We start from the raw sequence: 113112 nt of genomic DNA, 5'->3' as shown, positions 1-113112 counted from the left end.
GTCGGCGTCGAGCGTCAACAGGTAGGTGGTGTCGCGGACCTCCAGGACGTCGCCGGGGGCGGCTGCGGCGTCGGCCGCCGCCTTGCGCAGCACCACGCCGTCGGCGGTGGTTTCCTTGTTCCAGGTGTGGCCCATCAGCGATATGTAGGCGTTGAGGTTCATGGCCTTGTTCGCCTCGTGTGAGAGGCTTGCGTATTTCTTGCGTTCGAACGTTTCGGTGGAGACGTTGAAGATCCAGGTCAGCCGGAGGTACAGCTCCTCGATCCGGGAACGCGGCGGCGACGCCAGTTGTGCCAGCGCAGCGTTCAGTCCCAGGAGCACAAGCCTCAGCTCGCGGGCCAGGCCCATCAGGACGAGGTCGACAAAGAACTCGTCAACGTGGTCTTCCACCGTTTCGGCGGCGGCCATGGACTCAAGCCATTCGGCGGCCGCCTCGTATTCGGCAATCAGCAGGGCCACCTCGGCCGCATTGCCGCGGCCGTCGTGCGCCTTGTCGTGCACATTGGCCCGGCGCCGGAATTCGGCCAGGGCCGCATTGAAGCGGGCGGCCGGCACGCTGAGCTGGGCGGCGATCTCGCCGGTCAGCGCACGGGTCTTGTCCAACCGGACCTTGTCGCCCAGGTCCGAGGGATTCGGCGGGTCATCAAGGAGCAGTACCACTTTGAGATCCGGGAACTCCTGCAGGGCTGCGGACCACAGCGTGGCGCGCACCACCTGGGGTTCTTCGGCGTAGGAGGGAACCAGCACCGTGATGCCTTCGGAGTATCCGGCGAAGTGCCGGTCCAGCTCGCCGCGCGGCACCCTGGCGTGGTCGCGGAACCGGTACAGGGCTCCCTGGCGGGCCATCAGATACATGAGGGCCGAAAAAGTCAGGAATGTTACAACAACAAGATAGGAAACCGTTTCAAACTGAAACCGGAAACCGGCATTCGGGTTGTTCGCAAGTTCCCTCAAGATTGTGGAAATAACATAGGCGACCCAGGCCGCCAGCGTGGTGAGAATCCCCAGCCGGCCAAGGATTATTTTGCGCCTCGAGGGGCGCGGATGAACAATTGACAGCGGCTCAGACCGCCGTTCTGCCCCCCATTGGCGACGCCGGACCGCGCCTTTTTGGTCGGTAGTTCCGCTTTCCGTTTCCACGCGCGGCAAGACAAGCTGATCTGGCATTAGTCCCCATAAGACTGCAAAGTCGGCAAAGTGGCGCGCCCGCGGCATTACCCGCACGCCGCACCGGATGTTCCGGTGAGTGCCCTTATGATAATGCAAGGTCAGACGCTTGCCGGACATCAGACACCCCGGGAAATACAGGAGCTGATTCCGGCGGCCGGCGCGTGCCCGGTCGTTCAATGAAAGACGCACAAGGGGGGACCTGTGTCCGAACGATTTCCAGGCCGCAAATTATCGGTGGTCCGGCTCGGCGCTCTCGTCGCCGCTGTGGCGGCCGCCGCTGCCGGCGGCGTGATCGCGTGGGGCAACTTCGAGGACGTCCGGGCGGCCGAGGCCATCCCGTCCGTGTTCTCGGGCTATGTCGATGTCACGGCAACACCGCGGTACGACTTTGAGGCGCCGGCATCCAAGGAAGCCGAAAAAGTCGTGCTGTCCTTCATCGTCGCCGATCCCAAGGATCCGTGCTCGCCGTCCTGGGGCGCCGCCTACTCCCTGGCCGACGCAGCGAACTCGCTGGACCTGGACCGGCGCGTGGCACGGCTGCAGCAACTCGGCGGCAGCGTGGCCGTTTCCTTCGGCGGGCTGGCCAACCGCGAGCTGGCCGTCACCTGCACCGATCCCGCCAAGCTGAAGACCGCCTACCGTGCCGTCGTCGACCGCTACAACGTCAGCAGCATCGACCTGGACGTGGAAGGCGAAGCCCTCTCCGACGCCGCAGCCCTCGAGCGGCGTTCAGCGGCCATCGCCGCTCTCCAGAAGGACCGCCAGCGCGACGGCAAGGGGCTCAGCGTCTGGCTGACGCTGCCCGCTGATCCCAACGGCCTCACGACGGCGGGTGGCGACGCGGTGCGCCGGATGATTACCGCCGGCGTCGACCTCGCCGGGGTGAACGCCATGACCATGGACTACGGCGGGAGCAAGTTGCCGGGCCGTTCGATGTACGAGAACGCGGTCTCCGCCGCGGAAGCCACCCACCGCCAGCTCACCGACCTGTACCGGGGCGCCGGCAGCGAACTCGGCAGCGGGACGGTCTGGCGCAAGGTCGGGCTGACTCCGATGATCGGCCAGAACGACATCCCCGGCGAAATCTTCACGCTCAAGGACGCGCAGGAGCTCAGCGCCTACGCCAGCAAACAGGGCATCGGCCGCCTCTCCATGTGGTCCCTCAACCGTGACCGCACCTGCAGCCAGAACTTCCCCGACCTCACCAAGGTTTCCGACGGCTGCAGCGGCGTGGACCAGGGAAGTTCCTCCTTCGCCACGATCCTCGGCGCCGGCGTGACGGCGGGCCCCTCCGCTGCGGCGGAAACTGCGGCCCAGCCGACGTCGGTCCCGGCAGTTAGCGACAATCCGTCCACCAGCCCGTACCCGGTCTGGTCCGAGGCCACCGCTTACAGCGCCGGAGACCGGATCGTGTGGCATTCGAACGTGTACGAGGCCAAATGGTGGACCCGCGCCGACACCCCGGATGATCCTGTACTCCAGGGCACCGCGACCCCCTGGCGCATCATCGGCCCGGTACTGGCCGGTGACAAGCCGACACCCCGGCTCACCGCACCGGCCGGCACGGCCCCGGCGTGGCAGCCGGCCAAGGTCTACCGCAAGGGCGACCGAGTGCTCTTCGAGGGCCGGGTCTTCGAGGCCAAATGGTGGACCCAGACCGACAGCCCCGAAGCTGCGCTGCAGGGGTCGGCGGAGTCGCCGTGGTCCAAGCTTCGCGACGAGGAAATGCTGAAGATCATGGCCACCCCGACGGCGGCGCCCACCGCGACTGCGTCAGCTCCGGCGCGCTAAAGCGCCCGGGCGGCCTTGCGCAGCGAGCGCTCGTGCCGGACCCGCTGGGCGATGATGAGGCCTGCGGCGGCGACGCCGGCCGTAATGGGATAGCCCATGAGCCGTTCCAGCGTGCCCGGTTCCGGCACCTTCATGTCGGTAACGCCGCCTGCAATGAGCGCCGCCAAGGACACCACGCCGCAGGCCAGGATGAGCCAGCCCAGGGAGGTCCGCCTGACCCACAGCCCGCCGATCACCAGGAGCGCCAGCGACCCGGCCGCGAAGTACATCAAGGCACCGGCCAGATGCCAGCCGGAGCCCGTGTCTTCGGGGACCAGCCCCACGATCACCGTGCCCGCCCCGGCGGTGCCGGTCAGCACCCGGGCCGCGGCCGCCGCGGCCACCCCCACGCTCCGGCCTGCCCGGCCCGGGGCCGGCGAAACGGGTTGCGAGCCCGCCCGGCCGCGGGTCGGCGCGCCGGGCCGCGCCGCACAGCACAGCAGCACCGAGCCGAGCAGAAGGGCACCGATGATCATGCCAAAACCCTGGACCACAAAGGACGCGTTCATCAGCAGGTGGGCGGGCGAGCAGACGTCCCGGCCGTCAAAGTCCCCGCAGGCCACGGCGCCCAGGTCGCTGATGTAGCCGGTGCGGCGGCTGTAAGGTTCCGCAGCCGCCCAGGCGCCGATCACCGCGGCCTCGGCCACGAAATACTGCAGCACACTCAGCTTTGCCAGTGCCCCGACGTAAAAACGCGTGGCGGCTACGTCCGGGTAATAGATGGCGTCAGCGGACACCCCGGTGGTTCCTGCGGTCATGCCTAGAGCGTAGTACCCCCGCTCACCTTGTATGCTTATATCCGTGTCCGACAGGACCGGCTCTGGGCCGGCCCCGGACGCCCGCCCTCGTAGCTCAGTGGATAGAGCACGGCTCTCCTAAAGCCGGTGTCGTTGGTTCGATTCCAATCGAGGGCACTTGAATCCTGCAGCCCCGGACGCATCCCCGGACTCGGGTCCGGACTTTGACCTCCGCGCCTACCTGCGCGGCTCCTGGTCTGTGGACCGCACCCTGCTGGACCGCCGCGCCGGGACCCGCGGCACCTTCACCGGCGTCGTCCGCTTTACGGACGACGACGACGGCGGCCTGCACTGGCGCGAAGAGGGCACCGTGCGCTGGACATCCTTTGATGGCGCGCCGTTCACCGGGCCCGCGAGCCGGGAATACCTGTTGCGGCCCGCCGACACGGCTGCGGTTATGGATGTGGCCTTTCCGGACGGCCGTCCCTTCCACCGCATGGGCTTCACCGGGCAAAGCAACCAGGACGTGCACTGGTGCGACCCCGACACCTACCGCGTGACGTACACCGTGCTCGGACCGGACGAAGTCGGCTACCGCTGGGACGTCACCGGTCCCGCCAAGGACCAGTTGCTCGAGTCGGTCCTGCGCAGGCTGGACGCCCCCGTCCCCGAGACGGGGGCCGCAGCGCCGGACGCTAGGCTGGCAGGATGAATCCCCGCATTGTCGTCTCCGCCGTCTGCGTCTTCGATGACGCCGGACGCCTCCTGACTGTCCGGAAACGGGGCACGGACAAGTTCATGCACCCCGGCGGCAAACCCGAGGCCGGCGAAACCGCTGCGGAGGCCGCGGCGCGCGAGCTCGAGGAAGAAGTGGGCATTGTGCTGGCCCCCGACCGGCTGGACCTGCTGGGCTGCTGGCTGGCGGATGCGGCGAACGAGGCTGCCACCAAGATTGAGGCCACCGTCTTCACCGCTCCGGGCGTCTGGAGTGCCCGGCCGTCCGGTGAAATCGCCGAGATCCGCTGGCACGACCTCGGCGCGGAGCCGCCCGAGGACCTTGCACCGCTGCTGACGGACCATGTGCTGCCGGCGCTGTCAGCCGGCCCGGCAGCACGCCGGCTTTAGTACTCCGGCTTAGTACCCCGGCTTAGTACTTAGGCCTTAGTACTCCTGCTTTAATATCCCGGCACAGCCTCCCGGGCCACCGCGCTGGCCTCGGCGAACTGGGTCCGGTACAGCTCCGCGTAGCGGCCCTCGGCGGCCAGGAGTTCGTGGTGGGTGCCGCGTTCCACGATCGAGCCGTTCTCCACCACCAGGATCGCGTCAGCGGCGCGGACGGTGGAGAGCCGGTGGGCGATCACCACGGCGGTCCGGCCCTCCAGTGCGGCGCCCAGCGCCTCCTGGACTGCGGCCTCATTGGTGGAGTCCAGCGCGGCGGTGGCCTCGTCGAGGATGACCACCCTTGGCTGCGCGATGAGCAGGCGGGCAATCGTCAGGCGCTGCCGTTCGCCGCCGGAGAGCCGGTAGCCGCGCTCCCCCACCACGGTGTCCAGGCCGTCGGGCAGTGACCTGATCATGTCCTCGAGCCGGGCGCGGCGCAGCACGTCCCAGAGCTGCTCGTCGGTGGCCTCCGGCCGGGCCAGGCGGAGGTTGGAGGCGATGCTCTCGTGGAACAGGTGGCCGTCCTGCGTCACCATGCCCAGGGTCTGGCGCATCGAGTCGAAGGTGAGGTCGCGGACGTCCACGCCCGTGCCCGGCGTCGTGCCGCCGAGGCGGACGGCGCCCGAGTCGACGTCGTACAGCCGCGAAAGGAGCTGCGCGATGGTGGACTTCCCGGCTCCCGAGGAGCCGACCAGGGCCACGGTCTGACCTGGCTCCACCCGGAAGCTGATGCCGTGCAGCACTTCTTCGCCGCCGCGGGTGTCCAGGGTCCGCACGTCTTCCAGCGAGGCCAGCGAGACCTTGTCCGCCGAGGGGTAGGCGAAGCGGACGTCGTCGAACTCCACCGAGAGCGGACCGGGCGGGGAGGCGACGGCGTCGGGCTTCTGCTGGATGAGCGGTTTGAGGTCCAGGATTTCGAAGACGCGCTCGAAACTGACCAGGGCGCTCATGATTTCCACGCGGGCGTTAGAGAGCGCCGTGAGCGGCGCGTAGAGGCGGGTGAGCAGCAGTGCGAGCACGACGACGTCGCCGGCGGCCAACTGCCCGGCAAGCGCGAGCCAGCCGCCCAGGCCGTAGACCAGGGCGAGGGCCAGGGCCGAGACGAGGGTCAGCGCCGTGACGAAAGTGAACTGCAGCATGGCGGTGCGGACGCCGATGTCCCGGACCCGGCCGGCACGGAGCGCGAACTCGTGGGACTCCTCGTCCGGGCGGCCGAAGAGCTTGACCAGGGTGGCGCCGGGCGCGGAGAAGCGCTCGGTCATCTGGGTGCCCATGGCCGCGTTGTGTTCGGCTGCCTCGCGCCGCAGGTCGGCGAGCCTGGAGCCCATCCGGCGGGCCGGGATCAGGAAGATCGGCAGCAGGATCATGGCGAGCACTGTCACCAGCCACGACTTGTTGAGCATGACCGCCAGGGTCAGCGCGAGGGCCACGACGTTGCTGACCACGCCGGAGAGCGTGCCGGCGAAGGCTGACTGCGCCCCGATGACGTCATTGTTCAGCCGGCTCACGAGGGCTCCGGTGCGGGTCCTGGTGAAGAAGGCAATCGGCATCTTCTGGACGTGGTCGAAGACCTTGGTCCGCAGGTCCAGGATCACGCCTTCACCGATCGTGGAGGACAGCCAGCGGGTCAGCAGCCCCAGCCCGGCCTCCGCCACCGCCACAATCGCGATCAGGACGGCGAGCCCGATCACCGTTCCGGCGTCCGCGTGGGCGATGATCTCGTCGACCACCTGCCCGGCGAGGACCGGCGTGGCCACAGCCAGGACGGCCATCACGATGGACAGCAGCACGAAGGCGATCAGCTTGCCCCGGTGGGGGCGGGCAAAGCCGAAGACCCGCTTCAGGAGCGCCTTCGAGAACGGCTTGGATCCGCTGGAGGCGCGGGTGATGTTGTAGAGGGAGCTCCAGGCGACCCGGTCCATGCTCATGTGGTGCTGCCTTTCGGGGCTTCGGCGTGCAGTTCGGTGACGACGCCGTTTTCGACGTTCCAGCGCGCGTCCAGACGGACGTTTTCCAGCAGCCGCCGGTCGTGGGTGACCAGCAGCAGTGCGCCGTCGTAGCTGTCGAGTGCTTCCTCGAGCTGTTCAATGGCGGGCAGGTCGAGGTGGTTGGTGGGTTCGTCCAGGACCAGCAGGTTCACGCCCCGGGCCTGCAGGAGCGCCAGCGCTGCCCGGGTGCGTTCCCCCGGGGAGAGGGAGTCGACGGGCCGGTTGGTGTGATCGGCCTTGAGGCCGAACTTTGCCAGCAGGGTGCGAACATCGGCCGGGGTCTGCTCCGTCAGGACGGCCTCGACGGCGTCTGCCAGCAACAGGCTGCCGGCCAGCAGGCCGCGGGCCTGGTCGATCTCGCCGACCGCCACCGACGCGCCCATGGACGCGTCCCCGGCGTCCGGCCGCTGGATGCCCAGCAGGAGCCGAAGCAGGGTGGATTTTCCGGCGCCGTTGGGGCCGGTGATCCCGATCCGCTCCCCCGCGTTCAGCTGCAGGTTCACCGGACCCAGGGTGAAATCTCCCTGCTGCGCGACGGCGTCGCGCAGGGTTGCCACCACCGCGCTGGAGCGGGGGGCCGCTCCGATGCTGAACTGCAGCTGCCATTCCTTGCGCGGTTCCTCGACTTCCTCGAGCCGGGCGATGCGCGATTCCATCTGCCGCACCTTTTGCCCCTGCTTCTCCGAGGACTCGGTACTGGCCGCCCGGCGGATCTTGTCATTGTCCGGGTTCTTCTTCATGGCATTGCGGACGCCCTGGGAGCTCCATTCACGCTGCGTGCGTGCGCGGGACACGAGATCTGCCTTGGTGGCGGCAAATTCCTCGTACCGTTCCCGGGCATGGCGGCGGGCGACGGCGCGTTCTTCCAGGTAGGACTCGTAACCGCCGTCGTACACAGCAACTGAATTCTGCGCCAGGTCCAGTTCCACCACCTTGGATACGCAGCGCGCCAGGAACTCGCGGTCGTGTGAGACCAGGACGACGCCGCCGCGCAGGCCCTGCACGAAGGCCTCCAGTTTGGCCAGCCCGCCGAGGTCGAGGTCGTTGGTGGGCTCGTCGAGCAGCACAATGTCGAACCGGCTGAGCAGCAGGGCCGCCAGGGCAACGCGCGCCGCCTGGCCGCCGGAGAGCCCGGTCATCCCGGCGTCAGCTCCCACCTCGAGGCCCAGGTCGGCCAGAACGGCCGGGATCCGGTCCTCCAGGTCAGCGGCACCGGAGGCCATCCAGCGGTCGAAGGCCAGGGAGTACGCATCGTCGGCGCCCGGCGCCCCCGATCCCAGGGCCTCGGCGGTGGCCTCCATGGCTGCTGTCGCCTGGGCGCAGCCCGTGCGCCGGGCGATATATCCGGCCACGGTTTCACCGGCGACCCGTTCGTGCTCCTGCGGCAGCCAGCCAACATAGGCGTCAGAGGGAGCCAGGCTCACCGCGCCTTCCTGCGGTTCATCGACGCCGGCCAGGAGGCGCAGCAGGGTTGACTTGCCCGCACCATTGGCACCCACGACGCCGACCACGTCGCCGGGGGCTACGGTCAGGGAGAGCTTTGTGAAGAGTGTGCGGTGGTCGTGACCACCGGAAAGGTCCTTGGCAACAAGGGTTGCAGTCATTAGTTCATTCTCTCACCCGGGCAGGTTACCCGCGTTCAACGAGGGGTGCCCCTCGGGGCCAAACCCGGCAGAATCCGGCCGGGCATAGAAGAACCCGCTGGTCCGGACTTGGGGGGTGTACGGACCAGCGGGTTCGACCATTTAGCATAGTTCAATCACGACCTTACGCAAAATCCCAGACCCAAGAGCCCCTAGGCGGCCCTGCGGCACCGCACTCCCACCGCAGACCCAAAACCACACTGCCATTCGACTCCGCAGGAAGCACTAGATGCCCATTTCCGCAAAGGCGTTCCAAGACTGGCTTCATCAGGCTGCCCCGTCAGCGAGCACAGCCGATATCTGCAGGATCTCCGGCATCAAACGCACCACGCTTGCCCAGCAATTGGTGCGCGGAAAGGTTACCGAAACCACTGTGGTGAGCATCAGCCGCGCACTGGGGTTGAGTCCGCTCGCGGCTCTGGCTTCGTTCGAGCAGTTTGCGGAGCTGGCCTCCCCGGCGCCACCGCCGACCCCCGCCGAGCTCGTCAGCCAGGTTGCCACGATGGACTTGTTGCGCGTCGTCATTTCCCGGTCGTCACCCGTCCAAGGCGGCGACGGTGAGGAAGGGGGCTCCGTGTTGCCCGCACTGAGCCCGGCTCCGCATGCCACCTCGGTCCGGAACTGGGTGGACGCGGTTGACGACGGCGAGTTGCGCCACCGGGTTTCGGCCGCCACCGGCGTAGCCCCCCAGAATTATTCGGCCCAGCTCACAGCAAACCGGCTGTCCCCGGAATTGGCCTTCGCAACGGCCCGCGCGGCGGGGGTCGGCCTCACGGGAGGGCTGGTCGCCACCGGCTTGATCACCGAGGATGAGGCCGGCTGGCCGCCAGGGGCGAAGCAGTCGGCGTTGGAAGCACTCTCCAACGGGGAACTCACAGCCCTGGCCGGGGAACGGCTCCAGGCGCTCGGAAAATCGCTGCGGCGCCAGGAGCAGGAACAAGCGCAGACAGAGAAGATTTGGGAGCACCTCGGATGATCGGGATCCTGCAGTGGACCACCCTGGCGGTATGCGGCGTCGTCACGCTGGCCCGCATTCCGAGCGCCCTCCGCGGTGAGAACCGGTCCTTGTTCTCCATCTTTGCGCTGGCCACCCTGGCGATCCTGCTCAGCATTGATGGCCCCTACCTGGTGGTGGACCGTGCCCTGGGGGGCTTGAACATCGCCAACCTGGTACTGCGTTTTGTGATTTTCGCGGCCATCTTCTTCCTTGGACTCCGGGTGGCCCGGGGCTTCAGCGCGGACGACGCCTTGCGGCTCATCACCGGCCCCATCGGAATCGGGGTGGCGGCGGCGGCGTCCGCCGCGGTGGTGGCGGTGTTCCTTCTGATGGACACCTCGGGCTCCTCCGCGGGGATGACCGGCATTTTCGCCAAGGACCCTCGCAATGCCGCCCTGGTGGAGTACTACGGTGCCGCCGGACGCCTCTACCCGGCCTACGTCACCGCGGCGCTGTTCCCGGCCATGCTGCGGACGTTCCGCAGCAGGTTCCCGGCCCTGGTGCGGTCCAGCGCGGCGCTGATGGCACTGGGTACGGTCGGCATTTGCTTGAGTCTGCTGTCTCCGGTCATCCCGCCGTCCCTGGGAATTTTGCGGTACGTCTTCAACTACACGGCCGCTTTGTGCCTCATCCTTGGGCTGGCGCTGATCTGGCTGGCAAAGGTGCTTGCGCAGCGTGCTCAGAAGAAGCAATCTGTCCTCACCCGATGGTAGGGGTACTGGGGAACCGAGGGATGCGGAAGAAGCAGGAATGATGGCCATCCTCCAGTGGGGCACGCTGATCATTTGTTCGGTGGTGCTCCTCCTGCGCGTTCCGGATGCCATCCGGGGGCGGAACAGGATGGTTTTCGGCATACTGGTCATCGCGACGCTGTGCAGCCTGCTCTCAGTGCCCGGCCCCTACGCGGCGATCGACGTGGCACTGGGCGGCTGGAACGTCACCCATCTGATCCTGCGGCTCCTGGTGTTCGCGGCGGTCCTGCTGATCGGCCTGCAGGTCGCCAAGGGACTCGCCGACGCACGCGGTTACCGCCTCGTCGCCGGCCCGCCGGGACGCTGGGCACTGGCGGCGAGTGTTGTGGCCGTAGTGGCCGCCTTCTCCCTCATGGACACTCGCGGGTCCTCGGCCGGCCTGTTGGACATAGCGGACAACGCCGGGCACAATGCCGTGGTGGCGCCGTTCTACGCCGCCGCCGGCCGCACGTATCCGGGCTTTGTTTCAGTGGTCCTCCTGCCGGCGTTGGTAGGCACCGCCACCAGCCATTTGCCGCGGATGGTTCGGGCCGCGGCGTTCCTGACGGCTCTGGGGGCCGTCGCCACTGCCATCAGTGTTCCTGCCTGTTTTGCCCCGGGCGCCTGGCTCCTCGCGCAGCAATCGGTCAACTATCTGGCGGTCCTGGGCTACGTCCTGGGGCTGTGCCTGTTCTGGTTCTCGAGGCTAGGGACCAAAGGCGGCCGGTAACGCTCCCGCAACATTCCGTAAGAACAAGGGGCAGGGCATTCACAAAATCATTAGAGCGTGAAAGAATCATGAATGTGTGAAAGCGGCAATCGCTTTGTGTACGGAATTCAGCCGTGCGAAGCAGAAGCAGCCGCCCAAGCGCCATTGGGGGGATGAGTGGTAGCGGTCCGTGCGGACCGCTACCACTCAGCCGTTTAACCGGTCTTTCCGCCTCCCCGCGGGGCGGGCTGAGCGCCTCCCTCCGCCCCTGTTAGCGCACGAACCTCAGTGTGAGCAGCTGGAACGGCCGCAGCCTCAGGTCGGCCGAATTCAGGCCCGCCACGACCCCCGGGGCCCCGCCCTGAGGCTCGAGTGGCCGTTCCAGGAGGTCCACGGCGCGAACTGCGCTGACCGGAAAATTTGCCGTCACGCGGCCCGTGGACCGCTCGCCCAAGGATTCGTACAAGCGGACGATCACGTCGCCGGAGCCGTCTTCGGCAAGCTTGACTGCCTCGATGACCAGGGCCCGGCCCAAGACGGTGAACAGCGGTTCAACCGCGTGGGCCCCCTTCGCAAGCCGCGGTGCCAGGTTGGTGCGGTAGCCCTCCTCGACCGCGTCCGCGATGGACGCGCCCGGCCGGATCGTGACGTGCAGTTCGTGCCTGCCCTGGTCCGCGGCCGGGTCCGGAAACTTCGGCGCCCGCAGGAGCGAGACCCGCACGGTGGTGGTGGTCCCGCCGTCGTCCTCCCGCACGTTGCGGGTGACGTCGTGGCCGTAGCTGGACGCGTTGGAGATGGCCACGCCGTAGCCCGGCTCGGCCACGTGGATCCAGCGTTGGGCGCAGATTTCGAACTTCGCGCTCTCCCAGGACGTATTGAGGTGGGTCGGGCGGAAGACATGGCCGAACTGCGTCTCCGCCGCTGAGCGGTCCGCCTTGACGTCCAGGCCGAAGCCAAGCTTGAGTAGTTTTTCGCTTTCCTGCCAGTCCACCAGGGTGGAGATGGCGAGGGAGTCGGCCCCGGCCGCCAGCGCAATCCGCTGGGTGATGGCTGAGGAGCCGGCCACCCGCTCCACGACGACGACGGCGTCCGGGCTTTCGCCCGGGCCGCGCTCGAGCGTCACCGAACGCGCCTCGAGGAGCCGGACGACGTTCCTGCGGTAAAAGGCGTCGATGTCCCACGCGTCCCACTCGTTGGGTGTGTCCCGGTGCAGTTCCAGGACGTTGCCCCACTGCCCGGGAGCGATCGCCTCACGCCCGGTGGTGTGGTCCATGAGCGAGGTGAGCAGACCGTTGGCATCCACCACCGCGCGGACGATGCCGTTGTCCAGGACGTAGCCGCCGTCGGCTTCGGTAACGCTTATCGGCTGCGCGGAGCTGACCGGCTCGGCGGCGGCGAGGGCAGGCACGCCCTGGTGCTCATGCGGGGCGGCGTTGAGCAGGAACTCCCTGTTGCCCGGGCCCATGGCCGCGGCCGCGGCCGCCGTGATGATCGCTTCCAGCCCGCGTTCGACGGCGGCGTAGTTCCGTTCGGCATCCTGGTGGACCCAGGCGATGGAGCTCCCGGGCAGGATGTCGTGGAACTGCTGCAGCAGGACCAGCCGCCACAGGCGCTTGAGCTCGGCAGCGGGGTAGCGGTGACCGGCGCGCACGGCCGCCGTGGCGCTCCAGAGCTCGGCCTCCCGGAGAAGGTGCTCGCTGCGCCGGTTCCCCAGCTTGGTCTTGGCCTGGCTGGTGTAGGTGCCGCGGTGCAGTTCCAGGTACATCTCCCCCACCCAGACGGGGAGGCTCTCGTACTCGGTTTCGGCCTGCCGGAAGAAGCCGGCTGCCGAGCCGATCTGCACCTTCGGAGATCCTTCCAGGTCCGCGGTGCGCTGCGCGGCGGCCAGCATCTCGCGGGTTGGTCCGCCGCCGCCGTCGCCGTGGCCGAACGGCACCAGGGAGGTGGTTCCGCGTCCATGGTCGCGGTAGTTGCGTTCGGCGTGGGCCAGGTCCCTGGCACTGAGGTCGGAGTTGTATTTGTCGACCGGCGGGAAATGGGTGAAGATCCGGGTGCCGTCGATTCCCTCCCAGTTGAACGTGTGGTGCGGCATCCGGTTGACCTGGTTCCAGGAGATCTTCTGGGTCAGGAACCAGCGGATGCCTGCGGCTTTGATGATCTGGGGCAACGCCGCGGAGTACCCGAAGGTATCCGGCAGCCAGGCTTCCTGGCAGTCCACTCCGAGCTCGGCCAGGAAGAAGCTCTTGCCCTCAAGAAATTGCCGGGCCATGGCCTCGCCGCCGGGCATGTTGGAATCTGATTCGACCCACATCCCGCCCACCGGAACGAACTGCCCGGCGCGGACCTTGTCCAGGATGCGCCCGAAGAGCTCCGGATAGTACTCCTTCATCCACGCGAACTGCTGCGCGGAGGAGCAGGAGAAGACGAAGTCGGGGTGTTCATCCATCAGGGCGACGACGTTGGAGAACGTCCGGGCGCATTTGCGGATGGTTTCCCGGACCGGCCACAGCCAGGCCGAATCGATGTGGGCATGTCCGGTGGCAACGAGCTGATGGGCCGAAGCGTAGGCCGGCCGGGACAGCACGCCGGCGAGCGCGGCACGACCGGCACCGGCGGTACCGGCAACGTCGTCGGGGTCCATGATGTCCAGCATGCGCTCCAGCGCCCGCAAGATTTCGTGGCGGCGGGGCAGGTCCATGGGCAGCTCGTGCATGAGCCCGCCGAGCGCGAGGACGTCCTGCTGCAGTTCCCAGACGGTCTGGTTGAGCTCGGCGATCGCGATCTGGCCAAGGCGGTAGATCGGTTCGTTGCCGGACGTTGCTTTGTCGCCGTAGGGCGTGGCGGCGAACGTCCAGTGCTGGGACAGGTCGGGGTTGGCCGCGGCTTCGACGTAGAAGTCAACGGCCATGCCGCCGCCCAGGAGCTTGAGCGGGATGTGCTGGTTCCGCGGCGAGATCGCCTTGATGATGGTCCCGTCGGACCGCCAGGCGATGCCTTCGCACTGGAAGCCCGGGAGCTCGCCGCTGAAGCCCAGGTCCACCAGGACTTCCACCGAAGTGCCTGGCGCCGTTCCCCAGGATTGCGGCACTTCCCCCTGCAGCCGCAGCCACTTGGTGCTCCACGGCCGGCCCCAGGCCGCGCCGTGCTCCTGGGGCGTGAACTCGTGCCTCAAGGCCTCCAATGCCGGCACGGGTTCGTCCGGAGCATCCCAGCTGCTCAGCGTGAGGGGCAGGCTGCGCGGGTAGACGGCGGGCGCGATGCGGTCCCGCAGAAAGCGGTCCAACCGGACTTCCGTGAGACGGCGGTCGTCGTGCAAGGTGATCCTCTTCAGCGCCGGCGGACCCGATTGGCTCTCCAATCGATGGAAAAAACTTACGCCGCCGGGAACCTATTAACCAAGTGCTAGCGCGGTTTAGCCAAGTGCTAGCGCGGGCCGGCCGCAGGAGCCGGCACAGCGACGCGGTGGAGACCGGAGTACACGTTGAGGCTGGTCCGGCGGCTAAACCCGGCCAGGGTGAGCCCGCTCGCCTCGGCCAGTTCAACGGCCAGGCTGGAAGGAGCGCTGACGGCGGCGAGGACGGGGATTCCGGCGAGGGAGGCCTTTTGCACGAGCTCGAATGAGGCCCTGCCGGACACCTGCAGCACGGTCCCCCGGAGCGGCAACAGGCCTTCGCGCAGCGCCCATCCCACCACTTTGTCCACCGCATTGTGCCGTCCAACGTCTTCGCGGAGGCACAGCAGCTCTGCCGAGCCGTCGTCACAGATCTTAAAGAGCCCGGCGGCGTGCACCCCGCCAGTGACGTCAAAGACGTCCTGGGCGGCCCGGAGGGCTTCCGGCAGGGCCGCCAGTGTTTCCACCGGAACGGTCAGCGGATCCTCGGCTGGGCTGTAGTGCGAGGATTTGTGCACGGCCTCGATCGAGTCCGTCCCGCAGATGCCGCAGGAACTGGACGTGTAGACGTTGCGCCCGGTCTCCGGCGGGACGACGTCGGGCCTGAGCTGGGCTTCCACGACGTTGAACGTCTGGACGCCGTCGGCGTTCTCGCCGGCGCAGAACCTGAGCGACACGAGCTGCTCCGGAGCCCAGATCACCCCCTCGGAGACCAGGAACCCTGCGACAAGGTCGAAGTCGTTGCCCGGCGTCCGCATGGTGACGGAGAACGACAGGTTGCCGAGCCGGATTTCCAGCGGTTCCTCGACGGCGAGGACGTCTTCCCGGTGACGGACCGGGAATTCGAGCGCCTGCGGGGAACCGTCGAGGACAATCTTGTCCACTTTGCGGCGCTGTGTCACGCGGCCCATGCGGTACTCCTATGCAACATGTTTGTGCAGCTGTTGATGATTCTGCACCTGCTTGTGTTCGCGCGCTTGTTCGAGCGTTTGACTCTTTCCATCATTGTAAGAGCCTGATCCTGAAGCCAGCGCCGCCGCCAGGCGCCTGGTGAGCCAGACTTCCGGGCCACCAGGCGTCCGTGGCTGTCAGCCGAGGAGGGCGCTCCAGTCCACCGGCCCGCCGCTGGCCGCGGCTTTCCGGGCCGCGCGCTTTGCAGTCGGTTTCGGCGCCCCGGGCGCTGCAGCCAGGTCCGGGAGCGGCGCACTCCAGGGGAGCGTGAACGCCGGGACCGGTTCCCCCAGCTGGACACCGTGGGGCGGGACCACCAAGACGCCGTCGGCGGCGGCCAGTCCGCGCATCATGCCCGGGCCCGTGTGCTGCGCCGGGGACGCCATGCCGTAAAGCAGCCGGAAGGGCATGAGCCGGGTCCGCCCGGGATCGGCGTCAATCATCGAGCCGCAGGGCACCTCGCTGAGCGGGGGGATGGGCGCGTGGCCCAGGGCCGCCAGGAGCGGGGCTCCGATGGTGCACAGCGCCATCATGGCCGCCAGCGGGTTCCCCGGCAGACCGAGGATGTACCTGCCATCAGGCAGTTCGGCCAGTACAGCCGGGTGGCCCGGCCGCATCGCGATTCCATCAATGAGCAGCCGCCCGCCCAGCTCGGCGACCGATCGCCGGAGGTGGTCCGTCCCGGAGCGTCCGGTGCCACCGGTGGTGATAACGATGTCGGCAGGCAGGCTTTCACCCGCAGGGACGGGTTCGCTGTCTTCGAGGGCGGCGAGCCATTCGGCGTAGGTGTCACCGATTTTCACTTCCTCCGCGCAGATTCCGCCCAGCATCTCCACCACGGCTGCCAGCTGGGGTCCGAACGTATCGCGGACCTGGCCGGGCGCCGGCATTCCTGAGGTCACCACTTCAGAGCCGGTGAACACGAGCCGGACCAGGGCCTTTCCGAGCACGGGAAGGGTGTCGTTTCCGGCCAGCGCGGCCAGGGCCAGGTGGGCCGGATTCAGGACCGTGTCGGTTTTGATCAGGATGTCCCCTTCGGCGGCTTCTTCCCCGGCTTTCCGGATGTGGTCGCCGTTCCGCGGGTCCCCGGGCTTGGCGCTGCCGCCCAGTTTCAGGACGGGCAGTCCGTCCTCGTCCGCGCCGATGACCCCGCTTTCACTGCGCAGCACGGCCTTGGCCCCGGCGGGGATGAGGCCGCCGGTGGCGATCGGGCTCGCCTGATGTGGGGCGAGCCGCTGCCCGGGTTCAGCCAAGATCCAGGGACCGCTGCCGTTGACTGCCCAGCCGTCCATGGCAGAGGAGGCGTAGTGGGGCATGTCGCGCACGGCCACTACGTCTGCTGCCAGCGTGCGGCCCAGGGCCTGTCGGAGCGGGATGGGGGCGGCGGGGATGGGAGTGGCACAGTCAAAGGCGAGCTGCCGGGCCTCATCCCAAGTGTGGGCCAGATGCCGGTGCGCGCCGCCCTCCGGTTCCTGCCGCGCCGGTTCCTGCTGCGCCTGGGCCTCGTTGTCGTCGAGGATGTCGTCAGCTTTGTCCTCGGCTTTGTCGTCAGCTCTGTCCCCGGCTGTATCGTCGGCTCTTTCGTCGCCCGTATCATCGCTTGTGGCGCGAGGTCCGCTGCCGCCTGGAGGCGCAGGTGTCATGCCCCGGAAGCTTCGGCGGCGGCGTGGTCCTTGGCGAGCTGGCGCGCAACAGCCATGGCGGCCTGCATGGACACCTCGTCCGTGGCCTGTCCGGAGCCGGAGGCCAGACCGGCGGCAAACCCGGCAATGAACGTGGTCAGCGGTGCTGCCGGGCGCACCACGGCGTGGGCGGCCACGCCTGCCAGCGCGAGGACCTCGGACACGTCGATCTCAACGTCTTCCAGTTCCAGGGCCTGGAGCAGGGCACGGCACCAGTCTTCGAGCGTTTCGTCCTGGCTTTTCACCGTTTGCCTCCATGGTTGGGGTCAGCTGCGGAGCCCGGCACGGACCCGGAACCGAAGTCCGAGATCCTGCCGGATACACCTAGTGCGGTCGCGTCGTCCCAGGTGTCGACGTCATCCGTGGAACCGGGGGGAACACGAACTTCCCGCACGTCCAGCCTAGCAAGAAGGGCGAAGACCGACGCGTTTTCGAGGCCTCTCCCGCGTGCGGCGTCGGCCGCAGATCGTTGTAGCGCGGCCGTGCTATAAAAGCCCGCCAGCGGCTGTTTGCGGCCATCGGCGGAGACTGCCATGACGCCGTCGCCCGCTTCCCCGCCCGGCGGAGCGGCCAGCGCCGCGACAAGGGTGCTGACCGCCGCCGCAGAACGCGGCATGTCACAGGCAAGGACCAGGGTGAAGGGCGCCGGAGTGCCGGCAGAACTCCCGGCCGCAGGGTTCCGCCCAACGTCAGCCCTCCCGGCATGATCGGCTGCCAGTGCGCCCAGTCCGGCGGCGATGGCGGCGGCCGGCCCGGCGAAGGGCGGCTCTTCCCGGCAGGTCAGGATCCCGTCGGGAAGGTTACCCGGGTCGGGGCCCACGACGACAATGCGGTCGCTGCGCGCCGCGGCCGCGGCGCGCAGCGACCGCGTCAGCAGCGTGGCGCCGTCGTAAGTCAGCCCGGCCTTCGGGACACCGCCCAGGCGGGAAGACCTGCCCCCGGCGAGAATAATGGCATCGAACTCCACCCGCCCAGCCTAGCGCGGCGCAGTAGGCTCAGCGCCGGCGGGGAAGGAGTGGCTGCCTGGCATTCGTGGCCGGAAGGGGGTGACGGCGGGTTTTCGCTGCGGTTTCGGACAGCCACACCGGTTTCGGACGGGCGCGCCGGGGATCTGCGTGGCGGATGTCCGATTCCGTAGCGCTTTCCCGGATGCTTAGCGGCTAACCGCAGGCATACACCCCGGCAGCGATCAGGCAGCGATCGGGCCGCGGTTCAGGCGGCCGATTCGGGGAGCAGGAACGGATCCCAGGCCGGAGTGGGCTTTTCGAGTTCCTTGATCTGCCACATGGTGCCCTTCGGGGGCCCGGGGGCAAAGCCGAGTTTCCAGCCCATCTCCCCCGGCGTGTGGTCCCCCTTGGCGTTGTTGCAGCGCAGGCAGGCCGCGACGAGATTTTCCCACGAATCCGCGCCGCCCCTGGACTTGGGCTGGACGTGGTCGATCGTGTGGGCGGCCTTGCCGCAGTAGGCGCAGCGGTGGGCGTCGCGGCGGAGGACACCGCGCCGGCTGACCGCTGTGATGGTGTTGTACCGCGGCCGGACGTAGCGGTTCAGGAGGATCACGGAGGGGCGGCCCAGTATGTCCTGGGGGCCGACGACGGGATCGTCCCCTTCGGCCACCACGCTGGCCTTTCCGGTCAGGACAAGGACGAGCGCCCGGCGGAAGGTGACTACCGCCAGCGGTTCATATCCAGCATTCAGAACGAGAGTGCGCATCCGCATACCTCTTCACGGCCGCACCCGCCAGGGGCACGAGGGCCGGCTGCCCTCTGCATGGTCGGGCTATGGATCGACAAGACAAGAGTAAACACTCAACTGCCCGATCACCGAATATTTTTTCCGTGCGGCTGTGACCGGCGCGGGACGTTTATGGTGCGGGAACGCAAAAGACCCCCGCCTCAACAGGCGGGGGTCTTTAGAGGTGCGGAGGTTTTTGCCTAGGCGCCGATGTGGATGAAGACGGGGCCGGAGCCGACGTTCACGCTGTACAGCGCGGTGGTCCCGCCGTTCCAGCCGCCGTGGACTGCCATGCCGTTGCCGACGTAAACCGCGATGTGGGCCATGCCGACGCCGCCGTTCTGGTAGTAGGCCAGGTCGCCCGGACGGGCTTCGGCGGCGCTTACGGTGCGGCCGAGGGACAGGTAGCCTGCCGGCCAGCCGTGGTAGTGGATGCCGGCTGCGGCCAGCGCGTTGGTGGCGAGGGCGGTGCAGTCCTGCGCCACGCCGATCTGCGCGTAGGCGGCGGCGGCGATGGTGGCACCGGCGCCGCTTGCCACTGCGGCGGCCGGGGCGGGGGCCTGGGCAGCTGCGCCGCCGCTGACGCCAAGCTTGGTGCTGGCGGCCTGCGTGCCGGCGGCCTTGGTGGCCGTCGATTCCTGGACCTTCACGACGGGCTTGGGAGCCTCGACGACGGGAGCCGGCGACGTGGTGACGGCGGGCTTCTCGTAGGAGATCGCGATGGTGGAGGCAGCCGAGATCGTTGCCGGAGCAGCCGACTGGACTTCCAGTGCGGAAGCGGAGGTGGATTCGCGCTGAACGTTGGTCTCAGCAGCGTTGGCTGCGATTCCGCTGGTCAGAACCAAGCCGGAAGCTGCGGCGATGACCGCGGCCTGACGGCCCATGCCGCCGGCGTTGTCGCCGACTGCCTTGGCAATAACAGCCAGCGAGTTGGTCTTGGTGACCTCGGCGCGGTGCCGTGCAACGGTTGCACGAGTAGTCATTAAGTTCTCTCTTTCGTGTTCCTGGGCCGCGCGCTTTCGGGCGCGGACTTAGGACGCTCCGGCATCTTGGGGGTACGCCGGATCGCCCCGAAATGGGTTACTTAGCGAAGGGTGTACTGCGAAGACGCGCCAAAAGCGGCGACTGCATGCTGTCCGGACTCGATAGAGAATGAGCCAGCGGAAAGTGATCCCATCCGGGCGCCAGCAAGGGCGGCACGTGATGGGGATTTGGGCGCGCTCATAGGAGCCTCGCCCGTGCGCATGCGCGCGGCATTGTGGCGTGAAGACACGAAGGTAGCCTCTCCCAATGCCTACGAGGTGAGCTGTCGGATTCGGATGGGAGTCACCCGGCCGCGCCGCTTCCTGGGAAGCTTTGCGACTTAACCCCTAGGCCTTCTTTCGAAGGCCAAAATTGGTTCCCCCGCCCCTGCCAGACGATGTAATGCGAACGGACCTTGAGCGGTGGCAGAGCTAGGCAATCCACTCAAGAGCGCCAACTTCGGAAAAGTTGGCGTGCTTCAAACCCTACAGCAGTCGGACCGGAAAGTCACATTCAGATCACGGCGTGTCACAGGGATGCGAGAGTGGCCCATCATCTTTAGAGCCAGCCGAGGGGGTCAACGACGTCGCCGTTGACCATCACTTCAAAGTGGAGGTGGCAGCCCGTCGAGGCGCCGGTGGTCCCGCTCATAGCGATGATGTCGCCGCGCGTGACCTTCTGGCCGACCTTGACCGATGAGGAGGACAGGTGGTTATACGTGGTCTCCAGGCCGTTGCCGTGGTCAATCACCACGCGGTTTCCGCCGCCGTACGGATGCCAGCCATTGAAGGTCACAGTGCCGCTGGCGGCGGCGTGGACGCCGGTGCCACACTTCGCGGCGTAATCCTGGCCGCGGTGGAACTCCCCCGAACCGCCGGTGATGGGGTTCACACGGTAACCGAAAGGTGAGGCCGTGACCATCTGGTCCAGCGGCGCGCCAAGTGTTCCGGCAGAGGCCGCACGCGTGATGCTGCCCACAGACTGCGCACTCAACAACTGCTTGAGCTTGCCGTCTGGGTCGCCCTTGGTGGCGACGGCCGTGCGGCTGAAGTCGACTTTCGCGGCGGCTGCAGCGGTGACGTCCGGCTGAACAGCAGCGGAAACTGCGCCGGATCCCGCAGTGGAGGCCAGCACAGGGCTGGTCACGGGTACCGTCACCGTGAGGACCAGGCCAGTTGCGGCCAGCGCGATGCCGGCCTTCTGTCCCACCCCGCTGGCTGCGGCAAACTCCGTTGCCTGACGGAACGGAGCGCGGCGACGACGGCGTTCGTCGCGGTGCGCGTCGCGCGGGCGCTCGGCCGCGTGCTCGACGACGGGACGCGGCTCCGGAGCGGGACCGGTCGCGCGGCGACGGCCCCTGGCGGTCTGGGTGGTCAAGAACGGTTCCTCTCTGGATAGCCTGCGAAGTTAGCTGTCGGATTCGGGTCAGAGAGTTCAAAGACCCGGTCCGCCTTTTGCAAGCATCCGGACACAGAGGTAGCCCCAGGGATCCCTCGATGGAAGATGCTTGCCGCTGACGGACTTCACCCCAAGGCTGCCGGATTAGCAGCCGAAAGTGGTTCCCCCGCCCCTGCCAGGAGATGGTTCTGCTACTGATCCGCTGGCAGGGCTCGGCTTCGGATCAGATAACGCTTTGGTATCGGTACAGGCCACTAACTATAGGCGATTAAGCCGCCCGGTAATAAATCCGTGATCCCCCTCGGTGCAGAACTCATGGGTTGTCCCATGACCGGGCCGTTGCCGCTGGTCAGGCGACGGTTACAAAGACGTGCGCGGCGACCTCGGGCGGCAGCTCAAGAGCGCCTTCGATATCCGGAACACGCACCGAGATGTACTCCCCCACCCGCTCCAGCGAAACCTTCGCGCCGGGCCGGATTCCGCCTTCGTCGAGCTGGGCCAGCAGCTCGGGTTCCACCTGGATCGGCTCCGCCAGCCGGTTGACCGTGATCCGCGAACCCGCACCGTAGCCGGCCATGGCCTCCAGCAGGTTCACAACCCCGTCCGCGTACGTCCCGGAGGGCAGACCGCCGAGTTCCGCAAGCCCGGGAATCGGGTTTCCGTAAGGAGAAACAGTGGGGTGGTCGAGCATCTCATAGATCCTCCGCTCGACCCGTTCACTCATGACGTGCTCCCACCGGCACGCTTCCTCATGCACATACGCCCAGTCGAGCCCGATGACATCGGCGAGAAGGCGCTCCGCGAGGCGGTGCTTGCGCATGACGCCAATGGCACGTTTCCGTCCGCTTTCGGTCAGCTCAAGGTGCCGGTCGCCCGATACGACCACCAGGCCGTCCCGCTCCATGCGTCCGATGGTCTGGGAAACGGTGGGGCCGGAGTGTCGGAGCCGCTCGGCGATGCGGGCGCGGAGGGCGACGATGTTCTCTTCTTCAAGTTCCAGGATGGTCCGAAGATACATCTCCGTGGTATCGATCAGATCCGTCATTCAACTCAGCTCCTTGAGCGCAGTCTTGCGTCATTCCCACCGTACCGCGTGCGGGCTGCATGCAGGACGCGCCCTGGCGAGATCCGCCGTACGTTCGCAGCACAGCCTAGCCTATTTTGAATTACTCCGGATAATTTTGGTGCGCACTCCGGACGCTTCCCGCAGCCCGCCGGCCGGCCTGCCCGGCCCGTCTCAATGACCGGACTATGACAGACTTTTTTCCGTATCGCGGGCGTCAGTCAGGCAGAATGAAAATGGGTGTCCGTTGCAGCCATCCCTGCCCGGCCCCCTCCCAGCCACTCTACGAACCAGCCGAATATTGGAGCCACTGTGAGCGACACCAGCATCACGATCCCCGCCAACCTCCTGCCCAAGGACGGACGGTTCGGCGCCGGCCCGTCCAAGGTCCGCCCGGAACAGCTCGAGGCCCTCACGGCATCGGCGAAGTTGCTGGGAACCTCCCACCGTCAGGCACCCGTCAAGAACCTGGTGGGCTCGGTACGCAGCGGCCTCAGCGAGTTCTTCCGTGCGCCGGAAGGCTACGAAGTTATCCTGGGCGTGGGCGGCTCCACCGCATTCTGGGACGTTGCCAGCTTCGGCCTCGTGGAAAACAAGGCACAGCACCTCTCCTTCGGCGAGTTCGGTTCCAAGTTTGCCTCGGCGACCAACAAGGCACCGTTCCTTGCCGAATCCTCCATCATCAAGGCCGAGCCCGGCAGCCGCCCCACCGCCCGGGCGGAGGCCGGCGTCGACGTGTACGCATGGCCGCAAAACGAGACGTCCACCGGCGTCGCAGCCCCCGTCCGGCGCGTGCCGGGCGCGGACGAAGGATCGCTGGTGCTGGTGGACGCCACCTCGGCCGCCGGCGGGCTGGACGTGGACGTGGCCGAGTCCGACGTCTACTACTTTGCGCCGCAGAAGAACTTCGCGTCCGACGGCGGCCTGTGGCTGGGCCTGTTCTCCCCGGCGGCGCTCGAGCGGGCGGCCCGGATCAAGGCCAGCAACCGGTGGATCCCCGATTTCCTGGACCTCCAGACGGCAATCGACAACTCCCGGCTGAACCAGACCTACAACACCCCCGCCCTGGCCACCCTGGTCACCTTGGATGCCCAGGTGCAGTGGCTCAATGCCAACGGCGGCCTGGACTTCGCCTCCGCCCGGACCGCCGATTCTGCCGGCCGGATCTACCGCTGGGCCGAGGCGTCAGGCTACGCGACCCCGTTCGTGGCCAAGCCCGAGGACCGCTCCAACGTGATCGCCACGATCGACTTCGACGAATCGATCGATGCCGCGGCCATCGCCAAGGTGCTGCGCGCCAACGGCGTCGTCGACACCGAACCGTATCGCAAGCTCGGCCGGAACCAGCTGCGCATCGCCACGTTCGTGGCGATCGAACCGGATGATGTCTCGGCACTGCTCGAGTGCATCGATTTCGTCGTGGCGGAACTCAAGAGCTAGCTTCAGCGCCCGACGGCGTCGTCCCGGCCAGGTGCCGGTGCGGCGCCGTCCGCGCTTTCCAGGCGGGCGCCGCCTGCGCTTTCCAGGCGGGCGCCGCCCGCGCTTTCCAGGCGGGCGCCGTCTGCGCTTTCCAGGCGGGCGCCGGCGGCGCTTTCCAGGCGGGCGCCGGCGGCGCTTTCCAGGCGGGCGCCGTCCGCGCTTTCCAGGCGGGCGCCGGCGGCGCCGGTGGTGCTCACCACGCGGAAGAACCGCAGCCCGCGCGCCCGGCGGTTGAAGCGGAGCCGCAGCTGCTGGGCCCGGATAATCCACAGCAGCCCGATCAGGGCCGCGAGCAGGCCCGCGACGGCCGCGACGCCCATGGACCAGCGGGGACCGGCGGTGTTCGCCACCCAGCCGACGAACGGCGCGCCGATGGGCGTTCCGCCCATGAAGATCGCCATGTAAAGGGCCATCACCCGGCCCCGCATCACGGGGTCGGTGGTGGTCTGCACGTACCCGTTGGCGCTCGTCATCATGGTGATCGCGAAGAGCCCCACCGGCACCAGCGCGACGCCGTACCAGAAGTAGCTTGGAGCCAGCGCGGCGATGCCCGAGGTCACGCCAAAGGCCCCGGCGGCCCCGAAAATGACCCGCAGCCGCGGTTTGCCGCGGCCGGCCGACAGCAGTGCCCCGGTGACGGATCCGATGGCCATGATCGAATTCATGAGGCCGAAGGCTCCCGCGTCGAGACCGAATTCCGTGCCCACCATGGCTGCGATGAACAGGGCGAAATTCAGTCCCAGGGTTCCGACGATGAAGATGGCCACAAGCACCACGATGATGTCCGGGCGGAACCTCACATAGCGCAGCCCCTCCCGGATCCTGCCCTTGCCGGCCGCCGCCCGCGGCAGCCGCCGCAGCGAGGCCGCCGGGATTTTCGCAAGGCTCAGCAACAAGGCGACGAACGTGAGTGTGTTGAGGAGGAAGACCCAGCCGGGCCCGATGACGGCTGTCAGCACGCCGGCCACCGCCGGGCCGATCATCCGGGCAACGTTAAAGGAGGCACTGTTGAGGGCCACGGCGTTGGGAAGGTAGTCGTCCTGGACCAGTTCGGAGACGAACGTCTGGCGCACCGGGGCGTCCAGCGCGGAGACGACGCCGAGCATCAGGGCGAAGGCGTACACGTGCCAGAGCTGCGCCACGCCGGTGACCACCAGGATGCCCAGCCCGGCGCTCAGCAGCGCCATCGCGGACTGGGTCAGCACCAGGAGCCGCTTGCGGTTGAAGCGGTCCGCGAGGAGGCCGGCCACGGGCGCGAGGAAGAGCTGCGGGCCCAGCTGCAGGGCCATCGTGACGCCCACCGCCCCGGCGTCCTGGGAGGTCAGGTGGGCAAAAACCAGCCAGTCCTGGGCGGTGCGCTGCATCCAGGTGCCGATGTTGGAGATGAGCGCGCCGACAAACCAGATCCGGTAGTTCAGGATGTGCAGGGATTTGAACGTGGACATCAGCTCCAGCCTTCCTTCTGCACGCTCCCGGACGTTTCCACCCGCTAGTTAACCTCGTCGACGGGGCGTTCCTCCGCGGCGTCGTCGCTGTCCTCGTCGGTATCGTCCTCGTCGGCATCGGCGGCGTCGGCATCGTCGTCGTCCTGCTGGGCGGCGTCGGCGTCGGTGCTGCCGGCGGTGTCGTCGTCCTGCTGGACGTCCCCGGCTCCTTGCGCCGGCGCTTCGGCGGCAGGCGCCTCCTCGGCGGCGTCCTCTGCCTGGGCATCTTCCGGGCGGACGCGCTCAGCCCACGGCACCCAGGCCGGCGCCAGGATGGAATCTTCGGAGGGCAGCAGGCCGAGTTCGTCGACCGTCACCACCTTGGACCGGGAATTGCGGGTCAGCACGGCGTACCACTGCCATCCCAGGTATCCGGGCAGCTTGGATTCGAACAGGTGCGTCACCAGGCGGTCGCCTTCGCTGCGGGCACCGATGTGCGGGCCGATCTGCTCGGCGGGGGCAATGCCTTCCACCGCGGTACGGGCAACGTCGACGGCGGCGGCCAGGAAGGCGTCGGGCTTGCCGGTGCGCCAGACGGGCACGCCGGCCCGCGGTCGGGGTCCCTGCTTTGAACCGGTCCCCCTGGGTCCGGCAGGCACTGCGGATCCGGCATCCGGCACCGGCAGCTGATCAGGTTCCTGAGTCATCAAGAGCCTTAGACGTCCAGCTCGTCGGCAACCTTGCGAAGGGCGGCCGCGATCGCCTTGCCCTTGTTGCCGTCCGGGTACTTGCCCGCGGACAGGGTCCCGGACAAATTGTCCAGCACGCTCACAAGGTCCTGCACCAGCGGGGCCAGGTCCCTGGCGCTGGGCCGCTTGGCCTTGGCGATGGACGGCGTCTTGTCCAGCACCCGGAGGCCGAGCGCCTGGGCACCTTTGCGGCCGTCGGCCACGCCGAACTCAACCCGTGTTCCGGCCTTCAGCTCCGAGATGCCCTCGGGCAGCGCCGACTTGGGCAGGAAGACTTCCTGGCCGTCCTCGCCAGCGAGGAATCCGAAGCCCTTTTCCTTGTCATACCACTTGACCTTGCCGGTAGGCACGTAATCAACCTTCTTCGTTCTGCGGGACACGGCCGGCGGTCACCGCATCCGCATGGATACGCGGGTTCAGGGTATGACTGCCTGGACCGTGTTGGTCTGTATCTTTCAAGGTTATCCTGCCTTGTTCACTTTAGCGGTTTGAGGCGCGGGCGAGGCCGGGACTGTTAGCGTTGGCCTCATGACACTGACGCGTTACCGGCGGCCCCTGCTGGTCATTGCGGCCGCCATTGCTGTGCTGTCCCTCGTTGCCGTCGGCACTGTCATGGCAATGGCCTTCAACCAAGTCGTGGCGCCCGGATGGGTCACCTCAACGGCCCTCTACGGGCTCCCGGTGGCCTTCCTGCTCATGCTCGCCCTGGTGCTGGACGCCGTCGTCGCCCGACGGCGCCCGCGCGGGTCAAGCGAACGGTAACGTCGGCCCATGTCCCTCATCCGCGCGCTCAGCAAGGAACTTCAGGCACGAAGCGACGATTCGTTGCGGGCCTTGTTCTGCGCGCGGCCGGATCTGATCTCTCCGGGGGTTCCGGACTTCGCGGCCTTGGCCGCGCGTGCCAGCGGACGGGTCAGCGTGCAGCGGGCGCTCGAGCGGCTCAACCGTCCGCAGATGCAGGTGCTGGAAACCCTGCACCTGTGCACCAACGCCGATACAGGACACAGCGCGTCCGCTGCGATGCTGAAGAAACTGATCAACGGCGCCTCGGTGGCCGCCATCGACCGGCTGTTGCATTCCCTGCAGGAACTGGCGCTCATCCATCGCGCCGACCCGCCGCACGGCGTGGCTGCCGGGAAGCAGCGGCATTACCTTCCGGTCGGCAGCCTCAAGGATGTGATTGGCATCTACCCTGCCGGGCTGGGGCGCAGCTACACCGAGCTCGTGCGGCTCCAGCCGGCCTTTGCGCAGCGTGTGGTGCAGCTGGTGGGCGAGCTGCACCGGAGCGGGGCGTCCATCCCAGCGGCAACGACCCCCATGGAAGCGGCCCTGGCGCTGCAGCACTGGACGGCAACACCGCAGACCCTCCAGCAAATCCTGGCCACCGCGCCGGAACGGACCACGACACTGCTGGCGCGGTTCGGCAACTGGGCCATGGGCGCCGTGCCCCAGGCACAGCGGCGCGCCTCCGTGCTTCACGAAAGCTCCGACGTCGGCCCCGTGGACTGGCTGCTGGCGCGCGGGCTGCTGGTGCCGCTGGACGCCGCCCACGTTGAACTGCCGCACAGCGTCGGCGTTTCGCTGCGTGGCGGGTTTGTCATTGAGCATTTCTCCCTCCTGCCGCCGGTGCCGCAGCTGGGCCAAACGAGTGCAGGACTGCGCCGCAACGCCGCGCTGGGAGCCATCGCCGAGACGCTGCGGCTGGTCGGCGAAGTGCTCTACACCGTGCGCGAGCAGCCTTTGGCCACATTGCGCAGCGGAGGCGTCGGGGTCCGGGAGATGAAGCGGCTGGCGGATTCGCTGCGGACCGGCGTTCAGGAGGCCGGCGTCCTCGCGGAGCTCTGCGGTATGGCCGGTCTCCTGCGACTGGACGTCGATAGTTCCGCCTGGGTGCAGCCGCCGCAGCTGGAGTGGCTGGCGCTCCCGCGGCAGGAACAGTGGCTGTGGCTGGTCAACGCCTGGCTGGCCAGCGAGCGCGCACCCTCCCTCGTGGGCCAGCCCGTGAACGCTGCCGCCGCGGGCACGGCGGGCCACCGGGGCACGGCCGGGAGCACCATCAACGCGCTCTCCGCCGAGGCGCAGCGGCCCGACGCCCCCGTGGTCCGCAAACGGGTCCTGGAGATCCTCCATGAGCTGACCCTGGAGGTGGCGGCCCCCGACGGGCAGGCGCCCGTCCTCGATGCCGCGGCCGTGCTGGAGCGCGCCGAGTGGGCGCAGCCCCGGATGGCCCGCCGTTTCAGCTCGCTGGTCCGCGGGATCCTGAGGGAGGCTGAGATGCTTGGCCTGGTCGGTTCCGGAGCGCTCAGCCAGCTTGGCGCCGCGATCGCCGCCGAGCAGCCGGATGACGCCCTGGGGATCCTGGGCGAACACCTGCCGGCGGCCCTGCAGCACGTGCTGTTGCAGGCGGACCTGACGGCGGTGGCGCCGGGATATCTGGACCCCGAATTGAGCGACCGGCTCCTCACCATGGCCACGGCCGAGGGGCAGGGGCCGGCAACCATCTACCGTTTCTCCGTGGCGTCGGTCCGCCGGGCCCTCGACGCCGGCCAGGACGCCGCGGCGATGCTGGAGTTCCTGCGCCGGCATTCGGCCACGGCCATCCCCCAGCCCCTGCAGTACCTCATCGAAGACACCGCAGCCCGCCACTCCCGGCTCCGCGTCGGCGCGGCGGCCAGCTTCATCCAGAGCGAGGACGAGACGGCGCTGCTGGATCTGCTCAACGCCCCGGCCGCCTCCGGCCTGGGCCTGATGCGCATCGCCCCCACCGTCGTCATCTCGCACGCCGCGTCCCGCGACACCGCCCAGGTGCTCAGAGGCCTGGGCCTCGCCCCCGTCGTGGAGGAAGCGGCGCCCGCCGTCATCCGGCTACGCCGCAGCACGTCCCTCCCCGTCGGCGGCCGGCCGGTCTACACCGCCCCGCGCACCGCTCCCCCGGAGGCGGATATCGATGCCCAGCTGGCGGTGCTGCGCAGTGCCGGGCACCCGGCACCTGGCGCTGCCGGCGCCAACCCTCCGGCGGCCGTCCCCGGCAGCGAGGAGGCGACCCAGCTGGGGCTGGAGACTCTGCTGAAAGCGATCCGCCTCAAACAGCGGGTGGTGATGAACGTCGTCGACAGCATGGGGAATGCCAGCCGCGAAAGCGTTGTTCCCGTAGCAGTGAATGGCGGGCGTGTCCGCGTGTTCGATCCGGACAAAGAGACCGAGCGGGTCCTGTCCATCCACCGGATTATTGATGTAGAAGCCACAGAGGAATTGCTCCAGTGAATGACGGGCCCCTGATCGTCCAGAGTGACAAGACCATCCTGCTGGAGGTCGACCACGAACTCGCTACCGTTGCCAGGCACGCCATCGCGGCGTTTGCCGAGCTGGAACGGGCTCCGGAGCACGTCCACAGCTACCGGCTGACACCGCTGGGGCTGTGGAATGCCCGGGCGGCCGGGCTGGACGCCGAAAAAGTGTTGGACACCCTGCTGAAGTACTCGCGGTTCCCGGTGCCGCATTCGCTGCTGATCGACGTCGAAGAGACCATGTCCCGGTACGGCAGGCTCCGGCTGGAAAAGGACCCGCAGCACGGCCTGGTCATGCGCACGTCCGACTACCCCGTCCTCGAAGAGGTCAGCCGCGCCAAGAAGATCGCCCCGCTGCTCGGGCCGCGGATCGACGGCGAGACGGTGGTGGTGCATTCCTCCCAGCGTGGCCAGCTCAAGCAACTGCTACTCAAGATCGGCTGGCCGGCCGAGGACCTGGCCGGGTACGTGGACGGCACTCCACACCCCATCATGCTCAACGAATCGGGCTGGAAGCTGCGGCCCTACCAGCGGCTGGCCACGGAGAACTTCTGGGCCGGCGGCAGCGGCGTCGTCGTGCTTCCCTGCGGTGCGGGCAAGACACTGGTGGGGGCGGCCGCAATGGCCACCAGCTCCACCACCACCCTGATCCTGGTGACCAACACCGTCGCGGCGCGGCAGTGGAAGGACGAGCTCCTCAGGCGCACCTCGCTGACCGAGGAGGAGATCGGCGAATACTCCGGCTCCGTCAAGGAGGTCCGTCCGGTCACGATCGCCACCTACCAGGTCCTGACCACGAAACGCGGGGGCCTGTATCCGCATCTGGAGCTCGTGGACGGCAATGACTGGGGCCTGATCATCTACGACGAGGTCCACCTGCTGCCGGCCCCGATCTTCCGGATGACGGCAGACCTACAGGCCCGGCGCCGGCTGGGGCTCACGGCCACCCTGGTGCGGGAGGACGGCAGGGAGGGCGAGGTCTTCAGCCTCATTGGCCCGAAACGGTACGACGCCCCGTGGAAGGACATCGAGACCCAGGGCTACATCGCCCCCGCGGATTGCGTGGAGGTCCGGGTGGACCTGCCGCGCGAGGAACGGGTGGCTTACGCCATGGCCGAGGACGCCGACAAATACCGGTTGTGCGCCACGTCCGAGACCAAGACCGGGCTGGTGGAGGAACTCGTCGCCGAGCACGCCGGCGAACAGCTGCTGGTGATCGGGCAGTACATCGACCAGCTGGACGAGATCGGCGAGCGCCTGAACGCACCCGTGATCAAGGGTGACACGTCGGTCAAGGAACGCCAGCGGCTCTTCGACGCCTTCCGCGCCGGTGAAGTCCACACCCTCGTGGTGTCCAAGGTGGCCAACTTCTCCATCGACCTGCCCGAGGCGTCGGTGGCGATCCAGGTCTCCGGCTCCTTCGGTTCCCGCCAGGAGGAGGCCCAGCGCCTGGGCCGGCTGCTGCGTCCGAAGAAGGACGGCCGTGCCGCCCGGTTCTACTCACTGGTGGCCCGGGACACCCTGGACCAGGACTTCGCCGCGAAGCGGCAGCGTTTCCTCGCCGAGCAGGGCTACGCCTACCGGATCATGGACGCCAAGGACGTCGGCACCACGGGCTGAGAGGGGTCCATGCAACACTCAAGTACCGTTCAGAAAACTCCCAGAGTCTGGGAGCATCATGGGAACATGAAGAAGAATGGTCCCGAAGCCAAGCTGCTCGTCGTCGATGATGAACCCAACATCCGCGAGCTGCTGTCGACGTCCCTGCGGTTCGCGGGATTTGAAGTTGTCTCGGCCGGCAGCGGGCGCGAGGCACTGGCTGCCGCCGAAGAGCATGCCCCGGACTTGGCCGTCCTTGACGTCATGCTCCCGGACATGGACGGCTTCACCGTCACCCGCCGCCTCCGTGCGGCCGGCAAGCACTTCCCCGTCCTGTTCCTGACGGCCAAGGACGACACCGAGGACAAGGTCACCGGCCTGACCGTGGGCGGCGACGACTACGTCACCAAGCCGTTCAGCCTCGACGAAGTGGTGGCCCGCATCCGCGCGGTGCTCCGGCGCACGCAGCCGCAGGTCGACGACGACGCCGTGATCCGGGTCGATGACCTCCAGCTCGACGACGACGCCCACGAGGTCCGCCGCGGCGGCACCGTAATCGAGCTCTCCCCCACTGAATTCAAGCTCCTGCGCTACCTCATGCTCAACCCCAACCGGGTCCTGTCCAAGGCCCAGATCCTGGACCACGTGTGGGAGTACGACTTCAACGGCGATGCCTCCATCGTGGAGTCCTACATCTCCTACCTGCGCCGCAAGGTCGACATCGATGCCGATGCCCCGGCACTGATCCAGACCAAGCGCGGCGTCGGCTACGTTCTGCGGACTGCCGAGAAGCGCTGACCTTGCTGCACCGCTGGAAGTCGGCCTCGCTGCGCTCGCAGCTCGTGGCCATCATGATGGCTCTCATGCTGGTGGCGCTCACGGCCACGGGCGCGGGCACGCTGACCCTGCTGCACAGCTTCCTGCAGGGCCAGGTGGACGACAAGCTCCGCGCCGCCGTCGAGTCCGCGCGCCAGCAGCAGTCCTTCAGCCAGCTGCAGGAGACCACGCCCAACGTTCCCACGGACTACTCGCTGATGCTCTTCAGCCCGGGTCTGCCGCCCTATACGTTCGGCGGCGACAAGGACTCCCACCCCGCCATCGACACCTTTTCCGTGGGCGAGGCCCAAGAACGCCAGCTGGTGCCCTTCCAGGTGCGCGGCTCCGAGGGCGGCAACTGGCGGGTTGTGGCGGTCAACGTGGTGGACAACAACCGGCGCAGCGCCGTCGTCGTGATCGGGCTGCCGCTGGACCCGGTCGATTCCGTCATGGAACACGCCGCCCTGGTGGTGGTGGGGGTGGGCCTGCTGACACTGGTCTTGGCATTCTTCATCGCCACGTGGACGGTCTCCCGGTCCTTCCGGCCGCTGGCCCGGGTGGAGAAGACGGCTGCCGCAATCGCCGCCGGAGACTTGTCCCGCCGTGTCGAGGTGGAGAATCCGGGCACGGAGGTGGGCCGGCTCGGCAGCTCGCTCAATGCCATGCTCGCCCACATTGAAACGGCGTTCGCCGCCCGGATGGCGTCCGAGGCACGGATGCGGCGCTTTGCCGCCGACGCCTCGCACGAACTGCGCACCCCGCTGGTGACCATCCGCGGATTCTCGGAGCTGTACCGGCACGGCGCGCTGTCTACGCCGGAAGACGTGGCCACCGCGATGGGCCGGATCGAAAGCGAAGCCAAGCGGATGGGGACCATGGTGGAGGACCTGCTGCTGCTGGCAAGGATCGATGAGCAGCGCCCGCTGCAGCAAAAACCCGCCGACCTGCTGCTGCTGGCCCACGATGCCGTGGTGGATACGCAGGCGAGCGACCGCAGCCGCACCATCGCCCTGACCGGGCTGGACGGGGCGGCCCCGGCCGCCGCCCCCGTGCTGGGCGACGAAGCCAAGCTCCGCCAGGTGGTGAGCAACCTGGTCGGAAATGCCCTGAGGTACACGCCGGAGGGCAGCCCGATCGAAATTGGCGTCGGCGTCCGTGAGGGGCCGGACGGAGCCCGGCAGTCCGTGATCGAGGTCCGCGACCACGGACCGGGGGTCCCGGACGACGAGGCGGCCCGGATCTTCGAGCGCTTTTACCGGGCAGACACCTCGCGGACCAGGGACACCGGGGGCAGCGGGCTTGGCTTGGCCATCGTGGCCGCCATCGTCGGCTCGCATGCCGGATCGGCGCGGGTCGCGAAGACCGACGGCGGCGGGGCCACGCTAGTGGTCAGCATCCCTTTCCTGGACGAAGAGGCCACCCAGTTGTCTGCGGCGGAGTTGTCCACATAGCACCCGACGGCGGTGTCCGACGGGCGCGCCGGTTGCCTACGCTCAGACTGTCCGGAAGTTCCGGATGAGGCAGATCGAGAGGGCATTGCCATGAGCATCATCTCCGTCGATACCGAACTCCTCCAGCTGAAGTCCGCCAACGTGAAGGCCACGGTTGAGCGGATCAGCGCCGACGTTCACGCCATGAAACGCGGGCTGGACGAGCTCCAAGGCAGCTGGCGCGGCTCCGCGGCGACGAACTTCCAGAACCTGGTGGCCGAATGGACGTTGACCCAGGGCAGGGTGGAGGCTTCCTTGGCCTCGATCAACCTGGCACTGAATTCCGCCGCGGCCACCTACGCCCAGGCAGAGCTCGGCAACGCGCAGCGCTTCACCTGAACCGCCAGGGGCATCCCCAGTGGCCTCAGGCCTCGGGTGTGCCCTGATGGAAGCGCAGCCTCCATTGGGACCCTTCCAGGACCCAAAGGGAGCTGCGCAGGGCCGACCCCTTGCGCGTGTGGCTGCGGTAGGTCAAGAGCACGGCCTTCTCCCCGAGCCGGTCCGCGCCCAACAGCTCCACCTCCGTGGGTCCGCCCGGGTCGTCTTCCAGGGCCATCATCATCGCGTCCCGGGTCCAGATCCGGCCGGAGGTGCCGATTTCGGTGAAGTCGGGGTGGAGCAGAACGCCGGTGCGCCCCAGGTCCGCGCGGGTTTCCGGACGAAGGAGTTCGCGTTCGAGGGACTCGACGACGGCTTCGGGGCTGGCCCCCGCCAGGGTACCTTCACCGGCCGGCTCCTCCTCGAGTTCGCTGAACAGGTCCGGCTCCTCGAAGAGGCCCGGCCTGCCGAAGAGCTTCTCCTGGCCCGACGGCGCTGCCTGTCGGGTTGCCGGCGGGGTTGCCGGCGGAGCGGCGCGCCGGGATGCCTGCGGCGCCGCCTGTGCCGCTGTGGAGTCCGCCTGGGGTGCCGGCGCGGCCCCGTTGGCAGTGTTCACGAATCCATTCACGAATCCGGGCCCCTGCCGGACCGCCACGCCTTGCTGGTACGACGTTGCCGCTGCCCGCGCCCGCTCGTCCGCCGCCTCGTTGAGCTCGTGTCCGGCATGGCCCCGGACCCACTCGAAGGTGTATCTGCGGCCCACGAGCGCCTGGTCGATCTCCTTGAGGAGGTCCACGTTCAGCACCGGCTTGCCGTCGGCCTTGCGCCAGCCTTTGCGCTTCCAGCCCGGCATCCACTTGGTCACGGCGTTGATGACGTACTGGCTGTCGCAGAGAATCAGGAGGTCTTCCCCGGGCACGTGCGCCGTGGCCCGGAACAAGTCGAGCACCGCCATCAATTCGCCCTGGTTGTTGGTGCCGTGGGGCCATCCGCCAGCCCGCCAGCAGTCGTCATTCACATACCAGGCCCAGCCGGCCGGGCCGGGGTTTCCTAAAGCCGAACCGTCGGCCGCTGCTGTAATCGTCACTGATCCATCCTGCCAGACCCCGCCGACGCCCGCCGACGCTCCCAAACCAGACGGGTGCGCTTAACGGGCGACGGCGGCCCCACCCGAAGGTGGAACCGCCGTCGTTGAACTGCTGTGCTGGTCAGCGGGGGTGGTTAAAAACCGCCCATGCCGCCCATGCCGCCCATGTCGTCGCCGCCGCCCATCGGGGCGCCACCCTTCTCGGGCTTGTCGGCCACAACGGCCTCGGTGGTGAGGAACAGGCCGGCGATGGAAGCCGCGTTCTGCAGGGCAGAGCGGGTTACCTTGACCGGGTCGTTGACGCCGGCAGCCAGCAGGTCGACGTACTCGCCGGTGGCGGCGTTGAGGCCGTGGCCTGCGGGCAGGCCGCGGACCTTGTCCACCACGACGCCGGGCTCGAGGCCGGCGTTGAAGGCGATCTGCTTCAGCGGGGCGTCGATGGCAACGCGGACGATGTTCGCGCCGGTTGCTTCGTCACCGGAGAGCTGCAGGTTCGCGAAGGCCTTGGCACCGGCCTGGATCAGGGCAACGCCACCGCCGGCGACGATGCCCTCTTCAACAGCAGCCTTGGCGTTGCGGACGGCGTCCTCAATGCGGTGCTTGCGTTCCTTGAGTTCGACTTCGGTTGCGGCACCGGCCTTGATGACTGCAACGCCGCCGGCCAGCTTGGCCAGGCGCTCCTGCAGCTTCTCGCGGTCGTAGTCGGAATCGGAGTTCTCAATCTCGGCGCGGATCTGGGACACACGGCCGGCGATCTGGTCGGCGTCGCCTGCACCCTCAACGATGGTGGTCTCGTCCTTGGTGACAACAACCTTGCGGGCCTTGCCGAGGAGTTCGAGTCCGGCGGTCTCAAGCTTGAGGCCGACTTCCTCGGAGATGACCTGGCCGCCCGTGAGGATGGCAATGTCGGCCAGCTGCGCCTTGCGGCGGTCGCCGAAGCCCGGTGCCTTGACGGCGACGGACTTGAAGGTGCCGCGGATCTTGTTGACGATCAGGGTGGCCAGGGCCTCGCCCTCGATGTCTTCGGCAATGATCAGCAACGGCTTGTTGGACTGCATGACCTTTTCCAGGACAGCAACCAGTTCCTTGACGTTGGAGATCTTGGAGTTGACGATCAGGATGTACGGGTCCTCAAGCACCGTTTCCTGGCGCTCGGCGTCGGTGACGAAGTAGGCGGAGATGTAGCCCTTGTCGAAGCGCATGCCTTCGGTCAGCTCCAGTTCGAGGCCGAACGTGTTCGACTCCTCGACGGTGATGACGCCTTCCTTGCCGACCTTGTCGAGGGCTTCGGCGATCAGGGCGCCGATCTCGTTGTCGCCGGCGGAGATGGACGCGGTGGCGGCGATCTCTTCCTTGGTCTCGATTTCCTTGGCGGAGGCCAGGAGTTCGGCGGTGACGGCTTCGACAGCCTTCTCGATGCCGCGCTTGAGGGACAGCGGGTCAGCGCCGGCCGCGACGTTGCGCAGGCCTTCCTTGACCAGGGCCTGTGCCAGCACGGTTGCCGTGGTGGTTCCGTCGCCTGCGACGTCATCCGTCTTCTTGGCAACTTCCTTGACCAGCTCGGCGCCGATCTTCTCGTAAGGATCGTCCAGCTCGATCTCCTTGGCGATGGAAACACCATCGTTGGTGATCGTGGGGGCGCCCCACTTCTTTTCGAGGACGACGTTGCGTCCCCGCGGGCCGAGGGTGACCTTGACGGCGTCGGCGAGGATGTTCAGGCCCCGCTCAAGACCGCGGCGTGCCTCTTCATCAAATGCAATGATCTTGGCCATAACGGCAGTAGTCCTTTCGGGACAGTCGTTAAGAATGAACCTTCGCTGTGGTGCCCGCGACGGACGATCCCTACCCGGCGGCCTCTGTATGCCGCTGGGCGCGGGATCTCACCCCAGCAAGGTGTTTCTTTAACTCCTGGTCCGGCCGCCTCACTCCGCGGCCGGGCGGGCCCGGGCGTCGTGTTAGCAGTCGGTGCGCTGGAGTGCTAACTCAATAATTAGCACTCCCCCGGGGAGAGTGCAAGCAGTGCCCGGGCAGAACCGGACGCCAGACGGGGCCAATACGCTACGAGCGATCAGCCGACGGTACGGCTGCTGGTGGCGGTTTCCGTGCCGGTCATCGTGGCCAGGTTGTCCGCGCCGTAGGTGTAGACCATGTAATTCGCCTCGGTGATGTCGCCATGGGCATCGAAGTTAAGCCGTCCGGACTGGCCGTCGTAGTCCGGACGCTGGCCGGCCCGGAGCGCGTCGACGCAGTCCTTGTAGCTCGTGCACGCCTTCCCGGCCGGCTGACCGGCTGGCTGGCCCCCTGCGGAGTTGGTTCCGCCTGAGACGGCGACCAGGGACGCCGCGATCGTCGTTCCGGCGTCATCTTGTGCCGCCGCAGCAGCGAGGGCTGCCAGGATGACGGCGTCGTACGTCTCGGCGGCGAACACCATGTCCTTCAGTCCGGGATCAACGCCGACGAGGTCCGCCTGGAATGCGGCGGAGGGGAACACCCCGGGCAGGATCGCCCGCGTGCCGTCCAACGCCTGCGCGCCCAGCCCGGAGCCGTACCGGCTGACAGCTTCGTCGCTGAGAATGAGCTTCTTGCCCGCAAGGCCGGCGTTGTTCAGTTCGGCGATGGCACCCTGCGCGCCTTCGCGCGCCACCAGGACGACGGCGTCGGGGTTCACGGCCTTTGCCGCGGCGGCGGCCTGCTGCGCCTGGCCCGGGGTGAACTGCGCGTCGGCCACGGCGTCCAGTCCGGACTGTTTGGCGGCGTCGGCGACGGCGGCCGCGACCTCCTTGCCGTAGCCGCCTTCCTCATGAAGCACTGCTACGGTCTTGGCGCCGGCATCCTTGGCCAGTTTGGCGAGGACGGAGGCCTGGGCGACGTCGGACGCGGAGGTGCGGAAATAGTAGCCGTTGCTTTTGTAGTTGCTGAGCGCGGCTGCAGAGTTGGCCGGCGAGATGACCGCGACCTTGGCGTTGGCCAGCACGTCGATGGCGGCGGGGGCGTGGCTGGAATCCGTGGGACCGATCACGACGTCGGCCTTGGCGGCTGCAAGGGCTCTGGCTTGGGCGGCGGTGTCCGTGCTGATGGTTTCCGGCAGCAGTTCAACGGGTTTGCCTTTGTGGCCGCCGGCAGCGTTGATGTCCTGAACAGCAAGCTTTGCCGCCGCAAGCTGGGGCGCGTTCAGGAAGTTCTGCGGACCCGTGTTGTCCAGCATCAGGCCGATGCGCAGGATGCCGTCACCGCTTGCGTCAGCACTGGACACGCGCGCGCTTCCGCCCGGTCCGAGGCACCCCGTCAAGGCCAGTGCGGCGGCTGCTGCGGCCGCGAGGGCGCGGCCCGGCGGAAAAGTCCTGGTACGGCGTCGGTCAGTGTCCCGCGGGACATTCGTGCGGGCTGGCAGTGCCACTAGGCGGGCCGGACACTTTCGGCCTGCGGGCCCTTTTCGCCCTCGCCGACTTCCAGCTCCACCCGCTGGCCCTCATCCAGGGCACGGTAGCCTTCACCGACGATCGCAGACCAGTGCACGAAGACGTCGTCCTCGGAACCGTCCACGGAGATGAAGCCATAGCCTTTTTCGGCGTTGAACCATTTGACGGTTCCCAGTGCCATGGTGTCCACACTTTCAGCTAGCTTTGCGTGCGGCCCACGTCGCTGTGGGCCGCGGACTGCGAAGAGAAATCCGCAGATACTCTATCCACAGCGTCCCCTAGGAAAGCCCGCCGGAGGTAGGGCCGCCGGAATAGTTATTGAGGCGTAACCGGAACGGACTACTGGAAGCCCGGGCCGATCACGACGACGAGGGGCAGGTTGAATTCCGCGGACTCCACGAGGGTATCGATTCCCAGAAGCGTTCCGAGGGCTTCCGCGTTGTCCTTCTGGTCCGCGCTGCTGTAGAAGATCACCGACGTTTGCTGCGGGACACCGCCCCAGTTGCCCGTCTGGCCAAGGGTCCAGCCGGCGGAACTGACGGTGCCACCGACCTTGCTGGCAAGGCCGGCAGTAGTGGTTCCGTTGTAGATGGTCACCGGCTGCGTCTTGTCCACAGCGGCGGCAGCCTCAGGCGTGGCCGAGGCCGCCGGGGCAGTGCTGGCCGGCGCAGTGGCGGTCGCCTCAGGGCTGACCGGCGCAGTGCTGGCGGGAGCCGGGCTGCTGGACGCCGGGCTGGAGCTCGTCGCGGACGGCGTGGCGGAGGCGCTGATTCCGTCCGTCACGGCTGCGGCCTGGCCCGCGGAAAATCCGAGTTTCGGCAAGATCAGGAAAGCCACCAGGCCGATGGCCAACGCCAGGCAGCCCGCTGCCAGGATGGGCACCAGGCTCCGGCGGCGTGCTTCGGCCACAGCCCGGTGGACACCCTGCCGGGTGGAGGTCTCCGGGACCCGATCAAATTCATCCCGAGCGTATTTGGTCATGGTAAAACGAGGTCCTTGCTGATTTCAGACGGGGCGCCCGAGGCCCGGAAGCGGGCGCAACAGGACTTGGATATCTGGCTGCGAGTGACGCGACCTTACGAATCTGTTCCCAGTCGACGGGCGGTGCGGGCACGTTGGCGTGATGTACGTAGTCTACGCAATCTCTTGACCAGCATGGGATCGTGGGCCAGGGCTTCCTCGGTATCGATGAGGGCGTTGAGGATCTGGTAGTAGTGCGTGGCGGACAGGTCGAATAGCTCGCGGATGGCTTGTTCTTTGGCTCCGGCGTACTTCCACCACTGGCGCTCCAGGGCAAGCATCTGCTGGTCTCGGGCGCCCAGCGGCGATTCTTCCGACACGGCGCCCAAGCTGACGCCAGAGGCAGAACCGGGTGCAGAACCTCCGGCAAAATCCCCCACCGGCACGTGCTCTTGCGCTGCTTCGGCCACGACACACTCCCTGGTTGGATCCGTAAAAAGTCAACCCCCATGTTACGGCCGAATAACAGGGTTGTCATTCGGGCGGGGCGCGGCCGAGCCGAAAAACGGCGCCGGCACGTACAGGACACGTCAGGGAAAACCTGCGGAAGAATGGGGCTTGTGTTTGATTCTCCTGCCCTTTTTGAGCTGGGTCCCGCGGGCGCCGGCCCGAGCTTCGCGAGCCTGGCCGGCCGACCCCTAGCCGAACTCGTCGCGCCGGACTGGGCCGAGGCACTGGCGCCGGTGGAGGCCCAGTTGCAGCACGTCTTGGGCTTCCTTGCCTGCGAGGAGGCCGGCGGGCAGGAGGTGCTGCCGCCGCCGTCGAACCTTCTGAGGGCCTTCCGGCAACCGCTGGCAGGCGTCCGCGTCCTCATCGTAGGCCAGGACCCCTACCCGACGCCGGGGCATGCAGTGGGCCTGTCCTTTGCCGTGGACGGCGCCACCCGGCCGATCCCCCGCAGCCTCGCGAACATCTACAAGGAACTGCAGACCGACCTGGGCATCCCGGCACGCGTCCACGGAGACCTGGGCCGCTGGGCCGAGCAAGGCGTGCTGTTGCTCAACAGGGTGATGAGCGTCAGGGCCGGCGCGGCGGGCTCGCACCGGAACAAAGGGTGGGAGGCCGTAACCGCGGCTGCAATCCGTGCCGTCGCACACCGGACGTCCGCCGGAGGCGCTGATCCAGTTCCCCTCGTAGCGATCCTGTGGGGGAAGGATGCCGAATCGGTCCGGCCGCTGCTGGGGTCCGCGGCCGTGGTTGCCAGCGCCCACCCCAGCCCGCTCTCGGCTTCACGCGGCTTTTTCGGGTCCAGGCCCTTCAGCCGCACCAACACCCTGCTGCAGGAACAGGGCGCCGCGGCGGTGGATTGGGAACTGCCGCCGCTGCCGTAACAAGCCTCCCGGCCGGAGTCCCCGGGAAAGGTTCTTCGTTAGGCTTAGCTGCATGACTTCCGCCCCCGCCGCCACCACCGCCAACCGGAACTCGCGCCCCCAGACTGACCTGACGGTGCTGCGCCGGGAACAACTCTCCCCGCACATGGTCCGGATCGTCGCCGGCGGCCCTGGTTTCGCCGCGTATGACAACAACGACTTCGTGGACCGGTACGTCAAGATCGTCTTTCCCCAGCCCGGCATCGATTACCCGGAACCGCTGGACCTGTGGGCCATCAGGGAATCCATGCCGCGCAGCCAATGGCCGTACACCCGGACCTACACGGTCCGCTGGGTGGATACGGCGGCCCAGGAGCTTGCCATCGACTTTGTTATCCACGGCGATGAGGGCCTTGCGGGCCCATGGGCAGCCTCGGCCAGCCCCGGCGACCGCCTTACGTTTACCGGCCCGGGTGGCGGCTACAACCCGGACCCGGACGCGGACTGGTACCTGTTTGCCGGTGATGAGTCAGCGCTGCCGGCCATCGGCGCCGCCATCGAGTCCCTGCCGGCGGACGCCCGCGGCCTCGCCCTGCTCGAGGTGGACAGCGCGGCCGACATCCAGCCCATCGCCGCGCCCGCCGGCGTCGAGCTTCGCTGGCTGCCGCGCGGCGGCATGCCCGCCGGAGACGGCGAGCTGCTGGTCAACGCAGTCCGCGACGCCGCGTGGCCCGAGGGTCGGGTGCACGTCTTTGCCCACGGCGAGCGGGGCTACATGAAGGGCCTGCGGGACGTCTTCTACGTGCAGCGGGGGCTGCAGCGTTCACAGGTATCCCTTTCCGGCTATTGGGCCAAGGGCCGCGTGGAGGACGACTTCCAGGCGGAGAAAAAGCTGCCCGTAGGGCAGATATAGCGTCAAGATCCAGCAGCATGGTCCAGCACGGCGAGGCCGCACGCACGCCGCGGCCTACCGCCGGCGGGCCCGCCTGCGCTCGTTGCTGGCGAGGCTTCGGGTCAGGGGCCGCGCGAGGGTGTCACCGAGCACGATGCCGGCCGCGACGCCGAGCACGATCGCCCCGGCGTTAAGCATCCCGCCGGCGCCAATGAGAATCTCGGTTTCCTCGATGGTCAATACATACATGGACCGGAATATGGCAAGACCAGGGAGCAGGATCAGGGACGCGGGGACAGCCACCACCAGCTGGGGAGCCCCCATCCGGAGGGCCACCACCCGGGCGAGAAGACCGATCACCACAGCGGCGAGCGCCGGCGCGAACCGGGATCCGAGGCCCAAGGCGTCGCACGCTATCAAGACCAGGTAGCCCACCACCCCGACGGCCGCCGTCGGAAGCAGCAGCTTCGAATCCGTCTGTTCGGTAATGCCGATCATGATCACGGCGATGGCGGTCAGGATGACCACAACCCATAAGTCATACGCCGGCGGGAATGTTTTGGTGACGTCGATCGGCTCCGAACCGGTCAGCTCCCCCACCACGAACCCGACAGCAATGCCGGCGACCACCGCCCCGAAGGTCAGCAGGGTGGACAGGAACCGGCCGGCCGCCGTGACAGGGAACCCGTTAATGGCGTCCTGTACCGAGGACACCAGGCGTCCGGTTGGCAGGAGCAGCAGGATGCCGCCGACCACCACAATCGCGGGGGCAATCTGCACCCCCAGTGGACTGCCGAAACGCCACAGCAGCAGGGCAATGATGGTCACCAGGAACGAACACGCTGCGGTGATGAAGAAGTCCGGGGTACGCCAGCGGCCCAGCTGGCGCGCCAGCAGGCTCACGAGCAGGTTGGACACGAAGGCGACCATGGAGGCGCCCAGCCCACCGCCCAGAACTCCGACGAAGACCGCGGCGAACACACCGAAGGCCACGGTGACCATCCAGCGCGGGAAGGGCTTGGCGCTTCGCGTGATGTCCTCGAGCCGGCGCACGGCTTCCTCCCGGCCTACGCCGCCGGCCACGATATCCGTGACCAGCTGGTGCACCTGGGCGAGGCCCGCGTAGTTGTTGGTCCAGGACCTCACAACGCGCAGCACGGTGATGGGTGTCTGGTCCTTCGGGGCATAGTTGATGGCCACCGACTGATTGGTGATGTCCACCTCGATGTTCTTGAGCCCGAACGCCGCGGTGATCGCGATGATGCTGGTCTCGACCTCAAGGGCGCCTGCCCCGTACCGGAACATGGATTCCGCAAGCTTCACGGCAAAGTCGATGGTCTTGCGGGCTGCGGCGTCCACCCCGCCAACCTGGATCATCGGGTTCGCATAGGGGCTGCCCACCAGCCGGTCCACGATGCTCAGCGGCGCCGTCGGCGGGTTTTCCCCCTGCACCAGGCGGCGGAGCATCCGCTTGGCGGCGGCGTTCTGGCGTACCTGCATCGGGGACATGGGTTCGGTCCGGGGCAGGCCGTCCGTGGGTGGCCTGCGGCGGCGGTCGGGTTCGGTGTTCATTCCGGCCTCACTGTCTTTGCCTGTCCTTTATCAGTCCTCGTCGCCGGATCAGTAGAACTGCTGGCCCGTGCGCCGGGTGTAGAGCTGGCGCGCCACGCGCTCCCCCGCCATCATCCAGGCCTTGTACTTCAACGGGCTCAGTATTTGGTCGTAGCAGCCGACGAAGTCGGTCACGGTCTTGCTGAAGCTCGTCTTGAACAGGCCCAGCCCGTGGAAGGGGTTGGAGGTGTCCTTGAGCTTGTCGCTCGGCGGCGTGCCGCAGAAGTCGTATTCGGTGCAGCCGAGGTCCTTGAGCTGGTTGATCGCCGTCCATTGCACCAGGTGCGAGTCGCCGTACTGGCCCCGCTTCTGCAGTGATCCGCCGTCCTTGTACGTTCCCTTGCGGCCGTAATTGATCACGAACGCTCCGACGGAGGGCACGCCGTCCTCATACACGAAGAGCAAACGGCCCTGGTCCCTCTTCAGGAAATTGGTCCAGAACTGGCGGTAGTACTCGTACTCGCGGACCCGGACCTGGGATTTAGCCTCCACCGTGGTGGTCATGAGGTCGTACATGGCCCGGAAGTTCTCTTCCGTGGGTTCGACGTTGTGGACCTCCACGCCCTCGCGGAGGGCGCGGCGCACGGCGTTGCGGCCGCGGGAGTGGAGGTTGCGCAACAGCTGGTTTTCCTCCGGCGCTATGTCCAGGAGCGCCGTGGAGTCGTTGGGCTGCAGGTTGTGGGTTTTGACCAGCCCGGCCCCTTCGAGGACGCGCCGGGCGTCGTCGGACAGCACGATGTCCGGTTCGATCTTGATGGCGAAGACGCCCAGCCTGGTTTTCCGGACGAAGTCGGCGTTGGCCGCGGTGATGCCGGGGATATCCTCCACCGACGCGACGTCGGGTCCCTTGATCAGGTACCAGAGCTTGCCCAGGACCGGGAAGGACTTTTCCAGGACCAGGTTGTAGCTCGAGTAATCGGCCGTCTCGTACACGAGGTGAAGCGGTTTCCAGCCAAAGTGCTGCTTGACCTCGGCGAAGGCTTCCGATTGCAGGAGATTGCCGCCATTGGGGTTCGCGGTGACGTGGGCATCCCAGTTGGCAATCTCTTCGGCAGAGGCAAAGCGGGCAGTGAATTCACGCAAGGGTGCGGCATCCAATCATTGCGGTACGAGCTTCGGCGGCATGCAGACATGCAGCCCCAAGTCTATCGGTCCGCACCCTGCCACCGGTCCGGCCCGGGCAGTTACGCTGGTCTCATGCAGGCTCAGCAACAACCGGTGGAACGCGGTGCCGGAGCGGGCCGCGGCCGCTCACCAGGCGCCGGCAGCGGCGCCCAGGCGATAGCACTGGTGCTGTTCCTCGCCGCGTCGGCGCTGGTCGCGGCTCTCGGCGGCCTGGCCACCGCCCGACACGTCAACGGCTGGTACACCACCGCGGACACGGCGCCGTGGTCCCCGCCCAACTGGGTCTTCGGCCCGGTCTGGACGTTCCTGTACACCGCCATGGCCGTCGCGGGGTGGCTGGTCTGGCGCAGTCACGCCGCAGGGTCCCGGGCGGCCCTCACCGCCTACTGCGTGCAGCTGGGACTGAACCTGCTCTGGACGCCGGTGTTCTTCGCCCTGTACCCGGCGCTGGGGACGCCGGCGCTGTGGATCGCCTTCGGCATCATCGTCGCGCTGGCCGTCGCGGTGGCCGTGACCGTGGTGCTCTTCGGGCCCATCAGCCGGACGGCAGGGCTGCTGATGCTGCCCTACCTGTCCTGGGTCGTGTTTGCGTCCTCACTGAATCTATGGGCCGCCCTGCACAACTAGCACCTGATAACTAAACGTCAGTCGCCGGTCAGGCCCCTAGCACTCCACCACGTTCACGGCGAGGCCGCCCATGGCGGTTTCCTTGTACTTCGAGCTCATGTCCCTGCCGGTCTCGCGCATGGTCACAATGACCTCGTCCAAGGACACCCGGTGCGAGCCGTCGCCCCACAGTGCCATCTTGGCGGCGTTGATGGCCTTCGCGGCGGCGATCGCGTTGCGTTCGATGCACGGGACCTGGACGAGCCCGCCGATCGGATCGCAGGTCAGGCCCAGGTTGTGTTCCATCGCGATTTCCGCGGCGTTCTCCACCTGGGCCGGCGTGCCGCCCATGACTTCGGCCAGGCCCGCGGCCGCCATTGACGACGCCGAACCCACCTCGCCCTGGCAGCCGACTTCTGCACCGGAGATCGAGGCCTGCTCCTTGTACAGCACCCCGATGGCGCCGGCGGTCAGCAGGAACTTGACCACAACGTCGTCGCGGTCGGCCTGGGTTGCCTTGTCCATGCCGGGGGCGAAGTGCAGGGCGTAGTACAGCACGGCGGGGATGATGCCGGCGGCACCGTTGGTAGGGGCGGTGACCACGCGGCCGCCCGAGGCATTTTCCTCGTTCACGGCGAGGGCGATCAGGTTGACCCATTCCTGCCAGTACTTCGGGTCGCGGTAGTCCGGACCGTGGTCACGGCCTTCCTTCAGCAGCCGCTCGTGCCAGTCGGGCGCGCGACGGCGGACCTTCAGCCCGCCGGGCAGCAGCCCCTCGCGCTTGAGGCTGACCTCGACGCAGCCTTCCATCACCGAGTAGATGTGCAGCAGGCCCTCCCGGATCTCCGCTTCCGTGCGGGAGGCGCGCTCGTTGACCATCATGATCTCGCCGATCGAGAGGCCCTTGGACTGGCAGCGGCCCAGCAGTTCAGCGGCGGTGCGGAAGGGCAGCGGGAGTTCCTTCTTTGACTCCTCGAGCTCCTGCTGCGCCGAGTCCTCCTCGCCCTCGCGGACAATGAAGCCGCCGCCGACGGAGAAGAATGTGGCGCTGTGCAGGGTTTCGCCTCCGGCGTCGGAGACCGTGAACGTCATCCCGTTGGTGTGCCGGGGCAGGATGGTCAATGGCCGCAGGACCATGTCCTTCACCCCGTACGGCAGGGGCACGGCTCCGGCCAGCTGCAGGGTGCCGGTTTCGGCGATCGCGGCCAGCCGGTCCTCCACTTCCGCCGGCAGGATCTGCTCGGGGTGGAAACCCTCGAGACCGAGCAGGATGGCCGTCATGGTGCCGTGGCCGTGGCCCGTGGCGGCGAGGGAGCCGTACAGGTCCACGCGCAGCGAGGCCACGTCGGCCAGGTGTCCGGAAGCTTTGAGTTCTTCCGCGAAGACGGCGGCGGCCCGCATCGGTCCAACCGTGTGCGAGCTGGACGGTCCTATTCCGATGGAAAAGAGGTCGAAGACTCCAACAGCCATTGTCGGTTCCTAACTAGGTCTTGCTGTGGTCCGGCAGAGGGTCTTGCCGGAAGGCGTGCGGCCGCCGGTAGGCGGCAGCTTTGCCCGATGGACGGCGCCGGGCGGCGGCTTGTGGCCGCGGCCCGCCCGGCGTCGTGATCGGTACTGCTGCTACTTCTGTAATACGTCCCTTAGGCGAGGTTATCAACCGAGGGGTAGAGCGGGTGGGCGGCGGCGAGGGCCTCCACCCGGGAGCGCAGACCGGACAGGTCAGCGCCGGCGTCGGCGGTCAAAGCCTCGGCGATGATCTCGGCAACCTCGGCGAAGGCCGCCTCGCCGAAGCCGCGGGTGGCCAGCGCCGGGGTGCCGATGCGCAGCCCGGAGGTGACCATCGGCGGACGCGGGTCGAAGGGGACGGCGTTGCGGTTGACGGTGATGTCGATCGCGGCGAGACGGTCCTCGGCCTCTTGCCCGTTGAGCTCGCAGTTGCGCAGGTCCACCAGGACCAGGTGCACGTCGGTGCCGCCGGAGATCACGGAGATCCCCTTCGCGGTGACGTCCGGCTGGACCAGGCGGTCAGCGAGGATCCGGGCGCCGGCCAGGACCCGTTCCTGGCGTTCCTTGAACTCTTCGGACGCTGCGATCTTGAAGGCCACGGCCTTGCCGGCGATGACGTGCTCCAGCGGCCCGCCCTGCTGGCCGGGGAAGACTGCGGAGTTGATCTTCTTGGCGATCTCGGCGTCGTTGCTCAGGATGATGCCGCCGCGCGGACCGGCGAGGGTCTTGTGCGTGGTGGAGGTGGTGACGTGGGCGTGCGGCACCGGAGACGGGTGCAGGCCGGCCGCCACCAGTCCGGCGAAGTGTGCCATGTCCACCATCAGGTAGGCGCCCACGGAATCGGCGATCCGGCGGAACTCGGCGAAGTCCAGCTGGCGGGCGTACGCGGACCAGCCGGCAACGATCAGCTGGGGCTTGTGCTCCTGGGCCAGGCGCTCCACCTCGGCCATGTCGATCCGGTGGTCGTCCTCGCGGACCTGGTACGGGATGACGTTGTAGAGCCGGCCGGAGAAGTTGATCTTCATGCCGTGCGTCAGGTGTCCGCCGTGGGCCAGGTTCAGGCCCATGATGGTGTCGCCCGGACGGATCAGGGCGTGCATCACGGAGGCGTTGGCCTGCGCGCCGGAGTGCGGCTGGACGTTCGCGTACCCGGCACCGAACAGGGCCTTGACCCGGTCGATCGCGAGCTGCTCGATCACGTCAACGTGCTCGCAGCCGCCGTAGTAGCGCTTGCCCGGGTAGCCCTCGGCGTACTTGTTGGTCAGCACCGAACCCTGCGCCTGCATCACAGCTTTGGCGGTGTGGTTCTCCGAGGCGATCATCTCCAGACCGTCACGCTGGCGGGACAGCTCCGCGTCGATCTTCGCGGCGATCTCCGGATCCAGCGCGGACAACTCCGCGTCCAGGCTCGGGGAAACTACCTGCTCAAAAGCCACTGTCTCCGTGCCTGCGGCACCCGCCGCGCTCACAGCTCGCCGCCGTTCTTGGAGGCGTACTCCTGGGCAGAGAGCAGCGGACCTTCCGATTCGGCGGCCACCTTGAAGAGCCAGCCGGCCCCGTACGGATCGCTGTTGATCAGCGCCGGATCGTCGACGACGGCGGGGTTGACTTCGGTGACCTCGCCCGTGACGGGGGCGTACAGGTCCGAGACGGACTTGGTCGACTCGACCTCGCCGCACGTCTGCCCCGCGGTCACCGCGGAGCCAACCTCAGGCAGGTCCACGTAGACGATGTCGCCCAGGGCGTCGGTGGCGACGGCGGAGATGCCGATGGAAACGACGTTCCCGGCCTCCTCCCGCGCAACCCACTCGTGCTCGTCGGAGTACTGCAGTTCAGGGGCAACTTTTGCCATGTGTTTTTCCTTTACGTTTGAAAAGTCGTGGGCTAAATCAATTGTCGCTGGGTAACTTACTGACCGTGGTCGGGTTACGCGGCCGGAAACCGAATTCCTCCGCGTGCTCGGTCGCGAAGGCGCCCGCTGGGCGGACGCGACGCTCCCTTAGACGCACGCTTCCGGAATTCGCTCCCCTGCCGCTATCAAAAAGATTCAGTTTTCGGGACCTACAGTTCTCCGGGAAGAAACTGCGGCTTTTGGTATCTTCTAAGGCCGGGCCGCGGGAGGCGGTTCATCCCCCGCACCTTTGGGCGTTCCAGGCGCCCCCAATGACGCTTGGAACGGGAGGTGAGTTCAACCTGGGGTGAGCTGCAGGGCCCCTTCGGGCCCGACATCCGGCAGCATGCGTCTAAGGGAGCGTCACGTCCGCTCAGCGGGCGTCTTTGCGACCGAGCATGCAGAGGATGTCGGGGCCGACGGGCGAACGCAACCACAGTCACGCAGCCCCCGGGACAGCTTCGGCTACTTTTGGCGCTTGTAGAACGGCAGTGCCACCACTTCGAAGGGCTCCGCCTTGCCGCGGAGGTCGATGTCCAGGGCGGTGCCGGGTTCGGTGAACTCGACGTCGACGTAGGCCATAGCCACGGGGTAGCCCAGGCTCGGGCTGGGCTGGCCGGAGGTCACTTCGCCGACTGTGTTGCCGTCCTTGAGGACCGGGTAGTGGCCGCGGCCGGCGCGGCGTCCGAGGCCCTTGAGGCCGACGAGCTTGCGGCCCGTGGTGGCCCCGGCGCCGGCTTCCTTCTTCGCCGCCAGGGCCGCCTTGCCGATGAAGTCGCCTTCCTTGGACAGCGCGACGACGGGGCCCAGGCCGGCGGCGAACGGGTCGCCGTCAAGGGAGAGTTCGTTGCCGTAGAGCGGCATGCCGGCCTCGAGCCGGAGCGAATCGCGGGAAGCGAGCCCCGCCGGGGTCAGCTGGCCGTCCTCGGCAACGGCGATCAGCGCCTGCCAGAGGGCGGCGGCGTCGTCGTTGCCCACGAAGATCTCGAAGCCGTCTTCACCGGTATAGCCGGTGCGGGCCAGCAGGAGGTCCTGGCTCGAGCCGCCCACGAGGAACGGGACCTCAACGGCTGCGTAGTACTTCAAGCCGGTGACGAGTTCGTGTTGCGCTGCCGGGACCAGGCGGAGCAGGATCGACTCGGCTTGGGGGCCCTGCACCGCGATGAGCGACGTTTCGGCAGAGGCGTCCTGGACCGTAACGTCGAAGCCGCCTTCCTGGGCAGAACCCGCGCGTTCGGCCAGGGCTGCGGTCACCACCTTGGCGTTGCCGGCGTTGGGGACCACCAGGAACTTGTCAGTGCCGTCTGCCCCCGCCGGCCGGCGGTAGGTGATGAGGTCGTCGATGATGCCGCCGTCCTCGTTGCAGATCAGCGAGTACTTGGCCTTGCCGACGGCCATCGCGGAGATCTTGCCCACCAGAGCGTAGTCGAGGAAGGCTGCGGCGTCCGGGCCGGTGACCCAGACTTCGCCCATGTGGGAGAGGTCGAACAGGCCCGCGGACTTGCGGACGGCGTGGTGTTCGGCGAGTTCGGAGCTGTACTTCAGCGGCATCTGCCAGCCGCCGAAGTCCGTGAAGGAGGCGCCGAGCTTCTTGTGCTCTTCGTAAAGTGCCGTGTAATTCTCAGTCATCGGGAATCCTTAGTTTTCGAAGTCTTCGAGCGGCGGGCAGGAGCAGATCAGGTTGCGGTCGCCGGCGGCGCCGTCGATCCGGCCGACCGGCGGGAAGTACTTGTCCTGCTTGAGCGTGTGGACCGGGAAGACGGCCTGCTCTCGCGGGTACTCGCGGGTCCAGTCGGTGCTGATCACGGCGGCGGCGGTGTGCGGGGCGTTGCGCAGCGGGCTGTCCTGCACGGTGAAGTCGCCGTTGGCCACCTGGTCAATCTCGGCCCGGATGGCGACCATGGCCGTGATGAAACGGTCGATCTCGCCCAGGTCCTCGGATTCGGTGGGCTCCACCATCAGGGTGCCGGCCACCGGGAACGCCAGCGTGGGGGCGTGGAAGCCGTAGTCGATCAGGCGCTTTGCCACGTCCTCGGCGGTCACGCCGGTCTTGGCCGTGAGTTCGCGCAGGTCCAGGATGCACTCGTGGGCCACGAGGCCGCCTTCGCCGGTGTAAAGCACCGGGAAGGAGTCGTTCAGGCGGGCCGCGACGTAGTTCGCCGCCAGGAGCGCCGACTTGGTGGCCTCGGTAAGGCCCTGGCCGCCCATGAGCTTGACGTAGGCCCAGGAGATCGGCAGGACGCCGGCCGAACCGTAGCGGGAAGCGGAGATCGGGGTGCCGTCGGCGCCGTTCGTCGGATCCGCGGCGTTGCCGGGCATGAACGGTGCCAAGTGCGCCTTGGCCGCAACCGGGCCGACGCCGGGTCCGCCGCCGCCGTGCGGGATGCAGAAGGTCTTGTGCAGGTTCAGGTGCGAGACGTCGCCTCCGAACAGGCCGGGCTGGGCCAGCCCGACGAGGGCGTTGAGGTTGGCGCCATCGATGTAGACCTGGCCGCCGGCGGCGTGGACCGCGTCGCAGACCTCGCGGACGTCGGCGTCGTAGACCCCGTGCGTGGACGGGTAGGTGATCATGATGCAGGACAGGGCGTCCTTGTTGGCCTCGATCTTGGCGGTGAGGTCCGTGTGGTCGATCGTGCCGTCGGAGGCGGTGGCCACGACGACGACCTTCATGCCGGCAAGCACGGCCGAGGCGGCGTTGGTGCCGTGCGCGGAGGCCGGGATGAGGCAGATGTTGCGCTGGGCGTCACCGCGGGAGAGGTGGTAGCCGCGGATGGCCAGCAGGCCGGCGAGCTCGCCCTGCGATCCGGCGTTGGGCTGGATGGAGACCTGGTCGTAGCCGGTGATCTCGGTCAGCTGGGCCTCGAGGTCCTCGATCAGTTCGCGCCAGCCGGCGGTCTGGGATTCGGGGGCGAAGGGGTGGATGGAGGCAAACTCCGGCCAGGAGATGGCTTCCATCTCGGCCGTGGCGTTCAGCTTCATGGTGCACGAGCCCAGCGGGATCATGGTGCGGTCCAAGGCAAGATCGCGGTCCGAAAGACGGCGGATGTAACGCAGCAGCTGAGTCTCGGAGCGGTGGGTGTTGAACACCGGGTGCTGGAGGTAGTCGGAGGTGCGCTCCACCGCGGCGTCCAGGCCGAAGTCTGAGGCCTCACCGGCGACGCCGGCGCCGAAGGCGGCAACGACGTCGGCGACAACGGCCGCCGTCGTGGCCTCATCGGCGGAGATCCCGACCATGTCGGCATCGATGGCGCGCAGGTTGATGCCCTTGGCGTCGGCGCCAGCGATGATCTCAGCTGCCCGGCCCGGCACGGAGACGGTGATGGTGTCGAAGAAGGAGGTGTGCAGCACGTCCAGGCCGGCGGCCTTCAGGGAGGCGGCGATGGTCTTCGCGTGGCCGTGGACGGTCTGGGCGATTGCCTTCAGCCCGTCGGGGCCGTGGTAGACGGCGTAGAACGAGGACACGATGGCCAGGAGGGCCTGCGCGGTGCAGATGTTGGACGTGGCCTTCTCGCGGCGGATGTGCTGCTCGCGGGTCTGCAGCGCCAGGCGGTAGGCGGGGACACCGGCGTTGTCTTTGGAGACACCCACGAGGCGGCCGGGCATGGAGCGCTCGAGCCCCTTTTGCACGGCCATGTAGGCGGCGTGCGGGCCACCGAAAAACAGCGGGACGCCGAAGCGCTGGGCGGAGCCGACGGCGATGTCTGCGCCCTGCTCGCCCGGGGGCGTGATGAGGGTCAGCGAGAGGAGGTCGGCGGCGACCGTGACGAGGGCGCCGCGTTCCTTGGCCTCGGCGATTACGGCGGTGTGGTCGAACACGCGGCCCGAGACGCCGGGCTGCTGCAGGACGACGCCGTTGATGGCGCCGTCGGGCAGGCCTTTGGAGAGGTCCGCGACCTCTACCTCGAAGCCGAGGGCTTCGGCGCGGCCCTTCACGATCGCGATGGTCTGGGGCAGGCAGTCGGCGTCGAGGACGGTCTTGCCGTCGCGGGCCGACTTGTCCTTGTTGGCGCGGCGCATCATGAGGACGGCCTCGGCGACCGCGGTGGCTTCGTCCAGCAGCGAGGCGTTGGCGATGGGCAGGCCGACCAGGTCCTGGACCATGGTCTGGAAGTTCAGCAGCGCCTCGAGCCGGCCCTGGGAGATTTCCGGCTGGTAGGGCGTGTACGCGGTGTACCAGGCCGGGGCTTCAAGGATGTTGCGGCGGATCACGGGCGGGGTGAGGGTGTCGTAGTAGCCCTGCCCGATCATCTGCACAGCCGTCTTGTTTTTGGCGGCCAGCTTGCGGAGTTCGGCGAGGACTTCCACCTCGCTCAGGGCCGCGGTGAGCGCAAGGTCGGAGTCCTGGCGGATGTCTTTGGGAACGGCCGTGTCCACCAGGGCGTCGACGGTGTCGTAGCCGACAGCCTTCAGCATGGCGTCGACGTCGGCCTGGCGCCGGGCGCCGATGTGCCGGTCAACGAAGGACGTGGAGGCTGGGGTAACAGTCACAAGGAACTCCATAACTCAGGCGGCGCAGGGTACGCCAGATTGATTAGGGTTCCTCCCCGCTCTGTATTGGACCTGAGAGTTTCCGCGTCGCCGTGGCTTCGCTTGCACCGTCGGTGAGCACAGCATGTCAGCGGACAGCCTGCTACTTTCCAGAGGTTCCTTGCCGCGGCGGTACGTGGGCCTGAGAGATTCCTGGGGAGGATTTGCTCCTACGGCGCCTGCTTGTACCTACTTGCAGGACTCTCCCGCCGCAGATCAAAGGCATATTCAGTTGCGGTGACTACAGTCACAGCTTCCATTGTCCTATGCCGGGCGTGCGTCCGCAAACCAGGGGCCGGGTGACCGGCAGGTTACGGGGGCGCCCGGGTCCGTCAGCCGCGAAGACGTTCGACGGCGGCCAGGAGGCCTTCGACGTCCGCCTCGATTTCCGCGGGCGGCCCGGCGGGGCCGCGGCCCAGCATGGCGTTGAAGTACAAGCCGTCCCCCATGTACAGGACGGCCTTCGCCATGGCGGGTCCGACGTCGTCCGCCAGCAGTTCCAGCCAGCTTGCCTGGCCTGCGGCGAACCGGCGCAGGGTTTCCTCGTGCGCCACCTCGGCGAGCCGGGTGGCCGCCACGAAAACCCGGTCCATGGGCGTGTCGGCCCACACCGAGGATTTGATGAAGTACGCGGCTGCGCCTTCCGGGGCGGCGGCCATCGCGGCAACATCGGCGGCCAGATGCCGGTCCAGCCGCTCCAGCAGGACGGTGATCATGGCCTCCTTGGTCGGGAAGTGGTAGAGCAGGCCGCCCTTGGAGACGCCGGCCCGCCGCGCGACGGCGTCCAGCGTAGCGGCACGCTCCCCCACTTCGATCAGCAGGGATTCGAAGGCATCGAGGACGGCCTCGCGGGCCACGGGTTTCCTGGGCATGCCTCCCATCATGCCTGTCCGGCGGCACGTTTCTTAACTGTACCGTCCAGACGGTATAGTTACGCTCCATGAGTCTTCCATTGATTACCGCGACCAGCACCCGGACGGCCAGCGGCCCCCGGGCACCTTGGCGTGACTGGGTGGCACTGGGCCTGCTGATGTTCCCCGTCCTGCTCGTGGCCGTGGACAACACCGCCCTGACGTTCGCCCTGCCGGCCATCGCCCGAAGCCTGGCCGCCTCCGGTGTCGAACTGCTCTGGATAATCGATGCCTATCCGCTCGTCCTGGCCGGCCTGCTGGTAGCGATGGGCAGCCTGGGCGACAGGATCGGGCGGCGCAGGCTGCTGTTCGTGGGCAGCGCCGGCTTTGCCACCATTTCTGCCGCGACGGCCTTCGCGCCGAGCGCCGAATGGCTGATCGCGGGCCGCGCCGGGCTTGGCTTCTTCGGCGCCATGCTCATGCCCTCCACGCTGTCGCTGATCCGCAACATCTTTCCGCAGTCCAACCGGCGCCGGCTGGCCGTGGCGATCTGGGCTGCCGGCTTCTCCGGTGGTGCCGCGCTCGGCCCGATTGCCGGCGGATGGCTGGTGGAACACTTCTGGTGGGGCGCCATCCTGCTGGTTGCAGTGCCGATCATCCTGCCCCTGCTGCTGCTCGGGCCGGCGCTGATCCCGGAGTCCCGCGACCCGAAGCCCGGCCGCGTGGACGTGCCCAGCATCGTCCTGTCCCTGCTGGTCATGGTGCCGGTGGTCTACGGGATCAAGGCCCTCGCCACGCACGGGCCGGCACCGGAGGCTTTCGCGGGCATCGGCGTCGGCCTGTTCATGGGTTACGTGTTCGTCCGCCGCCAACGGGCACTTGCCCGCGGCGTTGGCACCGCGCCGATGCTCGATGTGAGCCTGTTTGGCAACCGGATCTTCAGTACGGCCATCGTTGCCAACGTCTTGGCCCTGTTCTCCTTCAACGGCTTCATTTTGTTCCTGGCCCAGCACCTGCAGCTGCTCGAGGGTCAGTCGCCCTCGGCTTCCGGGGTGGCGATGGTTCCGGCGCTCATCGCGACGGTCGTGGCGGGCCTGCTGGTGGTCCCGCTGGTACGGATCGTCCGGCCCGGTTTCGTGGTGGCCGGCGGACTGCTGCTGAGCGCGGCCGGCTATTTCCTGGTGGCCTTCGGGGACCACAGCCACGGGCCCTCACTGCTCCTGGCCGCCCTGATGATTCTTTGCCTGGGGGTGGGCGCCGCGGAGACCATTTCCAACGACCTGATCCTGGGCGCGGCTCCGGCCGAGAAGTCCGGAGCCGCTGCCGCCATCTCCGAGACCGGCTACGAGGTGGGGTCGCTGCTGGGCACCGCGATCCTCGGCTCCATCCTGACGGCCTCGTACCAAGGCAACCTCCGGCTCCCGGCGGGCGTGTCCGAACTCGCCCCGGCCGCGGCCACCAGCCAGGCCGGCGAGACCCTCGCCGGCGCTGTGGAGCTCGCCGGGCTGCTTCCCGCTCCGCTCGGGGAGGCGGTCACGGCGGCCGCACGCACGGCGTTCGACTCGGGTGTCCACGTCACGGCAGCCATCGCGCTGGTCCTGATGTCCGGCGCCTGCGTCCTCGCCGCCCTGGTGCTGCGGACGGTGCCAAAGGCCAAGTAGCGGGCTCAGCCGCCGGCATTAAACAGCCGCGACCGGCGCGGGGAGAAACCCGGTGCCGGCCGCGGCTGTTGCCCAACGCCTGCTGTGTGCGGGAGTCAGCCCTACTTGTTGTCCGGGGTGGTCACGTTGGCGTTGGCGCGCAGGGTTTCGGCGTTGACCATCCACGCGTACTGTTCCAGCTTTGCGATAAAGGCATGCAGAAGGTCGGCCGTGGTGGGGTCTTCCTCGTCCACCTCATCATGGACCTTGCGCATGGTGCCTACGGCCGCTTCGAGGGCCGCGACGATCCGGTCGATCGCGTCCTTGGTGTTGATGAGTCCGGAGGGGAATTCGGCAAGTGCGGTGGTCTTGGCCACCGTGGAACTGCGGCCGTCCGGCAGGGCGTGGATGGCGCGCATGCGCTCAGCCATCTCGTCCGCGAATCCCCGCGCCGCCTCGACGATCTCGTCCAGCTGCAGGTGGAGGTCCCGGAAGTTGGTCCCGACGATGTTCCAGTGCGCCTGCTTGCCCTGCACGTGGAGTTCAATCAGGTCCACTAGGACTGCCTGCAGGTTGCTCGTCAATGTAGGTGTTGCCTTCATACATCCTCCTGAGTAGATCCGGTACCGTGCGGGCCGCGGGCGCCCAAAGCGTGCGCTGCGGCCGTTGGTTCTGACGCTACCCCAGGCCGCGGCCGGGCCGCGATGGTCCAGCAGGGATTTCTCAGTCAGCTTACTAAGTCGGCTTACTACTGCTCGTGCAGCTGCTCAGACGGCTTCGTTGAGCATCGGGCCTTGGGGGAAGAATGCCCGCGTAATGCCGCCGGCGGTGGCCTCGGAGAGCTGCGCGAGGTAGTCGTTCCGGCGCCGGGGAGTGATCCTGGACTGTGGTTCGAAGGGCTGTTCGGGGTCATCAGCGTAGTGGGCGGTGAGGCCGTCGCGCATGAGGCGGATGGCCTCGGACCGCTGCTGGGAGACCGCGGCGTGGGTGGACCCCAGCTCGGCGGCCAAGTCCTTGACGGTACGGTCACCGAAGTAGATCTCCTCGACGACGTAGCGCATCCGTTCCGGAAGGGACTTCACGGCAGCCCGCAGGTACTGGAGCCGCTCGTCCGCGAGCACGGAGTGCTCCGGCGACAGCGTTTCGGCGGCCAGGGTGTCGACGACGGCCTCATCGAGAGGCGTCAGCGTGCGGGAGGCATCGGCCAGCGCGGCCTCCACGACACTCTGCTGAACGCCGAGGGCGGAGGCAATCTCGTCCACGGTGGGGGTACGGCCAAGGGCGGACGCCAGCGTTTCCTGGACCGACATCGTTTCCTTGATCCGTCGACGGGCGGAGCGGGTGGCCCAGTCGCTGGCCCGCATCTCATCCGCGAAGGCGCCAAGGATGCGCCGGCGCGCGAAGGCACCAAAGGGCACTCCGAGGTCCGGATCGAACGAATCGGCAGAGGTGATCAAGGCAATAGCGCCGGCAGAGGCCAAGTCATCGCGAGAAAGATGCGAGGCTTTTGAACACAAATCCGAGACGAGATACCCCACCAGCGGAAGGTGCTGCGTGACCATCTCGTTGCGCTCCACGCGATTCAATTCTGTGTCCCCCCATGAGACCGGATCCGAAGGGCTTTAAACCCTTAAAACGCCGAGAGCCGCACCCGAGAACGGACTGGTACTCCCCCCATTGGAGTCAGCGTTCACTAGCGGGGTGCAGCACCCATGGTGGAAACCTATCACCTGATCCGGAATCTGCGTGTACCCTCAGGGAAAAGCTTGGCTAAAACTGCGGCAACCGCCCCGCGAGCAGAATTCGGGCAGGGGCGGCAATGGAATGGGGCCTATGGGCGCAAGTGATCTCTCGGCGGCACTCTGGCAGGAGCGGCGGCAGCTGGAACTGCTCCTTTTCAGGTTGGAGACGCAGCGGTTGCACGTCGAAGCCGGGAACCTGCAATGGCTGAGCTTCATGGCCGCCGAAATAGAGACCGTGCTGGATCGATTGCGTTTCGAGGCGCTGGCCCGGAGCGTCGAATCGGCGGCAGTCGCTACGGAATGGGGGCTGCCGGCACAGACCACGCTGATCGAACTGATTGCGGCCGCACCTGCCGGAGCATGGCCCGGGATCCTGGGCGAGCATCTGGATGTCCTGCAGGGGCTTCTGGCCCAGCTCGCTGAGGCCGCCCGCGTGAACGAAGAAACGCTGCGGACCTTCCAGCTCGACGAGCGACCCCGTCCGTCCGGCACGGCCGGGCTATTGGATCAGCTGACCACTGCCGGAAACCTGGAGCGGGCCATAGCCGTGGTCCGGCGGACGTCGCAGCCCATGCTGGCGCAGTATCTGGGCGGAGACCAGTTTTCGGGCGGAGACCAGTATCCGGGCGGGGACCAGGAGTGATCCTGTACCTCGTCCTCAGCCCGCGGCGGGAGCCGAGGGCGGCGGCATCAGACCGCGCAGCGCGTCCTCGGCATCCGGGCCGGCCTCTGCCGCCGCGAGGTTAGCCGCCGCGATGGCTTCGATGACTTCCCGGCGCTGGATCGGCACACCCCGGGGCGCTTCGATGCCTATCCGAACACCGTCGCCGCGGCCTTCCAAAACCGTGATGACGATGCCGTCGCCGATCATGATCTGTTCGCCCGGCTTGCGTGTTAGTACCAGCATCCTCTCAATCTACCCTTCGCCGCGCGGCGCATCGGACGAGTCCGGCCGGTTCTGCCATGCCTGAGCAGGACCGGCCGGCCCTGCATCGATCCAGCCCACGGGCAGGCCCAGGCCGTTCACGGTTTCAGGGGACCTGGTCTCCGAGGCGCCGACCACGGCCACAGCGGTCACATTAAGTTGGGCAGCGAGCACGCCGACCCAGCGCTTGGTGTCTTCATGCTTGCGGCCGGCATCGACCACCAACCAAATCTGGTCGGCAGAGAGCGCGGCCACGGACTGCACCCGGGCCAGCGCGTTCCGGGCCTTGCCAAGTCCGAAGGCCACCAGGACGGTGCGCTCCGTCAGCACCGCGTGGGCGCGTGCGGCCGTGGCGCTTTGGCGGCCGTCGACATGCAGGTGGCCGTAGGCGGAGAGGTTGCCGGAAGTCCGCACGTCGGCTCCGCCCGCCGCCATTGACATCGCCAGTGCGGCATCCAGGGGGTCCTCCCCCAGCCCGACCAGAACCACGAGATCGCCGACGCCGCTCAACGGGGCCGGGACGATCCCAGCAGGCGCCGCGGCTGTCCGTAGCGCGTCCGGCGCGGGTGTTGGCTGCGCGTGCTGCACGGGACTTGCGGCGGGACTTGTGGCGGGACTTCCGACGACGGCGGCGGCCCGGCCCGCGGGGCCGGCGGCGGGTTTGGCCGGGGCCCCGAGCCCGGCGCCCAGCTGCTCCAGAAGCTCGGCAAAGTCCGGTGACTCGGTGGACACACCGGCAGCGTCGGACCGGTGCAGGCTCAGTTCAGCGGCGTCTGCCTCTTCCAGCAAGGCGGCAATGGCGGCGCTCTGCAGGTGATGGGACGGTCCGGCGGAGGCAGCCGCCGAAGCTGCTGTGCCGGCGTCGTACGTTCCCTTCCCGGTGGCGTCCACAGCGGCGGGATCGTGGGCGGGGGTGGGTTCGGCGTCGGCCAGGACGTCGGCGTCGGGCACCACCTCGCCCGAGACCACTTCGTGGCTCGGCAGGACCTCGACCATGGCCTCGTAGCGGTCCTGGGCGAAGAGACCGGCGATTCCGGGGCTGATGACGCGTTCGGCGGACACGATCCGGGCGGCCGGGCCGTACTGCTGTTCAGCCTTGCGGCGGATCTCCTCGAGCGTGGCTCCCTTAAGCCGATAGCGGTTCGGCATGGCGCACGACTCCTACGGTTTCGATCCGGACGTTGGCGGAGGTCACCTCGCGGTAGGACAGCACCGGCACCGAGCCCGGCTGCGCGCCCACGAGGCGGTGGATGGCGGGCCGGAGCGCCGGGGCGCACACGAGCACGGCCTGGCGGTTGGCGGCGGCCGCCGCGTCGACGGCGGAGCCCACGGAGCGCAGCACGGCGTCGAGCCGTTCCTGTCCCATGACGATCTGGCTGCCGCCTTCCGCGGGCCGCATGTCCTCGAGCATGTGCTGTTCCAGGACGGGGTCGATCATGATGACGTTGAGCACGGGGCCGTCCATGAACTTGGCCGTGAGGGCCGGGCCGAGTGCCTGCCGGGCGGCCTCGACCAGCGATTCCGGGTCCGTGGAAATTTTGGCACGCAGCGTGAGGGCCTCGTAGATCCGGGCGAGGTCGTTGATGGGCACCTGCTCGTCCAGGAGTCCTTGAAGGACGCGCTGCAGTTCGGCGAGGGAGAGCAGGGCCGGGGTCAGTTCGTCGACGGCGGAAGGGCTTTGTTTGCGCAGGCCCTCGGTCAGGACCCGGACGTCCTCGCGGGAGAGCAGCCGGGCGGCGTTTGCCGAGACGATCGAGGACAGGTGGGTGACGAGGACGGAGACCCGGTCGATCACCGTGGCACCGGTCATTTCGGCGTTGTGGCGCATCTCCCCCGGGATCCACTTCCCGGCCAGTCCGAACACGGGCTCGATCATGGCGGGACCGGGCAGCGAATCCAGGTTGTCGCCCAAGGCGAGCATCTGGCCGCTGGGGGCCGTGCCGCGCCCGGCTTCCACGCCGGCGATCCGGATCGAATACGTGGCGGCCGGCAGGTCCACGCTGTCCCTGGTGCGCACCGGCGGGATGACCAGGCCCAGTTCCATCGCGATCTTGTGCCGGAGGGACCGGACCCGCGCCAGGAGGTCGTCGGAGGCCCCCGAAACCATGTCCACAAGGTCCGGGGCCAGCAGGATCTCCACCGGATGGACGCGCATGTCCTCCAGCAGTTTCTCGTTCGGGTCCATTTCCGGGAAGTTCTGCGCGGTCGCCTCGGCCTGGCGGGCCGTCTCCGCGAGCTGCTGGCTGGCGGCAGTCCGGCGGGAGGCGAGGATCAGGCCCGCCCCGACGAGGATGAAGGGAATCGGCGGCATGCCGGGGATCAGGGCCATGGCGAGGGCCGCGACGCCGGCGATCATCAGGGCGTTGGGTGACTGCAGCAGCTGGGTGGAAGCGGTTCGGCCCATGTCCGACTCGGCGTTGGACCGGGTCACGATCATGCCTGTGGAGACAGCCATGAGCAAGGCCGGAATCTGCGTGACGAGGCCGTCGCCCATGGTCAGCAGGCCGTAGGTATTGAGGGCGTCGCCGATCTCCAGGCCGCGCTGCACCATGCCGATGGCGATGCCGCCGACAAAGTTGATGATGATGATGATGATGCCCGCAATGGCATCGCCCTTGACGAACTTCGAGGCACCGTCCATGGCGCCGTAGAAGTCCGCCTCGGCCGAGACCTCGGCCCGCCGCTCCCTGGCCTGGCTGTCGGTGAGGAGCCCGGCATTGAGGTCGGCGTCGATCGCCATCTGCTTGCCGGGCATGGCATCGAGGGTGAAGCGGGCGCCGACTTCGGCCACGCGCTCGGCGCCCTTGGTGACCACGACGAATTGGATGACGACGAGGATGAGGAACACGACCGCGCCGATGATCATGGAGCCGCCGACCGTTACCTTGCCGAAGGCTTCGATGACCTGCCCGGCGTATCCGTTGCCCAGGACCAGCCGGGTGGAGGCGACGTTCAGCCCCAGCCGGAACAGCGTGGCCACGAGCAGCAGTGAGGGGAACACGGAGAAGTCCAGCGGCTTCTTCACGAACATGCTGGTCAGCAGGACCAGCAGTGCCAGCAGGATGTTGCAGACGATCAGGAAGTCGAGCAGGGGCGCGGGAACGGGCACCACGAGCAGCAGCACGATCCCCACGATGCCGATGGGCACCGCCAGCCGGTTCAGCCTGTTGTTCATGATGCGGTCCTTTCACAGACGCTGAGTCCCAAAGTTTTCCTGCGTGGCGCCGTACGGTGTGTGACGCGTTGTGCCATTCGGTGTCTCATAGGGCGGCCGCCGTGCTGCTCATCCGGTGCATCCCGGTGGAGGCACCGCGGGCCTTGAGCGCCATGACGAACGCGAGGACGCCGGCCACCGCCCGGTAGAAGTCCACCGGGATCTCGTCGCCCAGTTCACAGGCCCCGTGCAGGGCCCTGGTCAACGGGATGTCCTGGACCATGGGCACGTCCTTCTGCTCGGCTTCTTCCCTGATCCTTGCTGCCACATGGCCGGCGCCCTTGGCGACCACGCGGGGCGCGGACTTGCCGGGCTCGTACTTGAGGGCCACCGCCACGTGCGTGGGGTTGACCAGGACGACGTCGGCGTCTCCGATCGCGGCGATCATGCGGTTCCTGCTCATGGACATCTGGCGTGCCCGGCGCTGGGACCGGATGAGCGGATCGCCCTCGCTGCTCTTGTTCTCGTCCTGGACTTCCTTCTTGGACATCCGGGTTTTCTTGCGGTTGCGGCGCATCACCACGAAGAAGTCCGCGGCGGCCAGCACGATCCCGGCGGCGACGGCGAACTGGACCAGGGAGGCAACGCCGCCGGCGGCGGCTGCCGTCACGCCGGCCACGGGCAGCCCTCCCGCGGTCAGCAGCACCGGGATCAGCCCCTGCACGACGACGTAGAGGACCATCCCAACCACGCTGACCTTCAACAGGGCCTTGAGACCGCCCCAGACCGCCTGGGCGCCGAACAGGCGCTTGATCCCGCTGAGCAGGTTGAAGTGTTCGAATTCGAGCCTGAATTTCTTCAGGTGGACGCCACCTTGGACGGCGGAGCCGGCGAGGACGGCCAGGAACACGACGATCAGCAGGGGGCCGGTAATTCCGGCGATGGACGCGAACCCCGCTTCCAGCGCCTGCAGGGCTTTGCCGGGATCCGGCGCGGAGACGATGCCGCGCACACTGAAGAGCTGGTCCGCGGCGGCGTTTGCAGCCCCGTCCACGGTGCTGGGCAGCATGACCGCGGCGGCGCCGACGCCGAGCCAGGCGGTGAGGTCCTGGGACCGGGAGAGCTGGCCCTTGGAACGGACTTCCTTCATCCGCTTGTCGGTGGCTTGCTCGGTCTTTTCCTGTGAATCCGCCATCAGCCCACCCCCAGCACTGCTTTGGCCGCCTGGCCGGCGAGGCTGGAAACAATCCGCGGCAGGGCCAGGAACATGAAACCTGCCAGCATGAGGGTCAGGAGGATCTTGAGCGGGAAGCCCAGCGAGAACGCGTTGAGGGCCGGCGCCACCCGGGTCAGCAGGCCGAGCCCCACATCAGCGAGGAACAGGACCACCAGCAACGGGCCGGCAACCTGCACGGCGGCAAGGAACATGCCGGAGACGGCCGAGATGATGGCCTGGACCGGCTGGGCCAGGTCTATCCCTCCGGCCAGGGGCAGGGCGGCGAAACTGCCGGTGAGGCCGGTGATGACCAACTGGTAGCCGTCGGAAGCGAACAGCAGGGCCAGCGCCGCCATCTGCAGGAGGCGGGTGAATTGTGCACCGTTGACATTCATTTGGGGATCGAAGGCCTGGGCCATCTGGAAACCGCTGAAGAGGTCGATCAGGCTGCCGGCGGACTGGATGGCGGAGAAGACCACCAGGACCAGGAATCCCAGGACCAGCCCGGTGACGAGCTCCAAGACCACCCCGGTGAGGAACCCGGCGGTGTCGCGGGGGGTGTAGCCGCCCACCACCCGCTGCGTCACGGCCAGGCCCAGCCCCAGCCCCAGCATGGCCTTCACGCGCCCTGGAAAGGCCTGGTGCGAGAACGGCGGCGCCACGATCAGGAAGGCGGTCATCCGGACCGTGGCCAGCAGGAGGACTTCCAGCCAGGTCGGGTCGATGGGGATGCCCACCTCACAGGCCTCCGAGCAGGGACGGAATTTTTGCGAAGAGGTCGTTCGTGAACGTCACCATCTCCGAAATCATCCAGTGTCCGCAGACGATCAAGGCGACGGCCACGGCGGCCGCTTTCGGAACGAAGGACAGCGTGGCTTCCTGCAACTGGGTGATGGACTGCAGGAGTGAGATGGCCAGGCCCACCACGAGGGCGGTGACCAGCACCGGGGCGGCGAGTTTCGCGGCCACGATCATGGCCTGGAGGCAGATGTCCAGGACGGCGTTGGCGTTCATCCGGTGCCCGCATAGCTTTGGACCAGCGCGGTGATGATCAGGCCCCAGCCGTCCACGAGGACGAACAGGAGGATCTTGAAGGGCAGCGAGATCATCACCGGCGGCAGCATCATCATGCCCATGGACATCAGGGCCGCGGACACCACGAGGTCGATCACGAGGAACGGGATGAAAATGACGAAGCCGATGATGAACGCCGCGCGCAGTTCAGAGATCATGAACGCCGGGATGAGGGTCTGCAGCGGCACGGCCTCAGGCGTGGCGGGGTTCTCGGCGCCGGCGGCGCGGGACATCAGGGCGATGTCCTCTTCGCGTGTGTGGGCGAGCATGAAGTGCTGCAGCGGACCCGACGCGGCGCTGACCGCCCCGTTGAAGTCCAGCTTTCCGTTGAGGTAGGGCTGGATTCCGAGGGTGTTCATCTCGTTGATGACAGGCCACATCACAAAGATGGAGAGGAACAGTGCCAGCCCCGCCAGCACCTGGTTCGGCGGGATGGACGGCAGGGACAGGGCGTTGCGGGTCATCGCCAGGACCACGAAGATCTTGGTGAAGGACGTCATCATCAGCAGCAGTGAGGGCGCGACCGCCAGGAGCGTGATCCCGATCAGCGTCAGGACAGCGGTGGAGGGTTTGCCGTCCGCACCGTTGATCTGGATGTTGACGTTTCCGCTGTCCGGGTTCGCCGGATCGGTCGGCGCCACCGGTGCTGCCGGGTCGATCGGTGCGGCGTAGGCGGCAGTGGCGTTCAGCCACAGCAGGAGGACGGCGAACAGCACGGCGGCGAGCCCCAGGATGAGGAACCTGAGGGATTTCGTGGCGGCGGGACGCGCGCTGGCCGTACGAGTGGAGGGGGCACCGGTGGAAAGGGCGCTGGCGGAGAGAAGGCGGATCAATTGCGGCGTCCGCTCCTGAGGGCGGCGGCAGCCTGCTTCCATGTGGAACCGGCCAGGATGGACCCGTGCAGCGGCGGGTGGCCGGCAGCGCCGCCCCGGCCGGCGGGGCCCCGGGCGTTGGAGTTCCGGTGCAGCGAGCTGCGGCGCGACGGCGGGAGGTCGCCGTCGGGGGTCCGCGTGCCATCAGTAGGGGCACCGTCGGGGCGCGCCTCAGCGAGGATCCGGGCGAAGTCCCCCAAGCTGCGGCTGATCGCGGGGACCGGCACTTCTTCGGGTTCGGGCGGGATGTCCCCGGTGTGCAGGACGTTGACGGCGTGCTCGGTGACGCCCAGCAGGAAGCGCTGCCCGGCGGCGTCAACCACCACCACGGAGGCTTTCTGTCCGAGGCTCTGCCTGCTGACGATAGTCAGGGCGCGGTCCGCCCGGCGCCGTCCGGTGCCTTTGCCCAGCCGGCGCTGCAGGAACCACATAAGGCCAAGCACCGCGCCCAGGGCCACGACTACCCGCAGCCCGAGGATCAGTGCGTCCATTCAGCTGAGCCCCTCGGCGACGTCGAGGATGCGGGTGATCCGTACTGCGTAGTCCTGGTCCAGGACCACCACTTCGCCGTGCGCGATCAGGCGGCCGTTGAGCAGGACGTCGGCGGGGGCTCCGGCGGAGCGGTCCAGTTCGATGATCTTGCCGGGTTCCAGCGAGAGCACGTCGCGGACCGACATCCGGGTGCGTCCGATCTCCACGGTCAGGGCCATTTCGATGTTGTTGATGCGGCCGAGCCGGCCGGCCACGGTGTCCCCGCCGGCGAACACGTCACCGGCACGGTCCTGGCTGGTGCCGTGTTCGCGGAGCCGGACAGCGAACCAGGCCGCGGCGTTGCTGCCGTCGGAAAGTTCAAAGACCGCGGTGTCGGGATCCGAGAGGAGCCCGGAGACATCGGATTCGCGCAGGTCGGACAGGACGCCGGCGCCGAAGACCGAACTGGCACTTTCCATGGCCGGGCGCAGAACATCGGTCACGGACACGTGTCCCAGCTGGGACCCCGCGCCGGCTGCCTCGTCCAGGAAGGTGCGGTCGCTGAGCATGAGCGCGAGGTCTGCGGTGACGGCGCCCACAAAGGTGGCCGTGACGGCCTGCCGGGCGTAGGCGGCCGCGGCCCGGGCAGGCACCAGGGCCACAACTTTCAGGGCTACCGGGCTCGGCAGTTCCTCGACGAGCCGTTCCGCCGACAATTCGTGCTTGGTCAGGGTGATGGTCATCGTTGGTTCTCCTCGATTGTGACAATGACTGCGGCCGCGCGGGAGCCGTTGCGGGCCGGGGCGGCGGTGGCCAGCCGGGTCCCGTCCAGGGTGAGGTCAAAGGGCCGGTTTTCCAGGTGAGGCAGGGTCAGGACGTCACCGACGGCGAGGCCCAGGACCTGGCTCGGGGTGACGAATGACGTCGAGAGCCGCACCGACAGTTCCACCGGCACCTGCTCCAGCTGGGCGCTGACGCGCGCCGCCGCGTCGCCGCGGGTGTCGGTCGGGTTGACCTTCTTGAGCCGTCCCAGCAGCAGGCCGGCCGGAACGGCCAGGGTGGCGGGGGCGTTGACGTCGCCGACACTCATCGTGAAGGAGGCGACGATCATCAGTTCGCTTGGCGCGGCTGCCTGGGCGAACTGGGAGTTGTACTGGATCGTGTCCACGCGGACGGCTTCGCTGAGCAGCGGACCCAGGGAGTAGCCGAGGTCTTCGAGGGCCTCGTCCATGAGGCCTTTGATCAAGGCCTGCTCGATCTGGGTGAACTTCCGGTCCGGCATTGGCGCATCATTCGAGGCGCCGAGCATGCGGTTGACCCAGCCGAGGGCGGCCGGGCCGGGGAACTGCACCACCAGCTTCGAATCCTGGGTTTCCACGGTGCAGAGGACCATGGCCGTAACGGCCGGCAGCGAGGCGGCGTATTCGTCGTAGCTGAGCATGCTGACGTCTTCGAGGCGCACCACGGACTTGACCCGGACCTTGGCGGTCAGCTGGGTTCCCCACTGGCGTGCGAAGGTTTCGAAGGCGAGCTCCAGCACACGGCTGTGCTCGCGGGCAAGCGTCGCGGGACGGCGGAAGTCATAGACGCTGACGGTCCGCTCCCGTGCCACTTCCCGCTCATCCAGAACACTCACGGTTGCCACTATCGGCAAGTGGTCGCGCGGGGTAAGCAATAAGCCCCTAGCAATACGACGGGCAATAAAGAGCAGGCAATCACGAGCCTATTTCCGGCTCAGCTTCAGGGCTTCCGGAATCAGGGCGCGGACGACGTCGGGCTTGTCCGAAATCACCACGATGTCCACCCGGCGGTTCCGCTCCATGAGCGCCGGCGTGGAGTCATCGTTGACCTGGCGGGCCGATCCGAACGCTACGGCGCCAATGGTCCCGGGGGCAATGCCGCCGTCGTCCACCATGTACCGCAGGACGTTCACGGCACGCGCCGAGGACAACTCCCACGTGGAGGGGTACGCCGTGATGCCATTCGCGGCGTGGCCCTCGACCATGATTTCCATCTTGGCCGGCTTCAGGACCGGCGAGATGATCTGCAGCACCCGGGTAGCCCGGGCCGTGAGCTCGGGCCGGTCCGGTTCGAAAAAAGCCTGCGATCCGACAAGCTTGACCGTCAGGCCGCGCTGGTCGATCTGGAACTCGACGTTCTCGCTGAGCCCGGCGGCCGCCAGCCCGGCCTGCATTTTCGCCTGCAGCGCCTTGAGCCGGTCAACTTCCTTGACGGCCTCGGCCATATTTTCCGGGGACGTGGTTGCGGCGCCCTTGACCGCCGCGAAGGCCTCGAGGTCCTGGTCCACGAGATCCGGCGGCACCACGGTGCCCGACGCCGTGTCCACGGTTTCGGAGGCAACCGCGCCGAAGCCCGTGGCCAGCGAGTTGCGAAGCTTTTCAAACTTGTTGGCGTCCACGCTGGACATGGCGTACAGCACGATGAACATGCACATCAGCACGGTGACCATGTCCATGTAGGACGCCATCCAGCGCTCGTCGACGTGGTGCTGTTCCGGCTTCTTTCGCCCCCGCCGCCTGGAACTCACGCGGCCTGGTCCAGCACGTCGGTTTTGTCCTTGCCGCCGGACTTCTTATCCCCGCCGGAGGCCTTGAGCTGGTGTTCAGGAACCATCGAGCGCAGTCTTTCGGCGAGCAGCAGGGGCTGGGCGCCGGCCTGGACCGCCAGCATGCCTTCCATCAGCAGCGTCATTCGTTCTATGTCCAGCTCCGACAGCCTGGCAAGACGGCCGCTGAACGGAAGCCAGAGGAAGTTGGCGGACAACAGGCCCCAGAGCGTCGCGACAAAGGCTGCCGCAATCATCGGGCCCAGGTGGTCCGGCGTGGAGAGGTTTTCCAAGACGTGGGTCAGGGACACGACGGTGCCGATGATGCCGACGGTTGGGGCATAACCGCCGAGGCTCGCGAAGAATTTGGAGTTGGAGTGGTCGCTGCGGGCCTTGGAGTCAATCTCATCCTCCATCAGCATCCGGAGTTCTTCGGCGTCGGTGCCATCGGCGATATTCTGCAGGGCTCGCGTCAGGAAAGGATCTTTGACACTGGCTGCTTCTTCCTCCAGGGACAACAGGCCCTCGCTGCGGGCCTTTTCCGCGAAGCGGACCACTTGATCGATGCTTTCCTGAGGCTTCGACGTCTTGCCCTGGAACATCTTGGGGAGGGCCTTGAAGGCCTGAATGACGTCCGTGAGGGTGTTGCCTGCGATCCCGACCGCGATGGTGGCGCCGAAGACCAGGATCATGGGTGCCGGCAGCAGGAGCGCGGTGACGCTGCCGCCTTCCATGGTCACCATGGCGATTACGGAGCCAAAGGCGAGGAGCAGTCCGATGACTGTTGCGGGATCCATCGTTACTTTCTGGGTTGTACGGGCGCCGCGGTGCCGGCGCCGTCGGTGTCGTTGGGGTCGTCGTCCGGGTCGTCTGTCCGGACCAGGCTCAGCGGATACCCGGTGATGGCCGGAAAATCCCGGGCCTTACTCAGGATGTACGCCCGGTAGTCGGCGATGAGTTCAACCACTTCCGCGAGGCTTTCCAGCACCACGTAGGCGGCGCCGTCGAGCGTCACCAGGTGCGTGTCCGGGCTCTCGTGGATGCGTTCAATAAGGTCCGGATTGACCGCGAAGCGCGTTCCGTTGAGACGTGTGACGACGATCATGGGCCGATTCTGCTCTGTGAGGGGGAAGAGTGTTCTGCTCCGTACTGTCGGCACCTCCGGCCGGTTCGTTAGGCGCCGCCCCTTCCAGTTGCGCTATCACTTGTGGTTGCCTTGCCGCCGGAATGACAGCCATGAGTGATAGCTCATCGGGCAAGAAAGGGGACGACGACGGCGCGCGGGCGGGACTATGGTGGGAGCTGACGGGGCCACGCGGCCCGCCCCGCCGCCTGGCCAATCCCCCGACGAGGACGCAACGGCCGCCCGCCTGATCAGGAAGGCCCGCCATGGTGCGATTCTCAGTACTTGAGCAGCCGCTGGACCCCTTTCCCCGGTACGAGGAGATGCGACGGAGCGAACCCGTTTTCCTCGACGAGGAATCCGGGCTCTGGCACGTTTTCTGCTACGACGACGTGCAGCGTGTCTTGTCGGAGCACGCCGCGTTTTCCTCCCGTATGGGCGGGAGCAACCCTTCGGAAACAGGCCAGCTCTTCGCCGCCAGCCTGGTCAACACGGACCCGCCCCGGCACCGTCAGCTGCGGTCCCTCGTGACCCAGGCGTTCACGCCCCGCTCGGTGGAAGCGCTCGGCCCGCGCATCTTGGCAATCACTGATGAACTCCTCGATCCTGCAGTCGGCACAGGCAGCATGGACTTGATCGAAGACCTGGCCTACCCGCTGCCGGTGATTGTCATCGCGGAGCTCATGGGCATCCCGGCCGAAGACCGGGACCGCTTCAAGCAATGGTCAGACGCCATCGTCGCGTACACCCGCCCGGACGCCGAGCCGGCCGGCCATGGCGGCGCCCACCAGGAGATGGCGGAATATTTCCTGGGCATGATCGAGCAGCGCCGGCGCCGGCCGGGCGAAGATCTGATCAGCCTGCTGCTCGCGGCCGAGATCGACGGCCAGAAGCTCAGTGTCGCCGAACTGCTGGGCTTCTGTGCCCTGTTGCTCGTCGCAGGCAACGAGACCACCACCAACCTGATCGGAAATGCGGTGCTGTGCTTCACCGAAGCACCGGGCACGCTGGCGCGCCTGGTCGCCGAGCCGGAACTGCTGCCGACCGCCATCGAGGAGGTCCTGCGCTACCGCTCCCCCGTCCAGTCCATGTACCGGATCGCCGCGGTCGATACGACTCTGCGAGACCGGCAGATCCCGGCGGATGCACCGCTTGTGGCATGGATCGGGTCGGCCAATCGCGACGCTGAGCACTTCCCGGCCGCGGACACGTTCGACGTCGAGCGCTCACCGAACCGGCACCTCGCCTTCGGGCAGGGCATTCATTTCTGTCTCGGGGCGCCCCTGGCGCGGCTCGAGGCCCGGATTGCGCTGGAGGCCGTGGTTTCGCGGCTGCCGGGGCTGGCCGTGGCACCGGAGGCACAGCTGGAGCGGATGGACAGCACGATTGTCTACGGCCTCAAAGAACTTCCCGTGTGCTGGCAGCCCTGACGAAGGCAGCCGGGCGTCCGGCTGCGACCGTAAACTACATCCCATTGGCGAAACATCCGACAGGCGCATGACGGGGAGGCAGGGATGTTGGAGACGACGGTCGACGCGGTGATGGCTGAGCTCGCGGAGCTCGACGACCCGAAGATGCGCGAGGCGAACGAGGTGCGCGGTGACGACCACGGCGTGAACCTGTCCAAGTTGCGCGCGGTCGCGAAGCGGCTGAAGACCCAGCAGGACCTGGCCTGCGGGCTGTGGGCCACGGACGACACCGCCGCCCGGCTGCTGGCGCTGCTGATCTGCCGGCCCAAGGCCTTCGAGTCCGGCGAGCTGGACGCCATGCTGCGCCAGGCGCGCGCTCCTAAGGTGCATGACTGGCTGGTGAACTACGTGGTCAAGAAGAGTCCTCACGCCGAACAGCTGCGCGTGGCCTGGACCGCGGACCCTGACCCGCTTGTCGCCAGTGCCGGTTGGGCCCTGACTACCGAACGGGTCGCGAAGAGGCCCGAGGGGCTCGACCTGTCCGGCCTGCTGGACACGATCGAGGCGGAGATGAAGGACGCCCCGGACCGCCTGCAGTGGGCGATGAACCACACTCTGGCGCAGATCGGGATCGAGCACGGGGAGCACCGGGCCCGCGCGATCGACATCGGCGAGCGCCTGGAGGTGCTCAAGGACTACCCGACCCCGCGGAACTGCACGTCCCCGTTCGCGCCTATCTGGATCAACGAGATGGTGAGCCGGCGGGGAGCCTGACTGGCGAAAGCCCGACGGGGCCCGGAGCGTCAATAGGGCTTTGGCCCGCCGTCCAAGGACATCTCCTTACGGGCGCGGGCGCAGCAAAACCAGGCACATTGCCGCGCAGCCCGCCACCAGGAGGGCCAGGGTCCAAAGCCCAGCGGCGAGGCTGAGGGCGGCGGCGATGCCTCCGACGATCAGCGGGCCGCCGGCATCGCCGATTTCGCGTCCGAGCTCGGCCGTTCCCATCGTTCGTCCCATCCGTTCCGGCGGCGTTGTGCCTGCCAGATGGGCGAAGCCCAGCGGCGTGGCAATGCCGATTCCCATCCCGAGAACGACGGCGGCCAGGTACAGTGTCGCAGGCAGCGGCAGGATGGCCAGGGCAGCGATCGCTGCCGCGATCAGGAACAGCCCGGCGGCCATCCCCGCGCGGTCTGTTATTCGTCCTTGGTCGCGGAGCCGGCCCACCACCGGCTGGGTGAGAGTGGACGAGAATGCCAGCACGGCGACGACGGCCATGCTTCCGATGAGCGGCAGGTGAAGGTTCGCGCCGAGCAGGGGCAGGAACCCGACGGCGACGCCCAGGGCGCCGGTCGCTGCGGCCAGAGCCGTGGTCGGGATGAGGAATCCGCGTTCAGTGGTCTGGCGAATCAAGTCCATGGCCGTGTAGCGCGGGCGTGTGAGGACCGGCAAACGGGGCATGGCCAACAGCGTCCACAGGGCGGTCGCGAGCGAGACGGCGGTCAGGGCCACGAAGAGCGCCGGGAAGCCCCCGGCCCCGATCAAGCCGGCGCCCAGCAGCGGCCCCAGCACATATCCAAGGCCCTTCCAGGAGCCGTACTTTCCAAAATAGCGGCCAGCCGCCGCGGGTCCCGCAAGACGCGCGACGGCGGCAGAGGACGCCGGGGAGAACGCCGACGCTGCGGCACCCTGGCCGAGCCTGACAAGGCCGAGGACCACCGGCGTCGTCGCAAGGATGCCGAAAGCAGAGGCGACGGCAAAAGCAACCAGTCCGCCGACAACGACAGGCTTGGAACCAATGCGGTCACTCAGGGACCCGAACACCGGTTTAAGAACGACTTCGGCGACGTCATAGAGGGCCAGGATGACCCCGAAGGTAAGGAGCCCGAGCCCGAGGTCCCCGGTCTCGGCACCGAGACCGGCGGCGATGCTGTGGGCGCCGAAGGCAGTGGTGAAGCCGGCCGCGTACAAGGGTGCCAGGTTTCCGGGGATTGCCGGGCCCCTACCCTTTGACGCTTTCGCGCGGGTGGCTTCCGTTGCGTCATTTGCTCCGGTCATGGTTTGCCTGTGATGGGGGTGAGGATCATGTCGTCAAGCTTTGGCAGGGCGTGCCGAAGCCGGCGTCCGGCCTCGGCGAGGGTCTGTTCGGCCAGCACGAGGCTGGTGTCGCCGACAACGACCGTTGCCGCACCCTGCAGGCGGTGCCCGGCCCACCGCAACTGGAGGCGAGCCACACCTAATACACCCGGGATGTCCTCCAAAGTTTCGTAGGCCAGGTCGACGAGTTCGGGTTCAATTCCGTCCATCAGCCGGCGCCCTATGCTGCGGACCGTTCCCCAGAGCAGCACAAGGATGGCCGCGGAGATTAACAGGCCCACGATCGGATCGGCAAGGGGGAATCCGAGCAGCACCCCAGCAGCACCAAGGACCACAGCCAGGGACGTGAAGCCGTCCATCCGCGCGTGCACGCCGTCGGCCACCAGCGCAGCTGAGCCAATCCGGCGTCCGACTTTGATGCGGTAGATCGCTACCGCCTCGTTTCCGGCGAAGCCAATCAGCCCCGCCCCCATGACCCACCATAGATTGTGCAGCGGTTGCGGGTTGAGCAGCCGGTCCACAGACTGCCAGGCAGCCAGCACAGCGGAGAGGGCGACGACGGCGATGATGAACAGTCCTGCCAGGTCTTCGGCCCTGCCGAAGCCAAAAGTGTAGCGGCGGGTGGCGGCGCGGCGTCCCAGGATGAACGCGATCCACAGCGGCACCGCGGTCAGGGCATCGGAGAAGTTATGAATGGTGTCGGCCAGCAAGGCGACGGAACCGCTAGCCAGGACCACCAGGAACTGCAGGACAGTCGTTCCCAGCAGCATGAAGAGACTGATCTTCAGCGCACGGATGCCTTCAGCGCTCGCCTCGAGGGCGTCGTCGACAGAGTCGGCCGCGTCATGACTGTGCGGAACAAACAGTTCGAAGAGCCAACCCTTCAAGCCTTTGTGATGTTTATGGCCGTGTGAGTGGCTATGGGTGTGCCCGTGGTCATGGCCATGATCGTGACCGTGATCATGACCGTGGTGCTGATGGTCGTGATCGTGGTGATCAGCGGTTTCGCCGGCTGTCACCTGCGCCGGATCGCTCATGAGACTCCCCCGTCCATGCGGTGGTGGGCCGGATGGCCGCCAAGGGCGTGTTCGGCCTGGAAGATGGCATCTGCGACCAGCTGGCGGGCGTGCTCGTTCTCGAGCCGGTACAGCACTTTCGTTCCGTCCTGGCGGGTGGAGACCATACGTGCCAGCCGCATTTTGGCAAGATGCTGGGACACCGCGGCTGGAGATTTCCCCACCACATCGGCCAATGCCCCTACAGCCATCTCCCCCTCCCGCAAAGCCAAGATGATGCGCACCCGCGTGGCGTCAGCCAGCATCGAGAACACTTCCACGGCGAGTTCGACGAACTGGCTATCCACGTCAAGCCTGCAAGCCTTCTTATCTGCGTTCATACGCATATAGTCGCACATCGCGTTTCGCCGAGTGCATTCATTGGGTACGGGGCTCAAGCACTGTTGCCGGGATGCTATTAGGTCTAGCGTGGGAGCAAGGGTTTGTGCGCATGGGCGCGCGCGTCACGGGGCCGGACTGGGATCCGGGTTCGTCTTAGCATCGGTGATGCCGGTGTCAGGGATTCACTATCAACGCCTCCGGGTCTCAAAGGCGAAAAGAACGGAACAGCGATGATGGCTGACCCGGGAAACCATCCGCAGCACCCTTTGACTGGCCGGGGCGTGTATGTGCTGGACGACCACGAGGTCGTGAGGCGTGGCCTGCGCCAGCTGCTGGCGTCCCATGGGCTCAGCGTCGCCGGGGAATCAGGGTCCGCGTGCGAAGCAGTCCGGCGGATCCCGGCCCTCCGCCCGGAGCTGGTCATCCTTGACGATGATCTTCCCGACGGATCCGGTTCCGACGTGTGCCGGGCCATCGCCGTGGCCGACCCTAGCATTCGGTGCGTCCTGATGACCGGGGACAGCGACGAAACCGTGCTGATCGACTCCATCCTGGCCGGCGCCTGGGGGTGCCTGTCCAAACAGGACGACAGCAGCGAACAACTCAGACTCATCCGCCGGGTCCTGGCCGGTCACACAGCATTCAGCAGCCAGTTCCATCCCGCACTCGTGGCCCCGTTTTCCCTGCCCGCGCCGGACGTCACGGATGAGAGACTCCTGCGTCTCACGAGGCAGGAATTGAATGCCGCTATCGGCCTCGGGAAAGGGCTGAGCAACCGCGGAATCAGCCAGGAGATGTTTCTGGCAGAAAAGACTGTCAAGAACCTGGTCTCGTCCATACTGATGAAACTCGGCATGGCGCACCGGACGCAGGTCGCAGTTCTCGTCACCACAACCCTGAATCATTCCGCGGAGCCCGATGACGGCGGCTACCGGTCCAGCCGTTTCCCGGATCTCGTCGCCGAGGTCACGGCAGCGCTCCTGAACTGCACCAGCGAGGCCCGCATTGTGCCGCCCACGGACACCGTGCATGCAGGAGACGCCGGCAGGCTCGCCGACGCACTTACCGCGACCCGGACCGGTCGCACGGGATCACGCCCGCTGCCAAGCCGGGGCTAGGACCGCGGACCCAGGGGCCACGGGCCCCGCCGCCCCGCACGGCCACTGGAGAATGGCCCTGCATCATCCTCGCCGTCGCCCGTCCAACGCAGCGCTCCTTTACTCATTTGTGAGTAAAGGAGCGCCTCCCGGACTGAACGTACATCCCCTCATCAGTAAAAGACATAGACGGCCGGCATGCAGGCTTCCTTTTTCGTTAGCGCTTCAGCTGGGTCAGTTCCTGCAGGACCTCGTCCGACGTGGTGATGATGCGGGCGTTGGCCTGGAAGCCGCGCTGGGCGACAATCAGGTTGGTGAACTCCTGGGACAGGTCCACGTTGGACATCTCCAGGGTTCCGCCGGTCAGCGTGCCGATGCCGGGGTCGCCAGCAGCACCGAGCTGCACACCGCCGGAGTTGCCGGTGGCGACATAGGAGGAGCCTCCGGCTTTCTCGAGGCCGCCTGGGTTGGTGAACTTGGCGAGGGCGATCTTGGCCAGGACCTGCTTGATGCCGTTGCTGAAGGACCCAACCAGCGATCCGTCGCTGCCTAGCGTGTAGGATTCCAGCTTGCCGACGGGTGCGCCGTCCTGTCCGCTGACTGCCAGGGAGTCCATGCCGGCGTAGCCGGACACCTTGGAGATGTCGATGGTGATGCCGTTGACTGTGAAGTTGCCGCCAGCCGTGGGCAGGCCGTTCGTGTACGTCACGGACCCATTGGCCGTGGTGCCGCCGTCGGTGGCTGCGATGTTCCAGGTGCTTCCGGCCTTCGTGAAGGTCATGGCCACGCTGCGCTCGGCGCCGGCGGCGTCATAGACCTTGACGATGCGGTCCAGCTTGGTGCCGTTGGCGGCGTCGCTGGGCAGATTGCCGTCCAGGGCCACGTTCTTCGTGGCAGCCGCAATCATGGTGTTGGGGTTCAGGGTGATGTCGCCAACCGGAGCGCCGGCAGTGACCACGCCGTTGGTGGCGGGCCAGCCCTGCAGGATGCCGCCGTCGGGGCTGACCAGCTGGTTGGCCGAATCCGGGCTGAAGGAGCCGGCTCGCGTGAAGAGCTGCTGGCCGCCCTTGCTCGTGACGAAGAAGCCGTCGCCGGAGATCATCATGTCCGTGGCACGGCCGGTGCTCTGGGAGGAGCCCTGGCTGAAGTTCGTGGTGACCCCGGCGACCCGGACGCCCAGGCCGATCTGGGCAGGGTTGCTGCCGCCGGTCGCGGCCTGCGGGCCGGTGGCACCCTGCTGCAACTGGGACAGGGTGTCCTGAAACTGGGTGGATGATGCCTTGAAACCGGCGGTGTTGACGTTGGCGATGTTGTTGCCGGTGACGTCCAGCATGGTCTGGTGGGCGCGGAGGCCGGAGATTCCGGAGTACAGCGAGCGGAGCATGGGAACTGCCTTTCTACGGGTGAAGAACTGGTTAGGAAGCGGCCGGAGCAGTAAGTCCGGTGATGGAGTCGAGGGGAACGGAGAGCTCACCGATCGTGACGGACGGGACCGGGCCTGCATAAGTGACGGAGCCGGCGACGCCGGTCCCGGTGGTGCCGTCCGCGAGGGTGTAGTTGACCGACTGGCCGATCAGCTGGGCTGCCGCCGTGCGCATCTGGAGGGAGAACCCCTCCTTGCTGTTGGTGGTCAGTTCAGTCATTTTTTCCATCATGGAGAGCTGGAGGGTCTGGCTCATCATCTGGTTGGTGTCCATGGGTGCGCTCGGGTTCTGGTTCTTGAGCTGCGTCACGAGCAGGGACATGAACACATTGGCGTCCATGGTCTGCGAGGGTGTCCGGGCCGCAGAGGCCTGGGCGGCTATGCCCGCCGGCGTCACCGGCTGGGAGGCGATCGGCTGAATCGTCATAAGTCGCGTTCCTTCGTGTCAGACAAGAATGTCGAGGGTGGTTTGAGGGCCATTCAAGATCCTGGCGGCGCGAACTGCCTGGTCGTCGGCCAAGGCGTCCCAGCGATGTCCGGGGCGCGGCTCGGGCGGTCCGTTGCGGCTGCCCGGGCCCGAGCCGTTTCCGCCGGAGTCGCGGCCAGAGGCATACTGGCCGCCGGCGACTGCGCGGTCCTGGCCCGGGCCGTTCTGGCCGGCGCCATGTTGGCCTGTGCCGCCGGGGGCGCTGTGATCGGACAGGTCGAGGCTGGCGCGGAATCCGGCGTCGCTCAGTTCCTTGCGGAGCTCGGGCAGGATCCCCCGGACCGCAACACGGCCCACGTCGCCGGGAGCGAAGAGTTCAATCCGGACTCCCGCAGCGTCGATGTGCGCCCGGACCGTGAGCGGGCCGAGATCCTCGGGACTGACCTTGAGGGTCATGACGTGCTGGCCATGGGCTGCACCGACCAAAGTGAACAGCGGCTTGGCCAGCTGAGGCTGGAGGGGTGACGCGGCATGGGCCGCGGGCTGCGGCGCGGCGTGGGCGGCGTGGGCGGCGGCCTGCGGCGAAGCTGCGCTGGTCGCCGGCAGCTGGGTGGGCCCTGCCGCCGGGGTGGGAGCTACAGTGGCTGGCGCGTCGGCCGGTGCCGCCGCGGGCGTGGCGGCAGCGGCGGATGCGGGGTCCGGGAACGAGTCCGGGCGTGCCGGAGCGGCGCCGGTGAGCGTGTGGGTCGGTGCCGCCGCGGGGACGAAGGCCGGAGCGGTACCGGGGTCCGCGGGGCCGTCCTGGCCTGCCGGAGCAGCAAGACCCGACCCTGTGCCAACTGGGCCGGTCGCGGCAGACGCTGTGCGCGGCAAACCGCCGGTCACCGTGCCCTGGCCAGGCGCTGGAGTGCTCCTGTCGGGTCCGGCGGCAGGTCCGGCAAACGGCAAGGCCGCAACATCCTCAGATGTACCAACGCGGGCAGCGGCGGCTGTCCCCTGAACGGGTGAGGCCGTGGCGTGGGCGGTGAGCGTCCTGGACGGCGGTATTGCTGCCGTCGGCGACACGCCTACCGCCGGGCCGGCCGATGTGGCGCCGGGGGTCCCGGGGGCTGCAATGGCAGCGGAACCGCCCACCCCCGCTCCGGCCGGGAGCTGCGTCGTGGCCGACGCGACACCGGGGTTCGCCATGGCGGGCGCTAGGGTGGCGGTCAAAGGCACGGCAGGCAAGGGGCCAGCGGTGACCGGCAGCTGAAAGCGTGCGTCGGGCACGCTCGGAGCACCGGTCGCGGCGGCGACCGTGGCACTGGTCGCGGCGGCGACCGTGGCACCGGCCACGGCGACACCGGCAGCATCGTGGCCGCCATCACCTTGGCCGTCCGACGCCGGGACACCGTGCGGTGCCGGCCGTCCGGACTGCCCGGCAGGGACATACTGCAGCAGGCCAGCCAAGGCGGTGGTGCTGGATGCATCGGTGTTGGGGGAACCGGTGCTGGGCGAACCTGCATCGGTTCCCGGCGCCGCTTTCGCGGCATTGTCGCCGACCGGTGCGGGAGTTGATCGGGGGTCAGTCGACGCGGAATCGTCTGAGCCGCCGGCGGCCGCCGGCGCATCCGGTGCGGGGAGGACTTGGTGTGCCTCAGCGTGGGTCTGGGGGGTGCGGACGCCGGCAGCCCTGCGGGACAGCGCCAGCGGGGCGGTTTCGGTAACCCCTGGAGCCGGAATCGCCGTTCCGGCCGGCCCCGGTGTTGCCGCCATGCCGGCAGCCGGGTTGGCGGAGGCGTCGGCGGGCCGGCCGGAGGTGGTCTCGGCGGCGGGGTTGACGGCGGTGGCGTTCCCGTCCGTGGTCGCGTTGCCCATGCCCTGGAGATCACTCAGCACCGAGTCGAAGGACGCCGTTTCCGGGCTTGTGCCCGGCTGCGCATCCGAGCCCTGCTGGGCTCCCCGGGCCGGCGCCGCGGCCAGCGCGACCGCCGACGCTCCGGCCTTCATGACGCTATCCCGGCGGGAACGATGCGCCGGATGGAGGTCAGGTTGGACTGCTGCTCCCAGGCATCGCGGATCTGGATCGTCTTGCCGGGCACAGGAGCATCGATTGCCTTGCCGTTGCCCAGATAGATGGAGATGTGATTGCCGCCGAAACTCACCAGGAGATCGCCGGGCTTGGCCTCGGCGAGCGAGGCCACCGGGGTGCCCTGGCGCATCTGGTCGCTCACGACGCGGGGAAGCTCGATCCCGAGGTCCTTGAAGACCCGCTGGGTGAAGCCGGAGCAGTCCATGCCGGTGGCCGGATTGGTGCCGCCCCAGACGTAGGGAACGCCGATGTACTTCTTGGCCACGGCCACCACGTCGTTTCCGGTCGCGGCACCGCCGGTACGGACGGCCGCCGTTCCGGTGAGCGCCGTGGCCCCGGTGAGCGCACCGGTTCCGGCCGCCGTCGTACTTCCGATACCGGGCGTGCTGCCCAGGCCAAGGCTGTCCGTAAGGGAGGAGGCATCCGTGCCGCCCAGTGCCGCGGCGAGTGCTTGGGTGAAGGAACCGGAGTCAGTGCCAGTAGCGGTCGCGAGCGAGGACGCGGCGGCAGCCTTTTGCGAGGCGGCGGTCGTTTCCGTGGCCGCAGGCCGGGTCAGTTCGGCGATCATGGCTTGGATGCCCTGCATGCGGCCGATCGCCTCGGTCATGCTCATGGCTTCACCTGCTGGTCGTCGCGGTGCCAAAGCGTCGAGGCGATCTCATCCAGGGCCGACTGTTCGGCGCGCAGGTCCGCGCTGTTGACCTCGGCGGTGTGGCGGGCCTGCAGTTTTTCCAGCCCCACGGAACGCGTGCGGGCAGCGATGAACTCGGCGCGGGCGGTGGCTTCGCCGGCTTCGGCCAGGCGGGCGAGGTTTTGCAGGTCCGCGAGCATGCTGTGGGAAGAGGACCGGGTGGCGGCAACGGCGCGGAGGGAAGCCGAGCTGGAGACGGGCTCGTCAGTGGCGGCCAGTTCGCGGCGCGCGGAGGCTTCGCGGACCCGTACCGAGCTGGAGCGCGAGCGGGCGCGCGCCAGGCCGGTGGCCGCCTGGTCCTGCTGGAGCTGGCGAAGGCGCAGAAGGCCTGCCAAAGAGAATTCGCGGTTCATGCTGCTGCTCCCAGGATCGAGGTAAGGTGCCCGAGCCGCTGCCAGGACTCGTGATGGGGGGTGGATTCGTCCATCGGCTGTTGCAGGAAGTTGCTGACGTCCTGCTCGTGGTTCAGCGCGGCGTCCACCAGGGGGTTGGTTCCGGCTTGGTAGGCGCCGACGTCGATCAGGTCCTGCGCGGACTTGCGGGCCGCGAGGACCCGGCGGAGTGTGGCCGCGGCGTCGAGATGCGGCCGCGCGTTGACCTTGCTGGCCACTCGGGACACGGATCCGAGCACGTCAACGGAGGGGAAATGTCCGGTGACGGCAAGCTTGCGGTCCAGGACCACATGGCCGTCCAGGATGGAACGGGCAGCGTCGGCGATGGGTTCATTGTGATCATCGCCGTCCACCAGCACGGTGTAAATGCCCGTGACGGAGCCGGTTTCGGCCGTGCCGGCGCGTTCCAGCAGCCGGGCCAGGATGGAGAACGTCGACGGCGGGTAGCCGCGGGTGGCCGGGGGCTCGCCGGCGGAGAGGCCGATCTCGCGCTGGGCCATGGCCACGCGGGTGAGGGAGTCCATCATGAGGACCACGTCCTGGCCCTGGTCGCGGAACGACTCGGCGATCCGGGTCGCAGTGAACGCCGCGCGCATGCGCATGAGGGCGGGTTCATCGGACGTGGCAACCACCACCACGGACCGCGCCAGGCCGGCGGCACCGAGGTCATCCTCCAGGAACTCCCGGACTTCGCGGCCGCGTTCCCCGACGAGGGCAATGACGGAGACCTCGGCGTCGGTGCCGCGAGCAATCATCGAGAGCAAGGAGGACTTACCGACGCCGGACCCGGCAAACAGGCCCATGCGCTGACCTTTGCCGAGCGTGGTCATGGTGTCCAGGACGCGCACGCCGGTCTGCAGCGCGGTGTCGATGCGGGCCCGTTTCATGGCGTTCGGTGCTTCGTTGTCGATCGGCACGCGGGGTCCGCTCAGCAGCGGGCCCTTGCCGTCGATCGGGCGTCCCACACCGTCCAGGACCCGCCCGAAAAGGCCGCGTCCGGTGGGGACCAGGACCGCGCCGCCCTTGGCGCGGACCGGGTCACCGGCCGCCACACCGGCAAGCCGGCCCAGTGGCATGCAGCGCACGGAGCCGTCCAGCGCCGCGACGACTTCGGCGTCAAGGCCCGGGTTCTCCCCCACCGTGACGAGGTCCCCGAGTGCGCAGTCCAGTCCTGACACTTCCAGGCCCAGCCCGATGACCGAGGTGACGACGCCGACTCTTTGTGGAGCGGCCGCGGCCAGCGCAGCGGCGTAGTTCGCGCCCTTCGGGCGCCACTCGGCGATCATGCCGAGCCCCCGCTGGCGTCGCCCAGGCCGGATTCGCCCAGGAGGGCGGTGCGGGCCCGCTCCAGGGCAGTGCGGAGCCCGGCGTCGAACCAGCCCTGCTGGTATTCGGCCTTCGCGTCGCCGCGGCCCAGGGAAGGGTCCGCGATGAGCGGCAGGCCGGCGGGCAGTTCCTGCCCTTCCCGGGTGAGGACGTCGATGTCCGCCGGGTGCAGCCGGATCGCCAGCACCGTGGCGGCGTCGCTTCCGGAGAGTGCACGGGCCAGTGCGGCGCGCGCGGTCCGCGTGCCTTCGGCCAGTTCGTAGCCGAGGATGGCCTCGGCCAGTTCCAGGGCCGTGCGGGCCAGGACCTCTTCGGCGTCTTGCAGAGCCTGCACGTTGCGGTGCGCAAAGTCGGTCCGGGCGACGGCGAGGGCGCGCACGGCGCGGTCCAGGTCCTGCTGCCCTGCGGCCAGGGAGGCTGCCTGCTCGGCGGCCATCCGGTCCCGCCAGCGGCGCTGTTCCTTGGCGGCGGCGCGCACCCCGGCAGCGTAGCCTGCGGCGTGCCCCTCGGTGTATCCGGCCTGCTCGGTGGCAGGGCCGTTCGCCCGCAGCGAGGGAAAGACGATGCGCGCCGGGGCGCTGCGGGCGGCGCTGTTAGTAGACATAGTCTTCTTCGTCCCCGCGCTGGATGGTGATCTGGCCCTCGGCCTCGAGCTCGCGAATGGACCGGACGACGGCGGCACGGGCCTCTTCGATCTGGGAGGCCCGCAGCGGGCCCAAGGCTGCGATCTCGGACTCAAGGATCTCCAAGTTGCGTCCGGAGACGTTGGTGGTGATGGTTTCCAGGACCGGCTCGGAGGCACCCTTCATGGCCACCGACAGGACAGACGCGTCAAGGCCTCGGAGCACCAGCTGGACGTCGCGGCGTTCCAGTTTCACGATGTCGTCGAAGGTCACCATCTGGGCCCGGATCTCCACCGCAAGGTCGGGATCAAGCAGGTCCAGGCCATCGAGCACTGAGCGTTCCGTGCCGGCGTCGGTCCGGTTGATGATCTCAAGCAGCGGCTGGATGCCGCCCACCACCTTCGAGGCCTGCTGGGATACCGCAGCGCCGCCGCGCAGTTTGAGGGTGTCGGCGACGATCCCGATCGCTTCGGGCGCACCGGATCCCATGGTGGCGATGCTGAGGGCGACGTCGGCCCGCAGCGAGCCGGGCAGACCGGACATCACCGCCGAGGCCTTGCGCGGGCTGAGGTGGGCCAGCACCAGGGCGATGGTCTGCGGCAGTTCGCCGTCGATCAGGGCCAGGATCTGCACTGGTTCGATGTCTTCGAGGAACTCAAAGGACTTCCCGGCCAAGTTCACCGTCAGGCGGTTGATCAGGCCGGCGGCCTTTTCGGAACCGAAGGACGCCTCCAGCAGGCCTTCGGCAAGTTCCCGGCCGCCACGGGCCTGGCGCTGACTGGTCTGCGCGGCCTGGTGGAAATCCTTCATGATTTCCTCGGCGATGTCCGGGTCCACTTTCCGGAGCTTGACGATCTCGCCCGCGATTTCCTCCGCCTCGCTGTCGGTGAACTGCGCCATGACCCTGGCCGCGTTCTCCGAACTCATCTGCATCAGTACGACGGCGGCGCGCTGGGTGCCGGTGAGGACTGCCTCTGCTGGCTTCATGCCGGCTGCCTGTCATCCATGAGGCTGCGCAGGTAGTCGGCCGCCCGCTCAGGGTTGGCCGCGACCATGCTGTCGATCTCCTGCCGGCGGCGTTCGACCTCCATCTGCTCAAGCGTCGGTCCCGGCAGCGGGGGCAGGGCGGTGATCGGGATCGCCGACGTCGCCGGAGCCGGCGGAAGGGCCGTAACGGGTGGAACCACCGGCATGATCTCCAGGTCCAGGCGTTCGCCGAGGTCCACGGGTTCGCGCTTCTGGCGGCGCCGCAGGATGACCGTGAGCACCAGGGCCAGGATCAGCAGGCCGAGCAGGATGCTGCCCGCGGTGATGAGGGTTCCAAAGAATGCTGCCTGCTTTTCGGCTTCGGCGTTGGCCTGGGCCTCCGCGAGCGCCTTGGCCGCGTTGTCGGCCGCAGATGTGCTGAACGGCACCACTTCAACGGTGACGACGTCGCCTCTTGCAGCATCCACTCCGGCTGCCGAGGTGACGAGGTTCTTCAGTGCAACGAGGTTCAGGCCGCCGGCGGCGGCCTGGCTGACGGCCACGGAGATGGTCTGCCGCTTGATGGCCCCGGCCGGGATGGTCCGGTCCTCGGTGACCTTGTTGACGGCGTTGTTCTTGGTTTCGGTAGTGGAATCGAAGTTGCCGTTGCCGCTGGTGGTGCCGCCGGGAACGGCGATGTTGTCCGGGCCGAGGACGCCCGCGGCGCCTCCCCCGGTTCCGGTGTACTTTTCGGACTTGGACGACTCGCTCAGCGGCAGGGCACCGTTGGTGTTGGAGAACGTTTCGCTCTTCTGCTGGGCGGATTCGCCCGTCACGTCGGCGGCGACGGCGACGGTGGAGTTGCCCGGCCCCACCACGCGGTCCAGGACGGCCCGGACGGCGTCGGAGGTGCGGTTCTGGTAGTCGCTGGCCTGCTTGCTGGAGGATCCGGCAGTCCCGCCACCGACGGTGGAGAGCACGTTGCCTTGGGAGTCGACCACGGAGACGTTGGCCGGCTTGAGGTTTTCGATGGCGGCGGAGGTCAGGTGGACGATCGCCTGCACCTTGTCGCTCGAGAGGGTGGTGCCGGCGTCGGTCTGGACAAACACCGAGGCGGTGGTGTCCGGGGCCGTGGATACGAAGACGGTCTTTTCCGGGATGGCGAGCCTGACGGCGGCGGTCTGCACTCCGTCCATGGCTTCAATCGTGCTGGTGAGTTCGCCTTCGAGGGCGCGCTTGTAGGTGACGGACTGCTGGAACTCCGAGGACGTCACGCCCATCTTGTCGAGGAGGGAGTAGCCAGTGGCGGCGGCGGTGGGCAGGCCCGCGGCCGCTGCCTTGAGGCGTTCGTCGTAGACCTTGTCCTGCGGGACCAGGATGGTGGAGCCGCCGTCGCTGAGCTCATAGGGAACGTTGTCCTTGCGGAGCTGTTCGACGATGCCATTGGCGTCGGTGGTCTGCAGGCCCGAAAACAGCGGGGTCAGCACCGGGCGGGTGAGCCAGGCGGACAGGGCCACGATGCCGACCACCAGCAGGGCGGCGCCGAGCACGGCCAGGGTGCGCTGGCCGGCGGTGAAGCCCTTCAGGCCCGCGCCGAGGCGCTGGAAGAAAGCGGTTAGTTGCGGAGGCATCAGGCCTGCATCCTCATGATCTCGTTGAATGCGTCAACACCTTTGTTGCGCACGGTGGCCATGAGCTCGAGCGTGACCTGGGCGCGGGTGGCGGCGAGCGTGGCGTTGTGGATGTCGTCCAGGTTGCCGGTGACGGCGGAGACGGCCAGCTGGTTCGACGTCGACTGCAGCTGCTGGAGGTTATCCACCGCACCGGTGAGGGACGAGGCGAAGGCGGAGCCGTCCGTGCCGGCGGCGGGGGCCGTACCCGCGCCTGTGACATAGTTTGTCGGCAGGACACCCTGGACGGGGGCGATGGGGGCGACAGTCATTAAGAGCGTCCAATCTCAAGGGCAGCTGTGTAGGTTTCGCGGGCGCGGTCCACTAACTGCGCGTTGGCCTGGTAACCGCGCTGGGCGATGATGAGTGCGCCCATTTGTTCGGCCATGTCGATGTCCGGGTACTTCACGTTGCCGTTGGCGTCGGCCAGCGGGTGGTCCGGCTGGTGCACGATCCTGCCCTCGGCACTGCCGAGTGCGGTGCCCTTGACGTATACGCCGGAGCCTTCCGCGCCCTCGGTGGCCTCGACGTAGCGGGCCTGGAAGGCGGGACCGCTGGTGGCGGAGGCGTTGTTCATGTTCGCGAGGTTGTCCGAGACGGCATCGAGCCATTTGCGGTGGACGGTCAGGGCCGAGCCGGCGATGCCGATCATGTCAAAAGTCATCAGCTGGTCCTCAGGGCGGAGCGCACGGCGGTGAATTCGGTGTTGGCGGCCCGGGCGGCGAACTGGAAGCGCAGCACTGTGTCGATGTTGGACAGCGTTTCGGTGTCCAGGTTGACGTTGTTGCCGTTCAGCTGAGTGGGTTCCAGGGAATCCGCCGTAGTTGCCTGGACGTTGCCGTCGCCGGACTGCACCGACGCCGCGAGGGCATCTTCGAAGCTGACACGCTTCGCGTGGTAGTTCGGCGTGTTGACGTTCGCGATGTTGTTCGCGATGGTGCGCTGGCGCAATGCCAGCCCGTCCATGGCACTGGCCAAGGCGGCGGAAGTCACGGATTCGAGCACAGAGTCCTGCCTGGGAAAGGTGGGGGTGGCCGATCCGTGGCCGGTAAACGAGCGATCCGTGCTCTACAAAGGGTTATCGGCACTGGTCAGCGCCGCGTTAGGGGAAAACTGGGAGAAATACTGCCGGGTTGTTCCGTCCGGTTTCTCCGGCGCCTTTTCGGCTGCTATTCCGGGGCTCTCACGGCTGGTTTGGAACTGGAGGGCTCAGCCGTTCACGTCCAGGTACACGGCACTGGAGGACTCCCCCACCCCGGGCACCGAGGACACCGCCTGCAGCTGACGGGCAACTCCTATCCTGGCCTCTTCCAGCCGGATGGCCACGCGTTCCTGGGCCGCGGCCAGGGCTACGGCGCGACGCCGGGCGGCGGCCGGCAAGGGTCCCGACAGTGACGGGGGCGACCAGCGTTTCTCCGGCCGTGGCTCCGCCACGGACCCGGTCGCAACGGACAGCGGTCCCAGCGGATCCTTCAGGGTCCGCTCGGCGGCGTGGACAGCCATTTCGAGCATGTCCAGGACAGCCGACCAGGCGGCCAGTGCGGTATCTGCGGTATCTGCGTCCGTTGACTCGTTCAGGGTTACCTCGGCGTAGCTGGAACCGGCTTCCCCTAAACCGGCATCGGGGTCAGCCTGCTCAGCCAAAACCGAGACTCCCGCCACCTGTTCCGGACTGGGTGTTCCAGGCCCCGGCTGCTGAGAAGGCGGCAGGGGCTGCGCCGGCGAACGCTGCGGCGGTTCCGTTACCTGCCGCGGCAGGCGCCGGAACGGCTGCCGCGGCCTCGTGCCAGGCCTGGCGCAGGGGTTCCAGCAGTTCGATGGCTTCGCGGGTCAAGGCAGGATCGCGCTGGATGTTGGCGTTCACCAGGGCCGTGAAGGCGTAGTTATAGAGGCCGAGCAGCCCGTCGGCACCATCCCAGGCGTCGGTCTTCAGGGACGAGATGAGCTCGGCGATGATGGCCTGGGCGTGCAGGAGGTTCTCCGAGGCGACCGGCCAGTTGGCGGCCTGCTGCGCGGATTCCGCCCGGCCCAGGTCCAGCAGGAGCCGGTCGTAGAGCATGGTGAGCAGCCGGGCGGGCGGCGCCGAGAGGACGGAATCTTCGAGGTACTGGTTCCGTTGGGCTGCACTGCCGAAGCCCCCCGTGCCGTAGCCGTAGCCGTTGGTGGTCATGATGAACTGCTTCCCGTGGAGAGGCCGGCGAGCTGGGAGGAGAGCCATGTCTGCTGGGCCTTCATGTTGCTCAGCGCCACCTCAAGGGCCGAGTAGGTGCTCTTGAGCGTGGCCTGGCGGGAGGCGAGCCTGGTGTCCCAGTCGCTGATCCGATCGGCAAGGTCGCGGACTTCGGACTGCTGGCCCGTGATGGTGGTGGTCAGCGTGCCCGTGTACTTGTCCGACGCCGCGGTAGCCGCGGTGGCGATCCGCCCGGCGATTTCCTGCACCTTGGCGGCAGTGCCCGCGGGGTCGGCGGCGAGGGCGGCAGCAAACTTTTTGCCGTCGAATTCCATGGTGCCGGTCTTGGTGATGCTGATGCCGATCTCCGACGGCGACTTCGGCGGAGTGCCGACTGGCAGTGACGCGGCCGAGAGGATGCTTTGGTTCACCGAGCGCACCGTGCTGTCGCCGGCAAAGGCTCCGGCTGACGTGGTGGTGCCGCTGGTGTTCGTGGTGGTGCTGACCGCGCTCTTGCTTGCCACGAGCGAGAAGATGCCGTTCACCCCGTCCACGAGGTCGGAGGCGACTTTGGTGATGCCGGCGTCGTCGCGGGAAACCGTGAGCGTTACGGGGGCGGGGGTCACTTCTTTGGCGGAAATGGACACACCGGGCAGAAGATCCGTGAAGGTGTTCGTGGACGACTTCACAGTCTGGGCGGCGGTTGTTCCCGGCCAGAGAGCGATTTCAGCGTCCTGGGCGGTTTTGACATCCGTGAAGGCCGTGCCGGCGTCGGAAATGGTGAAGGCACCGGCGCTGCCGGACTTCGTGGCCGAGAACTGGAGCCGGAATTCCCCTCCGCCCACCGAGACCTTGCTGGCCGTCACGCCTGCTCCCGCAGCGTTGACGGAGTTCACGACGTCGTCCAACGAACTGGTCAGCGGGGTGATGGTGTAGGTCTGGCCCCCGCTGTTAATGGTCATGGTGGTGTAGGGCCAGCCCACTACCTTGTCGGTGACCGTGACCTGGGTCTGGGCCAGCTTGTTCACCTGAAAATCGATGGAACCTGCTTTGGCGGAGGCAGTGGTTGTGGCGACGACCTTGTCGCTGCTCGTGGTCGCGGTGTAGAGGTCCAGGGCGCCGGGCTTGGCGGCGGCCGTGGCCTGCGTCGCGAGCGCTGCGACTTTGCTGTTGAGCCCCTGGAGGGCCGTGACCATCGACTGGACGTCATAGGACTTGTTCTTCAGCAGGGTCTGCGGCAAAGCTTCTGACTGCATGATGGAGCTGATGAGCGCGGTGGTATCCAGCCCGCTGGCCAGTCCGTCGAGTGAGATCCCCATGGCTGCCTCTCCTTGCTGACAAGATCTGCTTGTTGGTGGTGCTGTTCTTCTAATATCCGTGTTGCACGTAAGGGCCGGACGATGATTGTGGCATCGTCCGGCCCTTCCGCCGCGTGGTGATCGGGGGTGTTTCTTCGTCCGATCAGGGTGGCAGACCCTCTTACTTCTGGACTGCCGGTCTGCAGGAACCGGTTTAGCGCAGGAGGGAAAGAACGCCCTGGCTGGACTGGTTGGCCTGGGCCAGCATTGCGGTGCCGGCCTGGGACAGGATGTTGGCCTTGGTGAACTTGACCATTTCCTGTGCCATGTCGACGTCGGCGATGCGGGACTGAGCGGCCTGCAGGTTTTCACCGGCAACGTTCAGGGTCTTCACCGCGTGCTCGAGACGGTTCTGAACAGCACCGATGTTTGAACGCTGTGTCGAAACAGACTTGATCTGGGTGTCCAGTGCCGTGATCGACGACGCGGCGTTGGCAGCCGTGTCGAAAGTAAGCGCCTTCACCGCGGTTCCCACCGCGGTGATGTCAGCACCCGAAAGGTCCACCACGATCTGGTCGTTGGCAGCAACCCCACCAGCGCCGACCTGGAAGGTCAGCTTTCCGTCCGTAGCCGTGCCGCCCTTGGCGTTCAGCAGCGAAGTGCCGTTGAAGTTGGTCGAGTTGCCGATACGGGTCAGTTCGTCCGCGAGTGCGTCGGATTCGGTTTTGATTGCCGTGCGGGCATCCGCGTTGTTCGAGTCGTTACCGGCCTGGACAGCGAGGTCACGCACACGCTGCAGGATGGAGTGGACCTCGGTCAGGGCGCCTTCAGCGGTCTGGATGACAGAGATGCCGTCCTGGGCGTTGCGGGCGGCCTGGGCCGAACCGGTCACCTGAGACTTCAGGCCCTCCGAGATGGACAGGCCTGCTGCGTCGTCGCCGGCGCGGTTGATGCGCAGGCCAGTGGACAGCTTCTCCAGGGACTTGGAGAGATCGTTCTGGGTGTTGTTGAGGCTGCGGTAAGAGTTGTTTGCCGCAAGGTTGTTGTTAATAACGAAGCCCATGGTATTTCCTCCGTGAGTGGGACTGTAAGCGATGGCCCATCCGTGGGCCTTCAGCAGTAGCTATCGCCACTTGAAAAGCGCAGGTAAGCAAAACTGTGGAAAAATTCCGCGCCCGTTCTGAGCCCCTCGTGGAGGACCGTCAGTTCGTGTGACTGGACAACTCACGGCAGGGCGTGCTTTTGCCTTCCTAACGCGGCCGCATTCCCTGCCGATAGTTTGTACGAACCCTGCTGCAGGCTGCATCGTCCGCACGATGAAGTAGACGCCTCGGCACCATTGCACCTGTCACCCGCAACATTCACACATGAGGGAGCCATCCGGACCATGGCCATCCACGAACTTTCAGCCCTGCTGTGGCGGGAGCGTGAACTCCTGGACGTTCTCACCTTCAAGCTGGAGGAAGAACAACTGCTGCTCACCTCCGGCAAGTCCCGGTGGCTCCCCCACGGGACCAAGGAAGTGGAGCAGGTGCTGGGGCATCTCTCCCAAGCGAGCCTAGCCCGCACCATCGAGGCCGCCGTCGTCGCCGAAACCTGGGGGCTGCCCACGGACGCCTCACTTGGCGAGCTGGCCGCCGCAGCCCCCGAAGCCGCTTGGGCCGAGGTCCTCACCGCACACCTAACCGCGTTGACCCGCCAGACAGCCCTGATCAAGGAACTGCGCGATTCCAACGAGCAGTACCTGCGCACTGCAGTCCGCTCCACGCAGGAGTCGCTCGCGGACCTCAACCCTGCGGCCGCAACTGGCACTTACGACGCCCACGGCAAGACCGGGCAATCCGCCGGCTCCCGCATCTTCGACCAGCAATTCTAAGGAAGCGACCATGAGCACCTTTGGCGCCCTGAACACCGCCTACCTTGGGCTGACCGCCGCCCAGCAGGGTATGAACGTGGCGGGGCAGAACATCGCCAATGCGGCCACCGAGGGGTACACCCGTCAGCGTGTCCAGCAGTCGTCGCTAGCCGCGCCGGCCCGTGGGCTCTTCAGCGGCGGCCCGTTGCAGCCCGGCCAGGGTGTTTCGGTGGACGCCATCGCACGGCTCGGCAACAGCTTCCTGGACGGCAGTGTCCGCTCGGCCGGTGCCCAGGCCGGCTATGCGAGTGTTCGTTCTTCGGCCCTGCAGGGCATCGAAGGCATTCTTCAGGAACCGGGCGAGAACGGCATTTCGACAGCGCTGCAGGGTTTTTGGTCCGCTTGGCAGGCCGCCGCCAACCAGCCCTCGGAGGACGGCCCGAAGGGGCTGCTCCTGAACGCGGCCAACTCCGTGACGGACAAGATCTCCTCCGCGTACCAGGCCTTGGATGCCCAGTGGGGCAGTGTCCGTGCCCAGGCCGCCGACAAGGTCGACGCCGTAAACGCCGCTGCAGCCCAGGTTGCGGCCTACAACACGACCATCCGTTCAACGCTGGCCGCGGGCGGATCGGCAAATGAGCTCATCGACGCCCGGGCCCAACTCACGGAAAAGATCGCGAGCCTCGCCGGCGGTGCCGTACGCGAACAACCCGACGGCACAGTGGATGTACTCCTCGGCGGCAACGCCCTGGTCACCGGGGGTTCCGTCCGCACCTTGGTGCTGGCCGGTGCAACGTCCATGAACCAGGTAGGGGGCAACGCCCCGCGCATCGACTGGACCAACCCGAGCGGGACGGCAGCGCTCGACGGCGGCGAGATCGCCGGCGCGCTGTCGGTGCTGGCGCCCGCCTCCGGCGGATCCGGTGGCGCCATTGCCGAAGCGGCTCAGTCCTACAACGACTTCGCGATCACGCTGGCCAAGGCCGTTAATGACGTTCACAAGCTCGGCGAAACGGGAACTGGCGCTGCAAATGCCGAGTTCTTCTCGATCAGCGCAACCGGCCCCGCCGCCTTGGGGATCGAGGCACCGGCGGACACCGATGACATCGCGCTGAAGCTGCCCAACAACGGGGCGCTGGACACGAGCATCGCAGACCGCATCTCCCAGCTCGGCACCGGTGCTGGCTCCCCGGACAAAGTCTGGTCGGGCATCGTCACCGGCATCGGAGTGCAGTCCCGCGGCGCCCAGCAGCACGAGTCGCTCACCACGGCGGCCCAGACCTCGGCCCTGACCGGCCGCGCTTCGCAGGCGTCCGTGAGCCTGGATGAGGAAAACCTCAGCTTGCTCACCAACCAGCACGCCTACCAGGCAGCGGCCCGCGTGATGACCGCCGTCGATGAGGCCCTTGATGTTCTGATCAACCGCACAGGACTGGTAGGAAGGTAGCTATGCTGAACCGGGTAACAAACCTGACCATGAGCGCGGCCGCCCAGCGGACCCTGCAGACGCAGCAGTCCAGGCTGGCCGAACTGCAGGACAAGGCGAGCACTCTCAACAAGATTTCCAGGCCCTCGGACGATCCCGCCGCCACCGCACAGGCCCTCGAGACCCGCGCCCTCCTCGCCGCCAACGCGCAGTACGGCCGCAATATCGATGACGGCAACACGTGGCTCACGGCCGCGGATTCCGCCTTGGAACAGGCCACCAACGTGATGCAGCGGATCAAGGACCTCACCGTTCAGGCGGGCAACGGATCCCTGCCCCAGTCCGGCAAGGACGCGATTGCCAACGAGCTGGACTCCCTGAACAAGGACTTGGTTTCGATCGCCAACAGCAAGCACCTGGGCCGCAACATCTTTGCCGGCAGTTCGGACGCCGCCAGCGCCTTCACCGGCACCCCTCCGGCGCTCGACGGGCTGCCCAAGAGCCCGGTGGAGCGCCGCATTAGCGCCACCGAAACCGTCCGCGTCGACGCCGACGGGGCCGCGATCTTCGGCACCGGTACCGGCTCGGTCTTCGATACCGTCAGTCAGTTGGCCGCCGACCTGCGGAACGGGACGGACATTTCGCCCCGGATCAGCCAGGTGGACATTGCTTTTAAGAACGTCGTCAACGGGCGTTCCGAGATCGGCACCCGCCAGGCACGGCTGGAACGCGCCGGCAACGTCAACACAGAATTGGAGGCCACCTTGGATGCACAGAAGGCGGGCATTGAGACGGCAGATCTTGGCAGCGTCATCATGGACCTGAAACTTCAGGAGACCAACTACCAGGTGGCACTTGCCGCGACGGCGAGGGTTCTTCAGCCCACGCTGATGGACTTCCTGCGGTGAGCGCCCCGGTTATGGACACTCCCGTCGCCAGCCGGCCCGTCACCTTCACCGCACCCATGCCGGGATTCGAGGATCTGCAGGACTTCTCGCTGCGCAGCGTCGAAGGCGCTGCCGGACTGTACGCCCTGGAGGCAGGATCCACACCGGTGCGGCTGTTTCTGGCTGATGCCGCCGTGTTCGCGCCTAGCTATGCCCCGCCGATTCCGGCAGCGGCGCTGGAGACACTGGAGTTCGACGATCGGGAGGAACCCCAGGTGCTGATCGTGGTCAACCACTCCCCCGGCTCCACGACGGTCAACCTGATGGCGCCGATCGTCCTCAACCGCGCCACGGGACGTTGCCTTCAGCTCGTGCTGGACGGCCGGGACTACCCGCTGCGAGCCGAACTGGGCTCGCTCTAGCCAGCCCGTCCGGCGAGCCCCGCCCCCGTACTCACCAGAAGTGGGCCACGTCCACGATGAGGCGCGAGCCGGCATCCGGCCCGGGCAGGCTTAGCACCCGGAACGGCAGCCGCGCACGGACTCCCACGCCGAGGCTGCTGTAGCCTTCGAAACTGCCGGCCCATGCCACCTGCCGGAACGTCTGGTAACCGGTTACGTTCGAAAGCTCGTTTTTGTTGGCCGGGTTGTAGGTGGGCTTCCCGGCGTCGTCATACGCAGGGGCATTGACCGTGATCTGAAGGAACGCCTGGCCGCGCAACGGGATCGGCGTCCCGGAGCCGTCCTGCACCACGTGCGGCACGTAGCGGACGGTGTAGCCCTTCACGGGGCCGTTGAGATCGATGACCAGCCGATCGAAGCAGTAATGCTGTCCGGTCCGGACGTTGACCACCTTCGCCTGGCTCATGGCGGGATTCGTCTTGGCCAGCGATCCCCAGACCAGCCCACAGTACGGGTCCGCGGCAGTGGCCGCGGCCGGTGCAAGCATTCCGAGGCCCACGGCCATCAGCACTGCTGCGATCAATGCTTGGAACTTCTTCAACGGAACCTTCTTCAACGCGGCCATTCCCTGAATCTGGCCGGACGGCCAGCGGGATCTGACCCTTTCAGCGTAAGCGTGCCCCTACCAGCGGGCGAGGCCCGCAGCCGTTTCGGCGCCCAACTGTTAAAGTGGCCCGTTGCCGGTCACGGACAGATTTCCCGGAGACGTTTCGCGATCTTCTTTCACGAACAGATAACACACCGGGCGGCGCCGGGGCCTGCGGCGGCGCCGACGCCGGCCGGGCAGGAAAGCACAAAGCGCCGGCACCCTGGCGGGTCCGGCGCTTCGAGGCGGAAGCTTTTAGCCTTCGCAATCGCGGCAGTACTTCATGCCGTTCTTTTCCCGGGCGACCTGGGACCGGTGACGGACCAGGAAGCAGGAGGAACAGGTGAATTCATCGGACTGCTCGGGAACAACAATGACGGTCAGCTCTTCGCCGGACAGATCCGCACCCGGCAGATCGATGCCTTCCGCGGTGTCGTTCTCATCGACGTCGATCACAGCAGTCTGCGCGCCGCCGCCACGGGACGCCTGCAGGGCCTCCAGCGACTCAGCGGGAGATTCTTCTTCTGTCTTGCGTGGGGCGTCGTAATCGGTAGCCATATCGGGGTTCACTTTCGTTGCTGCGCAGCGCCATTTCAGGCACCTCAGTGAAGCAGTTTAGGACATTATGCAGGGAGTTGAAGAATAGTGTGGCCAATCAGACACAATGAGTCTCCGGTGCCGCGCGAGCCCCGCGGGAAGCGGACAATCAGACCGCCAACTCAGGCAACCGGCCAAACCACCAGGGTCTGCCATTTTGCCGGATCCGGCTCGGCGCCGGGGTCGTTGAGGTAGTACTCCCACATCGCTTCCGCCGGGCTGACTCCGTCCTTGCGCATCCGTGCCAGGATCGCGGCGTAGGTCTGCTGCAGGGACCCATAAGGCCCGGCGTGCAGCGCCTCATACGCCGGGCCCGCGGGGAGGACGCCGGCAATGACGGTCGCGTCGGCCCCGCCCATGACCGGCGCGGCCAAGGGGAACCCGGCTTCCACGTCGACGACGTCGGTCGGCGTCCCGCGGTAAAGCGCGAACGGGGGCCCGGCCAACTCGGCATGCTGCTCCTGTACCACGCCCATCACGGCACCGAAGGCCCGATCGAAAAAGGCCCGCAATGCATTCAGCGGAACAGTCTCGCGCACCACCGCCGTCGGCTTCTCCGTGAGCTGGGCGCGCGTGATCTCCCGGGCCGGACCCGCATTCCCCTCATCCATAGGCCCAGCGTCTGCCGCGTCCCCTTCCCGGTCTAGAGGCTAACGGCCCGCGCCCGGCGGCCTCGCGCAGGCCGGCTTTGCACCCGCGTGAGGCCGCTGGCAGACCACGGCGAAAAATAAATGAACTTTATTCATATTGGGTCTTGCCTCCGGACCGCCGTCACCCCAATACTAAATGAACACCATTCATTTATGTGATGCCCGTCTCACTGGAGTAGCCATGATCGAAATCACCGCCCTCGATAGCCCGCCCTCCCCCGCCCGGACCAAACCGTCGACCCGCCCGGCGCTGCGGGTCGCCGTCGTGCAGCACCGCTGGCAGCCGGACGCCGCTGCCCTGCGTACCGAACTCGACGACGGCATCGCGCGGGCCGCCCGGCTGGGAGCCGCCGTCGTCTTCCTGCCCGAACTCACGCTGTCCCGCTACCCGGCGGACACGCTGCCCGAAAACGACCTTGACCACGGAGGCGCCACACGCCCCCGGCCCTCGGACATCGCCGAAGACCTGTTCACCGGGCCCACGTTCCGTTTCGCGGCCGACGCGGCCCGGCGCCACGGCGTCTGCGTCCACGCCTCGCTGTACCAGAAGGCGGATAACCCGGACGGTGCCGACGACGGCCTGGGCCTGAACACTGCCATTCTGGTGTCCCCCGACGGCGAACTGCTGGGACGCACCCACAAGCTGCACATCCCGGTAACGGCCGGCTACTACGAGGACAAGTTCTTCCGCCAGGGCCCGGACACGGAGGACGCCTACGAAATCCACTCCCCCGTTGAACTCGGCGGGGCAAAGCTGGGCATGCCCACCTGCTGGGATGAATGGTTCCCCGAACTGGCGCGGATCTACTCCCTCGGCGGGGCAGAACTCCTGGTCTACCCCACCGCCATCGGCTCCGAGCCGGACCACCCGGACTTCGACACCCAGCCGCTGTGGCAGCAGGTCATCGTGGGCAACGGCATTGCCAACGGCCTCTTCATGGTGGTCCCGAACCGCTGGGGCAGCGAAGGCACGCTGAACTTCTACGGCTCCTCCTTCATCTCCGACCCCTACGGCCGGATCCTCGCCCAGGCACCGCGGGACCAATCCGCCGTGATCGTCGCCGACCTCGACCTCGACCACCGCCGGGACTGGCTCACGCTCTTCCCCTTCCTGGCCACGCGCCGCCCTGACACCTATGCACGGCTGACCGAGCCCGTGCGCCCGGACGCCCCGCTCGGCGCCAATGCCTACAAGGCCACAGCGCAGAAGGCCACCGCGCAGAAGGCCACCGCATGAACACGTGGCGGATGCCCTCCGAAACGGCGCCCCAGGACCGCGTCTGGATGGCGTTCCCCACCGGCGGCTACACCCTGGGCGAGACCGCGGCAGAAGCCCACGCCGCGCGCTCCGTCTGGGCCGCCGTCGCGAACGCCGTCGTCGAATTCGAGCCGGTCACCATGCTGGTGGCCCCCGACGACGTCGGGACCGCCGCCCGCTACCTCCACTCCGAGGTCGAGGTGGTTCCTGCCGCCCTCAACGACGCGTGGATGCGGGACATCGGCCCCACGTTCGTCCTGGACGACGCCGGCCGGCTGGGCGCCGTGGACTGGGTGTTCAACGGCTGGGGCGGCCAGGACTGGGCCGTCTGGGACAAGGACTCCCTCGTGGCAGCGGCCGTCGCGGCCCGCTCGGGGGCCAGCCACATCGTGTCACCGCTGGTGAACGAGGGCGGCGGCATCCACGTGGACGGCGAAGGCACGGTGCTCGTCACCGAGACCGTGCAGCTGGATCCGGGACGCAACCCCGGGCTCAGCAAGGCCGACGTCGAGGCGGAACTGGCCCGGGCCATCGGTGCCAGCCACGTCGTCTGGCTTCCCCGCGGGCTGACCCGGGATTCGGAACGGCTCGGCACGCGCGGCCACGTCGACATCGTCGCGGCCATCCCGTCACCGGGCACCTTGCTGGTCCATTCCCAGCAGAACCCGGCACACCCCGATTTCGACGTCAGCCGGGACATCATCAGCCACCTCGCCACCACCCGGGACGCGGCCGGCCGCGAATGGAACATCATCGAGGTCCCCGCCCCGGAAATCCTGCGGGACGAGGACGGCTTCGTCGATTACAGCTACATCAACCATCTAGTGGTCAACGGGGGCGTCATTGCCTGCACCTTCGGCGACCCGATGGACGAAAAAGCGTTGCGCATCCTCGGCGACGCCTACCCCGGCCGCACAGTGGTCGGCGTCGACGCCCGCGAGCTCTTCGCCCGCGGCGGCGGCATCCACTGCATCACCCAACAGCAACCGTCCGCCTCCCGGAAGACAGGTCAGCCATGAGTCAAACAATCGGCCGCAAAGACGGCAACACCGCCCTCGGCGCCGCCGGCCACGATGTCGTCGATCCGGCCGGCTCCAAACACGGCATCACCGGCAAGGGGCTCAAGGGCGGCCAGCTGGGCCTGCTCGCCGTCGTCGTCCTCGGCATTTCGTCCGTGGCACCGGCCTACAGCCTCACCAGCTCACTCGGGCCGGCAGTGGGTGCCGTGGGCGTGCAGCTGCCCGCGATCTTCATTGTCGCGTTCATTCCCATGATCCTGGTGGCATTCGCCTACCGGGAGCTCAACGCCGACTCCCCGGACAGCGGCACCACGTTCACCTGGGCCACGAAGGCGTTCGGCCCGTTCGTCGGGTGGATGGGCGGCTGGGGTCTGCTCGCCGCGAACATCATCGTGCTGTCCAACCTGGCCGGCGTGGCGGTGGACTTCTTTTACCTCTTCCTCGCCCAGGTGTTCAACAACCCAGAGCTCGCGGACCTGACCTCCAACACGGCTCTTAACATCGTTACCTGCCTCGTGTTCGTGGCTCTCGCCGTCTGGGTCAGCTACCGGGGCCTGCACGCGACCAAGCTCGTGCAGTACAGCATGGTCGGATTCCAGGTCCTGGTCCTGGGCGTCTTCATCGTCATGGCGCTCACGCACGCAGCGTCCGGTGACGCCGGCCCGTCCCTCGCGTTCAGCTGGGACTGGTTTAACCCCGCCAAGATCGAGAGCTTCGAGCAGTTCACCGCCGGAATGTCACTGGCCGTCTTCGTCTACTGGGGCTGGGACGTGTGCCTGACCGTGAACGAGGAAACCAAGGGCGGCAGGGGCACCGCGGGCAAGGCGGGAACGACGACGGCGGTCACCGTTCTGGCCCTCTACCTCGTCGTGATCGTGGCTACCATGATGGTGGCCGGGACCGGCGCCGACGGCATCGGTCTGAACAACCCGGACAACCAGTCGAATATCTTCGCCGCACTGGCTTCGCCCGTGATGGGTTCGCTGGCCATCCTGATGTCGCTCGCCGTGCTCTCCGGCACCGCCTCGTCGCTGCAGTCCACCATGGCTTCGCCGGCCCGCAGCCTGCTGGCGATGGGTCACTACGGTGCCCTGCCGCCGCGCTTCGCGTCGGTCAGCAAGCGCTTCGGCTCCCCCGGCTATGCCACCGTGGTCGCGGGCGTGATCTCCGGCGGCTTCTACGCCGTCATGAAGGTGGTCAGCGAGAACGTCCTCAATGACACCATCCTGGCACTGGGCCTGATGATCTGCTTCTACTACGGCCTCACCGCATTCGCCTGCACGTGGTACTTCCGGCACAGCCTGTTCTCCAGCCTCCGCAACTTCTTTCTGCGGCTGCTGTTCCCCGTACTGGGCGGCGTGGTCCTCACCGTGGTCTTCATCCAGACGGCAGTGGACAGCTGGGCACCGGAGTTCGGCAGCGGCTCGGAAGTGTTCGGCGTGGGCCTGGTCTTCATCCTGGGTGTCGGCATCCTCGCCCTGGGCGTCGTGGTGATGCTGGTGACGGCGAAACTGCAACCAGGCTTCTTCCGCGGCGAAACCATCCGGCAGGACACTCCGGCCTTGGTGGTTCCGGAGTAGCCACCGGCTGCTACCACGCTGGACGAGCGGCCCTGCTCCCGGGATTCCTGGGAACCAGGGCCGCTCGTCTTTCGCATCTTTACTTCAAATGGGCGTCTTTACTTCACCTGCGCGCGATCAGAACTCCGCTCTGGAAAGTGCCTTGGTCTTGGTCGGCGTCGGCCGTCCGAGGCGTTCGTCCAGGACGACACGCAGCTTGGCGGCCGCCACTTGGACCCGGTGTTCTGAGGCAGCAGAGGGAGGGCTCATGGTGCGGCGCGGAGCAGCCGCGTCCCTGCGCTCCCTTGCCACGGCGCCGTCGGGCCCTTCGCCATTGACGGCCTTCCACGCAATGTCGAGCAGTTCAAGCTCTTCTGCGCTGGCGAGCTCACTCTGGGCGAGGACGGCTAGTGCCCCCAGGCCCAGTGCTTTGATGTCTTCATCCTGCTCGAGCGCACGGTCCAGTGCCCATTGAGTCCGCCTCCACCATTCGGCCCGGCTGTCGGCCCTAGTCTTCTGGATGAGCTCCAGGGCATCGGCGTTGGTCCGCTGCCGCAAAACAAGGTAGCTAATGAGGGCGGCCACGAGGCCACTGAGCAGGATCGCCAGTGGGCCGAGGGCGCCTAGAACTTGCCACCACTCGGCGGGGCCGGACAGCCCGACGACGTCGACGGGAACTGGAGGCTGTGTGGGGTTCACGGGATCAGCCTAAGCCGGGGCACCGACGGCACCTCGGATCCCAGCCCGGGTGTCCACAGAGCGGTCGTCCGGGGCGTGCGAATAGTTCAGGTGCACACGGGTACGAGGAACTTGGGATCGTGCATGACACCATGGGAACAACCTGAAGAAAGAGGACTCCATGCGGGAATCGAGCACCAGCGAGCACATTTCTGGATCGGACAGCGTTTCCGGTGAGGGTGAAGCCTACGATTCGGCGGCCGTCGAATCAGCAGTGGAACCGGATATCAATTACGACGAGCAATTTTATCCAGCCCGCCCCAAGGCCCTGAGGCCGGTGGCCCGCAGACGCCAGTTCTTTGCCGCCAAGCCCTCTTTTGAGTTTGACGGGCGCAACGCGGCGTACGTCGAGTGGCTGCGTAATCAAGCAATGCTGGGAGACGCCAACGTGCTGGCCCGTCAACTTTCGGGGCAGGCCAGTATGTGGCAGAACTCCTACGCACATCCAAATCCCAGGGCGGCCGTTGAGCGCGCGCCGGTGTGGTTTACCGCTTATCCCCTGTCCTTCATCACCCGCCCCGGCCAGTCCTTCCTTTCTGCTTTGGGCGACCCTGAGATGTGGGCTGCCTTCCGGGAGATTGGAATCAGGGGACTTCACACCGGGCCCGTCAAACTCGCCGGAGGGATCAGCGGCTGGTCTCAGACACCGAGCGTAGACGGACACTTTGACAGGATCAGCATGGCGATTGATCCGGTGTTCGGCACCGAGGATGAATTCCGCCGGATGTGCCATATCGCCGCAGACCATGGCGGAACCGTCATCGATGACATCGTTCCCGGCCACACAGGGAAGGGCGCAGACTTCCGCCTTGCCGAAATGAATTTCCGGGACTACCCGGGCATTTATCACATGATCGATATCCCCGAAGAGGACTGGCATCTACTGCCTGACGTCCCCGAAGGGGAGGATTCGGTCAATCTAAGTCCCGACTCCGAACAGGCGTTGCAACGGGCCGGGTACATCATTGGCCGGTTGCAGCGGGTCATCTTCTATGAACCCGGCGTCAAAGAAACCAACTGGAGCGCAACCCGACCGGTTGTTGACACCGCCGGCAAAACCCGCCGCTGGGTCTACCTGCACTACTTCAAGGCCGGCCAGCCGTCGATCAACTGGCTGGATCCCACCTTCGCCGGAATGCGCCTGGTGGTCGGCGACGCTCTGCATTCATTGGTTGACCTGGGCACCGGAGCGCTAAGGCTGGACGCCAATGGCTTCCTCGGTGTGGAAAAGAGCGCCGAAGAGCAGCCGGGGTGGTCTGAGGGCCATCCGTTGTCCGAGGCTGCCAACCAGCTCATCGGATCTATGATCCGCAAGGTTGGCGGGTTCTCCTTCCAAGAGCTGAACCTGACCATCGACGACATCAAGATGACCTCCGAATCGGGCCCTGACCTTTCCTATGACTTCATCACACGGCCCGCGTACCATTACGCGCTGGTCACCGCCGATACCGAACTATTGCGGCTAACACTCCGCCTATCGATGGAGATCGGCGTCGACCAGGCTTCACTGGTACACGCGCTGCAAAATCACGACGAACTCACCTATGAGCTCATGCACTTCGCCGCCGGGCACAAGGACGAAGTATTCGAACTCAACGGGATGGAACTCACCGGGGCGCAGCTCGCCGAACAGGTTCAACAGACTCTGCGGGAGCGTCTGACCGGCGAGAACGCGCCATACAACGCCGTGTTCACGACGAACGGCATTGCCTGCACGACGGTGAGCTTCATTATGGCGGCGCTGGGAGTTCAGGATCCGGACGCAATGACACCGGAGATGGAGGCGCAGGTCCTGGATGTCCACATGCTCCTAGTGATGTACAACGCCCTCCAGCCCGGCGTCTTCGCGCTTTCCGGCTGGGACCTCGCCGGCATTACAGCCCTTGACCGCGAAAGTGTCGAAGAACTTACCGCCCAGGGTGACACCCGCTGGATCAACCGCGGAGCACACGACATCATGGGCACCAGCCCGGATGCGGAAGCTTCCTCGGCCGGCATGCCGCGCGCCCGCAGCCTCTACGGATCACTCCCCCAGCAGCTCGAGAATCCCGCCTCTTTCGCCAGGCGCCTCCAGCGGATTCTGGCCGTGCGCGAGGAGAACGGAATAGCCACAGGTGCTCTGCTCGATGTTCCGGACGTTTCCCACCGTGGCCTGCTGGTCATGGTCACCCGGCTGGGGAACGGTGCGCTCCAGGTCACCGCACTGAATTTCTCCGGCCAGGACATAGCGGGGAGCATTCAATCAAGCCACCTGCCGGCCGGCGCGAACGTGCAAGACCTGTTCACCGGGGCAGCAGTTGGGCAGGTGGATGACTTGCACAGCTTCTTCCTCGAACTGCCCGCCTACCAAGGGACGGCCCTGCTTCTGTCCGAAGAGGGTGACCGTTCCGAGTAAAGTCCCTCCAGCCAGCTTGGTTAGACCCCGACAGCTGTGAGCGCCGCGAACGGGGCGACGGGGCGAACGGGGCGACATTCGGGGGCGCCCTAGAAGGGCGGAGGATCTGGTCGCTGCAGCGGGAAGAGGTCTGTACCGAAGTCAACCGCTTCGGTGCTGTAGTCCCGGCCCAGAGGCGAACGCCACATAAGGTCGCCGGTTGGGGACGACTGCCTATAGGTCCAGGCGCCGACGGACTTCAGTGCGTGGTGCTTTCGGCAGAGCATCGCAAGGTTGCCGGCGTCGGTGGTTCCACCGTCCTGCCACTCGATGGTGTGGTCGGGTTCGCAGGCCTTGGCCTGACGGGTGCATCCCGGGAATCGACAGGTCCCGTCACGGCAATACAAGTACCGGCGCAGCGCCTTCGGCGGACGGTAGGCCGTGCGGCCCACGCCTAAGGCCTGACCGCTGGTGCAGTCAATGAAAAGCCGGTGCCAGGTGGGCGAAAGGGCCGCCAAGCGTCGGGCCGTGGGAGCATCGAGCGGGCCGTAGCCTCCGAGCTCCGCCGCGGCGAGTGTCCCGGCGCTCTCGGCGCCGCTACCGAGGACAAGTCCGACGGGAATGGTCACGACAACTTCGGCGCGGAATGCTCCGGCATCCGGCCCATCAAATCCGCCCAAAAGACGGTGGGCAAGGGCATCAGCGCGAAGTTCCGACAGAGTGCGGTGATCCTCAGCGGAAGGGGAATCGGGCCCGTCGCAGGACCCAGGAAGGGCTCTGAGATCTGCAGCACTTGCACTCGCCTGCCGGGCATCGCGATCGAGCCCGTTAAAGATGGCCATCCCGACTTCCGCTGCAAGACGTGCGCTGAGTGTGCACATGCCGTCCGGCTCAGCGGAAAACCAAACCCCGCGCTCACGCTGGGCAGAGGCCTTTCGGGCCGCGAGGCTCTCAGGGTGAAGGCACTCGCGCAGCCGCCGCAGGCATGCACGCAACTCGGAGGGAGTGCGGCGGCGGCCTTGCCGCGTCTGCGTGCGCAACAGGGCCACCGTGGAGAATTTTTCGGCCTCTTCGGCAGGGAGGGAGCGGGCCTGTTCGAGAATGACCCGGGCCTGGGCATCGGAGATCTCCCCCACCTCAAGAGCCTCAAGGACTTGCCACTGGGAGGTAGTCAAATCCGCGGCATCATTCAGAAAGCGTGCCGCGGTGCCCTCAGAGAGGGCACAGGTCGTGGACACTTCGGCAACAGCAAGCGCATGAACTTCGTCCCCGCCAAACCGTACCGGCTGGTTCTCTTTCCGTCGGGGAGATTCTTCACGGATCGCTTCTTCAACCCGGGCCATGCCGCGCAGTTTCATGGCCGTTGCCCAGGCGATGAGTCGGTCGGCCGACTCCGCCATGCGGAGTGCCCCGTCGGCCGTGAGGAAGGAGGCGAGCGGAAAGCTCACAGTGCCGACCAGCAGTGAATCCTCCCGGTCGGTGAAGACGGCAGCCGGAACCCATGCATCGTCATCCGTCACGAATGCCTTGACCTCCACGCCTCTGCCTCCTTCCGTGTCTCGGTCTTACGCGTCTCCGTCTTGCATGTCTCCGTCTTACGTGTCTCCTGCTTCCGATAGTTCCAATCTAGGGGGAGGGTCGGACATTAAAGTCACCGCACCGGCAAAGTCACCGCACCGGCGGTTCTCCGCACACATCGGCAAAGCCGCCGGCGGCCATCGCTCGACGCGGCGACTGCCGCCGGCGTCGCCGACATCGGCATCCGCGTCGCCCACTCTGTGGCTGAAGGCACAGCTGAGGACGTTGCTATGGTCTCTGTCGCCGGAGGCCCGACTGGACTACATTTCTCCTGTGGGCCGGGCAAGCCACGGTGCTTGAGGCCTGCACAGAGTTTCTACTCAGCGAGGAGTGGGACGGGATATGAAGGCAAGAACCATAATATTGGGGATTATCGTCCTGTTGCTGGTCGCTGGTGGGGCGGCATTTTTTTACATCAGCAATTTGAGAAGCACAGCCTCTGACTACAATCCGCAGATCAACCCTGCCGATTTCTCGACGAAAATAACCAACAAGTACTTCGCCCTACCGGTCGGCAAGAAAATGACCTATGAGGCTGGCGCCGACAGGATCGAAATCGAAATCCTGCGGGAGACGCGGGTCATTGAGGGCGTCGAAACGGTCATCTATCTCGACAAGGAATTCCAGAACGGGCAACTGGTCGAGGAAACCAGGGACTACCTGGCGCAGCACAAGAACGGCGATGTGTGGTATTTCGGCGAGGACGTGGACAACTATAAGGACGGGAAACTGCAGAGCCACTCGGGCAGCTTTATCCACGGACAGGACGGGGCAAAGGCCGGCATCTGGATGAAGGCCGAACAGCGCGTTGGCGACACGTACAGGCAGGAGTACTACCTGGGGCATGCGGAAGACATGCGGGACACCATTGCCACGGGCCAGACCGTCACGACGAAAATGGGGACCTTCACGGACTGCGTCCAAGTGGACGACTGGACGCCACTGGAGCTCAATTCGCGGGAGCACAAGTACTACTGCCCCCAAGTCAGCTCGCTGGTCCTTACCGAGGAAGCAAGCGGCAAACGGTCAGAGCTGACGAATATCGACCTGCCCTGAGGCTCCGCTAAGGGGGCGCCAATCAACTGGGCGGAGTCGGCTAACCGCGGTCCAAGGCCCTCTTAGAGCCCCCTGTCGGATTCGAACCGACGACCCCCGCTTTACAAGAGCGGTGCTCTGGCCAACTGAGCTAAGGAGGCGTGCCAGCTACCTGAACATCGAAACGAAAACCCCAAAATGAGGCGGATATCAGGACGCTAGACAAGGTTAGCCCACCGAGGGCCGGTGAGAAAAACGCGCAACGCCACTGCCCAGAAAACCGAAGGCCCGGCCCCGGAAAATCCGGGGCCGGGCCAACAGCGTCCGCGACGTGCGCCGTCACTTCTTGGCGTCGACCGCGGCCTGCAGGTACTGGTCGAACGGGGTCTGGGCGCTGTCGCCGACGCCCCACTGCTTGCCCTCGACGAACACGGTGGGCGTGCCGGTCACGCCGATCGCCGAGGCTTCCTGGGTGGTGTGCTTGACCCACGGGCGGTACGTCTTGTCATCGACGCACTTATCGATGCTCTTGGCCCCGACGTCGGTAGCCATCGTCTTCAGCTCGTTATCGGAAAGCCCGGCACTGCCTTCGGCCGGCTGCTTCGCGAACAGCGCGTCGACGAAGTCCGAGTACTTCTCCGGGGATTCATTCACCACGCAGGCTGCGGCGTTGGCGGCGCGGGAGGAGTAGTTCGTGGTGGAGCGGCTGTCGAGGAAGCCGAGCGGGCGGTACTCCACGCTGATCTTGCCCTCGTTGCGCAGCTTGGTGAGGGTCTGGTTGTACTGCGCCTCGAAGTTCTTGCAGACGGGGCAGATGAAGTCGATGTAGAGGACCACCTTGACCGGCTTGCCGGCCTCAGCCTCGGCGCCCGGGGCCGTGACCGTCGTCGGCGGCGTGGCCGGCGCGGCAGGCAGGTCCGACAGCTTCACCGTGGCGGGATCAGTCTTGGCGACCGCGGTGTTCGCCAGCAGCGTGACACCGCCGTGGACGTTGCCGTTGGCCGGCGTCGGGCCCTCGTCGGCAACCGGGGCGTTGTTCTTGATGTTGGAGGTGACAACCAGCGCCACGATCACAATGATGGCAACGACGGCGGCAACAATGCCCCAGCCGATCAGCAGCTTGTTGCGCTTGTCCTTTTTCAGCTGCGCCTCGCGGATTTCACGGGCTTTCTCGCGCGCCGCGGCTGTGCGCTCTGCCTTAGACTGTCGGGGTTCATTTGCGGGGCTCATTCGTTCCTCGGGTCGATCGGCCAGGGATGGTCAGTGGCAATTTCATTATTTTAGAGGAGAAACCCGAGAACTTGCGCTTTCAAGTTTCCCCCGCCTGCCCAACGGACGAATGGCCCGTAAGATTCCGTCCGGCTAGGGTTGATGGAGAGCCACGAGCGACCCCAGGGGGCACCAATGGAAGATTCTGACAGCGCCGACCACAGCGCAGGAAAGACCACGAAGGCTGAGCGGACGGGCACCGGGAGCGCCGCGAGCGGTGCCGGGGAGCGCGATCATTTCGACTTCATCGTCGTGTCCAACCGGCTGCCCGTGGACCGCTGTTCCGCCGAGGACACCGGCTGTGAGGACGGCTGGCGCCGCTCCCCCGGCGGGCTCGTGACGGCCTTGGCGCCGATGATGACCAAGACCGACGGCGCCTGGGTGGGCTGGCACGGCGCGCCCGACGAGACCGTGGAGCCCTTCAGCCACGGCGGCATCGACCTTATCCCGGTCCAGCTGAGCGCGGACGACATCGAGCTTTTCTACGAGGGCTTCTCCAATGCCACCCTGTGGCCGCTCTACCACGACGTCATTGCCCCGCCGGAGTTCCACCGCACCTGGTGGGACGCCTACCGCCGGGTCAACCGGCGGTTCGCCGACGCCGTCATCGGCAACGCGGCCGAGGGCGCCACCGTCTGGGTGCAGGACTACCAGCTCCAGCTCGTCCCGAAGATGCTCCGGGAGGCCCGGCCGGACCTGAAAATCGGGTTCTTCAACCACATCCCCTTCCCGCCGCCGGAAATCTTTGCCCAGCTCCCGTGGCGCCGCGCCATTATCGACGGCCTCCTGGGCGCGGACCTGGTGGGCTTCCAGCGCAGCAGCGACGCCGGGAACTTCATGCGCTCGGCCCGGCGCTTCCTGGGCGCCAGCGTCAAGCAGCAGCAGGTCCACGTCAAGGGCTCCGACGGGCAAACCACCCACATTGCCCGGGCCCAGGCCTTTCCCATCTCCATCGACGTCAAGCAGATCACCGAGCTGGCAAAGCGGCCCGACGTCATCGAGCGCGCCGAGCAGATCCGGCGGGACCTCGGCAACCCGAAGACCATCCTGCTCGGCGTCGACCGGCTCGACTACACCAAAGGCATCCGGCACCGGCTCAAGGCCTACGAGGAACTCCTGCAGGACGGCAAGCTCACCGTGAAGGACGCGACCCTGATCCAGGTTGCCAGCCCCAGCCGGGAACGCGTGGAACAGTACCGCCTGCTCCGCGAGGAGGTCGAGGGCACCGTGGGCCACATTAACGGCACCTTCGACACCATGGAGAGCACCGCCGTCCGCTATCTGCACCACAGCTACCCCATCGAGGAGATGGTGTCCCTGTACCTGGCCGCGGACGTCATGTTGGTCACCGCCCTGCGCGACGGCATGAACCTCGTGGCCAAGGAATATGTCACCGCCCGCAAGAACAACGACGGCGCGCTGGTGCTCAGTGAATTTGCCGGCGCCGCGGACCAGCTCAAGCAGGCCCTGCTCATGAACCCGCACGACATCGACGGACTCAAGGACACGATTATGAGGGCGGTCAATATGCAGCCGGGCGAGGCGTCGCGACGCATGCGGGCCATGCGCAAACAGATTCTCGATCACGACGTCGACCTCTGGTCCTCGGACTTCCTGGCGGCACTGGCCGAAAAGGTGGTGCGCGATGACTCCTGAGGCTGCCGGCACCAACAACCCCGGCACCAACCAGCCGGGCACCAACGACTCAGGCACCGCCCGGCTCTCTCTATCTCCGGAGCTCCTGGCCGCGGTGCGCCGCGTCGCCGGCACCGAGCACCTGCTCGTGGCGATGGACTTCGACGGCACCATGTCCCCGCTCGTGGACCATGCGGACGACGCCCGGCCCCTCCCCCGCGCGGCGGCTGCTTTCGCCGAACTGGCAGCACTTCCGCGCACGACGACGGCGCTCATCTCCGGCCGGGCGCTGGAGAGCCTGCGCGCCGTCGCCTCCCCTCCTGAAAACACGCTGTTGATCGGCAGCCACGGAGCCGAGGCCTGGATGGGTCCCGGTTCCACCGAGCTGCAGCTTGACGATGCACAGCGGGAACTCCTGGCAGAAATCCGCCAAGAGCTCGCCGGCATCGTGGACCAGGCTCCCGGGACCCTCCTGGAAGACAAGCCGGCCGGCGTCGTCCTGCACACGCGGCTCGCGGATGACGACGTTGCCGAAGACGCCGTCGCCGCGGCCCGGGCGGTGCTGCAGGACCGCAGCAGTGTATTCCTGAAGACCGGCAACCGTGTTCTGGAGACTTCGGTGGTCCACGCATCCAAGGGGGAGGGCGTTGCCTTCCTGCGGCAGGCCACCGGAGCCACGGCCGTGGCCTTCGCCGGAGACGACACCACCGACGAGGACGCCTTGGGCACCCTGGTCACGGGGGATCTGGGCGTAAAGGTCGGGCTTGATTTCACCCAAGCGGAGTTCCGGGTGGAGTCGCCGGTCCACGTTTGCGAACTGCTCGAAGCCCTCCTGCGGGAGCGCAAACGCGCGCTTGGGAACTGATCAGCAGCCGTCCCGGCGGCCCGCGAAGCAGTGCCGAGTGGCCACTCTCACATGTGACTCTCGTAACATTTTGGCCCAAATGCTGTAAATCTGACATACTCTGTATGTGATGTGGCGCACAGCTACCGTGCGGCGTCACTGGTACTCCTCGGCTTCGGCCGAGGAGTACGCGTGTGAATCCCATAATTAAATTACCAACTGAACAAAACGACCATTCACTACGGATCGTCCGGCACGTACCTGCCGGTGAAGGGATTGATAACTGTGGCTACAGTTACTTTTGATAACGCAACACGTCTGTACCCGGGCACCGAAAAGCCCGCCGTCGACAAGCTCAACATCGACATCGCCGATGGCGAATTCCTGGTCCTCGTTGGACCCTCCGGCTGCGGAAAGTCGACCTCCCTGCGCATGCTTGCAGGTCTTGAGGACGTCAATTCCGGCCGCATCCTCATCGGCGACCGTGACGTCACGGACGTTCCGCCGAAGGACCGCGACATCGCCATGGTGTTCCAGAACTACGCCCTGTACCCGCACATGACTGTGGCGGACAACATGGGCTTCGCGCTGAAGATCGCCGGCGTCAGCAAGGAAGAGCGCGCCGAGCGCGTCCGCGAAGCTGCCAAGCTGCTCGACCTCGAGCCCTACCTCGACCGCAAACCGAAGGCACTCTCCGGCGGCCAGCGCCAGCGCGTCGCCATGGGCCGCGCCATCGTGCGTAACCCGCAGGTCTTCCTCATGGACGAGCCGCTTTCCAACCTCGATGCCAAGCTGCGCGTGCAGACCCGCACCCAGATCGCGTCCCTGACCCGCCGCCTCGGCGTCACCACGGTCTACGTGACCCACGACCAGGTCGAGGCAATGACCATGGGCGACCGCGTCGCCGTGCTGAAGGACGGCCTGCTGATGCAGGTCGACACCCCGCGCAACCTCTACGACCGGCCGAAGAATGTCTTCGTGGCCGGCTTCATCGGCTCCCCCGCCATGAACCTGCTGGAACTGCCGGTGGTCGACGGCGGCGTGCAGTTCGGCGGAACCGTCTACCCCGTGCCCCGCAACGTCCTCGAAGAGGCCCACGGCCAGACAGTGACCCTCGGCTCCCGCCCCGAAGACCTTGAGACGGTGGCACAGGGCGAGGGCCTGCAGGTAGAGGTCGACGTCGTCGAAGAACTCGGCGCCGACGCCTACGTCTACGGCCACACCACCCTCGACGGCCAGAGCCACGACATCGTGGCCCGCGTCGACGGCCGCCGCCCCCCGATGAAGGGTGACTCGATCTGGGTCCGCCCGCAGTCAGGCCACGTGCACCTGTTCGACACCAAGACCGGTCTGCGCCTCGGCGACTAGTCCCACGTTCCACCCGGCGGCGGTCCTCCCAGCGGAGGGCCGCCGTCGGCCTTTAACTACTTCCCTTTAGGCAGGGACGTTCATATGCGGAAGAATTGATTCATGACCGAGGAAAACCCCATGACCGAGGAAAACAGTGCCCAGTGGCACGACGAGCCCACCGACTACGGTCAGATTGGGAAGCTGCCCCGGTACCAGGCCGCCAGCGCCAACGACAAGGCCTCGATGGTGTCCAGTTCGCTGAGCATCACGGCCGCCGCCACTGAGCCGGAACTCCTGGACCTGCCGTGGCACATCGCCCTCGAGGACTGGCCGGCCGAGTATTTGGCGGCGCTCCCCCGCGGCATCTCGCGGCACATTGTGCGCTTCGCCCACCTGGGCGGGTCGGTCATCGCCATCAAGGAAACCTCGGAGCACATCGCGCGCCACGAGTACCACATGCTCCGCAAGCTCGCCCGGCTGGACGTGCCCTGCGTTGAGCCGGTGGCCGTCATCACCGGGCGCACCACGCCGGAGGGCCGGCCACTGAATCCCGTGCTGGTCACCCGGCACCTGAAGTTCTCCATGCCGTACCGTGCGCTCTTCTCCCAGATGCTGCGCAAGGACACCCTGACCCGTCTCATCGATGCCCAGGCGCTGCTGCTCGTCCGGCTGCACCTGATCGGCTTCTACTGGGGCGACGTCTCACTCTCCAATACGCTGTTCCGCCGCGACGCCGGCGCCTTTGCCGCCTACCTTGTGGACGCCGAAACAGGCGAGCTGTACCCGGACCTGTCCACCGGTCAGCGTGAGTACGACCTCGAAATCGCCCGGGTCAACATCGCCGGGGAACTCATGGACCTGCTCGACGGCGGCCTGATCGAGGAAAAGGTCGATCCCGTCGCCACCAGCGAGCTCATCATGGACAGCTATCGGAGGCTCTGGACCGAGCTGACGGCCAAAGAGTCCTTTGAGATCGGCGAACGCTGGCGGGTGGCCGCCCGCATCCGGCGGCTCAACGAGCTGGGTTTCGACGTCGAGGAATACGCCATCAAGACCACGCAGAACGGGTCCACCATCCAGCTGCAGCCCAAGGTGGTCGACGCCGGGCACCACCAGCGCCGGCTGCTGCGCCTGACCGGCCTGGACGCCCAGGAGAACCAGGCCCGCCGGCTCCTGAACGACATGGACTCGTTCCGGGCCGACAACAACCCGGGCATGGACGAGGAATACAGCGCTCACTTGTGGGTCAGCCAGATCTTCGAGCCGATCGTGCGTGCCATCCCGCGGGACCTGTCCGGCAAACTTGAGCCCGCCGAGGCCGTGCATGAGGTCCTGGAGCACCGCTGGTACGTGTCCGAGGCGGAGAACCGGCACATTCCCCTGGCCGAGGCCGTCCAGTCCTACATCGACAACGAGCTCCGCCACCGCCGGGACGAGGCAGCGATCATGCTCAACCCGGATACGGGGCTGCTGAAGATCCTCGAGGTCGAAACCGAGGAGTCACGCTACGGCGCCGACGAATCGATCGAGGAATACCCCGACTCCGACGACTAACCCCACCGAGTCACCGAAACGCTGGTCAAGGCACGGGCGAGTTAAATCGCCTTGCCGGGGTTCAGGATTCCGGCCGGGTCGAAGAGTTCCTTGACCCGGCGCTGGAGTTCGCGCACCGGTTCCTTTTGCTCCAGGCCAAGCCAGCGCAGCTTGTACTGTCCGATCCCGTGCTCACCGGTGATGGTGCCGCCCATGGCCAGGGCCACGGTAATGGACTTGTCCAGTGCTGCGCCAAGGCGGGCCATGGCGTCGGCGTCCACGGCATTGTCCGCCCGCTCGACCCAGAAGGTGGGGTGCAGGTTGCCGTCGCCGGCGTGGGCCACGACCTTGAGCTGGACCCGGTGCGCGGCGGATATGTTCTCGAGTTCTGCGACGTAGTCCACCAACCGCGACCGGGGCACGGCCACGTCCTCGCCCACCCGGTATTCGTCATCCACCTCGGTACCGCGGCTGTGACGCCGCAGCTCGACAAGCCGTTCGGCTTCGGCGTCGGCCTCCATGGTCACCACCGCTCCCCCGGCTGCCAGGACCGGCCGGATGGCCGCAGCCTCGGCCGCCGCGCCGAAACCGTCGGTCTGGATCAGCAGCAAAGACGCCCCCCGCACGGCCAAGTCCGAGCCGTGGATGTCGTCCAGCTGGACGAGCGAGCCGCCGTCGAGCAATTCCATGATCGACGGCTGCACGCGTGCCCTGCCGACGGCGAGGACGCCGGCCGCGGCGCTGCGGAAGTCCGGGTAGAAGGCCGCGATGGTGTGCACTTCGCGCGGCAGGTACTTCAGCCGCACCGTCACGCCGACGACGATCCCCAGAGTCCCCTCCGAACCGACGAACAGCCCGGTGAGGTCGTAGCCGGCGACGCCTTTGAACGTCTGATGGCCGGTGTGGATCAGGGAACCGTCGGCGAGCACGACGTCGAGGGCAAGGACGGAATCCCGGGTCACCCCGTATTTTGCGCAGCGCAGCCCGCCGGCATTGGTAGCCACGTTGCCCCCGATAGTGGACATCTTGAAGCTCGCCGGGTCCGGGGCGTACATGAGGCCATGCACTGCCGCGGCGGCGTTAAGGTCCGCGTTGATGACGCCGGGTTCGACGACGGCGGTCTCGTCGTCCGGGTTGAGGTCCAGGATGTGGTTCATTCGCTCGAGGGAAAGCACCACGCAGCCCTCGCTCGCGTGCGCGCCTCCGGAGACGCCGGTGCCAGCCCCGCGCGCCACGAGCGCGACGCCGCGGGCGGCGCAGGCGCGCACGGTAGCCTGGACGTCGTCAACCGATTCGGCGAGGACTACGGCCTGCGGGAGCTGGTAGTCCAGAACAGGCGCCTGGTCCACGGCATAGGCGGCCAGGGTGGCGGGGTCCACGACGACTTTGGCCGGGCCCAAGGCAGAGGTCAGCTCGTCGGTGATGCTGCGCATGCGGTCTCCAGTTCGATCGAATCCGACTCCCAGTCTAAGGGCGGCTCAGGCTTACTGGGTGCCGGCGCCGGCGCCCATGAACCGCACGAAGCGCTCCAGGACGCGGGGCCAACCGGCCGCGTAGTCAGCCCGGGCTGCAGCGGGATCCTCGGCGCCTTCCCAGCCGCTGTGAACCAGCCGGAGCTCTGTTCCGTCGGCTACGGCCTTGAACGCGACCCGGAGCTCGGTGGACCACATGGCGGTGGTTCCAGGATGCCAGCTGGCGTGGAACGACAGCGGGGGCCGCCAGTCGTCAATCGATCCCCAGACAGCCGTTCGACCGTCGTCGGCGGTCTCCAGGATCAGGCTCTCCTCGAACTCCACGTAGGACCCGGCCCCGTAGACGCTGCGGTCCTCCAGCGGCCACCACAGGTGCGTGTGCTCGGTAAAACCCATGAAGGCCCGCGCGACCCCGCCAGGGACCACGACGCTGGCGACGACCGGAACAAGTTCGTCGGCCGGGTCAGGTTCCGGAGTGCCGGCTGGAGCATGGCTAAAGAGGTTGTCCATGGGCAACAACTCTACCTGCGCGCCGGGTTGGCGAGGGAGACCAGATGGGGCCGTAACGCGGCAGTAACGCCCGCCCCAGTAAGATCCCATCGTTGGGGACAGCTGGCTGAGCGGGGGGATATCAGTGATGAACAACGAGCCCAATTCGGGCAGATGTTCGGCGCAGACGCGAGAGGATGACGGAGGGGCGGGGTGGGGAGCCGGCATAGGCTGTGGCGGCGGCGGTTCAACTAAGCGGGCTCGGCAAGCGTGGCCAGATCCAGGTCATGATCCGTGCCCTCGCAGACGGCAAGCCTGTCAATGCTAGTGAGCGGGCTACGCTCGTGGCACGCATGCCGGCAGAGTCGAAACAGATAGCGACGGAACAACCTCAAGCCTTTGGCAAGCTACGCGAGGACCTACAGCTGGTGACACTGGATGTCCTCATCGAGACTTTCAGAAAGAACTTGACGGGAAATGGCGCCAAGAATGAGGCCGCTTGGCAGCAATTCTTTAAAGCCAACACATTCGCCTTGAAGCAGATCTTCGCCGCGCCCGTGGCCTTCTACGGGGAGCAGGTGCATGTACGATCACCGGATATGAAGGGGGCCGGCAGCCAAATCGCCGACTTTGTCTTGTTCAATACCTTGACCCGCAGCATGGTCCTCGTTGAGATCAAAACGCCCTCGGCGGCGCTTGTGGCCAAAAACAAGTACCGCGGAGCGTCCAGCGCGGAGGTCTACCCTCCCGACAAAGAGCTGTCCGGGGCCATTGCACAGCTCCAAGCACAAATGGAATCCGCGCGCACCGACTTTGAGCAAATCGCCCGCCGCACGCCCGGGGCTGGCCCGCTCGACACAAAGGTGGTTACCGGAGCCGTGATCGCAGGAACACTCGGTGCCATGGACCAACTCCGGAAGGATTCCTTTGTGCGTTACCGCAACGGGCTCCACGGCATCGAGGTCATCACGTTCGATGAGGTGCTGGATCGGCTCCTCGCGCTGCAGACGATGCTGAAGGAAAGCGGCTATTCCTGGTTTGTCGGTAGAGTGAGTCGCGGGTGAGGCCATGCAGGCCCTTGCCAGCGCTGTGAAGGCATTTTAGGGGTTAAATGCGGGAGGACCCCAACCTGGTGGTTGGGGTCCTCGACCTGAATGGTGTTCCGGCGGTGACCTACTCTCCCACACCCTCCCGGGTGCAGTACCATCGGCGCTGCGGGTCTTAGCTTCCGGGTTCGGAATGGGACCGGGCGTTTCCCCCGCGCTATGACCGCCGTAACCCTTGCTCCGCCGCCGGCACCCTGGGGTGTGGCGGGGAAATCTGTGGTGTTACAACACGTTATTCGGTTGTGGTTTGGTTCCTGTGCAACAGTGCCCTTGTGGGGGGTTTGTTGTTTGGGAACCACATAGTGGACGCAAGCAGTCTTGTTTCTTTGTACCCGCCCC

General features: G+C 67.0%; 107 protein-coding genes, 2 tRNA genes, 1 rRNA gene and 3 riboswitches (1 of these 113 only partly in view). Of the genes, 36 read left to right on the top strand and 74 right to left on the bottom strand.

Annotated features, from left to right (window positions below):
- Positions 1-855: the 5' end (the start) of a glycosyltransferase family 2 protein gene (locus BM372_RS18695; protein WP_090956963.1), read on the bottom strand. 1191 nt of this gene lie to the left of the window's left edge; the window shows 855 of its 2046 coding nt (coding positions 1-855); its start codon is at positions 853-855; the stop codon falls past the left edge of the window.
- 516 nt (positions 856-1371) lie between these two features.
- Between BM372_RS18695 and BM372_RS18690 the strand changes: the two genes are divergently transcribed.
- Entirely contained in the window at positions 1372-2961 is a 1590-nt protein-coding gene (locus tag BM372_RS18690; RefSeq protein ID WP_256214411.1) for a chitinase, read from the top strand.
- Here the strand turns inward: BM372_RS18690 and BM372_RS18685 are convergent.
- On the bottom strand, positions 2958-3758 hold the full coding sequence (locus tag BM372_RS18685; RefSeq protein ID WP_090956944.1) for a DUF998 domain-containing protein: 801 nt from the start codon (positions 3756-3758) through the stop codon (positions 2958-2960). The two genes, BM372_RS18690 and BM372_RS18685, sit on opposite strands and share 4 nt — an antisense overlap.
- Before the next feature lie 83 nt (positions 3759-3841).
- Between BM372_RS18685 and BM372_RS18680 the strand changes: the two genes are divergently transcribed.
- The 3 genes from BM372_RS18680 to BM372_RS18670 all read left to right on the top strand — a co-directional run bounded on the left by BM372_RS18680 (position 3842) and on the right by BM372_RS18670 (position 4862).
- A tRNA-Arg gene (locus BM372_RS18680) sits at positions 3842-3914 on the top strand.
- 1 nt (position 3915) lies between these two features.
- A complete protein-coding gene (locus BM372_RS18675; protein ID WP_090956943.1) occupies positions 3916-4449 on the top strand; it encodes a DUF6314 family protein in 534 nt (177 codons plus the stop codon).
- Complete coding sequence (locus tag BM372_RS18670; RefSeq protein WP_090956942.1) at positions 4446-4862, top strand: NUDIX hydrolase; 417 nt, start codon at positions 4446-4448, stop codon at positions 4860-4862. The genes BM372_RS18675 and BM372_RS18670 overlap by 4 nt, the downstream gene beginning before the upstream one ends.
- Positions 4863-4912: 50 nt before the next feature.
- Here BM372_RS18670 and BM372_RS18665 read toward each other — a convergent pair whose 3' ends face one another.
- Both BM372_RS18665 and BM372_RS18660 read right to left on the bottom strand, forming a co-directional pair.
- Positions 4913-6826, bottom strand: a complete 1914-nt coding sequence (locus BM372_RS18665; protein ID WP_090956941.1) for an ABC transporter ATP-binding protein — start codon at positions 6824-6826, stop codon at positions 4913-4915.
- Positions 6823-8490: an ABC-F family ATP-binding cassette domain-containing protein gene (locus tag BM372_RS18660; protein ID WP_090956940.1), complete on the bottom strand. Its 1668-nt coding sequence runs from the start codon at positions 8488-8490 to the stop codon at positions 6823-6825. Before BM372_RS18660 ends, BM372_RS18665 begins: the two co-directional genes overlap by 4 nt.
- A gap of 268 nt (positions 8491-8758) precedes the next feature.
- Here BM372_RS18660 and BM372_RS18655 point away from each other — a divergent pair, with 268 nt between their 5' ends.
- The 3 genes from BM372_RS18655 to BM372_RS18645 are packed head-to-tail and all read left to right on the top strand — an operon-like array spanning position 8759 to position 10987.
- Positions 8759-9505, top strand: a complete 747-nt coding sequence (locus BM372_RS18655; RefSeq protein WP_090956939.1) for a hypothetical protein — start codon at positions 8759-8761, stop codon at positions 9503-9505.
- Positions 9502-10239 carry a hypothetical protein gene (locus BM372_RS18650; RefSeq protein WP_090956938.1) on the top strand — a complete coding sequence of 246 codons (738 nt, stop codon included), beginning with the start codon at positions 9502-9504 and terminating at the stop codon, positions 10237-10239. Before BM372_RS18655 ends, BM372_RS18650 begins: the two co-directional genes overlap by 4 nt.
- A gap of 37 nt (positions 10240-10276) precedes the next feature.
- Positions 10277-10987, top strand: a complete 711-nt coding sequence (locus BM372_RS18645) for a hypothetical protein (protein ID WP_090956937.1) — start codon at positions 10277-10279, stop codon at positions 10985-10987.
- A 250-nt stretch (positions 10988-11237) separates the two neighbouring features.
- Here the strand turns inward: BM372_RS18645 and BM372_RS18640 are convergent, their stop codons facing one another.
- The 9 genes from BM372_RS18640 to BM372_RS18605 all read right to left on the bottom strand — a co-directional run bounded on the left by BM372_RS18640 (position 11238) and on the right by BM372_RS18605 (position 22190).
- On the bottom strand, positions 11238-14282 hold the full coding sequence (locus BM372_RS18640) for an alpha-mannosidase (RefSeq protein ID WP_090956936.1): 3045 nt from the start codon (positions 14280-14282) through the stop codon (positions 11238-11240).
- A 107-nt stretch (positions 14283-14389) separates the two neighbouring features.
- Positions 14390-15268, bottom strand: a complete 879-nt coding sequence (gene fdhD / locus BM372_RS18635) for a formate dehydrogenase accessory sulfurtransferase FdhD (protein WP_090956935.1) — start codon at positions 15266-15268, stop codon at positions 14390-14392.
- A gap of 177 nt (positions 15269-15445) precedes the next feature.
- The gene (locus BM372_RS18630) at positions 15446-16951 is read right to left on the bottom strand and encodes a molybdopterin molybdotransferase MoeA (RefSeq protein ID WP_090956934.1); all 1506 of its coding nucleotides are present in this window, start codon (positions 16949-16951) and stop codon (positions 15446-15448) included.
- A complete protein-coding gene (locus BM372_RS21150) occupies positions 16948-17235 on the bottom strand; it encodes a DUF6457 domain-containing protein (RefSeq protein ID WP_256214408.1) in 288 nt (95 codons plus the stop codon). Before BM372_RS21150 ends, BM372_RS18630 begins: the two co-directional genes overlap by 4 nt.
- Entirely contained in the window at positions 17232-17957 is a 726-nt protein-coding gene (locus tag BM372_RS18625) for an NTP transferase domain-containing protein (RefSeq protein WP_256214406.1), read from the bottom strand. Before BM372_RS18625 ends, BM372_RS21150 begins: the two co-directional genes overlap by 4 nt.
- Positions 17958-18202: 245 nt before the next feature.
- The gene (locus BM372_RS18620) at positions 18203-18703 is read right to left on the bottom strand and encodes an HNH endonuclease (protein WP_090956962.1); all 501 of its coding nucleotides are present in this window, start codon (positions 18701-18703) and stop codon (positions 18203-18205) included.
- Between the two features lie 221 nt (positions 18704-18924).
- Positions 18925-19707, bottom strand: coding sequence for an NlpC/P60 family protein (locus tag BM372_RS18615; RefSeq protein ID WP_090956933.1), 783 nt, complete (start codon positions 19705-19707; stop codon positions 18925-18927).
- A 294-nt stretch (positions 19708-20001) separates the two neighbouring features.
- Positions 20002-20185: riboswitch (cyclic di-AMP (ydaO/yuaA leader) on the bottom strand.
- 120 nt (positions 20186-20305) lie between these two features.
- Entirely contained in the window at positions 20306-21124 is an 819-nt protein-coding gene (locus tag BM372_RS18610; RefSeq protein WP_090956932.1) for a M23 family metallopeptidase, read from the bottom strand.
- A gap of 4 nt (positions 21125-21128) precedes the next feature.
- Positions 21129-21373, bottom strand: a riboswitch (cyclic di-AMP (ydaO/yuaA leader).
- A 121-nt stretch (positions 21374-21494) separates the two neighbouring features.
- Positions 21495-22190: an iron-dependent transcriptional repressor DtxR gene (locus BM372_RS18605; RefSeq protein ID WP_090956931.1), complete on the bottom strand. Its 696-nt coding sequence runs from the start codon at positions 22188-22190 to the stop codon at positions 21495-21497.
- A 330-nt stretch (positions 22191-22520) separates the two neighbouring features.
- Here BM372_RS18605 and serC point away from each other — a divergent pair, with 330 nt between their 5' ends.
- Complete coding sequence (gene serC / locus BM372_RS18600) at positions 22521-23648, top strand: phosphoserine transaminase (RefSeq protein WP_090956930.1); 1128 nt, start codon at positions 22521-22523, stop codon at positions 23646-23648.
- 2 nt (positions 23649-23650) lie between these two features.
- On the opposite strand, the gene BM372_RS18595 is transcribed toward serC, so the two are convergent.
- The 3 genes from BM372_RS18595 to BM372_RS18585 are packed head-to-tail and all read right to left on the bottom strand — an operon-like array spanning position 23651 to position 26210.
- Positions 23651-25132, bottom strand: a complete 1482-nt coding sequence (locus tag BM372_RS18595; RefSeq protein ID WP_256214405.1) for an MFS transporter — start codon at positions 25130-25132, stop codon at positions 23651-23653.
- Positions 25133-25176: 44 nt separating this feature from the next.
- The gene (locus BM372_RS18590; RefSeq protein ID WP_090956929.1) at positions 25177-25818 is read right to left on the bottom strand and encodes a DUF3027 domain-containing protein; all 642 of its coding nucleotides are present in this window, start codon (positions 25816-25818) and stop codon (positions 25177-25179) included.
- Positions 25819-25826: 8 nt separating this feature from the next.
- The gene (locus BM372_RS18585) at positions 25827-26210 is read right to left on the bottom strand and encodes a cold-shock protein (RefSeq protein ID WP_090956928.1); all 384 of its coding nucleotides are present in this window, start codon (positions 26208-26210) and stop codon (positions 25827-25829) included.
- Positions 26211-26388: 178 nt separating this feature from the next.
- Here BM372_RS18585 and BM372_RS18580 point away from each other — a divergent pair, with 178 nt between their 5' ends.
- The 6 genes from BM372_RS18580 (at position 26389) to BM372_RS18555 (ending at position 33391) form a co-directional block, all read left to right on the top strand.
- Positions 26389-26622 carry a hypothetical protein gene (locus BM372_RS18580; protein WP_090956927.1) on the top strand — a complete coding sequence of 78 codons (234 nt, stop codon included), beginning with the start codon at positions 26389-26391 and terminating at the stop codon, positions 26620-26622.
- 9 nt (positions 26623-26631) lie between these two features.
- On the top strand, positions 26632-29124 hold the full coding sequence (locus tag BM372_RS18575; protein WP_090956926.1) for a helicase-associated domain-containing protein: 2493 nt from the start codon (positions 26632-26634) through the stop codon (positions 29122-29124).
- Entirely contained in the window at positions 29121-30767 is a 1647-nt protein-coding gene (locus BM372_RS18570; protein ID WP_090956925.1) for a DNA repair helicase XPB, read from the top strand. Before BM372_RS18575 ends, BM372_RS18570 begins: the two co-directional genes overlap by 4 nt.
- 66 nt (positions 30768-30833) lie before the next feature.
- Positions 30834-31544, top strand: a complete 711-nt coding sequence (locus tag BM372_RS18565; RefSeq protein ID WP_090956924.1) for a response regulator transcription factor — start codon at positions 30834-30836, stop codon at positions 31542-31544.
- A gap of 2 nt (positions 31545-31546) precedes the next feature.
- Entirely contained in the window at positions 31547-33013 is a 1467-nt protein-coding gene (locus BM372_RS18560) for a sensor histidine kinase (RefSeq protein ID WP_090956923.1), read from the top strand.
- 90 nt (positions 33014-33103) lie between these two features.
- Positions 33104-33391 (top strand): WXG100 family type VII secretion target, encoded by a 288-nt coding sequence (locus tag BM372_RS18555; RefSeq protein ID WP_090956922.1) that lies wholly within the window; start codon positions 33104-33106, stop codon positions 33389-33391.
- Between the two features lie 25 nt (positions 33392-33416).
- Here the strand turns inward: BM372_RS18555 and BM372_RS18550 are convergent, their stop codons facing one another.
- The 6 genes from BM372_RS18550 to BM372_RS18525 form a co-directional block, all read right to left on the bottom strand.
- A complete protein-coding gene (locus tag BM372_RS18550; protein ID WP_090956921.1) occupies positions 33417-34457 on the bottom strand; it encodes a ribonuclease HI family protein in 1041 nt (346 codons plus the stop codon).
- 134 nt (positions 34458-34591) lie between these two features.
- Complete coding sequence (gene groL / locus BM372_RS18545; RefSeq protein ID WP_090956920.1) at positions 34592-36229, bottom strand: chaperonin GroEL; 1638 nt, start codon at positions 36227-36229, stop codon at positions 34592-34594.
- Positions 36230-36525: 296 nt separating this feature from the next.
- Positions 36526-37710, bottom strand: a complete 1185-nt coding sequence (locus BM372_RS18540; protein WP_371261763.1) for an ABC transporter substrate-binding protein — start codon at positions 37708-37710, stop codon at positions 36526-36528.
- Between the two features lie 143 nt (positions 37711-37853).
- On the bottom strand, positions 37854-38057 hold the full coding sequence (locus BM372_RS18535) for a cold-shock protein (protein ID WP_143111513.1): 204 nt from the start codon (positions 38055-38057) through the stop codon (positions 37854-37856).
- 158 nt (positions 38058-38215) lie between these two features.
- A complete protein-coding gene (locus tag BM372_RS18530; protein WP_090956918.1) occupies positions 38216-38857 on the bottom strand; it encodes a LytR C-terminal domain-containing protein in 642 nt (213 codons plus the stop codon).
- A 95-nt stretch (positions 38858-38952) separates the two neighbouring features.
- The gene (locus BM372_RS18525) at positions 38953-39225 is read right to left on the bottom strand and encodes a DUF3263 domain-containing protein (protein WP_090956960.1); all 273 of its coding nucleotides are present in this window, start codon (positions 39223-39225) and stop codon (positions 38953-38955) included.
- Positions 39226-39447: 222 nt separating this feature from the next.
- On the opposite strand from BM372_RS18525, the gene BM372_RS18520 reads away from it, so the two are divergent.
- Both BM372_RS18520 and BM372_RS18515 read left to right on the top strand, forming a co-directional pair.
- Entirely contained in the window at positions 39448-40227 is a 780-nt protein-coding gene (locus tag BM372_RS18520) for a uracil-DNA glycosylase (protein ID WP_090956917.1), read from the top strand.
- Between the two features lie 52 nt (positions 40228-40279).
- A complete protein-coding gene (locus tag BM372_RS18515; protein WP_090956916.1) occupies positions 40280-41119 on the top strand; it encodes a siderophore-interacting protein in 840 nt (279 codons plus the stop codon).
- A 54-nt stretch (positions 41120-41173) separates the two neighbouring features.
- Here the strand turns inward: BM372_RS18515 and BM372_RS18510 are convergent, their stop codons facing one another.
- Positions 41174-42670: a threonine/serine exporter family protein gene (locus BM372_RS18510; RefSeq protein WP_090956915.1), complete on the bottom strand. Its 1497-nt coding sequence runs from the start codon at positions 42668-42670 to the stop codon at positions 41174-41176.
- A gap of 48 nt (positions 42671-42718) precedes the next feature.
- Entirely contained in the window at positions 42719-43792 is a 1074-nt protein-coding gene (locus BM372_RS18505; RefSeq protein WP_090956914.1) for a lipid II:glycine glycyltransferase FemX, read from the bottom strand.
- Positions 43793-43906: 114 nt separating this feature from the next.
- On the opposite strand from BM372_RS18505, the gene BM372_RS18500 reads away from it, so the two are divergent.
- Positions 43907-44461 (top strand): TspO/MBR family protein, encoded by a 555-nt coding sequence (locus tag BM372_RS18500; protein ID WP_090956913.1) that lies wholly within the window; start codon positions 43907-43909, stop codon positions 44459-44461.
- Positions 44462-44497: 36 nt separating this feature from the next.
- Here BM372_RS18500 and BM372_RS18495 read toward each other — a convergent pair whose 3' ends face one another.
- From BM372_RS18495 to BM372_RS18470, 6 genes are all read right to left on the bottom strand, one after another.
- Complete coding sequence (locus BM372_RS18495; RefSeq protein WP_090956912.1) at positions 44498-45910, bottom strand: L-serine ammonia-lyase; 1413 nt, start codon at positions 45908-45910, stop codon at positions 44498-44500.
- A gap of 170 nt (positions 45911-46080) precedes the next feature.
- Positions 46081-47382 (bottom strand): serine hydroxymethyltransferase, encoded by a 1302-nt coding sequence (gene glyA, locus BM372_RS18490; protein WP_090956959.1) that lies wholly within the window; start codon positions 47380-47382, stop codon positions 46081-46083.
- Between the two features lie 29 nt (positions 47383-47411).
- Positions 47412-47798, bottom strand: coding sequence for a glycine cleavage system protein GcvH (gene gcvH, locus BM372_RS18485; RefSeq protein WP_090956911.1), 387 nt, complete (start codon positions 47796-47798; stop codon positions 47412-47414).
- A 504-nt stretch (positions 47799-48302) separates the two neighbouring features.
- Positions 48303-49466, bottom strand: a complete 1164-nt coding sequence (gcvT, locus tag BM372_RS18480) for a glycine cleavage system aminomethyltransferase GcvT (protein ID WP_090956910.1) — start codon at positions 49464-49466, stop codon at positions 48303-48305.
- A 9-nt stretch (positions 49467-49475) separates the two neighbouring features.
- Complete coding sequence (gcvP, locus tag BM372_RS18475) at positions 49476-52337, bottom strand: aminomethyl-transferring glycine dehydrogenase (RefSeq protein WP_177236071.1); 2862 nt, start codon at positions 52335-52337, stop codon at positions 49476-49478.
- Positions 52338-52484: 147 nt separating this feature from the next.
- Positions 52485-52583, bottom strand: a riboswitch (glycine riboswitch).
- Positions 52584-52696: 113 nt separating this feature from the next.
- Entirely contained in the window at positions 52697-53236 is a 540-nt protein-coding gene (locus tag BM372_RS18470) for a TetR/AcrR family transcriptional regulator (protein WP_090956957.1), read from the bottom strand.
- A 68-nt stretch (positions 53237-53304) separates the two neighbouring features.
- On the opposite strand from BM372_RS18470, the gene BM372_RS18465 reads away from it, so the two are divergent.
- Positions 53305-54876, top strand: coding sequence for an MFS transporter (locus tag BM372_RS18465; RefSeq protein ID WP_090956909.1), 1572 nt, complete (start codon positions 53305-53307; stop codon positions 54874-54876).
- Between the two features lie 101 nt (positions 54877-54977).
- Here BM372_RS18465 and BM372_RS18460 read toward each other — a convergent pair whose 3' ends face one another.
- The gene (locus tag BM372_RS18460; RefSeq protein ID WP_090956908.1) at positions 54978-55457 is read right to left on the bottom strand and encodes a Dps family protein; all 480 of its coding nucleotides are present in this window, start codon (positions 55455-55457) and stop codon (positions 54978-54980) included.
- 165 nt (positions 55458-55622) lie between these two features.
- Positions 55623-56441: a sigma-70 family RNA polymerase sigma factor gene (locus BM372_RS18455; protein ID WP_090956907.1), complete on the bottom strand. Its 819-nt coding sequence runs from the start codon at positions 56439-56441 to the stop codon at positions 55623-55625.
- 247 nt (positions 56442-56688) lie between these two features.
- Between BM372_RS18455 and BM372_RS18450 the strand changes: the two genes are divergently transcribed.
- Positions 56689-57240, top strand: a complete 552-nt coding sequence (locus BM372_RS18450; protein ID WP_090956906.1) for a hypothetical protein — start codon at positions 56689-56691, stop codon at positions 57238-57240.
- 15 nt (positions 57241-57255) lie between these two features.
- On the opposite strand, the gene BM372_RS18445 is transcribed toward BM372_RS18450, so the two are convergent.
- The 13 genes from BM372_RS18445 to BM372_RS18385 all read right to left on the bottom strand — a co-directional run bounded on the left by BM372_RS18445 (position 57256) and on the right by BM372_RS18385 (position 67980).
- Positions 57256-57504, bottom strand: coding sequence for a carbon storage regulator (locus BM372_RS18445; RefSeq protein ID WP_090956905.1), 249 nt, complete (start codon positions 57502-57504; stop codon positions 57256-57258).
- 9 nt (positions 57505-57513) lie between these two features.
- Positions 57514-58671 carry a hypothetical protein gene (locus tag BM372_RS18440; protein WP_090956904.1) on the bottom strand — a complete coding sequence of 386 codons (1158 nt, stop codon included), beginning with the start codon at positions 58669-58671 and terminating at the stop codon, positions 57514-57516.
- Positions 58649-60697: a flagellar biosynthesis protein FlhA gene (locus BM372_RS18435; protein WP_090956903.1), complete on the bottom strand. Its 2049-nt coding sequence runs from the start codon at positions 60695-60697 to the stop codon at positions 58649-58651. The genes BM372_RS18440 and BM372_RS18435 overlap by 23 nt, the downstream gene beginning before the upstream one ends.
- Before the next feature lie 85 nt (positions 60698-60782).
- On the bottom strand, positions 60783-61871 hold the full coding sequence (locus tag BM372_RS18430) for an EscU/YscU/HrcU family type III secretion system export apparatus switch protein (RefSeq protein WP_090956902.1): 1089 nt from the start codon (positions 61869-61871) through the stop codon (positions 60783-60785).
- Complete coding sequence (locus tag BM372_RS18425; protein ID WP_090956901.1) at positions 61871-62629, bottom strand: flagellar biosynthetic protein FliR; 759 nt, start codon at positions 62627-62629, stop codon at positions 61871-61873. The genes BM372_RS18430 and BM372_RS18425 overlap by 1 nt, the downstream gene beginning before the upstream one ends.
- 1 nt (position 62630) lies before the next feature.
- Positions 62631-62906, bottom strand: a complete 276-nt coding sequence (gene fliQ, locus BM372_RS18420; RefSeq protein WP_090956900.1) for a flagellar biosynthesis protein FliQ — start codon at positions 62904-62906, stop codon at positions 62631-62633.
- A complete protein-coding gene (gene fliP, locus BM372_RS18415; RefSeq protein WP_090956956.1) occupies positions 62903-63700 on the bottom strand; it encodes a flagellar type III secretion system pore protein FliP in 798 nt (265 codons plus the stop codon). The genes fliQ and fliP overlap by 4 nt, the downstream gene beginning before the upstream one ends.
- 95 nt (positions 63701-63795) lie before the next feature.
- Positions 63796-64329, bottom strand: coding sequence for a flagellar biosynthetic protein FliO (fliO, locus tag BM372_RS18410; protein ID WP_090956899.1), 534 nt, complete (start codon positions 64327-64329; stop codon positions 63796-63798).
- The gene (gene fliN / locus BM372_RS18405) at positions 64330-65052 is read right to left on the bottom strand and encodes a flagellar motor switch protein FliN (protein ID WP_090956898.1); all 723 of its coding nucleotides are present in this window, start codon (positions 65050-65052) and stop codon (positions 64330-64332) included.
- Positions 65049-65945 carry a flagellar motor switch protein FliM gene (locus BM372_RS18400; RefSeq protein ID WP_256214403.1) on the bottom strand — a complete coding sequence of 299 codons (897 nt, stop codon included), beginning with the start codon at positions 65943-65945 and terminating at the stop codon, positions 65049-65051. The genes fliN and BM372_RS18400 overlap by 4 nt, the downstream gene beginning before the upstream one ends.
- 87 nt (positions 65946-66032) lie before the next feature.
- Positions 66033-66857 (bottom strand): OmpA/MotB family protein, encoded by an 825-nt coding sequence (locus tag BM372_RS18395; protein ID WP_090956896.1) that lies wholly within the window; start codon positions 66855-66857, stop codon positions 66033-66035.
- Entirely contained in the window at positions 66854-67672 is an 819-nt protein-coding gene (locus BM372_RS18390; RefSeq protein ID WP_090956895.1) for a motility protein A, read from the bottom strand. The genes BM372_RS18395 and BM372_RS18390 overlap by 4 nt, the downstream gene beginning before the upstream one ends.
- 2 nt (positions 67673-67674) lie before the next feature.
- Positions 67675-67980 carry a flagellar FlbD family protein gene (locus BM372_RS18385; RefSeq protein WP_090956894.1) on the bottom strand — a complete coding sequence of 102 codons (306 nt, stop codon included), beginning with the start codon at positions 67978-67980 and terminating at the stop codon, positions 67675-67677.
- Positions 67981-68264: 284 nt separating this feature from the next.
- Here BM372_RS18385 and BM372_RS18380 point away from each other — a divergent pair, with 284 nt between their 5' ends.
- Positions 68265-69428, top strand: a complete 1164-nt coding sequence (locus BM372_RS18380) for a cytochrome P450 (protein ID WP_090956893.1) — start codon at positions 68265-68267, stop codon at positions 69426-69428.
- A gap of 84 nt (positions 69429-69512) precedes the next feature.
- Positions 69513-70181, top strand: coding sequence for a DNA alkylation repair protein (locus tag BM372_RS18375; protein WP_090956892.1), 669 nt, complete (start codon positions 69513-69515; stop codon positions 70179-70181).
- Between the two features lie 66 nt (positions 70182-70247).
- Here BM372_RS18375 and BM372_RS18370 read toward each other — a convergent pair whose 3' ends face one another.
- From BM372_RS18370 to BM372_RS18360, 3 genes are read right to left on the bottom strand one after another with little or no spacing between them, the layout of a single operon-like run.
- Positions 70248-71462 carry an MFS transporter gene (locus BM372_RS18370; RefSeq protein WP_090956891.1) on the bottom strand — a complete coding sequence of 405 codons (1215 nt, stop codon included), beginning with the start codon at positions 71460-71462 and terminating at the stop codon, positions 70248-70250.
- Positions 71459-72538 carry a cation diffusion facilitator family transporter gene (locus tag BM372_RS18365; protein WP_090956890.1) on the bottom strand — a complete coding sequence of 360 codons (1080 nt, stop codon included), beginning with the start codon at positions 72536-72538 and terminating at the stop codon, positions 71459-71461. The genes BM372_RS18370 and BM372_RS18365 overlap by 4 nt, the downstream gene beginning before the upstream one ends.
- On the bottom strand, positions 72535-72897 hold the full coding sequence (locus BM372_RS18360) for an ArsR/SmtB family transcription factor (protein WP_090956955.1): 363 nt from the start codon (positions 72895-72897) through the stop codon (positions 72535-72537). Before BM372_RS18360 ends, BM372_RS18365 begins: the two co-directional genes overlap by 4 nt.
- 231 nt (positions 72898-73128) lie before the next feature.
- On the opposite strand from BM372_RS18360, the gene BM372_RS18355 reads away from it, so the two are divergent.
- Positions 73129-74016, top strand: coding sequence for a response regulator (locus tag BM372_RS18355; protein WP_090956889.1), 888 nt, complete (start codon positions 73129-73131; stop codon positions 74014-74016).
- 196 nt (positions 74017-74212) lie between these two features.
- Here the strand turns inward: BM372_RS18355 and BM372_RS18350 are convergent, their stop codons facing one another.
- The 16 genes from BM372_RS18350 to BM372_RS18275 all read right to left on the bottom strand — a co-directional run bounded on the left by BM372_RS18350 (position 74213) and on the right by BM372_RS18275 (position 88115).
- Entirely contained in the window at positions 74213-75379 is a 1167-nt protein-coding gene (locus tag BM372_RS18350; RefSeq protein WP_090956888.1) for a flagellar hook protein FlgE, read from the bottom strand.
- Positions 75380-75410: 31 nt separating this feature from the next.
- Complete coding sequence (locus BM372_RS18345) at positions 75411-75845, bottom strand: flagellar hook assembly protein FlgD (RefSeq protein ID WP_090956887.1); 435 nt, start codon at positions 75843-75845, stop codon at positions 75411-75413.
- Positions 75846-75863: 18 nt separating this feature from the next.
- Positions 75864-77834 (bottom strand): flagellar hook-length control protein FliK, encoded by a 1971-nt coding sequence (locus tag BM372_RS18340; protein WP_090956886.1) that lies wholly within the window; start codon positions 77832-77834, stop codon positions 75864-75866.
- Positions 77831-78529, bottom strand: coding sequence for a C40 family peptidase (locus BM372_RS18335; protein ID WP_090956885.1), 699 nt, complete (start codon positions 78527-78529; stop codon positions 77831-77833). The genes BM372_RS18340 and BM372_RS18335 overlap by 4 nt, the downstream gene beginning before the upstream one ends.
- Positions 78526-78960, bottom strand: coding sequence for a flagellar FliJ family protein (locus BM372_RS18330; RefSeq protein ID WP_090956884.1), 435 nt, complete (start codon positions 78958-78960; stop codon positions 78526-78528). Before BM372_RS18330 ends, BM372_RS18335 begins: the two co-directional genes overlap by 4 nt.
- Positions 78957-80285 (bottom strand): FliI/YscN family ATPase, encoded by a 1329-nt coding sequence (locus tag BM372_RS18325; protein ID WP_090956883.1) that lies wholly within the window; start codon positions 80283-80285, stop codon positions 78957-78959. Before BM372_RS18325 ends, BM372_RS18330 begins: the two co-directional genes overlap by 4 nt.
- A complete protein-coding gene (locus BM372_RS18320; RefSeq protein ID WP_090956882.1) occupies positions 80282-80929 on the bottom strand; it encodes a FliH/SctL family protein in 648 nt (215 codons plus the stop codon). The genes BM372_RS18325 and BM372_RS18320 overlap by 4 nt, the downstream gene beginning before the upstream one ends.
- Positions 80919-81935 carry a flagellar motor switch protein FliG gene (fliG, locus tag BM372_RS18315; protein WP_090956881.1) on the bottom strand — a complete coding sequence of 339 codons (1017 nt, stop codon included), beginning with the start codon at positions 81933-81935 and terminating at the stop codon, positions 80919-80921. The genes BM372_RS18320 and fliG overlap by 11 nt, the downstream gene beginning before the upstream one ends.
- Positions 81932-83545, bottom strand: coding sequence for a flagellar basal-body MS-ring/collar protein FliF (gene fliF, locus BM372_RS18310; protein ID WP_090956880.1), 1614 nt, complete (start codon positions 83543-83545; stop codon positions 81932-81934). The genes fliG and fliF overlap by 4 nt, the downstream gene beginning before the upstream one ends.
- Positions 83545-83856 carry a flagellar hook-basal body complex protein FliE gene (gene fliE / locus BM372_RS18305; protein ID WP_090956879.1) on the bottom strand — a complete coding sequence of 104 codons (312 nt, stop codon included), beginning with the start codon at positions 83854-83856 and terminating at the stop codon, positions 83545-83547. The genes fliF and fliE overlap by 1 nt, the downstream gene beginning before the upstream one ends.
- Entirely contained in the window at positions 83856-84248 is a 393-nt protein-coding gene (locus tag BM372_RS18300) for a flagellar basal body rod protein FlgC (RefSeq protein ID WP_090956878.1), read from the bottom strand. The genes fliE and BM372_RS18300 overlap by 1 nt, the downstream gene beginning before the upstream one ends.
- Positions 84248-84589 (bottom strand): flagellar basal body rod protein FlgB, encoded by a 342-nt coding sequence (locus tag BM372_RS18295; protein ID WP_090956877.1) that lies wholly within the window; start codon positions 84587-84589, stop codon positions 84248-84250. The genes BM372_RS18300 and BM372_RS18295 overlap by 1 nt, the downstream gene beginning before the upstream one ends.
- A gap of 204 nt (positions 84590-84793) precedes the next feature.
- On the bottom strand, positions 84794-85228 hold the full coding sequence (locus BM372_RS18290; protein ID WP_090956876.1) for a hypothetical protein: 435 nt from the start codon (positions 85226-85228) through the stop codon (positions 84794-84796).
- A complete protein-coding gene (gene fliS / locus BM372_RS18285; protein ID WP_090956875.1) occupies positions 85221-85754 on the bottom strand; it encodes a flagellar export chaperone FliS in 534 nt (177 codons plus the stop codon). The genes BM372_RS18290 and fliS overlap by 8 nt, the downstream gene beginning before the upstream one ends.
- On the bottom strand, positions 85751-87073 hold the full coding sequence (gene fliD / locus BM372_RS18280; protein WP_090956874.1) for a flagellar filament capping protein FliD: 1323 nt from the start codon (positions 87071-87073) through the stop codon (positions 85751-85753). The genes fliS and fliD overlap by 4 nt, the downstream gene beginning before the upstream one ends.
- A 193-nt stretch (positions 87074-87266) precedes the next feature.
- Complete coding sequence (locus BM372_RS18275) at positions 87267-88115, bottom strand: flagellin N-terminal helical domain-containing protein (protein WP_090956873.1); 849 nt, start codon at positions 88113-88115, stop codon at positions 87267-87269.
- Between the two features lie 324 nt (positions 88116-88439).
- Here BM372_RS18275 and BM372_RS18270 point away from each other — a divergent pair, with 324 nt between their 5' ends.
- Genes BM372_RS18270 through fliW form a run of 4 tightly spaced genes read left to right on the top strand, consistent with a single transcriptional unit; the run spans position 88440 to position 91642 of the window.
- Entirely contained in the window at positions 88440-88928 is a 489-nt protein-coding gene (locus tag BM372_RS18270; RefSeq protein WP_090956872.1) for a flagellar protein FlgN, read from the top strand.
- Between the two features lie 10 nt (positions 88929-88938).
- Positions 88939-90354, top strand: a complete 1416-nt coding sequence (gene flgK / locus BM372_RS18265) for a flagellar hook-associated protein FlgK (protein WP_090956871.1) — start codon at positions 88939-88941, stop codon at positions 90352-90354.
- A gap of 2 nt (positions 90355-90356) precedes the next feature.
- Positions 90357-91241 (top strand): flagellar hook-associated protein FlgL, encoded by an 885-nt coding sequence (flgL, locus tag BM372_RS18260; protein WP_090956870.1) that lies wholly within the window; start codon positions 90357-90359, stop codon positions 91239-91241.
- On the top strand, positions 91238-91642 hold the full coding sequence (fliW, locus tag BM372_RS18255) for a flagellar assembly protein FliW (RefSeq protein WP_090956869.1): 405 nt from the start codon (positions 91238-91240) through the stop codon (positions 91640-91642). Before flgL ends, fliW begins: the two co-directional genes overlap by 4 nt.
- A 31-nt stretch (positions 91643-91673) precedes the next feature.
- Here the strand turns inward: fliW and BM372_RS18250 are convergent, their stop codons facing one another.
- The 3 genes from BM372_RS18250 to BM372_RS18240 all read right to left on the bottom strand — a co-directional run bounded on the left by BM372_RS18250 (position 91674) and on the right by BM372_RS18240 (position 93475).
- Entirely contained in the window at positions 91674-92246 is a 573-nt protein-coding gene (locus BM372_RS18250; RefSeq protein WP_256214400.1) for an AMIN-like domain-containing (lipo)protein, read from the bottom strand.
- Between the two features lie 276 nt (positions 92247-92522).
- On the bottom strand, positions 92523-92825 hold the full coding sequence (locus tag BM372_RS18245) for a DUF4193 domain-containing protein (protein ID WP_090956868.1): 303 nt from the start codon (positions 92823-92825) through the stop codon (positions 92523-92525).
- Positions 92826-92986: 161 nt separating this feature from the next.
- Entirely contained in the window at positions 92987-93475 is a 489-nt protein-coding gene (locus tag BM372_RS18240; RefSeq protein WP_090956867.1) for a GyrI-like domain-containing protein, read from the bottom strand.
- 220 nt (positions 93476-93695) lie between these two features.
- Here BM372_RS18240 and BM372_RS18235 point away from each other — a divergent pair, with 220 nt between their 5' ends.
- The 3 genes from BM372_RS18235 to BM372_RS18225 are packed head-to-tail and all read left to right on the top strand — an operon-like array spanning position 93696 to position 97371.
- A complete protein-coding gene (locus BM372_RS18235; RefSeq protein ID WP_090956866.1) occupies positions 93696-94751 on the top strand; it encodes a nitrilase-related carbon-nitrogen hydrolase in 1056 nt (351 codons plus the stop codon).
- The gene (locus tag BM372_RS18230; protein ID WP_090956865.1) at positions 94748-95791 is read left to right on the top strand and encodes an agmatine deiminase family protein; all 1044 of its coding nucleotides are present in this window, start codon (positions 94748-94750) and stop codon (positions 95789-95791) included. The genes BM372_RS18235 and BM372_RS18230 overlap by 4 nt, the downstream gene beginning before the upstream one ends.
- Complete coding sequence (locus BM372_RS18225) at positions 95788-97371, top strand: APC family permease (RefSeq protein WP_090956864.1); 1584 nt, start codon at positions 95788-95790, stop codon at positions 97369-97371. The genes BM372_RS18230 and BM372_RS18225 overlap by 4 nt, the downstream gene beginning before the upstream one ends.
- Positions 97372-97488: 117 nt before the next feature.
- Here the strand turns inward: BM372_RS18225 and BM372_RS18220 are convergent, their stop codons facing one another.
- Complete coding sequence (locus tag BM372_RS18220) at positions 97489-98049, bottom strand: hypothetical protein (RefSeq protein WP_090956863.1); 561 nt, start codon at positions 98047-98049, stop codon at positions 97489-97491.
- A gap of 160 nt (positions 98050-98209) precedes the next feature.
- On the opposite strand from BM372_RS18220, the gene treS reads away from it, so the two are divergent.
- The gene (gene treS, locus BM372_RS18215) at positions 98210-100483 is read left to right on the top strand and encodes a maltose alpha-D-glucosyltransferase (RefSeq protein ID WP_090956862.1); all 2274 of its coding nucleotides are present in this window, start codon (positions 98210-98212) and stop codon (positions 100481-100483) included.
- An 89-nt stretch (positions 100484-100572) separates the two neighbouring features.
- Here the strand turns inward: treS and BM372_RS18210 are convergent, their stop codons facing one another.
- On the bottom strand, positions 100573-102000 hold the full coding sequence (locus BM372_RS18210; protein ID WP_090956861.1) for an HNH endonuclease: 1428 nt from the start codon (positions 101998-102000) through the stop codon (positions 100573-100575).
- A 382-nt stretch (positions 102001-102382) separates the two neighbouring features.
- Here BM372_RS18210 and BM372_RS18205 point away from each other — a divergent pair, with 382 nt between their 5' ends.
- Positions 102383-103096: a hypothetical protein gene (locus BM372_RS18205; protein WP_090956860.1), complete on the top strand. Its 714-nt coding sequence runs from the start codon at positions 102383-102385 to the stop codon at positions 103094-103096.
- A 66-nt stretch (positions 103097-103162) separates the two neighbouring features.
- On the opposite strand, the gene BM372_RS18200 is transcribed toward BM372_RS18205, so the two are convergent.
- Positions 103163-103236: transfer RNA gene (locus BM372_RS18200), tRNA-Thr, on the bottom strand.
- 178 nt (positions 103237-103414) lie between these two features.
- Positions 103415-104305, bottom strand: a complete 891-nt coding sequence (locus BM372_RS18195; protein WP_090956859.1) for a DsbA family protein — start codon at positions 104303-104305, stop codon at positions 103415-103417.
- 174 nt (positions 104306-104479) lie between these two features.
- On the opposite strand from BM372_RS18195, the gene BM372_RS18190 reads away from it, so the two are divergent.
- From BM372_RS18190 to BM372_RS18175, 4 genes are all read left to right on the top strand, one after another.
- Entirely contained in the window at positions 104480-106000 is a 1521-nt protein-coding gene (locus tag BM372_RS18190) for an alpha,alpha-trehalose-phosphate synthase (UDP-forming) (protein ID WP_090956858.1), read from the top strand.
- The gene (otsB, locus tag BM372_RS18185; protein WP_090956857.1) at positions 105990-106844 is read left to right on the top strand and encodes a trehalose-phosphatase; all 855 of its coding nucleotides are present in this window, start codon (positions 105990-105992) and stop codon (positions 106842-106844) included. Before BM372_RS18190 ends, otsB begins: the two co-directional genes overlap by 11 nt.
- 264 nt (positions 106845-107108) lie before the next feature.
- The gene (locus BM372_RS18180; protein WP_090956856.1) at positions 107109-108191 is read left to right on the top strand and encodes an ABC transporter ATP-binding protein; all 1083 of its coding nucleotides are present in this window, start codon (positions 107109-107111) and stop codon (positions 108189-108191) included.
- A 120-nt stretch (positions 108192-108311) separates the two neighbouring features.
- Positions 108312-109727, top strand: a complete 1416-nt coding sequence (locus tag BM372_RS18175) for a DUF4032 domain-containing protein (RefSeq protein WP_090956953.1) — start codon at positions 108312-108314, stop codon at positions 109725-109727.
- 41 nt (positions 109728-109768) lie between these two features.
- Here the strand turns inward: BM372_RS18175 and BM372_RS18170 are convergent, their stop codons facing one another.
- Together BM372_RS18170 and BM372_RS18165 are read right to left on the bottom strand one after the other, a co-directional pair.
- Entirely contained in the window at positions 109769-111139 is a 1371-nt protein-coding gene (locus BM372_RS18170; RefSeq protein ID WP_090956855.1) for an FAD-binding oxidoreductase, read from the bottom strand.
- 51 nt (positions 111140-111190) lie between these two features.
- Positions 111191-111688, bottom strand: a complete 498-nt coding sequence (locus BM372_RS18165; RefSeq protein ID WP_090956854.1) for an SRPBCC domain-containing protein — start codon at positions 111686-111688, stop codon at positions 111191-111193.
- A 266-nt stretch (positions 111689-111954) separates the two neighbouring features.
- Here BM372_RS18165 and BM372_RS18160 point away from each other — a divergent pair, with 266 nt between their 5' ends.
- Entirely contained in the window at positions 111955-112731 is a 777-nt protein-coding gene (locus tag BM372_RS18160; protein ID WP_143111512.1) for a Shedu immune nuclease family protein, read from the top strand.
- A 96-nt stretch (positions 112732-112827) separates the two neighbouring features.
- Here the strand turns inward: BM372_RS18160 and rrf are convergent.
- Positions 112828-112944, bottom strand: a 5S ribosomal RNA gene (gene rrf / locus BM372_RS18155).
- Positions 112945-113112 lie beyond the last annotated feature (168 nt).

Origin of the sequence: Arthrobacter sp. ov118 (assembly GCF_900116495.1) — a bacterium.
Classification (GTDB): Bacteria; Actinomycetota; Actinomycetes; order Actinomycetales; family Micrococcaceae; genus Arthrobacter.
This window is presented reverse-complemented; position numbering and strand designations above follow the sequence as displayed.

Bases quoted from the DNA above. Each gene is read 5' to 3' on its own strand.
- BM372_RS18685 (WP_090956944.1), bottom strand. From the start codon at position 3,758: ATGACCGCAGGAACCACCGGGGTGTCCGCTGACGCCATCTATTACCCG.
- BM372_RS18670 (WP_090956942.1), top strand. From the start codon at position 4,446: ATGAATCCCCGCATTGTCGTCTCCGCCGTCTGCGTCTTCGATGACGCC.
- BM372_RS18665 (WP_090956941.1), bottom strand. From the start codon at position 6,826: ATGAGCATGGACCGGGTCGCCTGGAGCTCCCTCTACAACATCACCCGC.
- BM372_RS18660 (WP_090956940.1), bottom strand. From the start codon at position 8,490: ATGACTGCAACCCTTGTTGCCAAGGACCTTTCCGGTGGTCACGACCAC.
- BM372_RS18655 (WP_090956939.1), top strand. From the start codon at position 8,759: ATGCCCATTTCCGCAAAGGCGTTCCAAGACTGGCTTCATCAGGCTGCC.
- BM372_RS18650 (WP_090956938.1), top strand. From the start codon at position 9,502: ATGATCGGGATCCTGCAGTGGACCACCCTGGCGGTATGCGGCGTCGTC.
- BM372_RS18645 (WP_090956937.1), top strand. From the start codon at position 10,277: ATGATGGCCATCCTCCAGTGGGGCACGCTGATCATTTGTTCGGTGGTG.
- fdhD (WP_090956935.1), bottom strand. From the start codon at position 15,268: ATGGGCCGCGTGACACAGCGCCGCAAAGTGGACAAGATTGTCCTCGAC.
- BM372_RS18630 (WP_090956934.1), bottom strand. From the start codon at position 16,951: ATGACACCTGCGCCTCCAGGCGGCAGCGGACCTCGCGCCACAAGCGAT.
- BM372_RS18620 (WP_090956962.1), bottom strand. From the start codon at position 18,703: ATGCGCACTCTCGTTCTGAATGCTGGATATGAACCGCTGGCGGTAGTC.
- BM372_RS18615 (WP_090956933.1), bottom strand. From the start codon at position 19,707: ATGACTACTCGTGCAACCGTTGCACGGCACCGCGCCGAGGTCACCAAG.
- BM372_RS18605 (WP_090956931.1), bottom strand. From the start codon at position 22,190: ATGACGGATCTGATCGATACCACGGAGATGTATCTTCGGACCATCCTG.
- BM372_RS18595 (WP_256214405.1), bottom strand. From the start codon at position 25,132: ATGTCCACGTTCAAATCCCTGCACATCCTGAACTACCGGATCTGGTTT.
- BM372_RS18590 (WP_090956929.1), bottom strand. From the start codon at position 25,818: ATGACTCAGGAACCTGATCAGCTGCCGGTGCCGGATGCCGGATCCGCA.
- BM372_RS18580 (WP_090956927.1), top strand. From the start codon at position 26,389: ATGACACTGACGCGTTACCGGCGGCCCCTGCTGGTCATTGCGGCCGCC.
- BM372_RS18575 (WP_090956926.1), top strand. From the start codon at position 26,632: ATGTCCCTCATCCGCGCGCTCAGCAAGGAACTTCAGGCACGAAGCGAC.
- BM372_RS18565 (WP_090956924.1), top strand. From the start codon at position 30,834: ATGAAGAAGAATGGTCCCGAAGCCAAGCTGCTCGTCGTCGATGATGAA.
- BM372_RS18555 (WP_090956922.1), top strand. From the start codon at position 33,104: ATGAGCATCATCTCCGTCGATACCGAACTCCTCCAGCTGAAGTCCGCC.
- groL (WP_090956920.1), bottom strand. From the start codon at position 36,229: ATGGCCAAGATCATTGCATTTGATGAAGAGGCACGCCGCGGTCTTGAG.
- BM372_RS18535 (WP_143111513.1), bottom strand. From the start codon at position 38,057: ATGGCACTGGGAACCGTCAAATGGTTCAACGCCGAAAAAGGCTATGGC.
- BM372_RS18530 (WP_090956918.1), bottom strand. From the start codon at position 38,857: ATGACCAAATACGCTCGGGATGAATTTGATCGGGTCCCGGAGACCTCC.
- BM372_RS18520 (WP_090956917.1), top strand. From the start codon at position 39,448: ATGGGGCTTGTGTTTGATTCTCCTGCCCTTTTTGAGCTGGGTCCCGCG.
- BM372_RS18515 (WP_090956916.1), top strand. From the start codon at position 40,280: ATGACTTCCGCCCCCGCCGCCACCACCGCCAACCGGAACTCGCGCCCC.
- BM372_RS18510 (WP_090956915.1), bottom strand. From the start codon at position 42,670: ATGAACACCGAACCCGACCGCCGCCGCAGGCCACCCACGGACGGCCTG.
- BM372_RS18500 (WP_090956913.1), top strand. From the start codon at position 43,907: ATGCAGGCTCAGCAACAACCGGTGGAACGCGGTGCCGGAGCGGGCCGC.
- BM372_RS18495 (WP_090956912.1), bottom strand. From the start codon at position 45,910: ATGGCTGTTGGAGTCTTCGACCTCTTTTCCATCGGAATAGGACCGTCC.
- gcvH (WP_090956911.1), bottom strand. From the start codon at position 47,798: ATGGCAAAAGTTGCCCCTGAACTGCAGTACTCCGACGAGCACGAGTGG.
- gcvT (WP_090956910.1), bottom strand. From the start codon at position 49,466: ATGACTGAGAATTACACGGCACTTTACGAAGAGCACAAGAAGCTCGGC.
- gcvP (WP_177236071.1), bottom strand. From the start codon at position 52,337: ATGGAGTTCCTTGTGACTGTTACCCCAGCCTCCACGTCCTTCGTTGAC.
- BM372_RS18470 (WP_090956957.1), bottom strand. From the start codon at position 53,236: ATGCCCAGGAAACCCGTGGCCCGCGAGGCCGTCCTCGATGCCTTCGAA.
- BM372_RS18465 (WP_090956909.1), top strand. From the start codon at position 53,305: ATGAGTCTTCCATTGATTACCGCGACCAGCACCCGGACGGCCAGCGGC.
- BM372_RS18460 (WP_090956908.1), bottom strand. From the start codon at position 55,457: ATGAAGGCAACACCTACATTGACGAGCAACCTGCAGGCAGTCCTAGTG.
- BM372_RS18450 (WP_090956906.1), top strand. From the start codon at position 56,689: ATGGGCGCAAGTGATCTCTCGGCGGCACTCTGGCAGGAGCGGCGGCAG.
- BM372_RS18445 (WP_090956905.1), bottom strand. From the start codon at position 57,504: ATGCTGGTACTAACACGCAAGCCGGGCGAACAGATCATGATCGGCGAC.
- BM372_RS18440 (WP_090956904.1), bottom strand. From the start codon at position 58,671: ATGCCGAACCGCTATCGGCTTAAGGGAGCCACGCTCGAGGAGATCCGC.
- BM372_RS18435 (WP_090956903.1), bottom strand. From the start codon at position 60,697: ATGAACAACAGGCTGAACCGGCTGGCGGTGCCCATCGGCATCGTGGGG.
- BM372_RS18430 (WP_090956902.1), bottom strand. From the start codon at position 61,871: ATGGCGGATTCACAGGAAAAGACCGAGCAAGCCACCGACAAGCGGATG.
- fliQ (WP_090956900.1), bottom strand. From the start codon at position 62,906: ATGAACGCCAACGCCGTCCTGGACATCTGCCTCCAGGCCATGATCGTG.
- fliO (WP_090956899.1), bottom strand. From the start codon at position 64,329: ATGGACGCACTGATCCTCGGGCTGCGGGTAGTCGTGGCCCTGGGCGCG.
- fliN (WP_090956898.1), bottom strand. From the start codon at position 65,052: ATGACCATCACCCTGACCAAGCACGAATTGTCGGCGGAACGGCTCGTC.
- BM372_RS18390 (WP_090956895.1), bottom strand. From the start codon at position 67,672: ATGGATCCCGCAACAGTCATCGGACTGCTCCTCGCCTTTGGCTCCGTA.
- BM372_RS18385 (WP_090956894.1), bottom strand. From the start codon at position 67,980: ATGATCGTCGTCACACGTCTCAACGGAACGCGCTTCGCGGTCAATCCG.
- BM372_RS18380 (WP_090956893.1), top strand. From the start codon at position 68,265: ATGGTGCGATTCTCAGTACTTGAGCAGCCGCTGGACCCCTTTCCCCGG.
- BM372_RS18375 (WP_090956892.1), top strand. From the start codon at position 69,513: ATGTTGGAGACGACGGTCGACGCGGTGATGGCTGAGCTCGCGGAGCTC.
- BM372_RS18370 (WP_090956891.1), bottom strand. From the start codon at position 71,462: ATGACCGGAGCAAATGACGCAACGGAAGCCACCCGCGCGAAAGCGTCA.
- BM372_RS18365 (WP_090956890.1), bottom strand. From the start codon at position 72,538: ATGAGCGATCCGGCGCAGGTGACAGCCGGCGAAACCGCTGATCACCAC.
- BM372_RS18360 (WP_090956955.1), bottom strand. From the start codon at position 72,897: ATGAACGCAGATAAGAAGGCTTGCAGGCTTGACGTGGATAGCCAGTTC.
- BM372_RS18355 (WP_090956889.1), top strand. From the start codon at position 73,129: ATGATGGCTGACCCGGGAAACCATCCGCAGCACCCTTTGACTGGCCGG.
- BM372_RS18350 (WP_090956888.1), bottom strand. From the start codon at position 75,379: ATGCTCCGCTCGCTGTACTCCGGAATCTCCGGCCTCCGCGCCCACCAG.
- BM372_RS18345 (WP_090956887.1), bottom strand. From the start codon at position 75,845: ATGACGATTCAGCCGATCGCCTCCCAGCCGGTGACGCCGGCGGGCATA.
- BM372_RS18340 (WP_090956886.1), bottom strand. From the start codon at position 77,834: ATGAAGGCCGGAGCGTCGGCGGTCGCGCTGGCCGCGGCGCCGGCCCGG.
- BM372_RS18335 (WP_090956885.1), bottom strand. From the start codon at position 78,529: ATGAGCATGACCGAGGCGATCGGCCGCATGCAGGGCATCCAAGCCATG.
- BM372_RS18330 (WP_090956884.1), bottom strand. From the start codon at position 78,960: ATGAACCGCGAATTCTCTTTGGCAGGCCTTCTGCGCCTTCGCCAGCTC.
- BM372_RS18325 (WP_090956883.1), bottom strand. From the start codon at position 80,285: ATGATCGCCGAGTGGCGCCCGAAGGGCGCGAACTACGCCGCTGCGCTG.
- BM372_RS18320 (WP_090956882.1), bottom strand. From the start codon at position 80,929: ATGTCTACTAACAGCGCCGCCCGCAGCGCCCCGGCGCGCATCGTCTTT.
- fliG (WP_090956881.1), bottom strand. From the start codon at position 81,935: ATGAAGCCAGCAGAGGCAGTCCTCACCGGCACCCAGCGCGCCGCCGTC.
- fliF (WP_090956880.1), bottom strand. From the start codon at position 83,545: ATGCCTCCGCAACTAACCGCTTTCTTCCAGCGCCTCGGCGCGGGCCTG.
- fliE (WP_090956879.1), bottom strand. From the start codon at position 83,856: ATGACTGTCGCCCCCATCGCCCCCGTCCAGGGTGTCCTGCCGACAAAC.
- BM372_RS18300 (WP_090956878.1), bottom strand. From the start codon at position 84,248: ATGACTTTTGACATGATCGGCATCGCCGGCTCGGCCCTGACCGTCCAC.
- fliS (WP_090956875.1), bottom strand. From the start codon at position 85,754: ATGACCACCAACGGCTACGGCTACGGCACGGGGGGCTTCGGCAGTGCA.
- fliD (WP_090956874.1), bottom strand. From the start codon at position 87,073: ATGGGGATCTCACTCGACGGACTGGCCAGCGGGCTGGATACCACCGCG.
- BM372_RS18275 (WP_090956873.1), bottom strand. From the start codon at position 88,115: ATGGGCTTCGTTATTAACAACAACCTTGCGGCAAACAACTCTTACCGC.
- BM372_RS18270 (WP_090956872.1), top strand. From the start codon at position 88,440: ATGGCCATCCACGAACTTTCAGCCCTGCTGTGGCGGGAGCGTGAACTC.
- flgK (WP_090956871.1), top strand. From the start codon at position 88,939: ATGAGCACCTTTGGCGCCCTGAACACCGCCTACCTTGGGCTGACCGCC.
- flgL (WP_090956870.1), top strand. From the start codon at position 90,357: ATGCTGAACCGGGTAACAAACCTGACCATGAGCGCGGCCGCCCAGCGG.
- BM372_RS18250 (WP_256214400.1), bottom strand. From the start codon at position 92,246: ATGGCCGCGTTGAAGAAGGTTCCGTTGAAGAAGTTCCAAGCATTGATC.
- BM372_RS18245 (WP_090956868.1), bottom strand. From the start codon at position 92,825: ATGGCTACCGATTACGACGCCCCACGCAAGACAGAAGAAGAATCTCCC.
- BM372_RS18240 (WP_090956867.1), bottom strand. From the start codon at position 93,475: ATGGATGAGGGGAATGCGGGTCCGGCCCGGGAGATCACGCGCGCCCAG.
- BM372_RS18235 (WP_090956866.1), top strand. From the start codon at position 93,696: ATGATCGAAATCACCGCCCTCGATAGCCCGCCCTCCCCCGCCCGGACC.
- BM372_RS18230 (WP_090956865.1), top strand. From the start codon at position 94,748: ATGAACACGTGGCGGATGCCCTCCGAAACGGCGCCCCAGGACCGCGTC.
- BM372_RS18225 (WP_090956864.1), top strand. From the start codon at position 95,788: ATGAGTCAAACAATCGGCCGCAAAGACGGCAACACCGCCCTCGGCGCC.
- treS (WP_090956862.1), top strand. From the start codon at position 98,210: ATGCGGGAATCGAGCACCAGCGAGCACATTTCTGGATCGGACAGCGTT.
- BM372_RS18205 (WP_090956860.1), top strand. From the start codon at position 102,383: ATGAAGGCAAGAACCATAATATTGGGGATTATCGTCCTGTTGCTGGTC.
- BM372_RS18195 (WP_090956859.1), bottom strand. From the start codon at position 104,305: ATGAGCCCCGCAAATGAACCCCGACAGTCTAAGGCAGAGCGCACAGCC.
- BM372_RS18190 (WP_090956858.1), top strand. From the start codon at position 104,480: ATGGAAGATTCTGACAGCGCCGACCACAGCGCAGGAAAGACCACGAAG.
- otsB (WP_090956857.1), top strand. From the start codon at position 105,990: ATGACTCCTGAGGCTGCCGGCACCAACAACCCCGGCACCAACCAGCCG.
- BM372_RS18175 (WP_090956953.1), top strand. From the start codon at position 108,312: ATGACCGAGGAAAACAGTGCCCAGTGGCACGACGAGCCCACCGACTAC.
- BM372_RS18170 (WP_090956855.1), bottom strand. From the start codon at position 111,139: ATGCGCAGCATCACCGACGAGCTGACCTCTGCCTTGGGCCCGGCCAAA.
- BM372_RS18165 (WP_090956854.1), bottom strand. From the start codon at position 111,688: ATGGACAACCTCTTTAGCCATGCTCCAGCCGGCACTCCGGAACCTGAC.
- BM372_RS18160 (WP_143111512.1), top strand. From the start codon at position 111,955: ATGATCCGTGCCCTCGCAGACGGCAAGCCTGTCAATGCTAGTGAGCGG.